General features: G+C 39.4%; 101 protein-coding genes, 4 tRNA genes, 3 rRNA genes, 1 pseudogene and 1 riboswitch (1 of these 110 running past the window's edge). Of the genes and pseudogenes, 52 read left to right on the top strand and 57 right to left on the bottom strand.

Translation table 11 applies throughout. The features are described from left to right. The 4 genes from JG479_RS00545 to JG479_RS00530 form a co-directional block, all read left to right on the top strand. A protein-coding gene (locus JG479_RS00545) for a methylthioribulose 1-phosphate dehydratase (protein ID WP_004334937.1) crosses the window boundary here: on the top strand, positions 1-580 show its 3' portion. It extends 50 nt beyond the left edge of the window; 580 of the gene's 630 nt are visible here — the last part of the coding sequence; its start codon lies off the left edge, out of view; its stop codon occupies positions 578-580. After that, positions 577-1,263: an acireductone synthase gene (gene mtnC, locus JG479_RS00540; RefSeq protein WP_004334938.1), complete on the top strand. Its 687-nt coding sequence runs from the start codon at positions 577-579 to the stop codon at positions 1,261-1,263. Before JG479_RS00545 ends, mtnC begins: the two co-directional genes overlap by 4 nt. Then, a complete protein-coding gene (locus JG479_RS00535; protein WP_200219721.1) occupies positions 1,260-1,802 on the top strand; it encodes a 1,2-dihydroxy-3-keto-5-methylthiopentene dioxygenase in 543 nt (180 codons plus the stop codon). Before mtnC ends, JG479_RS00535 begins: the two co-directional genes overlap by 4 nt. A gap of 129 nt (positions 1,803-1,931) precedes the next feature. Beyond that, positions 1,932-2,996 carry a RelA/SpoT domain-containing protein gene (locus tag JG479_RS00530; RefSeq protein ID WP_004334940.1) on the top strand — a complete coding sequence of 355 codons (1,065 nt, stop codon included), beginning with the start codon at positions 1,932-1,934 and terminating at the stop codon, positions 2,994-2,996. Here JG479_RS00530 and mtnA read toward each other — a convergent pair. Then, positions 2,985-4,013, bottom strand: coding sequence for an S-methyl-5-thioribose-1-phosphate isomerase (gene mtnA, locus JG479_RS00525; protein WP_200219720.1), 1,029 nt, complete (start codon positions 4,011-4,013; stop codon positions 2,985-2,987). The two genes, JG479_RS00530 and mtnA, sit on opposite strands and share 12 nt — an antisense overlap. A 129-nt stretch (positions 4,014-4,142) precedes the next feature. Here mtnA and mtnK point away from each other — a divergent pair, with 129 nt between their 5' ends. After that, a complete protein-coding gene (gene mtnK, locus JG479_RS00520) occupies positions 4,143-5,360 on the top strand; it encodes an S-methyl-5-thioribose kinase (protein ID WP_004334942.1) in 1,218 nt (405 codons plus the stop codon). A gap of 46 nt (positions 5,361-5,406) precedes the next feature. Here the strand turns inward: mtnK and JG479_RS00515 are convergent, their stop codons facing one another. Then, positions 5,407-6,888 (bottom strand): FMN-binding glutamate synthase family protein, encoded by a 1,482-nt coding sequence (locus tag JG479_RS00515; protein ID WP_200219719.1) that lies wholly within the window; start codon positions 6,886-6,888, stop codon positions 5,407-5,409. A 175-nt stretch (positions 6,889-7,063) separates the two neighbouring features. After that, the gene (locus tag JG479_RS00510; protein ID WP_200219718.1) at positions 7,064-8,842 is read right to left on the bottom strand and encodes a DUF885 domain-containing protein; all 1,779 of its coding nucleotides are present in this window, start codon (positions 8,840-8,842) and stop codon (positions 7,064-7,066) included. A gap of 334 nt (positions 8,843-9,176) precedes the next feature. Here JG479_RS00510 and JG479_RS00505 point away from each other — a divergent pair, with 334 nt between their 5' ends. The 14 genes from JG479_RS00505 (at position 9,177) to mdoH (ending at position 25,670) form a co-directional block, all read left to right on the top strand. Beyond that, positions 9,177-10,163: a GGDEF domain-containing protein gene (locus JG479_RS00505; RefSeq protein WP_200220310.1), complete on the top strand. Its 987-nt coding sequence runs from the start codon at positions 9,177-9,179 to the stop codon at positions 10,161-10,163. 83 nt (positions 10,164-10,246) lie between these two features. Continuing rightward, positions 10,247-11,002: a bifunctional demethylmenaquinone methyltransferase/2-methoxy-6-polyprenyl-1,4-benzoquinol methylase UbiE gene (gene ubiE, locus JG479_RS00500; protein ID WP_024597074.1), complete on the top strand. Its 756-nt coding sequence runs from the start codon at positions 10,247-10,249 to the stop codon at positions 11,000-11,002. 11 nt (positions 11,003-11,013) lie between these two features. Next, positions 11,014-11,697, top strand: coding sequence for a ubiquinone biosynthesis accessory factor UbiJ (locus tag JG479_RS00495; protein WP_004334950.1), 684 nt, complete (start codon positions 11,014-11,016; stop codon positions 11,695-11,697). A 9-nt stretch (positions 11,698-11,706) separates the two neighbouring features. Continuing rightward, a complete protein-coding gene (gene ubiB / locus JG479_RS00490) occupies positions 11,707-13,308 on the top strand; it encodes a ubiquinone biosynthesis regulatory protein kinase UbiB (RefSeq protein ID WP_200219717.1) in 1,602 nt (533 codons plus the stop codon). An 80-nt stretch (positions 13,309-13,388) separates the two neighbouring features. After that, a complete protein-coding gene (gene tatA / locus JG479_RS00485; RefSeq protein ID WP_004334954.1) occupies positions 13,389-13,637 on the top strand; it encodes a Sec-independent protein translocase subunit TatA in 249 nt (82 codons plus the stop codon). A 5-nt stretch (positions 13,638-13,642) separates the two neighbouring features. After that, complete coding sequence (gene tatB, locus JG479_RS00480) at positions 13,643-13,975, top strand: Sec-independent protein translocase protein TatB (protein WP_024597077.1); 333 nt, start codon at positions 13,643-13,645, stop codon at positions 13,973-13,975. Positions 13,976-14,023: 48 nt separating this feature from the next. Beyond that, complete coding sequence (tatC, locus tag JG479_RS00475; RefSeq protein WP_024604418.1) at positions 14,024-14,764, top strand: twin-arginine translocase subunit TatC; 741 nt, start codon at positions 14,024-14,026, stop codon at positions 14,762-14,764. Between the two features lies 1 nt (position 14,765). Continuing rightward, positions 14,766-15,272, top strand: coding sequence for a hypothetical protein (locus JG479_RS00470; RefSeq protein WP_200219716.1), 507 nt, complete (start codon positions 14,766-14,768; stop codon positions 15,270-15,272). Beyond that, complete coding sequence (locus tag JG479_RS00465) at positions 15,272-16,057, top strand: TatD family hydrolase (protein WP_200219715.1); 786 nt, start codon at positions 15,272-15,274, stop codon at positions 16,055-16,057. Before JG479_RS00470 ends, JG479_RS00465 begins: the two co-directional genes overlap by 1 nt. After that, a complete protein-coding gene (locus JG479_RS00460; RefSeq protein WP_200219714.1) occupies positions 16,057-17,910 on the top strand; it encodes a sensor domain-containing diguanylate cyclase in 1,854 nt (617 codons plus the stop codon). Before JG479_RS00465 ends, JG479_RS00460 begins: the two co-directional genes overlap by 1 nt. A gap of 12 nt (positions 17,911-17,922) precedes the next feature. Then, positions 17,923-18,933, top strand: coding sequence for a porphobilinogen synthase (hemB, locus tag JG479_RS00455; RefSeq protein ID WP_024597079.1), 1,011 nt, complete (start codon positions 17,923-17,925; stop codon positions 18,931-18,933). Between the two features lie 127 nt (positions 18,934-19,060). Continuing rightward, positions 19,061-21,787 (top strand): ExeM/NucH family extracellular endonuclease, encoded by a 2,727-nt coding sequence (locus JG479_RS00450; RefSeq protein ID WP_200219713.1) that lies wholly within the window; start codon positions 19,061-19,063, stop codon positions 21,785-21,787. A 330-nt stretch (positions 21,788-22,117) separates the two neighbouring features. Further along, entirely contained in the window at positions 22,118-23,737 is a 1,620-nt protein-coding gene (locus JG479_RS00445) for a glucan biosynthesis protein (protein ID WP_149601934.1), read from the top strand. Then, complete coding sequence (gene mdoH / locus JG479_RS00440; RefSeq protein ID WP_138489903.1) at positions 23,709-25,670, top strand: glucans biosynthesis glucosyltransferase MdoH; 1,962 nt, start codon at positions 23,709-23,711, stop codon at positions 25,668-25,670. The genes JG479_RS00445 and mdoH overlap by 29 nt, the downstream gene beginning before the upstream one ends. A gap of 409 nt (positions 25,671-26,079) precedes the next feature. Here mdoH and fusA read toward each other — a convergent pair whose 3' ends face one another. Both fusA and JG479_RS00430 read right to left on the bottom strand, forming a co-directional pair. Further along, positions 26,080-28,164 carry an elongation factor G gene (fusA, locus tag JG479_RS00435; RefSeq protein ID WP_004334977.1) on the bottom strand — a complete coding sequence of 695 codons (2,085 nt, stop codon included), beginning with the start codon at positions 28,162-28,164 and terminating at the stop codon, positions 26,080-26,082. 206 nt (positions 28,165-28,370) lie between these two features. Next, positions 28,371-28,574, bottom strand: a pseudogene (locus JG479_RS00430) (HTH domain-containing protein); the annotation flags it as partial. Positions 28,575-28,819: 245 nt separating this feature from the next. Here JG479_RS00430 and JG479_RS00425 point away from each other — a divergent pair. Further along, positions 28,820-31,798, top strand: coding sequence for a DUF3857 domain-containing transglutaminase family protein (locus tag JG479_RS00425; RefSeq protein WP_200219712.1), 2,979 nt, complete (start codon positions 28,820-28,822; stop codon positions 31,796-31,798). Positions 31,799-32,351: 553 nt separating this feature from the next. Here JG479_RS00425 and ylqF read toward each other — a convergent pair. Next, the gene (gene ylqF / locus JG479_RS00420; protein WP_004334981.1) at positions 32,352-33,296 is read right to left on the bottom strand and encodes a ribosome biogenesis GTPase YlqF; all 945 of its coding nucleotides are present in this window, start codon (positions 33,294-33,296) and stop codon (positions 32,352-32,354) included. A 91-nt stretch (positions 33,297-33,387) separates the two neighbouring features. Here ylqF and JG479_RS00415 point away from each other — a divergent pair, with 91 nt between their 5' ends. Both JG479_RS00415 and JG479_RS00410 read left to right on the top strand, forming a co-directional pair. Continuing rightward, positions 33,388-33,924 (top strand): YaeQ family protein, encoded by a 537-nt coding sequence (locus tag JG479_RS00415; protein WP_024593828.1) that lies wholly within the window; start codon positions 33,388-33,390, stop codon positions 33,922-33,924. A gap of 183 nt (positions 33,925-34,107) precedes the next feature. Beyond that, the gene (locus JG479_RS00410) at positions 34,108-34,713 is read left to right on the top strand and encodes an alpha/beta fold hydrolase (protein WP_004334986.1); all 606 of its coding nucleotides are present in this window, start codon (positions 34,108-34,110) and stop codon (positions 34,711-34,713) included. Here the strand turns inward: JG479_RS00410 and JG479_RS00405 are convergent. Then, on the bottom strand, positions 34,710-34,919 hold the full coding sequence (locus JG479_RS00405) for a hypothetical protein (protein WP_024597139.1): 210 nt from the start codon (positions 34,917-34,919) through the stop codon (positions 34,710-34,712). The genes JG479_RS00410 and JG479_RS00405 overlap by 4 nt on opposite strands. A gap of 334 nt (positions 34,920-35,253) precedes the next feature. Between JG479_RS00405 and JG479_RS00400 the strand changes: the two genes are divergently transcribed. Further along, positions 35,254-35,727 carry a Dps family protein gene (locus JG479_RS00400; RefSeq protein WP_004334993.1) on the top strand — a complete coding sequence of 158 codons (474 nt, stop codon included), beginning with the start codon at positions 35,254-35,256 and terminating at the stop codon, positions 35,725-35,727. 282 nt (positions 35,728-36,009) lie between these two features. Here the strand turns inward: JG479_RS00400 and JG479_RS00395 are convergent, their stop codons facing one another. Further along, positions 36,010-38,952: a TonB-dependent receptor domain-containing protein gene (locus JG479_RS00395; protein ID WP_200219711.1), complete on the bottom strand. Its 2,943-nt coding sequence runs from the start codon at positions 38,950-38,952 to the stop codon at positions 36,010-36,012. 238 nt (positions 38,953-39,190) lie between these two features. Here JG479_RS00395 and JG479_RS00390 point away from each other — a divergent pair, with 238 nt between their 5' ends. Then, positions 39,191-39,943, top strand: a complete 753-nt coding sequence (locus JG479_RS00390) for a LytR/AlgR family response regulator transcription factor (protein ID WP_024597141.1) — start codon at positions 39,191-39,193, stop codon at positions 39,941-39,943. A gap of 22 nt (positions 39,944-39,965) precedes the next feature. Here the strand turns inward: JG479_RS00390 and JG479_RS00385 are convergent, their stop codons facing one another. The 4 genes from JG479_RS00385 to JG479_RS00370 all read right to left on the bottom strand — a co-directional run bounded on the left by JG479_RS00385 (position 39,966) and on the right by JG479_RS00370 (position 44,130). Then, entirely contained in the window at positions 39,966-40,364 is a 399-nt protein-coding gene (locus JG479_RS00385; protein ID WP_033020977.1) for a hypothetical protein, read from the bottom strand. Between the two features lie 60 nt (positions 40,365-40,424). Further along, positions 40,425-42,500 (bottom strand): S9 family peptidase, encoded by a 2,076-nt coding sequence (locus tag JG479_RS00380; protein WP_200219710.1) that lies wholly within the window; start codon positions 42,498-42,500, stop codon positions 40,425-40,427. A 137-nt stretch (positions 42,501-42,637) separates the two neighbouring features. After that, on the bottom strand, positions 42,638-43,201 hold the full coding sequence (locus tag JG479_RS00375) for a chitin-binding protein (protein ID WP_182672463.1): 564 nt from the start codon (positions 43,199-43,201) through the stop codon (positions 42,638-42,640). Positions 43,202-43,297: 96 nt separating this feature from the next. Next, a riboswitch (cyclic di-GMP riboswitch) is annotated at positions 43,298-43,385 on the bottom strand. Positions 43,386-43,473: 88 nt separating this feature from the next. After that, positions 43,474-44,130, bottom strand: coding sequence for a cytochrome b/b6 domain-containing protein (locus tag JG479_RS00370; protein ID WP_004335011.1), 657 nt, complete (start codon positions 44,128-44,130; stop codon positions 43,474-43,476). 107 nt (positions 44,131-44,237) lie between these two features. Here JG479_RS00370 and JG479_RS00365 point away from each other — a divergent pair, with 107 nt between their 5' ends. The 3 genes from JG479_RS00365 (at position 44,238) to JG479_RS00355 (ending at position 45,809) form a co-directional block, all read left to right on the top strand. Next, positions 44,238-44,942 carry an AzlC family ABC transporter permease gene (locus JG479_RS00365; RefSeq protein ID WP_200219709.1) on the top strand — a complete coding sequence of 235 codons (705 nt, stop codon included), beginning with the start codon at positions 44,238-44,240 and terminating at the stop codon, positions 44,940-44,942. Then, entirely contained in the window at positions 44,939-45,238 is a 300-nt protein-coding gene (locus tag JG479_RS00360) for an AzlD domain-containing protein (RefSeq protein WP_004335020.1), read from the top strand. Before JG479_RS00365 ends, JG479_RS00360 begins: the two co-directional genes overlap by 4 nt. A gap of 73 nt (positions 45,239-45,311) precedes the next feature. Continuing rightward, positions 45,312-45,809 (top strand): glutathione peroxidase, encoded by a 498-nt coding sequence (locus JG479_RS00355; RefSeq protein WP_033030969.1) that lies wholly within the window; start codon positions 45,312-45,314, stop codon positions 45,807-45,809. 118 nt (positions 45,810-45,927) lie between these two features. Here JG479_RS00355 and JG479_RS00350 read toward each other — a convergent pair whose 3' ends face one another. Then, positions 45,928-46,113 (bottom strand): PA3496 family putative envelope integrity protein, encoded by a 186-nt coding sequence (locus tag JG479_RS00350; RefSeq protein ID WP_007579801.1) that lies wholly within the window; start codon positions 46,111-46,113, stop codon positions 45,928-45,930. Between the two features lie 387 nt (positions 46,114-46,500). Here JG479_RS00350 and JG479_RS00345 point away from each other — a divergent pair, with 387 nt between their 5' ends. After that, entirely contained in the window at positions 46,501-47,295 is a 795-nt protein-coding gene (locus JG479_RS00345; RefSeq protein ID WP_200219708.1) for a YggN family protein, read from the top strand. A gap of 237 nt (positions 47,296-47,532) precedes the next feature. On the opposite strand, the gene JG479_RS00340 is transcribed toward JG479_RS00345, so the two are convergent. Further along, on the bottom strand, positions 47,533-48,975 hold the full coding sequence (locus JG479_RS00340; protein WP_039488713.1) for an aminotransferase-like domain-containing protein: 1,443 nt from the start codon (positions 48,973-48,975) through the stop codon (positions 47,533-47,535). 103 nt (positions 48,976-49,078) lie between these two features. On the opposite strand from JG479_RS00340, the gene JG479_RS00335 reads away from it, so the two are divergent. Then, positions 49,079-50,008, top strand: a complete 930-nt coding sequence (locus tag JG479_RS00335; protein ID WP_039488714.1) for a DMT family transporter — start codon at positions 49,079-49,081, stop codon at positions 50,006-50,008. Positions 50,009-50,045: 37 nt separating this feature from the next. Here the strand turns inward: JG479_RS00335 and JG479_RS00330 are convergent, their stop codons facing one another. Continuing rightward, positions 50,046-50,915, bottom strand: coding sequence for a diacylglycerol/lipid kinase family protein (locus JG479_RS00330; RefSeq protein ID WP_039488715.1), 870 nt, complete (start codon positions 50,913-50,915; stop codon positions 50,046-50,048). A 325-nt stretch (positions 50,916-51,240) separates the two neighbouring features. On the opposite strand from JG479_RS00330, the gene JG479_RS00325 reads away from it, so the two are divergent. From JG479_RS00325 to JG479_RS00310, 4 genes are all read left to right on the top strand, one after another. Further along, complete coding sequence (locus tag JG479_RS00325; RefSeq protein ID WP_164487637.1) at positions 51,241-51,381, top strand: hypothetical protein; 141 nt, start codon at positions 51,241-51,243, stop codon at positions 51,379-51,381. A 218-nt stretch (positions 51,382-51,599) separates the two neighbouring features. After that, positions 51,600-51,690 (top strand) — tRNA-Ser (locus JG479_RS00320). Between the two features lie 51 nt (positions 51,691-51,741). Further along, a tRNA-Ser gene (locus tag JG479_RS00315) sits at positions 51,742-51,834 on the top strand. Between the two features lie 306 nt (positions 51,835-52,140). Next, positions 52,141-52,629 carry an RNA-binding protein gene (locus tag JG479_RS00310; protein ID WP_024604723.1) on the top strand — a complete coding sequence of 163 codons (489 nt, stop codon included), beginning with the start codon at positions 52,141-52,143 and terminating at the stop codon, positions 52,627-52,629. Here JG479_RS00310 and JG479_RS00305 read toward each other — a convergent pair. Further along, the gene (locus JG479_RS00305) at positions 52,613-53,737 is read right to left on the bottom strand and encodes an aminotransferase class V-fold PLP-dependent enzyme (RefSeq protein ID WP_200219707.1); all 1,125 of its coding nucleotides are present in this window, start codon (positions 53,735-53,737) and stop codon (positions 52,613-52,615) included. The two genes, JG479_RS00310 and JG479_RS00305, sit on opposite strands and share 17 nt — an antisense overlap. A 1-nt stretch (position 53,738) precedes the next feature. Next, positions 53,739-54,908 (bottom strand): PrnB family protein, encoded by a 1,170-nt coding sequence (locus JG479_RS00300; RefSeq protein ID WP_149601923.1) that lies wholly within the window; start codon positions 54,906-54,908, stop codon positions 53,739-53,741. A 136-nt stretch (positions 54,909-55,044) separates the two neighbouring features. Between JG479_RS00300 and JG479_RS00295 the strand changes: the two genes are divergently transcribed. The 4 genes from JG479_RS00295 (at position 55,045) to JG479_RS00280 (ending at position 60,817) form a co-directional block, all read left to right on the top strand. After that, entirely contained in the window at positions 55,045-55,500 is a 456-nt protein-coding gene (locus JG479_RS00295) for an Lrp/AsnC family transcriptional regulator (RefSeq protein WP_200219706.1), read from the top strand. 72 nt (positions 55,501-55,572) lie between these two features. Next, on the top strand, positions 55,573-58,293 hold the full coding sequence (locus JG479_RS00290) for an ATP-binding protein (RefSeq protein ID WP_149601922.1): 2,721 nt from the start codon (positions 55,573-55,575) through the stop codon (positions 58,291-58,293). Then, positions 58,283-59,671 carry an alpha/beta hydrolase gene (locus tag JG479_RS00285; protein WP_200219705.1) on the top strand — a complete coding sequence of 463 codons (1,389 nt, stop codon included), beginning with the start codon at positions 58,283-58,285 and terminating at the stop codon, positions 59,669-59,671. The genes JG479_RS00290 and JG479_RS00285 overlap by 11 nt, the downstream gene beginning before the upstream one ends. Positions 59,672-59,677: 6 nt before the next feature. Continuing rightward, on the top strand, positions 59,678-60,817 hold the full coding sequence (locus JG479_RS00280; protein ID WP_200219704.1) for a GNAT family N-acetyltransferase: 1,140 nt from the start codon (positions 59,678-59,680) through the stop codon (positions 60,815-60,817). Here the strand turns inward: JG479_RS00280 and JG479_RS00275 are convergent. Beyond that, positions 60,794-61,384, bottom strand: a complete 591-nt coding sequence (locus JG479_RS00275; RefSeq protein ID WP_039488722.1) for a DUF938 domain-containing protein — start codon at positions 61,382-61,384, stop codon at positions 60,794-60,796. The two genes, JG479_RS00280 and JG479_RS00275, sit on opposite strands and share 24 nt — an antisense overlap. Before the next feature lie 199 nt (positions 61,385-61,583). Between JG479_RS00275 and JG479_RS00270 the strand changes: the two genes are divergently transcribed. From JG479_RS00270 to JG479_RS00250, 5 genes are all read left to right on the top strand, one after another. Continuing rightward, positions 61,584-61,769, top strand: a complete 186-nt coding sequence (locus JG479_RS00270; RefSeq protein WP_200219703.1) for a hypothetical protein — start codon at positions 61,584-61,586, stop codon at positions 61,767-61,769. Between the two features lie 101 nt (positions 61,770-61,870). Beyond that, complete coding sequence (locus tag JG479_RS00265; RefSeq protein ID WP_223231703.1) at positions 61,871-62,236, top strand: hypothetical protein; 366 nt, start codon at positions 61,871-61,873, stop codon at positions 62,234-62,236. Between the two features lie 11 nt (positions 62,237-62,247). Further along, positions 62,248-63,624, top strand: a complete 1,377-nt coding sequence (locus JG479_RS00260; RefSeq protein WP_200219702.1) for a class II fumarate hydratase — start codon at positions 62,248-62,250, stop codon at positions 63,622-63,624. Between the two features lie 109 nt (positions 63,625-63,733). Continuing rightward, positions 63,734-64,267, top strand: a complete 534-nt coding sequence (locus JG479_RS00255; protein ID WP_200219701.1) for a hypothetical protein — start codon at positions 63,734-63,736, stop codon at positions 64,265-64,267. Positions 64,268-64,277: 10 nt separating this feature from the next. Continuing rightward, positions 64,278-64,679: a hypothetical protein gene (locus JG479_RS00250; protein WP_024597425.1), complete on the top strand. Its 402-nt coding sequence runs from the start codon at positions 64,278-64,280 to the stop codon at positions 64,677-64,679. Positions 64,680-64,708: 29 nt separating this feature from the next. On the opposite strand, the gene JG479_RS00245 is transcribed toward JG479_RS00250, so the two are convergent. The 8 genes from JG479_RS00245 to JG479_RS00210 all read right to left on the bottom strand — a co-directional run bounded on the left by JG479_RS00245 (position 64,709) and on the right by JG479_RS00210 (position 70,732). Continuing rightward, a complete protein-coding gene (locus JG479_RS00245; protein WP_193225444.1) occupies positions 64,709-64,894 on the bottom strand; it encodes a hypothetical protein in 186 nt (61 codons plus the stop codon). 15 nt (positions 64,895-64,909) lie between these two features. After that, positions 64,910-65,230 (bottom strand): hypothetical protein, encoded by a 321-nt coding sequence (locus tag JG479_RS00240; protein ID WP_024597423.1) that lies wholly within the window; start codon positions 65,228-65,230, stop codon positions 64,910-64,912. Continuing rightward, entirely contained in the window at positions 65,227-65,865 is a 639-nt protein-coding gene (locus tag JG479_RS00235) for a DUF4178 domain-containing protein (RefSeq protein WP_200219700.1), read from the bottom strand. Before JG479_RS00235 ends, JG479_RS00240 begins: the two co-directional genes overlap by 4 nt. Positions 65,866-65,939: 74 nt before the next feature. Then, positions 65,940-66,632 carry a PspA/IM30 family protein gene (locus JG479_RS00230; RefSeq protein WP_004335088.1) on the bottom strand — a complete coding sequence of 231 codons (693 nt, stop codon included), beginning with the start codon at positions 66,630-66,632 and terminating at the stop codon, positions 65,940-65,942. Between the two features lie 24 nt (positions 66,633-66,656). Next, entirely contained in the window at positions 66,657-67,070 is a 414-nt protein-coding gene (locus JG479_RS00225) for a YjfI family protein (protein ID WP_004335098.1), read from the bottom strand. 79 nt (positions 67,071-67,149) lie between these two features. Beyond that, the gene (locus tag JG479_RS00220) at positions 67,150-68,871 is read right to left on the bottom strand and encodes a polyamine aminopropyltransferase (protein ID WP_007377918.1); all 1,722 of its coding nucleotides are present in this window, start codon (positions 68,869-68,871) and stop codon (positions 67,150-67,152) included. Between the two features lie 3 nt (positions 68,872-68,874). Continuing rightward, positions 68,875-69,774 (bottom strand): DUF350 domain-containing protein, encoded by a 900-nt coding sequence (locus tag JG479_RS00215; protein ID WP_024609365.1) that lies wholly within the window; start codon positions 69,772-69,774, stop codon positions 68,875-68,877. A gap of 25 nt (positions 69,775-69,799) precedes the next feature. Continuing rightward, positions 69,800-70,732, bottom strand: a complete 933-nt coding sequence (locus tag JG479_RS00210; RefSeq protein WP_200219699.1) for a CHAD domain-containing protein — start codon at positions 70,730-70,732, stop codon at positions 69,800-69,802. Between the two features lie 259 nt (positions 70,733-70,991). On the opposite strand from JG479_RS00210, the gene JG479_RS00205 reads away from it, so the two are divergent. After that, on the top strand, positions 70,992-73,085 hold the full coding sequence (locus JG479_RS00205; protein WP_200219698.1) for an EAL domain-containing protein: 2,094 nt from the start codon (positions 70,992-70,994) through the stop codon (positions 73,083-73,085). 40 nt (positions 73,086-73,125) lie between these two features. Here the strand turns inward: JG479_RS00205 and JG479_RS00200 are convergent, their stop codons facing one another. From JG479_RS00200 to JG479_RS00170, 7 genes are all read right to left on the bottom strand, one after another. Further along, positions 73,126-73,587, bottom strand: coding sequence for a hypothetical protein (locus JG479_RS00200; protein ID WP_182672492.1), 462 nt, complete (start codon positions 73,585-73,587; stop codon positions 73,126-73,128). Then, positions 73,587-74,780, bottom strand: a complete 1,194-nt coding sequence (locus tag JG479_RS00195; protein ID WP_200219697.1) for a porin — start codon at positions 74,778-74,780, stop codon at positions 73,587-73,589. Before JG479_RS00195 ends, JG479_RS00200 begins: the two co-directional genes overlap by 1 nt. A gap of 628 nt (positions 74,781-75,408) precedes the next feature. Further along, a 5S ribosomal RNA gene (gene rrf / locus JG479_RS00190) occupies positions 75,409-75,523 on the bottom strand. Positions 75,524-75,668: 145 nt separating this feature from the next. Beyond that, positions 75,669-78,558: ribosomal RNA gene (locus JG479_RS00185) — 23S ribosomal RNA — on the bottom strand. 305 nt (positions 78,559-78,863) lie between these two features. After that, positions 78,864-78,939, bottom strand: a tRNA-Ala gene (locus JG479_RS00180). Positions 78,940-78,989: 50 nt separating this feature from the next. After that, positions 78,990-79,066 (bottom strand) — tRNA-Ile (locus JG479_RS00175). A 76-nt stretch (positions 79,067-79,142) separates the two neighbouring features. After that, a 16S ribosomal RNA gene (locus JG479_RS00170) occupies positions 79,143-80,678 on the bottom strand. The 16S, 23S and 5S rRNA genes sit together here with 2 tRNA genes alongside, the layout of an rRNA operon. A 622-nt stretch (positions 80,679-81,300) precedes the next feature. On the opposite strand from JG479_RS00170, the gene JG479_RS00165 reads away from it, so the two are divergent. After that, positions 81,301-81,846, top strand: coding sequence for a gamma carbonic anhydrase family protein (locus JG479_RS00165; RefSeq protein WP_002959868.1), 546 nt, complete (start codon positions 81,301-81,303; stop codon positions 81,844-81,846). Here the strand turns inward: JG479_RS00165 and JG479_RS00160 are convergent. Then, positions 81,838-82,092, bottom strand: a complete 255-nt coding sequence (locus JG479_RS00160) for a DUF1488 family protein (RefSeq protein WP_004335144.1) — start codon at positions 82,090-82,092, stop codon at positions 81,838-81,840. The two genes, JG479_RS00165 and JG479_RS00160, sit on opposite strands and share 9 nt — an antisense overlap. Beyond that, positions 82,089-82,913, bottom strand: a complete 825-nt coding sequence (aroE, locus tag JG479_RS00155; protein WP_200219696.1) for a shikimate dehydrogenase — start codon at positions 82,911-82,913, stop codon at positions 82,089-82,091. Before aroE ends, JG479_RS00160 begins: the two co-directional genes overlap by 4 nt. 53 nt (positions 82,914-82,966) lie before the next feature. Between aroE and JG479_RS00150 the strand changes: the two genes are divergently transcribed. Beyond that, entirely contained in the window at positions 82,967-83,404 is a 438-nt protein-coding gene (locus tag JG479_RS00150) for a group II truncated hemoglobin (RefSeq protein ID WP_004335148.1), read from the top strand. 63 nt (positions 83,405-83,467) lie between these two features. Here the strand turns inward: JG479_RS00150 and hemF are convergent, their stop codons facing one another. From hemF to JG479_RS00120, 6 genes are all read right to left on the bottom strand, one after another. Then, on the bottom strand, positions 83,468-84,418 hold the full coding sequence (gene hemF, locus JG479_RS00145) for an oxygen-dependent coproporphyrinogen oxidase (protein ID WP_004335151.1): 951 nt from the start codon (positions 84,416-84,418) through the stop codon (positions 83,468-83,470). Between the two features lies 1 nt (position 84,419). Continuing rightward, positions 84,420-84,983, bottom strand: a complete 564-nt coding sequence (locus JG479_RS00140; RefSeq protein WP_004335153.1) for an L-threonylcarbamoyladenylate synthase — start codon at positions 84,981-84,983, stop codon at positions 84,420-84,422. Positions 84,984-85,008: 25 nt separating this feature from the next. Further along, a complete protein-coding gene (locus tag JG479_RS00135) occupies positions 85,009-85,584 on the bottom strand; it encodes a DNA topoisomerase family protein (RefSeq protein WP_004335155.1) in 576 nt (191 codons plus the stop codon). A 114-nt stretch (positions 85,585-85,698) separates the two neighbouring features. Beyond that, positions 85,699-86,172 (bottom strand): DUF494 family protein, encoded by a 474-nt coding sequence (locus JG479_RS00130; RefSeq protein ID WP_200219695.1) that lies wholly within the window; start codon positions 86,170-86,172, stop codon positions 85,699-85,701. A gap of 1 nt (position 86,173) precedes the next feature. Next, complete coding sequence (dprA, locus tag JG479_RS00125; protein WP_197122037.1) at positions 86,174-87,265, bottom strand: DNA-processing protein DprA; 1,092 nt, start codon at positions 87,263-87,265, stop codon at positions 86,174-86,176. A 31-nt stretch (positions 87,266-87,296) separates the two neighbouring features. After that, positions 87,297-88,415 (bottom strand): LysM peptidoglycan-binding domain-containing protein, encoded by a 1,119-nt coding sequence (locus JG479_RS00120; RefSeq protein WP_004335161.1) that lies wholly within the window; start codon positions 88,413-88,415, stop codon positions 87,297-87,299. A gap of 118 nt (positions 88,416-88,533) precedes the next feature. On the opposite strand from JG479_RS00120, the gene def reads away from it, so the two are divergent. The 4 genes from def (at position 88,534) to trkA (ending at position 92,766) form a co-directional block, all read left to right on the top strand. Then, positions 88,534-89,040, top strand: coding sequence for a peptide deformylase (def, locus tag JG479_RS00115; RefSeq protein WP_200219694.1), 507 nt, complete (start codon positions 88,534-88,536; stop codon positions 89,038-89,040). A 21-nt stretch (positions 89,041-89,061) separates the two neighbouring features. After that, entirely contained in the window at positions 89,062-90,015 is a 954-nt protein-coding gene (gene fmt, locus JG479_RS00110) for a methionyl-tRNA formyltransferase (protein WP_200219693.1), read from the top strand. Then, on the top strand, positions 90,008-91,303 hold the full coding sequence (rsmB, locus tag JG479_RS00105) for a 16S rRNA (cytosine(967)-C(5))-methyltransferase RsmB (protein ID WP_039486477.1): 1,296 nt from the start codon (positions 90,008-90,010) through the stop codon (positions 91,301-91,303). The genes fmt and rsmB overlap by 8 nt, the downstream gene beginning before the upstream one ends. A gap of 86 nt (positions 91,304-91,389) precedes the next feature. Beyond that, positions 91,390-92,766 carry a Trk system potassium transporter TrkA gene (gene trkA, locus JG479_RS00100; protein WP_004335170.1) on the top strand — a complete coding sequence of 459 codons (1,377 nt, stop codon included), beginning with the start codon at positions 91,390-91,392 and terminating at the stop codon, positions 92,764-92,766. Between the two features lie 81 nt (positions 92,767-92,847). Here the strand turns inward: trkA and JG479_RS00095 are convergent, their stop codons facing one another. The 8 genes from JG479_RS00095 to JG479_RS00060 form a co-directional block, all read right to left on the bottom strand. Then, positions 92,848-93,063, bottom strand: coding sequence for a calmodulin (locus JG479_RS00095; protein WP_200219692.1), 216 nt, complete (start codon positions 93,061-93,063; stop codon positions 92,848-92,850). Positions 93,064-93,140: 77 nt separating this feature from the next. Beyond that, on the bottom strand, positions 93,141-93,353 hold the full coding sequence (locus JG479_RS00090; RefSeq protein ID WP_004335174.1) for a calmodulin: 213 nt from the start codon (positions 93,351-93,353) through the stop codon (positions 93,141-93,143). Positions 93,354-93,493: 140 nt separating this feature from the next. After that, positions 93,494-93,706 (bottom strand): EF-hand domain-containing protein, encoded by a 213-nt coding sequence (locus JG479_RS00085; RefSeq protein ID WP_004335175.1) that lies wholly within the window; start codon positions 93,704-93,706, stop codon positions 93,494-93,496. A gap of 466 nt (positions 93,707-94,172) precedes the next feature. Beyond that, positions 94,173-94,832 (bottom strand): flagellar brake domain-containing protein, encoded by a 660-nt coding sequence (locus JG479_RS00080; RefSeq protein ID WP_200219691.1) that lies wholly within the window; start codon positions 94,830-94,832, stop codon positions 94,173-94,175. Between the two features lie 44 nt (positions 94,833-94,876). Further along, a complete protein-coding gene (locus tag JG479_RS00075) occupies positions 94,877-96,328 on the bottom strand; it encodes a TrkH family potassium uptake protein (protein WP_004335179.1) in 1,452 nt (483 codons plus the stop codon). Positions 96,329-96,424: 96 nt separating this feature from the next. Next, positions 96,425-97,039, bottom strand: coding sequence for a YigZ family protein (locus tag JG479_RS00070; RefSeq protein WP_004335181.1), 615 nt, complete (start codon positions 97,037-97,039; stop codon positions 96,425-96,427). 86 nt (positions 97,040-97,125) lie between these two features. Next, entirely contained in the window at positions 97,126-98,448 is a 1,323-nt protein-coding gene (gene pepQ / locus JG479_RS00065) for a Xaa-Pro dipeptidase (protein ID WP_004335183.1), read from the bottom strand. Positions 98,449-98,758: 310 nt separating this feature from the next. Then, entirely contained in the window at positions 98,759-100,645 is a 1,887-nt protein-coding gene (locus JG479_RS00060; RefSeq protein ID WP_200219690.1) for a transglycosylase SLT domain-containing protein, read from the bottom strand. Positions 100,646-100,837: 192 nt separating this feature from the next. Here JG479_RS00060 and fadB point away from each other — a divergent pair, with 192 nt between their 5' ends. From fadB to tusA, 3 genes are all read left to right on the top strand, one after another. Next, positions 100,838-102,997: a fatty acid oxidation complex subunit alpha FadB gene (gene fadB, locus JG479_RS00055; protein WP_138489862.1), complete on the top strand. Its 2,160-nt coding sequence runs from the start codon at positions 100,838-100,840 to the stop codon at positions 102,995-102,997. A 4-nt stretch (positions 102,998-103,001) separates the two neighbouring features. Continuing rightward, positions 103,002-104,171 carry an acetyl-CoA C-acyltransferase FadA gene (gene fadA, locus JG479_RS00050; RefSeq protein WP_024597185.1) on the top strand — a complete coding sequence of 390 codons (1,170 nt, stop codon included), beginning with the start codon at positions 103,002-103,004 and terminating at the stop codon, positions 104,169-104,171. A 315-nt stretch (positions 104,172-104,486) separates the two neighbouring features. After that, positions 104,487-104,726 carry a sulfurtransferase TusA gene (gene tusA / locus JG479_RS00045; protein WP_007377644.1) on the top strand — a complete coding sequence of 80 codons (240 nt, stop codon included), beginning with the start codon at positions 104,487-104,489 and terminating at the stop codon, positions 104,724-104,726. Positions 104,727-104,827: 101 nt separating this feature from the next. Here the strand turns inward: tusA and JG479_RS00040 are convergent, their stop codons facing one another. The 8 genes from JG479_RS00040 to dnaA form a co-directional block, all read right to left on the bottom strand. Beyond that, on the bottom strand, positions 104,828-105,313 hold the full coding sequence (locus tag JG479_RS00040; protein WP_200219689.1) for an REP-associated tyrosine transposase: 486 nt from the start codon (positions 105,311-105,313) through the stop codon (positions 104,828-104,830). 301 nt (positions 105,314-105,614) lie between these two features. Then, positions 105,615-106,064, bottom strand: coding sequence for a hypothetical protein (locus JG479_RS00035; protein ID WP_004335197.1), 450 nt, complete (start codon positions 106,062-106,064; stop codon positions 105,615-105,617). 74 nt (positions 106,065-106,138) lie between these two features. Further along, positions 106,139-108,208, bottom strand: a complete 2,070-nt coding sequence (gene glyS / locus JG479_RS00030; protein ID WP_149601904.1) for a glycine--tRNA ligase subunit beta — start codon at positions 108,206-108,208, stop codon at positions 106,139-106,141. Between the two features lies 1 nt (position 108,209). After that, complete coding sequence (gene glyQ / locus JG479_RS00025; protein ID WP_004335201.1) at positions 108,210-109,112, bottom strand: glycine--tRNA ligase subunit alpha; 903 nt, start codon at positions 109,110-109,112, stop codon at positions 108,210-108,212. Between the two features lie 140 nt (positions 109,113-109,252). Then, positions 109,253-111,679, bottom strand: a complete 2,427-nt coding sequence (gyrB, locus tag JG479_RS00020; RefSeq protein WP_024597183.1) for a DNA topoisomerase (ATP-hydrolyzing) subunit B — start codon at positions 111,677-111,679, stop codon at positions 109,253-109,255. 12 nt (positions 111,680-111,691) lie between these two features. Then, positions 111,692-112,786: a DNA replication/repair protein RecF gene (recF, locus tag JG479_RS00015; protein ID WP_024597182.1), complete on the bottom strand. Its 1,095-nt coding sequence runs from the start codon at positions 112,784-112,786 to the stop codon at positions 111,692-111,694. Positions 112,787-112,801: 15 nt separating this feature from the next. Then, positions 112,802-113,905 (bottom strand): DNA polymerase III subunit beta, encoded by a 1,104-nt coding sequence (gene dnaN, locus JG479_RS00010; protein WP_004335206.1) that lies wholly within the window; start codon positions 113,903-113,905, stop codon positions 112,802-112,804. Positions 113,906-113,918: 13 nt separating this feature from the next. Then, positions 113,919-115,301, bottom strand: coding sequence for a chromosomal replication initiator protein DnaA (dnaA, locus tag JG479_RS00005; protein WP_004335207.1), 1,383 nt, complete (start codon positions 115,299-115,301; stop codon positions 113,919-113,921). Between the last annotated feature and the right edge of the window lie 42 nt (positions 115,302-115,343).

The following is a 115,343-nucleotide window of genomic DNA, read 5'->3' as shown; positions in this document are numbered from 1 at the left end:
TAGCCAAAAAGGCTGGGTACCCGCAACAGGCGGAAACTTTTCAGCTCGTACTAGCACTGGCTTTGTTGTTACAGCAAGTGGGCACGATAAAGGCTCACTGACGCAAGAGCATTTTTTGCAATTAGATCACCAAGGCGAGCGCCTAGCAGGAGCTGTAAAACCATCGGCAGAAACACAGTTACACCTAAGTTTGTATCAGCTTATACCTGATGCACAGTGTGTTTTGCATACTCACTCTGTAGCCGCTACCGTACTGTCGCAAATTACCCAAGGGCATCAGCTTGATTTAACAGGCTATGAAATGCAAAAGGCACTGAGCGGCTTTACTTCGCATTTAGAAACGCTGAGCATTCCTATTTTCGATAACGATCAAGATATTGACCGATTAAGCCTGCTGGTCAGTGACCATCACTTACATACGCCGATAGAGCATGGCGTACTGATACGTGGCCATGGTTTATATGCAGTAGGACGTAATATTGATGAAGTTCGTCGCCACCTAGAAGCCTTAGAGTTTTTATTTAGCTGCGAACTAGAACGCCTAAAAATAATAGGTATTCAAGCGGGAGTAACTAAATGATTAAAGCCATTTTAACCGACATCGAAGGCACAATAACCCGTATCTCGTTTGTTAAAGAGGTGTTGTTTCCTTACGCAGCAAAACAGTTACCTACCTTTGTACGTGCCAATGCTAATAAGCCAGATGTAGCTGAGCAAATTAGTGCCGTAAAAGCGCTTATCGAAAAGCCAAACGCCGATATTGAAGAAGTCATTAGCACTTTACTTACCTGGATTGATGAAGATAAAAAAATCACTCCACTTAAGCAATTACAAGGCTTAATTTGGCAAACAGGGTATGAACACGGTGATTTTAAAGGTCATTTATACCCAGATGCATTTGATTTTTTACAAGCTCAGTACAACAACGATATAGCTTTATATGTGTACTCGTCAGGGTCAGTAAAAGCGCAGCAGCTACTTTTTAAATACAGTGATTATGGCGACATTCGCAGCTTGTTTACTGACTTTTTTGACACCAAAGTTGGCGCAAAACAAGAGCAAATGGCCTATAACACCATTGTTGAGCTGTTACCGTTTAAAGCAGCAGAAATACTCTTTTTAAGTGATGTAGCCGGCGAGCTTGATGCCGCGCAAGCTGCAGGCTTAAAAACACTACATTTAATTCGTGATGGGCAAGCAAGCACTAAAGCTCACCCTTATATTAATGACTTTAGCCAATTTAAATTGGAGCAATTAGTATGAGCCAATTAACAATATATGCTGACAACGATGCAAGCAAAGCACTTGTAAGCACATCAAATGCTGATGATATTGCAAAGCAACTAGCTAAAGTAAACGTACGCTTTGAACAGTGGCAAGCAAATGCAGATATTAATGAGCACACCACCCATGAGCAAATTATTAGTGCGTACAAAAGCGATATAGATCGGTTAAAAACCGAAAATGGCTATCAAACAGTAGACGTTATATCTCTAGCTAAAGGTAATCTTGGCGCATCAGAGCTGCGCAAAAAGTTTTTATTTGAACATACTCATAGTGAAGACGAAGTGCGTTTTTTTGTAAAAGGCCAAGGGCTATTTTGCCTTCATTTAGGCAATAAGGTTTACCAGGTACTTTGCCAACAAGGCGATTTAATTTCAGTGCCTGAACTTACCCCGCATTGGTTTGATATGGGAAGCGACCCTGAGTTTACTGCCATTCGCTTATTTAACAATACAGAGGGCTGGGTAGCAAAAAGTACTGACTCGTCTATTGCAGATCAATTTCCCTTGCTCGATTAATAAAGCTCAGTGCACGCATGCCTAAACTATATTTTCTATAAGCGTATTTATGCAATTTGCAGGATGACTTCAATCACTTAACTCTGTAATATTATTTTAGTAATGCAGCTGATAAAGAGTAACTTTCTAATGGTGAACGAACAATATCAAAAGTCTAAACAACAACTAGCCTACTCACGTAAGCAAGTTGAAAAGGCTGGTCGTATTTTTCGTAAAAATGAAGGTGATTTTGACTTTGCAATAGAGGTTGTACAGAACTATCGTGCAGCACATTTATATCCGCTGACTATTATTAAAAATCTTGTATGGAAACATGTAAAAAAGCTTCATTTGCTAGAATCGGCGACCATAGTTAGACGCTTAAAGCGCTTGCCAACTATTATAGATAAGTTACAAAGAGCCTCGTTGGATGGTAAAAGTGAAAACGCAATAAATCTGAAGCGAATGCACGACATAGGTGGCTGCCGAGTAATCTTAGATAATCTAGAGCATCTATATCAACTCAACGCCAGTTTAGATTCGAGTAGAGCAGTTCATAGCGTTAAATCATATGATTATATTGAAAACCCAAAAGCGACAGGCTATAGAGGTATTCATCGTGTTTATAAAAGTTATAACAATTTAAAATCTCACGATTATAAAGGCTTTCAAATTGAAGTTCAGTTGCGCACTAGGCTTCAGCACCTTTGGGCTACTACTGTTGAAATTGTAGATATTATTGAAAAAGAAACACTAAAAACTAATCCCCAAGCAGCCGACACAGATTGGAAGCGATTATTTTTTATCATGGGTGAGTTTCTTGCAGTCAAAGATGGTTCAAATCAATTAAGTTCACAACAATCGCAGGCCTTTGTTGATGAGCTTTCGGCACTAAATAAAAAGCTAGCCGCATTTCATAAGCTTGATGCATTTAATCGCGCATTCCAAGTTGACGAAATTAAAAATAAATCGAAAGATACAGGCTTTGCTTTACTCGTTCACAACACAGAAACACAAATGGGTCGAGTCTTTTTATATGCAGAGAATAAAAAGCAAGAAGCTCTAACACATTACGCCGAACAAGAAAAACAAACTCACAATAACGTGCTTCTGGTAGCAGGGAGCGACTTGAAATCTATAGAAAAAGCCTACCCCAACTACCTAAATAGTACCTCTGAGTTTCTTTCAGAATTCAGTCGCATATTATTGAGTTAGCTCTTTAAGTTTACCCATTAATACTTGTTGCTGGTTATACACACCAGTATCTAACACCCACCCTGTGACCAGCTTTGCCGGCGTTATATCAAATGCAGGGTTATACACATTAGCATTAGTGGGCGCCCATAAAGCCTCGCCAAAGCTACCGCTAACTCCGCGCACTTCTTGAGGATTACGTTGCTCTATTTCTATATCACCACCACACGCGGTGTTGGTATCAAGCGTGGTAATAGGCGCAACTACATAAAATGGAATGTTATGAAAATACGCAAGTACGGCTAAATTATAGGTGCCCACTTTATTGGCAAAATCACCATTGGCAGCAATACGATCAGCCCCTACCACTATTTTATCCACCTTACCTGCAACCATTAAACTTGCCGCCATATTATCGCAAATTAATGTGTACGGAATTTTCCAGCGCTCAAGCTCAAAGGCCGTTAAGCGACCGCCTTGTAATAATGGTCGTGTTTCATCAACCCACACATGTACGTTGCCATATTTTTGCTGCGCTTTGTGAATAACACCCAGTGCAGTACCAATACCAGCGGTTGCAAGCGCCCCTGTATTACAATGAGTTAATATGTTGTCGCCACTATTTATAAGCTCGGCACCACGTTTTGCCATTCGTTCACACAGCTCAATATCTTCAATAAACAACCGCTCAGCAGTACTAACAATACCGGCAACATAATCGCTTTGCGTTAAAGCTTTTCGCAATGCCGCCATACAATGCATTAAATTAACCGCCGTTGGACGAGTGGCTTCTAGTTCATTGATTGCTTTTTCAAGCTCACTTTTCACTACCCCTTGCTCAGCTAAATACGCCACTAACAAGCTCGCGCCTAAACCAATAAGTGGGGCTCCACGCACTTTTAAGTTAATGATCAGCTCTTTCATGGTTTCTACATCATGGCACTGATGCCATACCTGCTGGTGAGGTAGTAAATATTGGTCGAGCACACTAAGCGACCCGTTTTCATATTTTAAACTGCTTGCGATTAAGTTTTGCATAATGCTTAAGGTATTAAAAATGCGTAACGTTATTTTACACCACTTTGAATAACTCTCAAGCTAGACTTGTAGACATCTAAACATTTAAAAGTATAGAATGCTTAAAAGCTGATTTTTGAGATTTAAACCATGACTAACTATGTTGCTTTTAATGCACAGCGCGCTATCGATTACGTATCGACATTAATTGAATCTAAACAATGTAATTTTTTTGATTCCGGACAAACCTTATCGGCATATGAGTTTGGTGATGGCAATCTTAATTTAGTATTTAGAATTACTGATGAGCAAAACAATAGTGTTATTTTAAAGCAAGCTCTGCCTTACGCGCGTTGCGTGGGTGAGTCGTGGCCATTAACGCTTGATAGAGCCCGTATAGAAGCACAAGTTTTACTTAACCATGGTGCTATTTGCCCTACTTATACTGCTAATGTTTTACATTATAGTGAAATGCAAGCGCTGACTATTTTAGAAGATTTAGGTAATTTACAAATATTGCGTACTGCACAAAATAATGCAGAGCAATTCCCTAAATTAGCGCAGCACGTAGCGACCTACTTAAGCCACACCGGCTTTTATAATTCAGATTTTTACTTAACCGCGCAAACTAAAAAAGCACTCGTTAGCCAATTTACTAATCCTGAGCTTTGCCAAATCACTGAAGACTTATTTTTTAGCGATCCGTACATTGAGCACGAACGCAATAACTACCCAAAGCAACTACAAAACGAAGTTGACGCAATACAAAAAAACAACGCATTGAAGTTAGAAATAGCAAAACTAAAAGCTAATTTTTTATCTAACCCGCAAACATTACTTCATGGTGATATGCACAGCGGTAGCATTTTTGTTGATTGTAATAATACAAAGATGATTGACCCGGAGTTTGGCTTTTTTGGGCCTATTGGGTTCGATATTGGCTCTTTTATTGGTAATTTACTATTGAATTACTGCGCACAAGCAGGGCATATTGAAGACTTTGTAGCACGTCGTAATTACCAAACACATTTACTTAGCTGTATCGTAGACACCTATAGTTTATTTGAGCAGCAATGGCTTGAATTAATACGCACTAAAACATTAGATGAATCACTAGCGCCAGTAGGCTATGCGCAATACTTTATGAAAAACGTATTGCAAGATGCTGCTGGTTACTGTGGTGCTGAGTTAATTAGGCGTACTATTGGGCTTGCGCACGTAAGCGATATAGATAGTATTAGTGATGACAATGCGCGCCTTACAGTGCAAAAACAAACATTAGCACTAGGCGAGCAACTTATTTTAAATGCACAAACATGCAACAACAAAGAAGCATTCTTTAGTTTATTAATAAGCCAATTAAACTAACAAGCATTAAAAAAGGCGCTATAAGCGCCTTCTAGTTAGTTAAAACTTACTTGTAGTTTTCATAAATTTTATCAAGCGGCTCTGAAAGCCCACTTTCTTGCACTATACGTACATGCTTACGAGCCAACTCACGTGCACTTGTTACACCGCATGAGTGAGCAATTAAACCGGCTCCGTAATGAATGTATTTATTATAGTTAGCTACTCGTTGCGCTTTATCAGCTACATTTAAGCCGCGTTGCAAACGCTCGTTATGCGTAGTGATCCCGGTTGGACAGGTATCTTTATTACATTGCATTGCCTGAATACAACCCAGTGCAAACATATGACCACGAGCCGATACAACAAAATCAGCACCAAGCGCTAATGCCCATGCAACCTTTGAAGGGACGATTAACTTACCCGAAGCAATAATTTTCACGCGATCTCTAATACCGTGCTTTTCAAGCATATTAACTACAAGTGGCAAGCTTTCGCGAAGAGGTAAACCCACCGAATCCATAAGCGGCTGCGGTGCAGCCCCCGTACCACCATCAGCACTATCAATTGTTATAAAATCGGGTGCCGACTCAATGCCACGATGATTAATTTCTGCAAATAACGTTTCTAACCAGGTGTAATCACCAATAACGGCTTTAAAGCCTGTTGGTTTTCCTGTGGCATTACGTACAGTGGCTATCATATCGAGAATATCAGCTGGTTTTTTTATTTCAGGGTGTCCATTTGGGCTAATCGAATCTTGCCCTTCTGGAATACCCCTAATTTTAGCTATTTCGGCGTTAACTTTACGCCCTGGTAACATACCGCCTTTACCTGGTTTTGCACCTTGGCTCATTTTTAGCTCGAACATTTTGACTTGTTCGTGAGCTGCTATTTCTTTAAGTTTTTCGGTGCTTAAGTTTCCATGCTCGTCTCGGGCACCATATTTAGCTGTACCAATTTGAAATACCAAATCGGCGCCACCTTCAAGGTGGTAAGGGCTTAAGCCCCCTTCGCCTGTGTTCATCCAGCAACCCGCTAATTTAGCACCTTTTGATAAAGCGCGCACAGCAGGCTTTGAAAGCGCGCCAAAGCTCATGCCCGACACATTAAATAACGAATTAGTGGTGTAAGGTGTTTTACAATACGGACCTAAAGTAACATTACTCGGGTCAAGTGCTTCTTCATCTAAAGTAGGAAAAGCACAGTTCATAAACATAACCGTACCCGTCACTTCTAAGCTTTGTGTTGAACCAAATGCAGCGGTGCGATCGACATCTTTTGCTGCGCGGTAAACCCAACTGCGCTCAGCGCGGTTAAATGGCATTTCTTCTCGATCGAGGGCAAAAAAGTATTGTCTGAAAAATTCACCTTGGCGTTCAAAAAAATATCGAAAGCGGCCAATTACTGGGTAGTTACGCCTAATAGCATGTTTTGTTTGTGTTATATCGCGAAAGTAAAAAATAATAACAGTAAGCACAATTAACCCAAGTGCGATAATAAAAATACTCGCAAATACGTCAATACTAAACATAATGAAATTGCTCATCTAAGGCCCCTTGATGGCTATATTTTTAAATAATACCTATTGCGTAGTATGTGAATATTTTGACGATTGGAGTCGCTAAAATAAACTACATTACTAGGTCTGTGGTATAAAAAAGGTGTTGCGGTCAAAATGACACAACACCTTTGTTTGTTCAAGGTTTATAAGCCCTACAAAGCTAATTTTGCAGCTTAGTTAACTCATTTTTTATATATAAACGTACCTGTGTTTCTAATACTGACAAGGGCACTGAACCATGGCGAAGAACCTGATGGTGAAATTCGCGAATATCAAAATTTGGTCCAAGCGCTTGCTCTGCTTCAACACGTAAACGTTTAATAGTTAACTCACCAATTTTGTATGACAGTGCCTGAGCTGGCCAAGATATATAACGGTCAGTTTCTGTTTTAACATTATGCAGCGAAAGCGCGGTGTTCTCGCTCATAAAGTTCATAGCTCGCTCGCGGCTCCAGCCATACATGTGCATCCCTGTATCAACAACCAAACGTGCTGCTCGCCACATCTCATAAGTTAAGCGACCAAAACGGCTATATGGGTCTTGATAAAAGCCTGCCTCTAAACCTAAATATTCAGAGTAAAGCCCCCAACCTTCGCCAAATGCCGAAAGGTAAGCATCACGACGATAGCTCGGCAAATTTTCAAGCTCTGCATTAAGTGATATTTGTAAATGATGACCTGGCACTGCTTCGTGCAACGTTAATGCTTCTAAAACATACAAAGGGCGCTTATCTAAAGCGTAAGTATTTACCCAGTAGTATCCAGCTTCATCATCTCGATTAGAGCCAGAATACCGACCTGTTGTGTATTTAGGGGCAATACTTGCGGGTACCGGTGCCACGCCATAAGGTTTGCGCGGTAAGGTATGAAATAACTTAGGCAGCTGTGCATCCATTTTTTTAGCAATGTAAGATGCTTCTTTCAAAAGTTGCTCAGGTGTTGTTGCGTAAAACTGTGGGTCGGTACGTAAAAAGTGAATAAACTCAGCAAATGAGCCTTTAAAACCAACTTCTTTTATTACAGCTTCCATTTCACCTCGAATGCGAGCAACTTCTTTTAAGCCTAGCTCGTGGATCTCTTTTGGTGTCATGTCGGTAGTGGTGTAATGCTTAGCACGGTTTTTATAAAAAGCTTTGCCATTAGGGGTTTCTGAAATACCAATACTTGTGCGGGCGCCCGGTTGGTATTGCTCAGTAAAAAACGTTAAGTAGCTTTTATATGCTGGTATTACTTTATTTTTTAAAACAACTTTAGCTCGCTGTTGAAGTGCATAAAAGTCACTCTCACTTAAACTGGCAGTGTTAGCTAAAAACGGTTTATAAAATTCTGATTGAGTTACATCATCAACAATATAAGTACTTATGGAGTCTTCGTATCCTTCTAACACTGCTTTTGGTTGGGTGAGACCTGTTTCTATACCTTTTTTCATCCAATATATATTTTGCTCAAAAAAGCGGGGGATTTGTGCTAAACGTGCAAGGTATGTCTCTAAATCTTGCTCTTTTTTATATTGGGAACTGTTAACGATGTACGATAGACCGGAGTGAAAACCATACTCAGATGTAAGCGGCATGTAATGCGCATTAAACACATATTCGTCTACGCTATTTTGTACCTGAGCACGAATAATACTTAAGTTAATTTGATTTTCGTCACTAAGCTTAGTTGCATCGACGGCATCTAAGTCTGCTAATAATTGAGTATTACTTTTGTACTGCTCTGCTAAAAATTCTGGCGATAAATTGGCAAGTAAATAGCCATCAACCCCTTTTGAAGTGCTATAAGGGTTTATACTTTCTCTATATTGAACAATAGATTGTGCTACTTGAGTAAACTGCTCATTCGCATTGGGTGTGGTTATTTGACATGCACTTAACGAACATAAAGCAGTTATGCCAAGAAGCGTTTGGCGAAGCGTTTTTGGTAAAAAAAGATTCATTATTATTTAACTTGATGATGCAATAGATTGCATAAAACTATCGTAGGCTAAAGAAATAGCAAGTAAATGAGACAAACTAGCATATTGAAATAATGCTACATACGTTAACAGAAGTAAAAACCAGCCGAATTGATGAGAAAAACAGCGATTGGGCTGCTAAAGTAAAATTTAAGTTCCCTAACTATCGTTTTTGCTTTTAAATAGCGCGGATAATGATTACTGTATAAAAAAATAATAAAAAGCTCGGACGCATAACCGCCTCATGGAATGAGATATTTTAAAATTTGCACTTATGCGTACTTAGTTGGTATTTAAAATGATGTTCCATGATTCCATGGCTATTGCACAAGAGAAGATGACTAAAGTGTGTGTGTTTTTAGAGCGCTATGCACTTTCTCCTACGCCGCTCAATTATCAAGTTGTTTATACCTATACTAGCCAAACTAACCTTGAGCTGAATAAAGCCTTAGACCGCGCTATTGCGGTTGAAGATAATATAGACAGTGTTTTAATTGAACAGCTCCATGCTGAATTTTTAAATACCGGTCACACAGAGCAAGTCAACATGATTCAAAATGTTGATGGTGTTATAAGTTCACTTTCTCAAAACTCTCAAGCTACTGAAAAACAGATAATTCGCTTTGCGGGTCAGGTGAGCGAATGCGTACATTCACTAGATGAGAACAACATAGAACAAAGCCGTCAAGCGCTTGAAGTACTTCATAATCAAACCGCCGAATTACTAAATCAACACAAGCAATTTAAGCAAGAACTAAGTAAAGCCAAACTACTACACGAAAAAACAAAAAAGCAGCTAAATCAACTTCGTAAACAACATATTATTGATATCCAAACAGGGCTTTATAAACGCCATTATTTAACGCAACAAACTCAAGTATGGACTAATCAAAAAAAGTCTATTTGCGCCATTGCGATTCAAATAGATAACCTTGATCACTTTACTGAAAATTACGGTGATATAATTGGTGAAGTTATTTTGAATAAAGTAGCTAAACAAGTGCAAAAATATGTTTTTCAAAGTGGCTTGCCTGGCCGCACAGCTAAAGATCAATTTACTGTTTTACTCGCCGATATAGACCCAGAAACAGCCAATGTTATAGCTGAAAAAGTCCGAAATGGAGTCGAAAAGCTTCGCTTTGTTAGTTCAAAAACAGGGATTAAGTTACCTAGTATTGGCTTATCTCTAGGAATTGCTCAACATCTACAAGAAGATGATTTTAATCAGTTAGCTAAAAAAGCGTCTCATGCGGCTTTTAAAGCGCGGTCATTAGGGCAAAGTAGCTACACTGCAGAGCAATAAATTACCTGATAAATCATATTCAAATTGCACCTACTGCGTACAATAAAGTACACTAACCTCTATTGTCACGATAGAGATTAATCATGAACGAAACCGAACAAAAGACCACGCATTTTGGTTATAAAACAGTAGCCGAGGGCGACAAAGCTTCTATGGTTGCTGATGTATTTCACTCAGTAGCTGCAAAATACGATGTAATGAATGATTTAATGTCTTTTGGTGTGCATCGTTTATGGAAACGTCAAACTATTGCAAGCTCAGGTGTTCGTAAAGGCCATCATGTACTCGATTTAGCCGGTGGCACTGGCGACTTAACGGCAAAATTTAGTCAACTAGTTGGCGAGACCGGTCAAGTTGTTTTGGGCGATATAAATTCATCTATGCTTAAGGTTGGTCGTGAAAAACTACACAATCTTGGCTTAGTAGGCAATATTGACTACGTACAAATGAATGCAGAAATGCTGCCATTTCCAGATAATAGCTTTGATGTGATCACTATTGCCTTTGGCTTACGTAACGTTACCGATAAAGACAAAGCATTACGCTCTATGTACCGTATTTTAAAGCCAGGTGGCAGATTACTTGTTTTAGAGTTTTCAAAACCAGAGCATGACGTACTTAGTAAAGCTTACGATTTTTACTCATTTAATTTATTGCCAACAATGGGTAAGCTAGTTGCTAACGACAGTGAATCGTACAAGTATTTAGCTGAGTCTATTCGTATGCATCCAGATCAAGACACATTAAAAGCGATGATGGAAGATGCGGGCTTTGAACAAACAACATACCAAAACCTCACAGGCGGAATTGTTGCACTGCATCGTGGTTTTAAATATTAAGGCTAGCAGTTATGGCGCTTGAAAAAATAACAAAAAGCAATAATGGTGCAATGTCATCTGAGTTTTTTATGTTACCCAATTTTGTACTTTCGCTTATTGAGCGTGTACTAAATCAAGCGCTTAGCCTTGACCCACAATTATCTCAAAAGCTAAACGCAGTTAAACATAAGCGCTTAGTGGTTGAAATAAGAGATTGGCAACAAAGCATCCAACTCGTTTATAGTGCTGATCAATTACACTTATACAGCGCTCAAAGCAATGAAAATGCAGATTGTATGATCAGCGCAGATATAGAAACACTTTTAGCGCTCAAAAACCCTGCAATGCTTACCCAATTAATTCGCCAAGATAAGCTCGACTTACAAGGCGATTTAAATATTGCGCAAACTTATAGCAATGCATTTTCAGGTATTGATATTGATTGGCCTGAACAACTTTCTAAATACATTGGCGATGCCCCCGCTCAGCAGTTATACCTGCACTTAAAAGAACTAAAACAAAAGAGCAGCAAAACCAATACTAAAATAAGTACCATGCTTACAAGTTTATGCCAAGATGAGCTCGCAATTACTATTCATCCATTAGAACTTGAGCAATTTAAACAAAAAAATAGAGAACTCAAAGGACAAGTCGCTGCCGTTGAGCAACGCATTAACGCCCTCTTAAATTCTTTTTTACCTTCAAACACCCGCTAAGGATTTTTTGTGTCGACTGCACGTTTGTATAACATCACCAAAACGTTACTTAGCTATGGACTAGACGAGCTAATTCCAAAGCATAAAGTGCCTTGGTTTGGTAAAATAGCCCGTGGTAGTTTATTTTGGCTGCGTAATCAGCACAAAGAAAAACCTGCGGGGCTACGTTTACGTTTAGCATTGCAAGAGCTGGGTCCTGTTTGGATCAAATTTGGTCAAATGCTCTCGACTCGTCGTGATTTACTCCCTCATGATATCGCTTTAGAGCTTGCTTTTTTACAAGATCAAGTTCAACCATTTGAAGGCGAGCTTGCACAAAAAATAATAGAAAAAGCGCTCGAAATTAACGATATAAGTGAATTATTTAGTGAGTTTTCACAAACTCCACTGGCCTCTGCATCTATAGCGCAAGTACATACAGCAAAACTTATTGATGAGCAGAGTATTGAGCAAGATGTCGTAATTAAGGTTATTAGACCCAATATTTATGAGCAAATTAATGCCGATTTAGCGCTAATGGAAAAGCTCGCAAAGGTACTTGCAAAAGTACATAACGAATCAAAACGCCTGCGCCCGATTGAAGTAGTTAAAGAATATAAAAAAACACTCCTAGACGAGCTCGACTTAATGCGAGAAGGTGCCAACGGCATTCAACTAAAACGCAATTTTGAAGGCTCTGATTCATTATACATCCCTGCAGTTTACAGTGATTACAGCCGTAGCAATGTGCTGGTGATGGAGCGTATTTACGGCATACCCGTCTCTGATACCGATGCACTTATGGCGCAAAACACTAATATGAAATTACTTGCTGAGCGTGGCGTTGAAGTATTTTTTACGCAGGTGTTTAGAGACAGTTTTTTTCATGCCGACATGCATCCGGGTAATATTTTCGTCTCTCGAGAGCACCCTGAAAACCCAATGTATATCGGTATTGATTGCGGTATTGTTGGTACGTTAAGCAAAGAAGATAAACGCTATTTAGCTGAAAACTTTATCGCCTTTTTTAATCGTGATTATCGCCAAGTTGCACAGCTACACGTTGATTCTGGTTGGGTACCACCAGATACTAGCATTGAAGAATTTGAATTTGCGATTCGCACAGTTTGCGAGCCTATATTTAATAAACCTTTGGCCGAAATTTCATTTGGGCACGTACTCGTAAATCTATTTAATACTGCACGTCGTTTTAACATGCAGGTACAGCCGCAATTAGTACTACTACAAAAAACTTTATTATACGTTGAAGGATTAGGGCGTCAGCTTTACCCGCAACTCGACTTATGGAAAACAGCTAAGCCCTTTTTAGAAGACTGGGTAAAGCAACAAGTTGGACCGCTATCAGTACTGAAGCAAATGTATGCTAACTTGCCATTTTGGGCTGAAAAAATGCCTGAGTTACCGGATCTAATTTATCAAAATTTAAAGCGTGCACCACACATTCAACCTCAAGAACAAAAGGTATCTCATAAACCTTTAATATTGAGTTTATTTGGTAGTGCTACAATGATTATGGCAACACTTTGTTATTTACAGCACGATTTAATAGCTGCAAGTCTTGCAATAAGCTTATCGGCTATTAGCTTTATAGCGGCATGGCGCAGCGCATAAACTGGGTGCTATTTGCGCTAGTGAGCGTATAATTAGTATTTAAAATAAACATTTAACCGTTTTATATATTGGAGAAAACCATGGGTTTTGGTGGTATTAGTATTTGGCAATTATTAATTGTTTTAGCGATCATAGTTTTACTTTTTGGCACAAAAAAACTACGCGGTATGGGTGGCGATATTGGGGGCGCTGTAAAGGGCTTCAAAAAAGCAATGTCGGATGATCAAATGAGCGAGAAAGAGAAATCCGAGCAAATTCAACAATCAGAAAAAAACACTGCTGACAACTCAACCGATACTGAAAAAAACAAAGATAACAATAAGGTTTAATTAGTATGGGCATGTGGGAACTTGTTGTTATTTTTATTGTTGGTTTAGTGGTGCTCGGCCCTGAGCGCTTACCTGTTGCGATTAGAACAGTGAGTAAATGGGTTAAAACCGCTAAATCACTTGCCAACTCAGTAAAAGCCGAAGTAAGTGAAGAGCTTCGCATCCATGAGCTGCACGAAAACCTTAAAAAAGCAGAACAGCAAGAATTAAAAGATTTAAGCCCTGAGTTACAAAGCTCACTAACAGAGCTACAAAAAGCGGCTGAATCAGTTACTCACAGCTACAAGAAACAACAATCTGATACATCAAATAACCAACAACTTGATGAGAAAAAGTGAAATTTATTTCTCACTTTGTGGTCAACTTACTACATGGTATAAAAAATAATGGCTGAGGAAGTAAAATCAGGGTTTGTAGCTCATTTAATTGAGTTGCGTGATCGGCTAATAAAAGCGCTATTGAGCATTTTATTATTTTTTATCGCGCTGTTTTATTTTAAAGATGATATTTACGAACTTATAGCTGCACCATTAGTAGTTCATTTACCTAATGGCGCGACCATGATAGCTATAAATGTGAGTGACCCTTTTATAGTCCCTATGATGCTTACTTTTTTTGTTGCGGCTTTATTATCTACTCCATGGATACTTCATCAAATTTGGGGGTTTATAGCTCCTGGCTTGTACCAAAATGAAAAGAAAATGCTAATACCCATACTAATCTCAAGCGTTGTCTTGTTTTATGGGGGTATCGCTTTTTGCTACTTTGCAGTACTACCAATTATATTAGGTTTTTTTACAAGTACAGGTCCCGAAATGATGACTCTAGCACCCGATATCGCTAGCTATCTAGGATTTGTATTAAAATTGTTTTTTGCATTTGGTGTCGCTTTCGAAATTCCTGTGGCTATTATGTTGCTATGCTGGAGTGGCGCAACAACAACAAAAAGCTTAAAAGAAAAGCGCCCTTATATCGTCGTGGGTGTTTTTGTAGTCGCGATGTTTTTAACACCGCCTGATGTATTATCACAAACATTGCTAGCATTTCCGATGCTTCTTCTGTTTGAACTAGGTCTAATTTTAGCAAAGTTTTATACCGCTAAACCACAAAAAGAATCTGAGGAATAAAATGAAAAAACAACTACTCTCACTATTGGTTTTATTAAGCGCACCGACTTTTGCTGCGCAAACAGAGTTTAATACTCAAGCGTTACAGGCATGTAGCTTTATTGAAAACGATTTTAACCGCTTACTTTGTTACGACAATACAATCGCGGGTAAGTCACTAGTTAAGCCATCAGTAACAAAAACACTTACCCCGCCTAAAGAATCTTCTAATGTACCCGTTGCGGCTATAGCGCCAGCAGCAACTACTGAAGATTTTGGCTTAGAACATAAAGAAATAACAAAAGATAAAAACGAAAACATCACTGCGCTTGTTTTATCAGTTGACGAGGCACCGTATGGCGAGCTCATTATCAGCCTTGACAACAACCAAGAGTGGCGTCAAATTGGCTCAGACAGCCTTAAATTAAAAGAGTCTGATACAGTTACCATTAGCCGAGGTGTATTTAACTCATTTTTGCTGCATAAAGAAGGGCAAAACCGCTCTATTCGCGTTAAACGTACTAAGTAATGTCATATACGTTAATTGATGCTGGAGTTAACTTAACTAATCATCAATTTGATGAGCAGCATCACGATGTAATTACCCGTGCCAATGAAGCGGGTGTTACAAATATGCTTATTATTGGTTGTGATATTGCAAGCAGTCAGCGATCACTTGAACTTGCAACAAAGCATCTTCAATATTCTACGGCGGGTATCCACCCACATGATGCAAAATCAGCCACTAATGAACTAGAAGTACAACTAACTGTACTTGCAAATAATAAGCATGTTATTGCTATTGGTGAATGTGGCCTTGATTATAACCGCGACTTTTCGCCTCGCGATGTACAGCGCAGTGTTTTTAGGCGCCAATTAGCACTTGCTGAAAAATTAGATTTACCTGTTTACTTGCATGAACGTGATGCAAGTGACGACATGTTAAGTATATTAAAAGAGTTTAATATTCGCGGTGTACTCCACTGCTTTACGGGTAACTCAGCAGCTCTAAAGCAATATTTAGATTTAGGTCTATATATTGGTATAACGGGTTGGGTATGTGATGAAAGGCGTGGAAAAGATTTACAACAGCTAGTGCCTAGCATTCCTCTAGATCGATTATTAATAGAAACTGATGCACCATTTTTAATTCCACGAACAGTTAAGCCAAAACCTAAATCACGTAAAAATGAACCTGCCCTGCTTCCTTATATCTGTCAAACGGTTGCACAACTTTATCAAATAGATGAAGAAGTTGTAGCCCGTAAAACTACAGAAAACTTTCACCGTGTTTTTGGTTTAGAAGATCGTTAATGGCCTATGCAAAGGCACTTTTAAGCCTATTAGTATTCCTTTGCACTTTTTGCTCTTTCGCAAACCCAGTAATAATAAAACACGATTTTAACTCTCAAAACATTAATAACCTGTATTACTCTTTTGAACCAACGTCGCTATTAAGCGCACAACAAAGTAGCCATATACAGTGGCAAAAAAACACAGGAAAACCCCTTAATTTAGGACTAGAGCAGCGTCCTGTATGGATAAAATTTAAAATAAAAAACACACTTAGTTATAATACTGAGCAAATATTGTCACTAAACAATCCTTTGCTAAACGACGTTCAAGTATATCAATTACATAACTCGCAATTACTTTCTTATACTCAAATTGGTGATGCCTACCCCTTATATAAGCGCACAATTAAAAGTGAGTCTTTATTAGTTAAACTGCTCAGCCCTGCAAATAGCGAAACGCTTATTATAATGAAAGTGGCGAATAGTTCAGGCTTGCGAGTCCCTTTAACGCTGTGGCAACCAGAAGCTTATTTGGCACACAAAGGAAAACTCAATTTACTCTATGGCTTATTGATTGGTTTTATATTTTCTTTGGGTGTGAGTTGCATAGTTTTATATGGTTTTTCACGTAAAGGTTATTTTGTTTATGCTGGAGTTATATCTCTCACATTAGGCAGTGTATTAGCCTACCTTTGTGGTTTTGGCTTAAGGTACGTTCATCCTAATTTGCCTGCATTACAGCAAGTTATGATCCCTATATTACTTATGCTTATCACTTTAATGTTTTTGCCTTTGCAGAAGCAAGTTTGCCATCCCAGACCCTCACTTCTGCTAACTATTCAAAAAGTTGTAGTTAACGCTTTAGCCATTTCGTTATTATTTATTTGGCTACTTCCAAACAACATAGTTACATTACTTTGTTTAATCACTACTCCAATAGTTTTAGGCTTTTATATTGTAACTACGTTTATGTGCGTGCGTTTAACGCCTTCTAAACCAAACAAAGCACTATTACTTGTATTGGTTTTTTTCTTGGTGGTAATGCTTTATTTTACTGTTGCAGTAATGGGCCTATACGCCTTTGACAGAAGTACGCTCGCATTTGTATTTGCATGCTTTTTTGGTTGCACTTTTTGCTTATGCTACAGCGTAATGAAGTTATTTATTTTACAACGCGATGAAGAAGTGATTGCCCAACAAACCTTGATTGCTGAAAACACAGCACAAGATACACTACTTAAAGAGCGCTTAAAATTACAAGAAAAAACTCGCCAAGAACTTGAATCTCAGGTGGACGAGCGCACCTTTGAATTACAAGTGACGCTTAGAGAGCTTGAAGAAAAAAACCGCTCACTTGAGTTACTAAATACTGAAGACGCATTGACTGGAATAAAAAACAGACGCTTTTTTGATAAAAAACTGGTAATGGAGCTTCGTCGCTCTCGTCGAGAACAAACTCCTCTTAGCATTGTTATGCTTGATATAGATCGATTTAAAAATATCAACGACACGTACGGCCATATCATTGGCGATCAAGTTATTAAAGCAGTGTCTGACCTTATAAAGGACCATTTAAAACGACCACTCGATGAAGTTGCCCGTTATGGCGGTGAAGAATTTGTTGTGCTATTACCTAATACCCCTAGTGAAGGCGCACAAGACATAGCTGAAAAAATACGAGCTGATATCTCAGTAAGTACAGTAACGGTTGCCAATAATGATATTCAATTTACTATTAGCGCTGGTGTATACACCAGCATTGCTGATGATGTTAGCAACCCTCAAATTTTTACTGAGTGCGCCGACAAAGCACTTTATTACGCAAAGCAGCATGGCCGTAATCAAGTAATCACTTTTCCATTACCACAGTAGGAGCATATTAATATGGCCCAATCAGGATTAGACCTTTTCCCATATACTCGCATGCGCAGAATGCGCCGCAGCGACTTTTCTCGCCGCTTAATGGCTGAAAACCAGCTTAGCGTAAATGATTTAATTTACCCTGTATTTGTACTTGATGGTAAAAATCGCCGCGAGGTAATTGAATCAATGCCTGGTATTGAGCGCCTATCAATTGATTTACTGCTTGTTGAAGCAAAAGAACTCGTTGAACTTGGCGTACCTGCCGTTGCTATTTTTCCGGTAACGCCTGCGGATAAAAAATCATTATTTGCCGAAGAAGCATATAACGATGATGGCTTAGCGCAACGTACCGTAAGAGCGTTAAAAGAAGCTTTTCCTGAGTTGGGTGTGATTACTGATGTAGCACTTGACCCTTTCACTACGCATGGCCAAGACGGTATTATTGATGATTCAGGTTATGTTATTAATGATGTCACTACTGAAATTTTAGTTAAACAAGCACTTTCCCATGCAGAAGCTGGTGCTGATGTTGTTGCCCCTTCTGATATGATGGATGGTCGTATTGGTGCTATTCGCGAAGCACTTGAAGCTGATGGGTTTATTCATACTCGAATTATGGCCTACTCTGCTAAATACGCATCTAGCTACTATGGCCCATTTAGAGATGCTGTAGGCTCTGCTGGTAACTTAAAAGGTGCTGATAAAAAAACTTACCAAATGGATCCAGCAAACTCTGATGAAGCAATACGTGAAGTCGCATTAGACTTACAAGAAGGCGCTGATATGGTTATGGTAAAGCCCGGTATGCCTTATTTAGATATTGTACGGCGTGTTAAAGACGAATTTGGTGTACCTACTTTCGCATATCAGGTAAGTGGCGAGTATGCAATGCACAAAGCAGCAATTGATAACGGTTGGTTAAGTGAAGAAGCAACAATAATGGAATCTTTACTTGCATTTAAGCGTGCAGGAGCCGATGGAATATTAACCTACTTTGCTAAGCAAGCCGCAAAATATCTAGCTAAAAAGTAATTTTCTATTAAAAGGCGGTCAAACCGCCTTTTATTTACATTCGTTTACATTTTTGTATTATTTCCGTCATATTTATTCTCTAAACTGGTGTCCCATTTTGGGATTAATACACGGGAATAATAAAAAAATGTTTAAAACAAAAATAACACCACTCGCACTTGTTATAGCAAGTCTCAGTGCACCAGCATCCGCTGATCTAATCATTTCAGAATATATAGAGGGAAGCAGTAATAATAAAGCAATCGAGCTTTATAATAATGCTGATACGGAGCTTTCTCTTGAAGGGTATACACTTAGCTTGTATTCAAATGGTAAAAGTGAAGTAGGTAATTCTGTAGACCTTACAGGAACACTTGCTGCTAATTCTACTATTGTAATTGTCAATCCGAGCTCATCTGATGATTTAAAAGCCAAAGCCGATTTGGAAAACAGCGTTACTGGGTTTAATGGTGACGATACTCTAATACTAACTAAAAACGGTAATATCGTAGATAGCTTTGGTCAATACGAAGTACAAGCAACATGGGAAGGAAACGGTGTTTCCGCAAAAAACCAAACTCTTCGCCGTAAAGATGCTATTACCAGTGGTCGTACAGATGCAACCACAACTTTTGATCCAAGTGTAGAGTGGGATAGCTTTGAAATTGATGCATTCGATGGATTAGGTTCACATGCAGGTAATGGTGGAACAACACCTGAACCAATTCCAGAACCAGAGCCACTTGAACCACTTGTTTGTGGTGCAGAAAAAAAACTAATAAATGCTATTCAAGGTGATGGCTCTGCTAGCCCACTTGTAGGTACATTAGTAGAACTTGAAGGTGTTGTAAGCGCCGATTTTCAAGGTGATGAACAATTAAAAGGCTTTTTTGTTAACTCACTGGCTGCTGATATAGATGCAGACCCACTTACCTCTGAAGGTGTATTTGTATATTTTGCAGATACTGACGTGAATGTAGGCGACCATGTACGTGTACAAGGTACTGTTGAAGAATATTTTGATGCAACACAAATTGGCAGTGTTAGCCAAGTTGCGGTGTGTGGCACTGGTTTAGCTGCAGCAGCTACAAAAATCACTTTACCTTTAGCTAATACAACTGATTTAGAAGCTTTTGAAGGTATGTTAGTCACATTAGAGCAACCATTAGTAGTGACTAATAACTTTGGTCTTGGTCGATATGGTGAAGTTGAATTAGCAACAGAGCGCTTGTACCAAGGTACTCAGGTTGCGTTACCTGGCGATGCTGCTAATGCAGTTGAAACTGAAAATCTACTTAGAAAGATTTTAATAGATGATGGCTCTACAGTACAAAACTTAGACCCTACAGCTTATCCAACTCCAGGCTTATCGGCAGAAAATACTTTACGAACTGGCGATACTGTTAATACTGTGACAGGGGCACTTGCTTATAGCTTCGGTCTTTACCGAATTCACCCAACTTTAGCGCCTTCATTTATTGCAACAAATGCACGTGAAGATGCGCCTGAACTTAATGCTGAAGCAGATTTACGTGTAGCTAGCTTTAACGTACTTAATTACTTCAATGGTGATGGCCAAGGCGGAGGGTTCCCTACATCTCGAGGTGCAGATACTGAAGCTGAATTTATTCGTCAAGAAGCTAAAATTGTAAGTGCCATTAGCGCTATTGAAGCCGATGTTGTTGGTTTAATGGAAATTGAGAATGATGGCTTTGGCGAATTTAGTGCAATTGCTAGCTTAGTAGATGCATTAAATGATGCAGATAGTGCTAACAACTATGCATTTGTTGATTTTAACGTAGATCAAATTGGTACCGATGCAATTACTACCGCACTTATCTATCGTGCTAACAAAGTAGAAGAAGTAGGCACTGCTGCCATTACAACTGAGGCTCCATTTGATTTTAGTAACCGTGCTCCAATTGCACAAAGCTTTAAATCAATAGAAACTGATGAAGTATTTACTGTTGCTGTGTCACATCTTAAATCTAAAAGTTGTGGTAGTGCTTCTGGAAATAATGCAGATTTAGGTGATGGCCAAGGCTGTTGGAATGAAATACGCACGCAAGGTGCTAATGCGTTCGCAGATTGGCTTGATAGCAAACCAACCGGTGTTGATGACGAAGATACTATTTTAGTCGGCGATATGAATGCTTACGCAATGGAAGATCCAATACGTGCATTTGCTGATAAAGGCTACAAAAATGTAGTTGCTGAAATTGATGGTGATACACTTGGTTATTCTTATAGCTTTTCTGGTCGTGCAGGAAGTTTAGACCATGCAGTAGCCACACAATCATTACTTAGCAAAGTTGTCGCTGCAACAGATTGGCATATCAACGCAGATGAACCTATTTCACTTGATTACAATGTAGAGTTTAAAAGCGAAGGTCAACAATCTAGCTTGTACTCTGAAAGTGCATACCGTGCATCAGACCATGACCCTGTGATTATTGATATTAAATCTGAAATTACTTTAACGCCTGAAGAGCAGACACCTGTAATTGCAGCTGATCAAGTTTTTGCAATCGATGAAAACAGCCCAATTGGTACAATTATCGGCACGCTCGATTTTAGTGATCCAAATGCCGATGAATCACCTGTTGTTAAATTTATTACATCTGATAATGACAGCGTTTCTATTAACAATGAGGGGCAGTTAATTGTTGCTGGAGAGATTGATTACGAATTCGAAAATCGTATTACTTTAACAGTACAAGCTCAAGATAGTGCTGGTAACTTATCAAACATTGAAAAAGTAGCTGTTAAGGTAAATAACTTACGCTCAGATGATGACAATGATGCAGGTTCATTACTATGGTTATCACTTCTTTTAGCACCACTATCAATAGTGCGTCGATTTAAAAAGAAATAATTAAGTAAAATCTAAACATATAAAAAGCCGCTTTTGCGGCTTTTTTTATTTTATACAAATGTAATTCAGACAAGCTTCATTAAACTCCCCGTAATATGTTCATACGATTAGTGAGTCTTCTAGTAATTAATCAGTAACAACTACATAAGATTGAGTGAATTTTACACAACAAAAACCTCAGTGAGTTACGTATATTGGTTTTCCTATTGAAAAATATGAACTTTTATAAAGGTTCACATTTTGCTTTAAGTAAATTAGAAGATACTTACAAAACAAATCAATATTTACCCTAAACGTAAAAATAAGTCGTGTTTTTATAAAGGAATGAGAATGAAACAACTAACCCAAAACTTGCCTAGATGGCAAAAAAAGTCAGCACCACTACTGGGTCTACTTATTATTTTTTCGACTTGGGGCAATAGCAACCAAGCGATTGCTGCAACTGTTGATGTAGCAATTCCACAAAGTAGCTTATTTGATGTAATTAGCGCTCGCGCTAAAAAGTTAGCAAGCGAAGAATATGTTGCACCTAAAAACATCGAGCTTGAAGCGCTAAATAATATTGATTATCAAGACTACCGTTCAATTCGATTTAAAAAAGACAAAGCGGTGTGGAAAGATGAAGGCCTGTACGAGCTGCAATTATTCCACCCTGGTTTTTTATATAAAACACCTGTAACAATAAATACTGTTGATAGCGACTCTAAACGTAGCCGCTTACCTTTCAGCACCGACTTTTACCAATACGATGGCACGGCTGCACCACTACAAGAAGAAATAGCTAAAAGTGTGGCGGGCACTCAACTAGGCCATGCTGGATTTCGCTTACATTACCCATTAAATACTAACGAGTATAAAGACGAAGTAATGGTATTTCAGGGAGCATCGTATTTTAGAGTCGTTGGCCCTCAACAAGTTTATGGCTTATCAGCAAGAGGCCTTGCCATTGATACTGCTGAGAATTCGGGTGAAGAATTTCCAATGTTCAAAGAGTTTTGGTTAGTTAAACCAAAGCCAGAGCAAACACAAATCACCATTTTTGCATTGTTGGATAGTCCATCTATTTCTGGTGCGTACAAATTTAGCGTCGACCCTACAACTAATATGCTAGTTGATGTTGATATGCAGATTTTTGCGCGTAAAGATATTAAAAAACTAGGTGTAGCACCATTAACGAGTATGTTTTATCACGGCGAAAACAGCACCAAATTTTTTGATGACTATCGCCCTGAAGTTCATGACTCGGATGGCCTATTAACTCAATCTGCTGATGACAAGTGGGTATGGCGTCCTCTTAACAACCCATCACAACTCAGCGTTACTTCATTTTCGTACAATAACCCAAAAGGTTTTGGGTTAGCTCAACGAGACCGAGACTTTAATAACTATCTAGACACAGAAGCACATTACCACGACCGCCCTAGCCTATGGATTGAACCACAAGGTGAGTGGGGAAATGGTCGTGTAGAGCTTGTAGAAATACCGACTGATACAGAAACTAACGACAATATCGTAAGTTACTGGGTACCAGAAAAACCAATGAAGGCCGGAGATTCATTAAAATTAAGCTACAAAATGACGACCTTTAATTCAGTTTTAACTCAGCACGAGAAAGCACGTGTACTACGTACAAGAATTGGTAGCGCCGCTTTACCTGGTGAGGACAACCCACCACCAAAAAGCCACCGCCAATTTACTGTTGATTTTACTGGATCAGAAATAAATCAACTGTCTAAACAGTTAAAACTAGATGCCGACATTCAACTTACAACAGGCGAAGTAACCGACGTGAATGTACAAAAACTTCCGGATTCACGTGGATGGCGTGTAGCCTTTAAAATTGCACCACAGGACGATCAACCCGTTGATATGCGTTTATCGTTAAAACTACGTGACAAAGAAATTAGCGAGGTATGGAGCTATGTTTGGTACCCAAATGACATCAAGTAATAAAGGTAGGGGCACTCCAATGCCATTCAAAACACTAAGAGTATGGCTATTTGCCATTGCGGCACTTGGCACATCTGGCTACGGCATATCTATTATGTTTGAGATTTTAAGCTCAAACGGTATGACATTACTTGAGTATGCCCTTTTAGTATTATTCTCAATCACATTTGCTTGGATTGTAACGGCTTTTTGTAGTGGCACAATCGGCTTTGTACTACAGTTGTTTCGAATTGACCCGCTTACGTTAAAACGTATTAAACCAATTAAGTTCAATAACGAGGCAATTAACGCTCAGAAAACCGCCGTTGTAATGCCTATTTATAACGAAGATACCCACCGTGTTATCGCGGGCTTTGAAGTAAGTCTACAATCGTTAAAAGAAACTGGTCAGCTTGATAATTTTGATTTTTATTTATTAAGCGATACACAAGACCCTCAAATAGTTAAAAACGAGCTAAGTGCATGGCATGCATTGTGCGAACGTTTAGGGGATACAGCAAAGCATGTTTTTTATCGTCGTCGCGAAGATAACAAACACCGCAAAGTAGGTAACCTAACCGACTTTTGTGAGCGCTGGGGAAGTAATTACGACCATATGATTGTGCTTGATGCAGATAGCGTAATGACCGGTAAATGTATGTTAGAACTTACTACAAGCATGCTAAACAACCCACAAGCAGGCCTGATCCAAACGATTCCAATACCTGTTCGTCAAGATACCTTTTTTGGTCGTTTTTTACAGTTTGCGTCAGTGCTATATAGCCCAATGCTCGCTACTGGCTCAGCATTTTGGCAAACAGATAAAGCCAATTACTGGGGTCATAATGCAATCATTAGAGTTGAAGCATTTATAACGTGCTGTGGCTTGCCAACACTTAAAGGTAACGCACCCTTTGGCGGTGAGATTTTAAGTCATGACTTTGTAGAAGCATCACTACTTCATAGTGCAGGTTGGGATGTGCTATTACTATCAGATATTGAAGGCAGCTACGAAGAAGTACCAAGTAATATTCTAGATTATGCTGTACGCGATAGACGCTGGGTACAGGGTAATATTCAGCACTTAGGTTTACTATCGTCATCTAAATTAAAATTAATGAGTAAGCTTCACTTTCTATTAGGTGCAACAGCCTATATTTCATCACTAATTTGGCTCTCAATGCTAGCGCTAAGTACTATTGATGCAGTAACGCGCGCATTAAATAGCGATGTGTACTTTAACCGTGTTTATCAATTATTTCCTACATGGCAAATAGCTAAAACCGATCTTATTGATTCACTCTTGTATTTAACTATTATTATTTTATTAATGCCTAAATTAATGGGCGTAATAGTCACCCTAATACATAGAAACAAACGCTTTGGTGGTTCAATTAAATTAATTCTAGGTTCAATTATTGAAACTGTATTTGCTATTATTGTTGCGCCATTAATGATGGTATTTCATGCTTACTTTGTACTTTGCGTATTTTTAGGTAAAAAAGTGAAGTGGGATGCACAACCGCGCGAAGGTCGTATGGTTCCGTGGAAAGAAGCGTTTGGTTATACGTTATTCTCTACTATTGTGGCTATAGCATGGGGTAGCACAGCCTACTACTTCACACCTGTATTCTTTTGGTGGCTATCACCTATATTATTAGGCTTAGTATTAGGTGCTCCAATTATCCGTTACACCAGTAGTATCAAACTCGGCGTACAGCTAAGAAAGTTAGGTATATTTATTTGCCCTAGTGAAGTTGATAACGACTCAACTCTAGAGGCGCTTAAAGTACATCTAAAAGAGATTTCCGTGCCAGAGGAAGGAACTTACCCACAAACAACTCCGGCACTGCCACAAGAGCATATGGTATCAATGCCTATACAATCTTTTAAAAAGCCACGCAGGCTAAAGATGAAAGCGCTAAAAGCTAAGGCTATAAAAAAGTTTAATTAGCGCGTTATAAAATAAAAACAAAAAAGGAGCAATTAATTGCTCCTTTTTTCTACCTAAATTAAAAATCACGCGCTGCATTTACCGCTAATATTTTCTATTTTTCTAGCTAACTTATTACAGTACATTTTAGAAATAGCTGATTGCGTTTCATCACCGAGTTGCCAGTTATAAAAATGAAAAACCTTACCATTCTCCAGCTCTACTTTAAAAATAGTGAAAAGAAAAAACGAGCTAAATGATACAAAAGTAATTTCCTCACTATTGATATAACGCTCTGTGAATAGACGTGTATAACAAATCCCTGCTTTGTAACAATATAAAAAAGAGTAGTTATAAAAAATAAAACCAAATTATAGGCAATAAAAAACCCGCAACATGTGCGGGTTTTTTTAAAGAGTTAAGGAGCTAATTACTTAGCAGCTTTTTTCTCTTTTTCTGCAGCGATTACTGTGTCAGCTACGTTTTGTGGACATGGTGCGTAGTGTGAGAACTCCATAGAGAACTGACCACGACCAGATGTCATTGTACGTAGTGAACCAATGTAACCGAACATTTCTGATAACGGAACGTCAGCTTTAATGCGAACGCCAGTTAAACCAGCTTCTTGGTCGCTTAGCATACCACGACGACGGTTAAGGTCACCGATTACGTCACCAACGTGATCTTCTGGAGTGAACACGTCAACTTTCATGATTGGCTCAAGAAGTTGTGCGCCCGCTTTAGGGATCGATTGGCGGAAAGCACCTTTAGCAGCGATTTCGAACGCGATTGCAGATGAATCCACGGCATGGAAACCACCGTCAAAAAGTTCAACTTCAACGTCTAATACTGGGAAGCCAGCTAGAACACCTTCGCCCATCATTGACTTAAAGCCTTTCTCAACTGCAGGCCAGAATTCTTTAGGTACGTTACCACCAACAACTGATGATTTAAACGTGAAGCCTGAAGCAACTTCGCCTGGCTTGATGCGGTAGTCGATTTTACCGAACTGACCAGAACCACCAGATTGTTTCTTATGCGTGTAGCTATCTTCGATTTCACGAGTGATAGTTTCACGGTAAGCAACCTGTGGTTGACCAACGATAAGGTCTACACCGTAAGTACGCTTAAGGATATCAACTTTGATATCTAAGTGAAGCTCACCCATACCTTTAAGGATAGTTTCGCCTGAATCTTCATCAGTCTCAACTTGGAAAGATGGATCTTCTGCAACCATTTTACCGATAGCAACACCCATTTTCTCATTACCGCCTTTATCTTTAGGCTGTACAGCAATCGAGATTACTGGAGTTGGGAATACCATTGGCTCAAGTGTTACTGGGTGCTTAGGATCACATAGAGTGTGACCAGTTTGCACATTTTTCATGCCTACGATAGCAATGATGTCACCAGCTTGTGCGCTAGTTAATTCGTTACGGTCATCTGCTTGCATCTCAACCATACGGCCAACACGCTCAGTTTTACCAGTAAACGCATTAAGGATAGTGTCACCCTTATTAAGCTTACCTGAGTAGATACGTACGAAAGTTAATGCACCAAAACGGTCATCCATTATCTTAAATGCTAGCGCCTTGAAAGGTTCGTCAGCAGATACGATTGCGAATTCGCCATTTTCGTTACCTTCTTCATCCATAAGAGGTTGAGGATCAACTTCTGTTGGAGCAGGTAAGTAGTCAACAACAGCATCAAGGATTAGTTGCATGCCTTTGTTTTTGAAAGCAGAACCACAGAACGTAGGGAAGAAAGCAAGGTCACGAGTACCTTTACGGATACAACGCTTGATATCTTCGATAGAAGGTACTTCACCTTCCATGTACGCTTCCATAAGATCATCGTCTTGCTCTACAGCAGTTTCGATAAGCATTTCATGGTATTCATCAGTTTTTTCTACCATGTCTGCAGGAACGTCAGTGATTTCGTAGTTTTCTGGAAGACCAGTGTCATCCCATACGTACGCTTTTTTAGTTAAAACATCTACAACACCAACAAACTCATCTTCGATACCGATTGGTAAAGTCATGATTAGTGGAGTTGCGCCAAGTACTTTACGTACTTGCTCAGTTACACGGTAAAAATCAGCACCCATACGGTCTAATTTATTTACAAAGATAATACGTGCAACTTCTGATTCGTTAGCATAGCGCCAGTTAGTTTCTGATTGTGGTTCAACACCACCAGAACCACAGAATACACCAACACCGCCATCTAATACTTTAAGTGAACGGTATACTTCAACTGTGAAGTCAACGTGTCCAGGAGTATCGATAACGTTAAAACGGTGATCTTTCCAGAAACAGCTTACAGCCGCAGACTGGATAGTAATACCGCGCTCAGCTTCTTGTTCCATGAAGTCAGTAGTAGATTCACCATCATGAACCTCACCTGTTTTATGGATTTGACCAGTAAGCTTTAGGATACGCTCAGTAGTCGTGGTTTTACCCGCATCAACGTGCGCGAAAATACCAATGTTTCTGTACTTCGATAAATCTGCCATTAATTTTACTCTTAATAAAGTCGATAAATTATTCGGCAGGAGTATAACATCACTTAATGCGAACATCACCATACAAGCCGCTTAAAATGCAATCAATTCAACATATTTTTTTTATCGTCAGAATCTATTAAATATCAAACATAACAAAAAAATCGCAAGACATTGAAATTAATAGCGTTTAATACTTAAGTTTCAGATACACCAAGTTACTTCGCTATTTTATAGCAACGTTCAGGGCGGCCAATACTGCCGTAACTTTGATCCGCTGTTAACTTACCTGATTCAAGCAAATACTCTAAGTAACGGCGTGCTGTAGAGCGACTAACACCGACCAAATCGCCCATTTGCTGAGCAGTAAATACAGTGGTTGCGTGCTTTATAAAAGCATAGTGTATTTTGCAAAGTAAAATGTGTGCCGAGCAATAAGACAAACAGCAAAGCCATTTTTAGAGATAATTAAATACCTTTATGCTTTCATTGTATTTATAACCCATGCCTATAAATAATAAGCTAAATTGAGCGGAACTTATTCATTATCATAATTATAGGTATAAATATGTCGATGGATTCTATTAACATCTCATTGTCAAAAAAGCCTAAATTTGGTACATTATTCCTTCAATAGTATTTATAAAAACAACTATAAGACCCCACAATGAAATGGAACTTCCTTCGACTCAGTGCTTGGCTAATTGCACTTACCTTATTAATTTTCTCTCATAATATTTTTGCGCAGCAATATAAAATAGATAAACCAGCTCATTGGGTTAATACACATATAATTGAGCAACCCAAGAATTCCGATATAACCAAAGTACGTGACGGCACACTTTATTTGTTACTCGATAACCAATCCTATATACCGAGCAGGCAAAAACAGCAACGCTATACACGTTTGGTTATGAAAGCTTTAAATCAAAGTGGTGTTGATTATATAAGCCAGCTTAATCTTGATTTTGATCCAAGTTACGAGTCGCTCACACTAAATAGCTTAACGATTATCAGAAATAATGAGCACATTGATAAGCTTGATAGCGCGAGAATGACGGTTATACAGGGTGAATCTGAGTTAGCTGAGCGTATTTATAATGGTAGCTTATCACTCAATATTATTATTGATGATATGCGCAGTGGCGACATACTCGATTACAGCTACACAGTGACAGGCAGCAACCCTATATATGCTAATAAGTTCAGTACAAGACGCACGCTGAACTGGTCGGTACCCGTAGTGCAACAGAATATGCGTGTACTTTGGGGTAAACAAACACCTCTACATATAAATACAATAAACGGCGCAGCTGATATTCAAGAAACGCTTAATAAATATGGCAAAGATTATTCTATAACTCTTTTTGAAGAACCTTTACTGGAGCAGAATTCTCAAACCCCAACGTGGTACGACCCATATACACAAGTTTACTTTTCTGAGTTTGACGATTGGGGTCAGGTAGTTAACTGGGCATATCCGCTTTATCAATCAGCCATAGAAACCCCAAACAGCATTTTGGATGTAGCTGAAGAAATAAAAGCAAAACACACAAAAACATCAGACAAAATTGCCGCAGCACTGCGCTTTAGCCAAGACGAAGTTCGATATTTAGGGCTTGAAATGGGCACTAACTCGCATCAACCAACGTCAGCTTCAGAAACGCTTTCGCTACGATACGGCGATTGCAAAGATAAAACAGTACTGCTTATCTCGTTATTAAAAGCGATGGATATAGAAGCCTTCCCTGCGCTAGTTGATACAGAGGAAACCAAACGTTTAAAAGAACTTCCACCTTCAGCAAGTGTATTTAATCACGTTATTGTTACGCTTAAGCAAAACGGAAGACGCTACTGGCTCGACCCTACGGTTAGCTACCAACGAGGTACTCTCGAATATTTAGCACAGCCTGATTATGGCTATGCCCTAATTATTGATAAAGGTGAAAGCGCTTTAACTTCAATGGCGCAAAAACCTGTACATACAAATGTATCGGTAGAGGATAACTTTTTTATTGCTGAAAAAGTATCTGAGCCATCACGTTTTGAAACCCAGTACACTTATGCTGAATTTGAAGCAATTAACCGAAGAAACAATATAGCCAGCAGTGGTCTAAATAGCGTTGCTAAATCTTACTTCGAGTATTACCAAGGCTTTTTAAATGGCTTATCAATCAATGAAGCAATGGCAATTAGTGAGCAAGAAAAAACGGGCAAACTAATAACCAAAGAATCGTATTTAATTAGTGAATTTTGGGAAAAAACAGACGAAGGCTACGAAGCTAGCTTTTATGCGAGTGAAATACAAAATAGCGTTTACGAACCAAAGCAGGTAAATCGTACCGACCCACTTTACTTTGACTACCCCAATATAATTAACACCACAATAAAACTACATTTTGCAGAAAAAGGTTGGGGATTTGATAGCGACCAAGAAGAAATTGACAACGACTACTTCAATCTAAAAACAACTACTGAATTTAATGATAATGTTTTAACACTGAGCTATAACTATTACGCAAAACAAGATCATATTAAAGCGGATCAAATAGATGATTATTTAGCACAGCGTAAAAAGTTAATATCAGCAACTCATTACCCTATTCTAAAATATGCAAAGGCGAGCGAAACGCCTCAAACAACAGCTGATGTGCTAGATAGCCTTGGTTATAGCTGGCTTAAATATGTGTTGGCTGGCTATATTTTAGTGCTCATATTCTTTTTCGCCGATTGGCGATTAGAGTCAGCAAAAAAAGTTAAATTTGAAGATAGTCCATTTTATGCTGTATCTGTAAGTAAGTTTATTATTTACAGTATTTTAAGTTTAGGCATATTTGTTAACTACTGGAGTTATCGTAACTTTAAGGCCATTAAAGAGCGCGATAACTCAAGTATTATGCCTATTGCTCGAGGTATATTTGCATTTTTATGGTATTACCCTTTGTATCTCGCACTTGCACAGCACAGCCAACAACAGTTAAACAAAAATAGAGTAATGCCTAACTGGACTGCCTTAACACTCTGGCTAATGGTACTTGCCAGCGCCTTTGCTTATCGTATGGACGAATACGCAACCATAGTGATTTGTATAATGCCATTTTTATGGTTGCCCCTAGTTAGTTACATTGAGCAAACCGATATAAGTAAAGAAGCCCTACATTACAACTCATACTGGCGAATTAGACAGTATTTAATCTCGCTTGCGTTTGCACCTCTATTATTTTTAGGCGTACTTCAAGAAGTAAATATTTTACCCAATGCTGCAATTATAAAAGGCGATAGTTTATGGCCTTACCAAGTACACTTTTTAAAACGTAATCGCCTAACACCTGAAAACGAAGAAATACTTTATTTTTATAGCGATGCAGTATTTGATTACCGAGAAGACGGTAACGGAATAACCGAGAACTATATTTTTAGTTACTACAAAAACGATGACGGTAAGCTTGAATCAGATCTTAGTCACTTTAAAGACATAGAAAAAATAGAAACCACATACGGTAAAACCAAACTTGATAACACAAGCATTAAAGTAATAAAAACTGACGGTAGTGATTTCTTGCTCATTGTAGGGCGTCTAAACAAGCAGGATAAAGTACTAGTGGAGCAGATTAATTTACGTATAACAGCAAATAAAGTGCGTTAGTGGCTTAAAATATCCAGTTAAGTACGAATATTTTTAGCCATAAATTAAAGGCTGTTGATCTTTAGGGGCTAAGGTTTTACAAGCAATGCTTTTATAATAAAAATCCATATCAAATTATTTAATAAGTATTAAGCATCTATTTTTTATTCTTAATTGTTCAACCAAAGTAAGTATTTTTATTAAATGTCAGTGCTAACTAGCCGATTTATATATGAATAAAAAACAAACCCACCAATAATAAGAATTATTTGCATTTAGATATTGACAGATAGTTAGATCTAACTGATAATCAATATCAACAAGACGGATTGCATACCACTTGTTAAGGAATGAATTGATTTGTTTCTCGACCCTGAAACAACGTGTGGCGCACGTAAACAGCTATGGTTACTTGTTATGAACCGCAACGCCCCTTGATGTTGATGATGAGTAACCGCCCTACTATTTTACTTGCTACATTGCTCATATCGGTGACGGTAGATATGAAACTAAAAAAGCCCTTACGGGCTTTTTTTATGTCTGTAATTTAGTTGGTTAAATTAAACTAAATCAATTAACGACGGTTTTTACGTGCGCGTGCTCGGCGTTGCTTTTTCTCTTCTTCTTTAGCTGCCTTTTTAGCTTCTGCTGCAGCGCGTAAACCAGCAACCATTACTTCTTCTTCCTCACGCATTTGCGGGGTTTCCATAGTAATACGGCCAATGATACCGTCGCGTAATTCGTTGATTAGTATTTCAGACATTTTGTATGTGTCTATTTGATTGCCACCACGAATACAGCCACGTTTTTTACCCGCCATTTCAACAAATTCCCAATCACTTTGTGGTAATTCATCTATTTTATAACGCGCTTTTAATAACTCAGGGTATGCACGCAATAGGTACTCAGCTGTGTAACTTGCTACTTCTTCATACTCAAGTGCTGTATCACGAATGGCACCGGTAGCGCCTAAGCGATAACCTGAGTTTTCGTTTTCTACTTTTGGCCACAACATACCTGGCGTATCGTAAAGCATAATACCGTCTTCAAGCTTAATGCGTTGTTGCGCTTTAGTAACAGCAGGCTCATTACCTGTTTTTGCAACTATACGCCCAGCCAATACATTAATTAACGTAGATTTACCCACGTTAGGAATACCCATGATCATGGCTTTAATTTGCTTATCTGCACCCACTTTATGCGGCACTAGCTTTTTACAAAGCTCATTAATACGGTGTACTTCAGCTGCTTTATCATGCCCAAAAGAAATCGCTTTAACACCGTTTTCTTGCTCAAAATAATCTTTCCAGATTTGAGTCATTTTAGGATCAGCTAAATCAGCTTTGTTCAAAATTTTGATGACCGGCTTACCTTCACGCAAGGTTGCCACCATCGGGTTTTCACTACTGTAGGGAATGCGCGCATCAAGCACTTCAATGATCACATCCATTTGTGGCATTATTTCTTTAATTTCATTGCGGGCTTTATTCATGTGCCCAGGGAACCACTGGATAGCCATTTTTAACTCCTAACGTATAATTAACCGCTATTTTAACTGGCAATTCATTTAATTGCGCTATACTGGCGCAAATTTTTTCAGATTAGTTGTTATGGCTCTTAAATCCACCATTATGAAAGTGCAGTTATCGCTTAGCGATATGGACCGCCACGTTTATCAAGATTTTAATTTAACCTTGGCTCAACACCCATCAGAAACCGACCAAAGGTTGATGATTCGCTTACTCGCTTTTGCGCTAAATAGCTGTGATGGTTTAGAATTTACTAAAGGGTTAAGTGCTGATGATGAGCCTGAACTTTGGCATGTAAGCTATAGTGAAGAAATAGAACTATGGGTTGAACTTGGGTTACCAGATGAGAAACGCCTTAAAAAAGCCTGTAATAAATCTAAAAAAGTGGTGCTGTATACTTATGGTGAAAACAATCAAGCAATTTGGTGGCAAAAACATCAACCTAAATTGTATGAATTTAAAAATCTAAGTATTTTTAGCCTTGATTACGCAGCAACACAAGCACTTGCTGCTTTGGTTGATCGTGGAATTAAGCTCGCCATTACCATTCAAGATGGTGAAGTATGGGTAAATACCGATACAACCAATATTGAAATAAAACCGCTACAGTTAATGTAATTACGGTAGTTATACCAATTGCATTAAATTAGTTATCTATTATAGCGACAAATAAATAAGTCGATAACAAGGCGAAAATTATGACATATAGTTGTTCTATATAAATAATTTTTAACGCAGGTAGCGGATTATTTAATACGCTAGAATGATCATGTTTTTAATAAAATTGGTATTAGGGAGCATATGAAAGTTAAACACGTTATTGTTTTACATGGCTTGTATATGTCTGGCTTTGTTATGCGCCCACTTTGTTCACGACTTGAAGAGTCGGGTATGACGGTATTAAACATTACCTACAATACGCTCGACCCTCACCGCGATACCATATTTGCACAAATTGATGAGTGTATTTCTAACGAACCTGCAGCGCTTGTATGCCACTCAATGGGAGGGCTGATTGCACGTGCTTATCTAGAGGCAAACTCTCCTGCTAGCCAGAATATTACGAAGGTAATTACACTGGGTACTCCACATAAAGGCAGCCATATAGCGCAAAAAATGAAGCAAAAAGGGTTTGAATCATTTTTAAAAAATAGTGTTGAGTTTTTGCTTACTAAAAATGGTAATTGGCCTTTTAAAGCTAAGCTTTATAGTATCGCAGGGGATTTACCTATTGGGCTTATGCCTTTAATAGTCAAAGGTAGCCAGTCAGATGGCACCGTATTACTAGATGAAACCAAACTTAAAGGTATGGCCGAACACAAAGTGTTTCATTTAAGCCATACCAGTATGATTTACTCGCGCCAAGTACTCGATTACATTTTAAAGTGCTTAAACGAGAAAGATTAATCCTCAGCATTGGCTGCTATTTTATAACTAATTAAAAATATCACAGCCAGTATCAGCGGAATGGGCGCCGCAATGTAACCAAAAAAATCTGAGTTCGCAAAGCTTGCTCCTGCTAAGTGCGCTACTAGCCCAAGCACAAATGCGATGACTGCAATTCCTACCACGATTAACTCTGCTTTATTTTGTTTCGCTGTTTTTGCATGCATGTTATCTCTCCTAATTATTTCGACAACATTATTATGCGCCGTTAGGGTGGATGATTTTTGACCTGCATCAATAAAAAAATAGCTAAGTTATTACCTTGAATAAAGTTTGTTTTAGATCATGATTTATATACTTCTGGGTTTTATTTATTTTTGAGGGGTAGTATTTTTATTAATCAGTCCCATTTCTATTAATAGTCTAAAGTGAATACAGGTATCAAAAACAGCTAATAGGTTAAAACTATTAACTAGATACATTTAAACGATTTTACTAATTTATCGAAATTAGTAATACTTATCACAAGTTCACAAACAAACGGTTATTCAGGAGCAAGTTATGTCACATGTAAACGCAATTGGTCTAAACAGCGCAAAAAGCGAAGACATCATAAAGTCACTCAATACATTATTGAGTAGCTACCAGATTCAATACATGAACGCGCGTGGCTTTCACTGGAATATTAAAGGCCGTAACTTTTTTGAACTACACGTTAAGTTTGAAGAAATTTATAACCTACTACTTCTAAAAGTAGATGAAGTTGCAGAACGTATTTTAACGTTAGATGGCGCACCTCTACATGCATTTTCTGATTACCTTGAAGTAAGTAAAATTAAAGAAGCTAAAGGTATTAGTGATGGTGTTACAGCCGTAGAAAACCTACTTGCTGGTTACAGTACATTAATTCACATGCAGCGTGATATTTTAAGCCAAGCTGGTGATGCAGACGATGAAGGTACAGCCTCACTAATGAGCGATTACATCTCAGAGCAAGAAAAACTGGTTTGGATGCTAAAGGCTTACTTAGACTAAACCAGCAAAAAAAAGCCCTCAATGAAGAGGGCCACAAATAGGGATAAATCGTTAAATAATCAAGCGATTCGGTTACTATATTAGCCTCCCCCCCATACTAAACAACGCCCCTGTTACCAGTGGCGTTGTTTTGGGTTTAAGTGGGTGTAATGCTCATATATTGGGATAAACAATGTATAAGCATTACTACTACATTATTTTTCCCCATGAAAAAGCCCCAGCAATACTGAGGCTTTGTGAACGTTACTAATTAAGTAACTATATTAGTGTCGTTATTGTTGGTTAGAATTTACTTCTAAAACCTATGTAGAATGATTGACCAATTGGGTCATACGTACCTGCATCTGTTTCAGTACCAGTACTTGAACCGCTCACACCCGATAAAATGCGTGGTGGCTCTTTATCAAATAAGTTACTCGCACCAGCGTAAAGCTCTGTTGAATCGCTGATATGGTAACTTGCTTGAACATCATGATATGTCACTGAACCAATCCCTACTCCACCTGGAGCAATACCAAAACCACTTAAGAATTGATCATCAAAGTCTGCAGCGCCAATGTAAGTTAAGCTCCAGTTAAAATCAAAGTCGTTAAGTTTATAACCAAAGTTCCAGTTAGCTTTATGCTCTGATGCACCAATTTCTCCAGCAAACTCATCTTTATCAGCGCCTGGAAGTGGGATGCTATAACCATCAATTAGGTAAGTATAAGCAAGGCGAGTTCTAAACGCACCTGGGCCAATATCAGCAGAGTACGTTAGTGTTAAATCAACACCTTCTGTACCTAAACCACCACTGTTAGATACACCACTGTCAATAAACTCTAGTGAACCAGCACTATTATTACCTGATGGCGCACTACGACGAGTTACAAAGTCACAAAAGCTTGTATCGCCACCACCATAACATTGGTCAAGAATAAACTGACGAGGTGTTGATACGATTGCATCTGTAATTTCGATATCAAAGTAATCAAGCGTAATGTCTAGGCCTGATATTAGATTTTCTGGTGTAAATACTAAACCTACTGTAACAGAGTCACCAACTTCTTCTTTTAAATCTTGGTTGCCACGGTTAAAACCACTAATACCTTGTAAGTCAGACTGGTTAAGCGTGAACTCGCCATTTGAAGCGATATTAGTTGTAACACCAACATCTGTACGACAAGCATCACCTGCAGCACCACCGCCACTATTAGTAACACCTAAACATGGATCGTTTAAACCACTTGGGAAAGTTTGTGAAGGTGGAGAAAATAGTTCATCGATATTTGGAGCACGTGTTGAACGTGCACGGGTAGCACGTAAACGTAAGCTATCCATTACTTCCCAATCTACACCCACGTTCCAACTTTCAGTATTGCCTACTGTTGAGTAGTCAGACAAACGAACTGCTGCATTCATTGTTACAGAATCAAGCACGGGGATGTTTGCTTCTACATAATATTCAGTTACATCAAACGAGCCTTCAGTTGCTGGAATTGCATTACCCGCATTAAGGCCAGCTTGCTGTAGAGCATCAAACTCACTACGTGAGAACTCTTCACGGTATTCAAAACCAGCAGCGATACCTACCGTACCTGCCGGTAAATCAAATAAATCACCTGAAATATTACCACCAATGATTTCTTGCTCAACCGACGTTGAAAGTGAGCTAGGTGCACTTACAAAATCAATAGCACCTTGCGATAGCGAATTGAAACCGTAAATGTCTACCGGCGCACAGTTAAAGCCACGTGCTGTCGCATCGATACAAATAGCCTCATCAGTAATACCATCGCCATCTAAATCTTGGCTATCGATAACAGCCTCTAAACCTTGACGAAAGCTTTGTACGTTAACTAAACCACCAGAAACTTGCTGCTCTTTTGTTTTACCGTATACATAGTAAGTATCGTAGAACCAACCATCTGCTATTTCACCTTGAAAGCCTAGTGCTAAACGGAATGTATCACGCTCAGCTCGTGCTCCACGGTTACCGATATCACTTAAGCGCTTTGCAAAAAAGATATCACGCATACCATCACCATCGGTGTCGGTTGCTGCGTTATATATATCATCAGGTACAAATGCGTTACGCAATATTTCACCGTTTACATTAAATTCAATTGGTACTTGGCCATTTGCATAGATGTCGTCAGAGGCAAAAGGAAATGGCTCTAATTCAGAAACGGTTGTTGTTGCAGCGTAAGTACCTTCATAAAAAAAGCTATGCTTGTCGCTTAGCTCGTAGCTACCATTTGAGGCAAATAAGTAACGTTCTGTAGGTATCGCTATCGTACGTACGCCACTTCGGTTAAAACCATTTGCAGCTACGCCATCGCCACCATTAGTACTAAACGAGTTTTGTAGGGTGTTTGCATCATTAAACGTAAATGTTTCATCCCCAGCGCTAAAGCGACCCTGTGGCGGAAATGAAGATAAAAATGGGCTTACAGCATCAAATACAGAGCCCGGGTTTGCTACTGGATCATCTTCAAAGAAGATACCTGAAAATTGGTCTACTGCCGAGCGGTCACGGTCACGTGAAAAAACAGCACCTTGATCAGAATACCCAAGATGGAACATCGCGTGCCCTTTCCCATCTGAGCTTGATAAGCCTGAGGTAAAGTTAAATTGGCGTGATTCATCATCGCCTTCGCTTGATTCACCATATTGGCCTTCGAATTCAATACCTTCAAAATCATCTTTTAGTACAAAGTTAACTACACCAGCAACAGCGTCAGAACCATAAACAGATGAAGCACCACCTGTCATAATTTCAACACGTTCGATGAATTGACTCGGAATAGTATTTAAATCGACAGCAGAGCTACCTGGTACACCTGATACATAACGACGACCATTCACTAAAACCAATGTGCGGTTAGAGCCTAAATTACGTAAATCAACAGTAGCAACACCCGCACTTGCGGTATTAAAGTTTGAGTTAGTACGGCTAATAGCTGGTGTACCAAATGCAGGGTTCTCTAATAATAAGTCTTGAATATTTAACGACCCTGATGCATCAATAGCAGCACTATCTACAACTTGAATAGGAGCCGATGACATTGCCTCAGCTGAACGAATTCGAGAACCTGTAACTTGTACGCGTTCTATTTTAGTTATTTCGTCATCTTCTGCTGCAACACCTTGAAATGAAAAGCTTGCAAGTATCGCGCTGCTTAGCGCAACTGTTAACGACGATTTTTTAAATAATCGCGCGCTACCTTTGTTAGTTAATGTCATATAATTCCCCTGAATTGTTATTTTTGTAACTAAATGGTTACTTCGCGGATTACAGTAAGGGGATTTATTTAAACACTCTACGGGCATTATTTATGAGGCGTAGTTTTTGGTACGAATAGCAGGTTTTATGGGATGAATCAGTACGTCACAATTATTTTATAAATATATTGTACTTTTCATAACAGTTTTTCCGCTAAGCACGGTCTTTATTATTATATACAGCAAGAGATATAAAATAATGATCGCTTCTTTTCATGCATTAACTTTTGTTAGTAACACTAAGTTTGCAACATTTTTAACAAAGCGTGTGCAAGATCACCGACACTTTGAATCTCAATCTTTTCTTCAAACAAATAGATTAGATCAAATAGACACAGATCAATACAATGTACTGTTTTACGAACTAACCAACCTAGCTGACCCTATGCAAATAGTGCATTTAACTGAGCTTGCCAAGAAGCTGAAGTTAGTCATTATTGCTCAATCGGGACATTTTGCGAGTTTTGCCTTTGAAGTTGGCGCTGTTGATTTTTTAATATTAGATTCAACTGCATCACGTATTGATAAATGCTTTGATAAGCTGATTCACCTTTGCCCGATTGCAAGTGCGGCCGAACGCCAATACCAGCAAAGCACACAAGCTGAAAAGCCATCATCACACATTGTGGTTAAAGATGTAGGTAAGGTAAGGCTAATTGATATAAATGATATTATTTGGATTAATGGCGCGGGCAACTATGTAGAGCTGCATTTTACCCAAGGTAATACGCCGGTACTACATCGCGAAACCATGAAAAATATTGAACAACAACTAGAACCAGAAGGATTTGTTCGCATTCATCGCTCAACGCTGGTAAGAAAACAAGCTATTTGCGAACTGATGCCTACTGACAGTGGCGATTATAGAGTAAGACTGAAAAACGATATGTGTTTAAACCTTTCACGGCGCTATAAAGGGTGTTTAGAGAGTATTATAAGCCCTCTTCAATAGCGGTTTATAATACTCATGTTAATTACCAGTTCTGTTTTATATAACTGTCATTTGGGTGCACTAATAAATAGCTTTCGGTATCTTTATAAAAATTAACTTCTACATCGCTATTTTTCCATACTTTTTCAAACATATTTTTAGCTATGATATTAATGTTTATATAATCAACTCGTTGATAGCCTCGTTCTTTTACACCGGCAAAATAGGCCTCTAATGAATCGAGGCCATCCAAAGTTAACAGCTCAAACTCTTTTAAATTAACAACCACAAACTTAATCGTATTTTCAGGGTGAGTGCTCAACTCCTGAACAACGCCATTAGTTAACAGCATAATGCCTTCATTGTTAAAGCTCCCTTTCAATTTTAAATACATCTGAGGGGGCTGTGAACAAATTTGAAATTCACCATGTGCTCCAAACATAAATCGCCTTTCATATATCAACTTCTATATATAGGATAATACAATTTTCCGATTTTGCAGTTAATTTAATAAAGCAATAAAAAAGGCCATTTCGAGTGCTTTTTCCTCTAAACTTTTAAAGCGACCTGATGCACCGCCGTGCCCTGCATCCATATCGGTTTTAAATACTAAAATATTACTATCAGTCTTAAGTTCACGCATTTTTGCAACCCACTTCATAGGCTCCCAATACTGCACTTGTGAGTCATGAAGACCGGTAGTAACGAGTATGTTCGGATAGTTTTGGGCGCGAATATTGTCATACGGCGAGTAAGCTTCAATTACATCATAAAACTGAGGCTCATTTGGATTACCCCATTCATCATATTCATTTGTTGTGAGCGGAATACTTTCATCAAGCATCGTGGTTAATACGTCTAAAAATGGTACATGACAGCCAACACCGCAATATAACTCTGGCGCTTGGTTTACAACCGCCCCCATTAATAAACCACCTGCACTGCCGCCTGAGGCAAACACCTTGCTGCTATCACAATAGCCTTGTGCAACAAGCGCTTTTGTCACATCAATAAAGTCACTAAAGCTATTTTGTTTATGCTCTTTTTTACCTTGTTCGTACCACTCGCGACCTAGCATTTCAGAGCCTCGAACATGTGCTATTACATAAACAAAACCACGATCGAGCAAGCTCAGCGATGAACTTGAAAAACTTGGATCAATCGTATAGCCATACGCACCATAGCCGTATTGAAATAACGGATTTGAGCCATCTTTTTTAAAGCTGTCTTTTCGATAAACAACTGATACAGGTACTTTAACTCCGTCGCGAGCAGTTACCATTAATCGCTCCGACTGATAGTCATCGGCATTAAAACTACCGAGTACTTTTTGCTGTTTAAGTAGTGTTTTTTCGCCAGTTGCTAAATCAACATCATATAAAGAACCTGGTGTTGTTAAACTTGAGTAATAAATACGCGCAGTGCGTGTGTCTGGCTCTGGGTTCATTGCTATTGCAGCATAATAACAAGGATCGGCAAACTCAAGTGCCATACGATCCCCTTGCCTATTAACAACTACAAATCGAGCTTGCCCTTGCTCGCGTTCACTCAATACTAAAAAGTCATTAAATAACTCTACACCTTCAAGCAGTACATTTTCTCTGTGAGCTGTATGCTCAAACCATTGTGTTTTATCAGCAATTGTTTCGTTTGTTGCCGTCATTAATCTAAAGTTTTTAGCTTGCCAGTTAGTCACAATATAAAATGTGTCACCTAGCTTATCTACGTCAAACTCGTGGCCATCTTCACGTGGCGTTAATGCTTTAAATTCGCCAGTGGGCTTATTAGCATCAAGCACCCATGTATCGTTGGTCTCTGTCGATGCTAAATCAATAATAATTAAGCTTTCATCGCGGCTTTTACCAAGTCCCATAAAAAAGCTGCTGTCTTGCTCTTCGTAGACCATTACGTCTTGGCTTTGCTCGCTACCAAGCTCATGCCTAAATACTTGGTATCCTAATAGCGTTTTTAAATCTTTTTTTACATAAAAAACGGTTTTATTGTCGTTAGCCCAAACAACTTGTCCTTCTGTATTTTCAAGTACATCAGGTAGCATTTCACCGGTCGCTAAGCTTTTAAAGCGAACATTATAAATACGACGACCTTCAGCATCTTCAGAGTAAGCCATAAGCTGCTCGCATGGACTTAGTGCAACTTCGCCCAGCTCAAAAAACTCAAATCCTTCAGCTAATACATTCACATCGAGTAAAAGCTCTTTATTATCGGCCTTTATGCTCGTACTTCTATAATGACGCGAGTATTCATCATCACCACGAACTTCTGAGTGATACCAGTATTTTCCGTCTTTAACGGGTACCGAATTATCATCTTTTACAATGCGTGCTTTTAACTCTTCAAAAAGTGTATTTTGTAGTGGCTTCATAGCAGCTAACTGTTCATCGCAGTACGCATTTTCGGCATGTAAATGCGCAAGTACTTGCTCATCCTGGCGATAGTCATCGCGCATCCAATAGTAATTATCGGTACGTATCTTATTATGAGTACTTAATGTATGGGCTTGCTGTTTAGCAATCGGGAAATTAGGTAATAAACTTAAAGAGTAGTCAGGACGAGACACAACAAAACCAATTAAAAAAATAATGTGATTTGCAGTTTATCATAAAAATAAAAAAGCCCATCCAATAGTTGGATGGGCTAAAACGGTAAACGCTTCATTACTAAAACCGCTATACCTTTGGGAAGATAATTTAAGCTTTATATTTGCTGCCAAGCCATAGCCCAGCTTTGCCCTACACCGGGTTCGAACATAGACTTATTGTCGTCATTCGTGCGGCAAAACTCATTAAATGGCCAAGGCCTGCATTGATATACATGCCCAGTTTTTGGCTGCAATACCTTTGTACCCGCATTATAGTTTTCACAATTTTCAGGGTACACGTAATCATAAGTATCAAGGTTATTAACAACACGCTCATCGCATTTTGCAATACAATGAAAGTCGACGTGTGCTTTACATATACCACTGCTTTGCAAAGCAAAAATTTCATTATTTCTATAGGCTACAATTAAACCCTGTTCGGTCATTTTACCTGCGCTAACCAGAGGAACATGTACATTAATATGCTCGGCAACTAAACGTGGCCATGCGTGGGGCTCACCTTGCTCAAGCGAGGTGATCTTGTAATCAAATGATAAACTAACCAGCTCTCCTTGCATGTCGTAAAAGGTTACACTCACCACATCACCAATAAATAATTGGGTATGATGATTTAAGCAACCTATTGTTGACCACTTTCCACAGGCCAACGACGTATGCATAAACACGGCAACACCTTAAGAGTTACAAAATCTTATCCATACACTATGGATACACAAAAAATACACTGAGGGCAAGTGATACATAACAACACGTTATGCAGTAGTCCCGCTACCATAGCTTTTAAAAAGCCTTAGACCGGAAACTTTGCGTCCTAACCTTTCGGCTAGTTTGCCAGCAATGCGGCGATTATAATTCGACCCCGCATAACAATCAAACAAAAGAATGTAACCAAAAACAAAAACCAACCCTTTAAGATTGGTTTAATGTGTTTTTAACTAAATAAATAAGTTAAAGGCTCTTTCGCCCACGTAAATACCAGCAATACCAATAAAGATATAAATATTAACCACGCAGGCCAAGACGCTTTAGTTACTTTAGCCTCAGAGTCATCCGCTTTTAACTCTTTTGAGCCTGTGATCATCGCCTTAACTAGCGGTTTGCCTTTTATTCTATAAACAATAATAGCTAATACATGCAAGCCAATAGCATAAAGTAAAATGTCAAAATTCAGCTCATGTAGCCAATTGGCAAAATCAATCGTATCGCTAGACACATATTGAGCAAGCGGCCCGTCAGTTAAAATACCATCACTGCTCATTAAGCCACTTGCAAGTTGCGTTATGATTAATATAAAAAACACTATCACCATACAGCTACCGGGTGCTGAATGGCCTAACGAGTCGCTTGGTGTTTTTAGCGCCTTTAAAATAGCACTAGGAGAGTGCAGTAACCCACTTAATCTCGCGGTTTTGCTACCAATAACACCCCATATTAAACGTGTTACTATAAGTGCTAAAGTAAAAAAACCAGCGACAAAGTGAAGCTCAATCATGCCCTCTTCAATACTAAAATAAAGCACTGCAATACTTACAACCAAAAACCAATGAAAGCATCTAATAAACCCATCCCACACTTTTAACGTCGTCATTGTGCCTATCCTTAAAAAAACAGTATTATTTAATTTGTTAACTACTTTAACATCATAATATTAAGGTATCCTTATGAGCCATTCTACAAGCCGTGAGAGTAAATATCATGCAACCAGTTAAAAAAGCTATTTTAAAAGGCTTTTTAGATATGCTACCACTGTGTTTAGCCGTTGTTCCTTGGGGTATTTTATGCGGCTCTTTAGCGATTCAAAATGGTTTTAGCGCCTTTGAAACCCAAGCAATGTCGTTATTAGTATTTGCAGGCTCTGCACAGCTTGTTGCGATTGAACTTATGGCGGGCAACACACCATTGCTCACAATTTTATTCACAACATTTATTATTAGCTCTCGGCACTTTTTATACGGTTTAGCTGTGCGTCATAAGGTCATTGATCAACCTATGCGTTGGCGCTTACCGGTGAGCTTTGTTTTAACCGACGAGCTGTTTGCGTTTTCTCATCATCGAAAAGCATATAGAACAAAAACACGCTTAATATACGCATTGAGCGCTGGTTTTAGCTTTTATATTGCATGGAATATTTGGACGTCAATTGGCATTGTAGCGGGCACAATGCTGCCCGACTTAACTAATTTAGGGCTCGACTTTGCGATTGCTGCCACGTTTATCGCGTTGGTTATTCCGGGAATCAAAAATTTGGCCTCACTCGTTACGGTAATTGTAGCAGGCGTTAGCGCAACGCTTTTAAAAAGTACCGGATTTGAGTTATGGCTTGTTTGCTCAGCGCTGCTGGCAATGGCCGCAGGTTATAGCACATCAAGGCTAACCGCTAAAAAGGAAGCAACGCTATGATGACAACTATTTTACTCATGGCGTGCATTACATTTTTTACGCGTTATTTATTTTTACACCGCGCTTTACCGTTTAAAGTAGGTCCTAAAATGCAGCAATTTTTAAGCTTTAGCGCACCTGCGGTGCTTACAGCAATTTGGGTGCCTATCGTGTTTTTGAATGAAGATGGCATTAACTTAAACTGGCAAAACCCTTATTTAAGCGCAGCGATAGTCGCCATCATTGTTGCCTATAAAACACATAATATTTATTACACAACGCTTGCCGGTATGGGGCTATTTCTGATTTTAAATTAGAGCGCTCTTTATACTTTATGAAATACTGTACTCAGGTTAAAATACCTATAACAATAATAAAAAAGACGCCAATATGCACAAATTCCATCAATTAAGCGCAACAAGCTTGCAGGGTCAACCTATTAACTTTAGTGATTTTGAAGGTAAGGTTGTGCTTATTGTTAATACCGCAAGTAAATGTGGATTTACCTACCAATACGAGTCGCTTCAAGCTTTGCATAATAAATATGCTAGCCAAGGTTTAGTTATTTTAGGGTTTCCGTGTAATCAATTTGGTCAGCAAGAACCCGGCGACGCTACACAAATAGAGCAAGGGTGTTTAATTAATTTTGGTGTGAGTTTTTTAATGGCGGCCAAAGTAGATGTAAACGGTAAGCATGCTCACCCAGTCTTTCGTTATTTAAAATCGGCTTTACCTGGTTTTTTAACACGTAAAATAAAGTGGAATTTTACTAAATTTTTAATTGCCGCAGATGGCACGCCAATTAAACGTTATGCACCTTTTACTAAACCCGAAAAGCTAGAACTTACAATTCAAAAAGCTTTAGCACAGGCTAAAAGCACGCTTTAAAAAGTAATAAAGAGGCGCAAGGCCTCTTTATTGCCAATACTATTGAAACTTAAACATACACATAACTGCACATTTAAACTCTCAATATTAATTGGTATTTTATTTATACTAGTGAAATTTAATCGGTGTAATCGCTTAAATCGTCTTCGCCTAGATTTTTACGCAAGCGTTTTTGCTCAAGGTAGTCTTCCAACTTCTTTTTAACCTTTTGCTTGTTCTTATCGTGTTGATTACGGCCGAGCATTTCGTACTCGTCTTCAACAAAATCGTCATCTAGCGCATCGTAACTAAATGTCTTACCCACAACCCACTCCATAAAGTGTTTGAGACCAACCAAGGATTTTATTATCGCAATAGTCGGTAAAATTAAAATGTTTAACGTCAAAATGCTGTGCAAATTAACATCAAAATAAAGCCACGTGACTACTGTAAATAGTCTTCATGTCAGTAATGTGAATAAATAGCGCTAAATTTGAATTGAGGAAAGTGAGAGTTTTTTATCGTATCGATAAATAAAATTTATTAATTTTTATTAGTTAGCCAATTTGACTAAAAAATAGTTATTTATTAATTAATTTCATTTACTAAAAAACAAACAAAAACAGTTAAGCATATGTTTTATATTAAAAAATAAAACTGGCATCAAACTTGTTATTAATTAATCGTCATCAACAAAAAGTAGAGAACAAACATGAAAAAATTACTATTAGTTAGCGCATTAATTTGTTCACCAGCCGCTATGGCTCATAACGATAACGATTCTGCAATTTCATTTAGTAATGATGAATGTAACGTCGAATTTAAAAATGATGTGCGCATTAAGCCAAACGAATTGGAAATTTTTACCGCCAACAATAAAACCATGCAGTTTAATACCTATGGTGACTTAACCGTAAATGGCGAACTTGTAGCGCTGAATAGTTCGCAGCGCGACGCGCTAACCAAGTACTCTGATAGCTTACGCATTCAATTACCTGAAGTAGCTAATATAGCGCTTGAGGGTGTTAAAATTGCCGGAGTAGCATTAGAAGAAGTAGGCAATGCATTTAATATTGACGGTCTTGATAATATGTCTGAGCTTATGGATGACATTAAAATCGAAGTAGAAAACACATTTTACCAGCAAGGTACATTTGTGATGGGCCAACAAAGTTTTAATCAATTTGGCGAAAACTTTGAACAACAATTTGAGCAACAGATAGAAACAGCGGTTGAATCAGCAGTAATGCAATCAATGGGCAGTATTTTAGTAGCTTTAGGTTCTGAGTTACTTGGTTCAGGCGGTGATATGGATGCCTTTGAACAACGTATGGAAAATATGGGTGCACAAATAGAAGAAAAAGTAGAGCTACATGCAAGCGCACTTGAAGAACGTGCTAACTCTTTATGTGGAAACTTTGCTGATATTGCAAAACAAGAAGAGCAATTAGTAATGCAAGTGCCTGAGCTAGAAGGTTACCAGTTATTTAGCTTTAAACAAAATTAGTACAGCAAACGTTATTTAACATCCCTTTGGCAGCACTTAAGTTTACTTAAATGCTGCTTTTTTGTGTTTCGCAAATTTATACCAACCTGCATAAATCTTTGATCAATTTAATGAATTAAATTGCACTATAACTTCGTTAAAAATTTTTTATTTAGAACAACTAGATACAAAACTTTTGCCTAGTTCTAGCGTAATTTTCTTAACGTTAAATAGACCCCATATATAAGCAGATTGGTATTACTTTTTAGCTAATAAAGTAAGCTTACCCAATGTAACTATTGCTTGCTCAATTTGCGCGTTCCATTGCACACCATAACTTAATCTTACGCAGCTTTTATATTTATTAGAGGCCGAAAAAACAAGCCCAGGGGTAATACTAATACCAACCTCAAGCGCAAGTAAAAACAATGTTTGGCTATCGTACTCGCCACCTAAATCTAGCCACATAACGCAGCCTCCTTTTGGATCGCTTATCCGTGTATTTTTTGGCATAGCTTGTTGTAAGCACCATCGCATACGCTCTTTGTTATCGCGCAGGCGTTGCCTAAGTACTTTTAAATTTCGGTCGTACTCGCCGCTGGCAATAAACTCAGATAACGTCCATTGGTTTATTAACGAAGCAGAGCAACTTAGTGCTCTTTTATATCGCCTTGCTTGCGTTGCAAATTTACCCGCAACTAACCAACCTACACGATAGCTCGGCGCTGCCGTTTTAGAAAAAGATGAGCAACTAATCACTAATCCTTTTTTAGAGTACGCTAAAGCAGGTGTGCCTCGTTTTGCCGTAAAATATAAATCGCCGTATACGTCATCTTCAATAAGCACTACGTCATGACTTTCAAGTAGCTCCACCAGCTGCTGTCTGTTTGTATCAGGCATAAAGCTGCCCACAGGGTTACTAATTGCAGTCGAGAATAAACACGCTTTTATGTCATGCTCATTTAAAGCGCGTTCCAAATCGCTTAACCAAATACCATTATCTGGGCACAGTGGTATTTCGAGCGCTTTAAGCCCTAGGCTTTCTATTAACTCGATAATCCCGTGATAGCAAGGCGTCTCAATGGCAACTACATCGCCTGGCTTTGTTACACACTTAAGTGCAATAGCCATGGCTTCTTGTGCACCATTGGTGATCACAAGCTCGTCCATATTTATACCAATGCCAAAATCTAAATAGCGATGCACCAATTGCTTTTTCAGCGGCACAAACCCATCTGTTGGTCCATAGTTAATAGCTTTACTGCCAGCTGTAGTCATTACTCGGCGCATATTTCTGGCCAGTGCTTTATCGGTAGGTGCAGCAGCAATTGGGTTAGCGATACCAAAAGGAACTACATTAGCTTGATGAATCGCACTGTATACCTGCTCTATTAAGGCTTGTTTATTTACCACAACAGGTTCGCGACTTAATTTAACTCGCTTAGGTAAATTATGCGCCATGCTAACGACTTTTAAAAAATACCCTGATTTTTCACGTGCCTCTACTAACCCCTGATCTTCAAGTGTTTGATAAGCTTGCTTCACTGTCGGAATACTAATGTTTAAGTTATCTGCCATTTTACGCAGTGATGGAAGTTTTTCGCCAGGGAGTAAAACCTGCTGGGCGCTCATATCTCTGATCAACTGAATAACTTGCTGATATAGAAACTCATGCCCCTGGCTATTTTTTTGTCTTATCATCACGCATCCAAATCTGTATAGGTTACATTTTTACTTTTCTGTATATGGTAAGTATACAGATAGGTCTTAAAATAGCCATTCAATCGGGCTTTGGAGAGTAACCATGAAAAGTGCAGCGCTATACATTACAACCGTTTTAATTTGGGGTTCTACTTGGTTAGCCATCGAATTTCAGCTAGGTGATATTGCGGTAGAGCTATCGTTATTTTATCGCTTTGCTATTGCAGCACTTTTAATGTGGTTATATGTAGCGTACAAAAAACCGGATATGCGCTTTTCATTAATCGATCATGGCTTTTTTGCTTTGTTGGCTATTTGTAATTTTGCCTTAAATTACTTGATGCTTTACTGGGCACAAAATTACTTAACCTCCGCTATGACCTCTATCGCCTTTTCACTGTTGCTGGTTATGAACATAGTTAACACTCGACTATTTTTTGGTAAGCCTATCTCAAAACGAATTTATACCGGTGCCGCACTCGCTGTATTAGGTATTACGTGTCTGTTTTGGCCACAGTTACAGCAGTTCGACTTAAGTAACGGTGCATTGGTCGGGTTACTACTTGCCCTTGGTGGCACCTTTGTGGCTTCATTGGGCAACATGGTAAGCGTTCGTAATTCTCGTAAGCAAATTGGCGTATTGCAGGGCAATGCATGGGGCATGTTATATAGTGCTATAGGCTTAGCTTTATATGTATTAATGAACGATGTGCAATTTAGTTTAAACGCCCCAACTAGCTACTGGTTATCATTACTTTATTTATCAATATTTGGCACAGTAATCGCTTTTGGTTGTTACTTTGCACTACTAAAAAATATAGGCCCTGAAAAAGCCAGCTACGTTATTGTTTTATTCCCATTAGTGGCAGTAACACTGAGTAGCTTTTTTGAAGGCTTTGAATGGCACGCAAATACCTTTGCAGGGTTTAGCTTAGTGCTATTAGGTAACGCCATTGTGCTTACCCCAACAAAACGAATTAACGCCTTTTTAGCTAATAGAGCAATAGCTAAAAGTGGCTCCGTCCCCAGTTAGACGCGTTATTAACGCAACTAACGCAAAAGCGCCTACTTTACTGTAGGCGCTTTTTTATTGGCATATGAAAAAGTAAGGCTTGTCCATGCACACTAACAACTGCAGGAGTTTTACCTACCAGTTCACCATCTGCTTCAATCAATAACCCTTCAGTTTTTATGGAAGCTGTATTTAAGCGACTGTAGTTAAGGTTTTTTATATACTCATGGCGCTTAAAAAATAACTTAATAAAGCTTATTACATTATAAAAAAGCCCACCCGATCGCATTTGATAACACTCAAGCTGACCATCAATTAAATCCGCTTTTGGCGCTATTTTTAGCCCGCCACCAAAGTACTTATGATTAGCAAATACAGTAATTAAATTTTGATACTGCCGAGCATCGTTATTAAACGTACCTTGTAACTGCTGAGCTTGATAATAAAATAGCTCTTTGATACTCGTCCAACTGTAATCAAAAGATGAAAAATTAGCTTTATCGTTAATAGTTTTAATCACATGAGCATCAAATCCTACCCCTGCAATATTAATAAAATAGCGGCTATTAATTTTCCCTATATCAATGGCTGTCGGTGTATTAAATAATGCCTTTCGCCAATCATCTTCTTTGCAATTAAACCCTCTGGAGAAATCGTTACCTGTACCGCAAGGTAATAATGCTAACGAACAACTGCTCCCTATTAGCGCATTAACCGCCAAGTTCAATGTCCCATCACCACCTAGTGCAACTACTTTGGTAAATTTACTCAGCAACAACCTTATTTGAGCGCAGTCATCGTCAAAGCTTCCCGTTGTAGTAAATATACAATAAGAAAAGCTGCGTTTTTTACAGATATTTTTAAGCCATGCCAATGATTTTTGGCTCTGTTTTTTGATACTTGGTTTAATAATTATAAGTAGTGACAAGCTTTTGTTTCCAGCAATGTATTTTAGAGTGAGATAACAAACGTTTAATTAAATTTTTTTAATCTGAATAAATAATCAAAAAACATTGTATAAAATGCATAAAAATAAATTAAAAAACCAAAAACCCCAACATCAAAGGGGTTAAAACCAACCGTCATATAAATAGCTATGCAAAAACAGTAATGCAACTTACTGAATCGCATATTAATAAAATCAATTCAGATTAGTTTAACTAATCCCTCAGGCTCAATTTTTATCGTTGTATTTTTAATCAAACAACGTGCAAAATGCACGCGATTTCAACAGATACAACCGGAGCAAAATAATGAAACCAATTAATACATTAAATCAAACAGCAGTAGCGCAAGTAGCCGTTAAACCAACTAACCGTAAAGCAAGAATGTTAGCTAAACTTAACACGATTGGTAAAAGACTAGCACTTAGCGGTGCAGCTCAATATAAATAATCACCCAACCATGATTATTTTTCGGTGCAGCGAACACTCAACCACTAAATGAAGTCACTTATTTAGCTCCCATTGTTTGCTGCAACCTATTTATTTTATTAAAAATTGCCTTAATTTCCCCTTATTTACAAAAAAAACCTCATTTACGTATGTTTTTTAGGCAAACAGTCATTTTGCTATTTACACAGCGGTATCACCTAAGTATTATTCTGCGTCACGGAGAGATGGCAGAGTGGTCGAATGCACCGGTCTTGAAAACCGGCATGGGTTTATAGCCCATCTAGGGTTCAAATCCCTATCTCTCCACCATATTTTAATTGGTGGCTTTTTTTACTCCATCAATACAACCGGTTATGCGTTGGAGAGGTGTCCGAGTGGCCGAAGGAGCTCCCCTGCTAAGGGAGTATAGAGTTTGTAGCTCTATCGAGGGTTCGAATCCCTCCCTCTCCACCATACTTAATTTAAACCACTTAATTGTGGTTTTTTTGTGCCTAAAATTTAACACCGATACTAAATTGGGAGGGTGAGAACCCTCAACAGGGTTCGACAAAATGTCTGGAACATTTTAGGCCGCTGCAAGCGTCGCGTAGCGATTGATTACATGGATGTAAGCAAGTCTACCCCCCTCTGGACCATACTTAATTTAAACCACTTAATTGTGGTTTTTTTGTGCCTAAATTTTATAAAAATTAAACAAATTGTGCCTAGTAATAACTTAGGGCATTATTAACACAACTTTAGCCACTTTTAGGTTTAGCTATGATCCGGTTCATATTGCTATCATTTTGCGCGGCAGCACCATTTTTTACCTTGGCACAAAATACAACAGTGTATAAGTGTGTAATTAAGGGCGTTCCTACTTTTAGCCAAACGCCTTGCGCTAAAGATGCACAAGTTATTACTCTAAAAGATATAAATGTAATTGAAGCATATAAAAGCTCTACGCCCGGTAAAGGTATAACCGATACCTCTGTTGATGACTACTTAGAGGTTCAGCAAATAGAGCGTGAAATAAAGCGCCTTGAGCTATCTATTGAACAAAGCCAAAAAGAATACGCAGCTAAAAAACAACAAATAGATTATATGACCCAAGATAAGGCCAATCGTTTAGGCGCTTCGTCTATTGCTGATGCTATCGCAACTAAAACAAATTCATTAAAACAAGCCTACGACGCATCAATTAGTCAAACGCAGCAAAAAATAGAGTCATTAAAGCAAAGAAAGCAGCAGCTTAGCCAAAACCCTTAAGCGCTCGTTTTACTATAGAAATAAACTGCGCAACGTCTTCTTGAGTATTATAAACATGTGGCGATACTCGTATTCCAAATTTGCGAGCATCTACACTGACTTTCGCTTTATTAAGCTCTGTAAGTACATGGTCTTGTTGCTTGTTAAAAAACAAAATAGCAGTCCCGCTGCATTTATCACCACTCATAGGTGATGCAACATATTCAGCTAGTTGCTCATGAATAAGCGTAAGCATCGCTAAGTTATGCACCCTTACCTTGTGAGCTGTTAGCTCTGCAAAGTAGGTAATACTATTTGCGGCAATAATATAAGGCGCTACAGAAGGTGTTCCACCCCAAAACTTAAGCGCACTGGCGTTATATTCAAAATGGTTAATATCGAACTCAAATGGATTTTGATGCGAAAACCAACCCACATCTTTAGGCTCACAATACTCTATTTGATTTTTGTTAACCCATAAATAAGCTGCACCTGGGCCACCACATAACCATTTAACGCTTGAGCCAATCATAAAGTCCGCATCGAGCACGCTTAAATCAAGCGGTATAACCCCCGCTGACTGAGCAACATCAACTATTGATAAACTATTGGTTAATTTACTTATAGCTACAATATCGTACACAGGCGCCTGTACACCTGTATTTGAATACACATGACTTATAAAAACTAAATCGATGTCGGCGGTTATATAACGCTGCCAAACACTAATATCAGTTAGGTTTTCGTGCTCAGGTATAAATATGATTTGCGCGCACTTTGGCAACGCTTTTTGCATTGCAAAACCCATACTCGGAAAATCACTTTGCGCCATAAGCACTTTACAATTTTTTTGCTGTAATCGAGGGTGCGACATAAGCAACTTTGTTAAGCCACTTGATAAATTAGCCTGAGGACAAAACTGCGAACTAGGCGCATTAAATAACTTACCAAGCGCGGTAGTAAATTGCTCAACTGAGGGCAGCCATTGTTGCCAAGGTTCTTTATTTGAGCTCTCCCACGGTAAAAAGTAGTGCTGTGCTAAATATTGCTGTGTATTTTTAAGAGGACGCCCTACCGAGTGGTTTAATAAATAACAGCCATCGGCTATACAAAAATCATTTTTAAGCATGCTATTTAACCCATTCTTTAAGTGTGTTTAGATCGTCAAAACGTGTTTTTATATCGTCGCGTTTGGCACTGGCTCGCCTATCTCTTAATTTTTCGAGCGAATCAAGTAACACATGAAGCGGCGGACCACTTGCTGTTACCTTGCTCATATGCTGCTGTTGCATATTTTTTGAGGGCTGAGCAATAAACTTTTCAACCAGTTGATTATGATGACCGACTGCGGTGTCGCCATGTAATTTACACACTTGGATAAATAACGTTGCGTGGCTTTTAAACCAATCTGTACTTTTATATTGCTCTGCTTGTAAAAAGTCATCCATAAAGCTTTGCATACGCATGGCTTCTCGCAGGATTTGTTGATCCTCTGGCATCATATATAAAAACTTATCCACCAGCATTTGCGAGTAACTAGGCTCGTTTGCACTACACAGCCCTAACAGCATATCAATCACGTTAATACCTGCAAAGTCACCAGCATTTGCCCCTCTGTAAACCTCTTTACCTACACGGTACGGTTTATAATAAGGGCGAACGCAGTTAAAAAAGCGATCTGTATCGAGCTCAGAATAAAGTGCATTGTTTGACTCAATTACATCTATAAGCGCTTGTTTAGCTACTTTTAATAACTCACCACACAAGGGATGTGAAATACCTAACGGCAATATTTTTAATAAAGCATCACTTGCCCGTTTGTAGGCCAAAATACCTTGAGTGTTATAATCAAGAAACAGCTTTTCATCAGGTAAATTGGTAAATCGTTTATAAATACCATTAAGTGCTTTGTTATGAGTAGTTAAGTGGGCGGTAGCAAAACGAGGGGTTACGCCAATGGATGCGCCTATATGCATAGCAAGCGCTGAGGCTTCTATTAGCGGTGAAGTGGTTTCTCTGCTTGGCTCAGTAATTTCATGGCGCCTACACGCTGCCATAAATAATCCTACGTTACCGAGTAAGTCAAAAGCGCTATCAAAGCCTTGATCTGTGTTTCCCTCGGCTAATAAATTACTAATTAATGCGTTGCCTTCTTTTTCTAATTGTTGCTTTAAGGCCTCACCTATTCCTTCTACATTTGCTTTATCGGTTTGCTGCCAATAAAGCTGCTCTAATTCACTATTTAAAGTGACAAACTCTGTTCGTATCCAGTGATCGAAAATAGCGGTATGTGTGTTCATTGGTGTGCTCTATTATTTTTATAGTTAAATGCTAACAGAGTTCAATTAGGGTAAAACGCCAAAAAAATTAGTAAAAACCGCAATACTTAGCAATAATCACTACAAATATAAAAATAATTAATAAAAGCCGACAACTATGTTAGATAAAAAAGACCAGCAATTACTCATTTCACTGCAAAGCCAAGCTCGTATGTCGGTTTCAAATTTAGCTGGCAGTATTAACCTATCGGATACGCCTTGTTTAAGGCGTATAAAAAAGTTAGAGCAAGAAAACATTATTACCGGCTACCACGCCGCCATAAATCCCAAAGCACTTAATCTTAATGTATTGGTATATGCGTTTGTACGATTAAGCCAAAACTCGGTCAGTGCTGCAGAGCAATTTGAGCAACATGTAGAAAAATTACCACATGTATTAGAGTGTTGTGTAATATCAGGAAGCTATGATTATTTACTAAAAATCATTGCACATGATCTTGAGAGCTACGAAACGTTTGTGAAACATCAACTAGGTGGCTTAAGTTGTATTGCAAATATAGAGTCAACAGTCGTGTTAAAGCAGTCATTTAGCAAAAAACAGTTACCATTATAAAAATAACCAAAATAACTTACTGTTAGCTATACTGATATTTCAAAACGACAATAATAATTGCTTGGACCTTATGTGAAAAATTTTAACTCTAAAAATCATTCCATTATTTTTTACATCATATTTGCTTTAGCATATTTTTTAGTCGGCATAGCACTCACTAAACTTGCTTTTAACTCGCAAATCATTCCAATTTGGTTACCTGCCGGCATAGCTCTAGTCGGTTGTTATATTTGGTGGTGGCGCTTTATACCGCCTTTATTTGTAGCTGCAATTGCCTTTAACCTTAATATTTTTGACAGTTCAGCTCATGAGCTAGTCTTGGTCGGTAACTCATTTAACGAGGCTATGTATATCGCCTTTGGTGTTGTTATACAGGCAATGGTCGGCGCAGCTCTTTTAAAGTATTGGCTTGGGCACCCGCTGCGCTTTAAAAAGCGCAAGAATATAATTTATTTTATCCTTGTTATAGCAATATTGGTCAGCTTAATTTCGGCTAACTTTGGCGTATTTGCCCTAAGCCAATTCAACTCGGTTTACAGTGTTGATAATCATTGGAAGAATGTTACTTACTGGTGGCTTGGTGATACATTAGGAGTATTAATTGCGACTCCGCTTTTACTTTCTTTATTACCACAAAAGTCTAATCAACATAATATATCGGCGTTTCCAACAATTGCAGTATGCTCTATTTTATTTTTATCAGTCGCGGTAACAACGCAGTTATACGATCAAGAAAATCGTATAAACACTATTAAAATTGCTGAACGTGAAGTCCATGTTATAGAAAACAGCCTTTATAGATATACAAATCGTAGTATTATTGCAGTGCAGAGCCTAGCAAGTCAGGTACAGTCATCTCCCATGCTAAGCCAGCAAGATTTTTATTCTTATGCTAGCCAGTTACTAACTCAGCACGCATTTATTAACGCCTTATCGTGGAACGCAAAAATACCTCAAGATCAACGCGACGTCTTTGCCCAAGAAATATCAAACATTTATCATTTAGATATTGATGTAGTTGGCGAACCTCTTGAAAGTAGCGATCCCCTTGTGATAGTAAAATACATAGCTCCTTTTAATGGTAATCAAAAAGCTATTGGCTTTAATGTATTTTCAAACCCTGATCGAAAAAACTCTCTGCTTAACCCCGCTATAAAGTACATGCCAGTAGGAACTAAAATAATTCAGTTGGTGCAAACCAAACAACCTAAACCAGCCTATTTATTATTTGCCCCTGTGTACTCCCAGCATAGTGATGAAAAAACAATTAAAGGCTATGCCACTGGTGTGTTTTTAGTGCGTAGTATTATTGAGCAGGCAATTTCTAAAGAACAGTCTGATATGTTTTCGATTGGTATATACGAAGATACAAACACTCCGCCGTTTTATAGTAATTACTCTCAAAATGTTCAGCAAGCGAAAGGCAGCCGCTTAATGTCGTTTGATGTGGACTTTGCAGGGCAAAAATGGATTGTAAAACTAGCCCTTAAAGAAAGCTTTTTAACACAACATAATAGTCAACTAACTTTATTATTACTCATACTTCAAGTTGCCGTATGTTCTTTAATTTTAATGGTTTTACTGCTGTTTAATCAGCAACAAATAGCGCTTACACGTCAAGTTGCAGAGCGTACACACTCACTCGCACAAGCAAAGAAGCAATCCGATTTAGCTAATCAGGCTAAAAGCCAATTTTTAGCGAATATGAGCCACGAAATACGCACACCATTAAACGCCGTTATTGGTTTTTCTTCACTTGCTAGAGAAACAGACAATGCAAGTACACTCATTGGCTATTTAGATAAAATAAACTCAGCATCTAAAAGCTTATTAAACTTAATTAATGACATTCTTGATATATCAAAAATAGAATCCCAAAAGTTAGTTATTGAATCTATTGCATTCGACTTAGGTGCTTTAATAACACGCATAAACAATATGTTTGAGCAAAGCGCCGTTAACAAAGGTATTAAATGGCAAGTTAACTCAAAGCTACCTTTAGATACTTGGTTTATTGGTGATCCTATGCGAATTGAGCAGATATTACTTAATTTATGTAGTAACGCGATTAAATTTACAAGCCAAGGCAGCGTTACTTTAAACATAGAAACAGAGTTTACTGCCGCCAATAAAGTACAGCTAGTTATAACCGTTAGTGATACCGGCATAGGTATAAAACCGAGCCAACATAAAAAATTATTTAACGCATTTACCCAAGCGGATAGTTCTACCTCAAGGCAGTTTGGTGGTACAGGCCTTGGCTTAACCATAGCGAAAGAGTTAAGCCAATTAATGGGGGCTGACATAACACTTAAAAGTGAAGTAAATAAAGGCTCTACTTTTACATTTTCAATGCGATTAGAAACAACAGAACCTAAAAAAGAACATGTTATTACATTTGATAATACTAATATTACTTCGCTAGATATTTTGGTCGCAGAAGACAACCCGGTAAATCAAATGGTTATTAAAGCGATGCTTGGCTCGTTAGGAATTGTGCCGTATATAGTAGAAAATGGCGAACTGGCCGTTGATATAGTTAAAAAGCAGCACTTTGACTTAGTGCTTATGGATTGCCAAATGCCTGTAATGGATGGCTATAGAGCAACGGCACTGATCCGCCAGTTTAAAACTGAACAAGAGCTCCCGATTATTGCTTTAACTGCCGACGTTATGCCAGAAGATAAAGCACATGCACAAGCAGTTGGATTTAACCAGCATCTTGCAAAACCGCTTGAACTCATTAAGCTAACCGAGTGTCTTGTCCAATATGCAGAAGTTAATGAACAATAGTGGTTTAATTTTAAGAATAGTTTTAAGAGTCGCTTTTGGTTTTGTTTTAAGTGTTTTTTCGCATATTGCTGTCGCTCAAAACTGTATATCGCAGGCGAGCGACCTTAAATTTATAACAAAAAGTAAGCAACAAGGCTTATTACGCTTTGAAAAAGAGCACGACCACCAGCACTTTAATTACCACGCCCTTTTACCATTTAACGATTACTTAGATTTTGCATATAAACATATAAATAAAACCAATCCACGTGCAGATATGCCATGCCCTGTTATTACACAAACGTATCAGCAATTAGTAACACAAGGTACGCGAAAACCTGACCCTACTATTGCAGATATTATTGCCCCTTTTGAGCTTACGCATCCAAACAGCAATAAAGTTGCACTACTAATTCACGGGCTAACTGACTCACCCTTTACGTATCACGATTTAGCACAAGTGTATTATCAACAAGGCTATACTGTGCGTACTATTTTATTACCAGGACATGGAAGCGCCGCAAGTGCATTACTCAATGTAGAGGTTAGCCAATGGCAACAGGCAATAAAATACGGTATTAAACGCTCGGTGCAAGACTTTGATGAGGTGATACTCGCAGGTTACTCTACCGGTGCAGCGTTACTTATTGATTACGCAACCAAGCACACTGTTTCACCCAAAATTAAAGCGCTTATGCTTTATTCGCCAGGCTCCGAGCCACATAATAAGTACGGCTGGATAGCAAAGTGGATTGATGCCATACCCTTTGTTAATTGGATAGATAAAGACGCCGATGTAGACTTTGCTAAGTATGAATCATTTCCTTTAAATGCAGCTGCCGCGTCGTACTATGCTATGTCACTTGCAAGCGTAAGTAGCTTAAACAAACGCTCTGCACTTAAATTACCTATTTTTAGTGTACTTAGCGATATTGATACCACGATAGATACGCGTGCCACGCTAAAATTATTAAGTGCATTACACAAAGATAATTCAGTAAAATATAAGCCGCTCGATACTTTAGTACTTTATGGAAGCACTGATATTTTACCGCCAGACTTTGCTAGTGACTACACAGTAAATAACCCGCAATGCACATCGCCTCAGTGTAAAAAAATTCATGGTATGTCGCATATTGCTATTGTTAACTCACCGCAAAATCCACATTATGGAATTAACGCAACCTATCGTAATTGTGGCAGCTTTATTAACGACGAGTCCCTGTATAAAACATGTAAAACAACAAAAAATCCACAACTAGGAGAGCGTACAAGCGCCAACTTAAAACACTATCCGGCTTTACAACGCTTAACTTATAATCCTCATTTTACCGAGCTTAAAAAGCAAATTAGTACGTTTATTAAAAACGTAGAACAGCTTAGAACAACTACAAGGTAAGTAGTCATGGGAACGTTTTCGCACCAATGGTTTAGCAGTATTAATGAGATTGATCAGGCGCAGTGGCAACGTTTATTTGGTGATGAACCATTTACTCAACATGCTTTTTTATATGCCCTTGAGCAAAGCCAATGCGTAACACAAAAAAGCGGTTGGCAGCCCCATCACCTCGCTATTTTTGAAGATGATACGCTCATTGCGCTTGCACCTGGGTATTTAAAAAGTCATTCATACGGCGAGTACGTATTTGACTGGGCATGGGCTGAGGCATACGAAAAACACGGTTTAGAATATTATCCCAAGTGGCTATCTGGCATTCCCTTTAGCCCTATTGAAGGCAAGCGTATTGCTATCGAGCACGCTAACCCAAATGCGGTGTATCAGTACATTACAGAGCAACTTAGCATACACAGTGCTGAGCAAAGGTGGTCGGGGTGGCATGTTAATTTTTGCGACCAAGCCCAAGCAACATCATTAACTGAGCAACATGCCATGCTAAGAGTGGGTGTGCAATTTCAGTGGTTTAATAAAGGTTTTGAAACCTTTGACGATTTTTTGCAAATACTTAACTCACGAAAACGTAAGTCACTTAAAAAAGAGCGAGCTAAAATAGCGCAACAAAATATTGATATTGAATGGCTGCAAGGAACGCAAATTACGCCCGAGATAATGCAATTGTTTTGTGAGTTTTATCAGCGCACCTACTTAAAGCGATCTGGTCATTTGGGCTATTTAAATATGGAGTTTTTTACGCTTTTACATGCATTAATGGCTAATAACCTCGTTATTATGCTGGCCAAAAAAGACGACAACGTGATTGCTGCAACACTTAGTTTAGTAGGTGAGAATACTCTTTATGGGCGCTACTGGGGAGCAAGTGAGGAAGTAGATTCGCTTCACTTTGAATTATGTTATTACCAAGGTATTGAGTTTGCAATAAAGCATAAACTCAACTGTTTTCATTCGGGTGCACAAGGTGAGCACAAAATAGCACGCGGATTTGAACCCGTACTTACCTACTCTGCTCACCATATTGTTGATGGCGATTTCAGTAATGCAATAAGCGACTACTTAAAGCGTGAACGCGGCCATATTGATATATATAAAGAGCAATGTAGCTCATTACTGCCGTTTAAAAACGAGTAACTGATTATTTGCAGGCATGGCAGTATCGCTAATAAGCGTAAGCCCTGCTTGCTTAGCTAATTGTTCAACTGCTTCAAAATCTCTTATTCCACTTAACGGATCGCGCTCTGTTAAAAAGGCACTAAAGTCATCATTACTTGGGCTGGTAAATTCACCTTGGTACTTAAATGGTCCGTAAATACACAACATACCGTCGCTATTTAAGTGACGTTTAACACCGTCAAAAAAACGTTCAACTAATTGCCAACTTACAATATGAAATGTGTTTGCAGTATAAATAGCGTCAACCTTATCTACAGGCCATTCATTATTTAAATCAAGCTCAAGTGGTGCATGTAAATTAGTTAAATTAGCTTCGCGGTGCCATAAATTAATCCCTTCGTGGTTTATAGCGCGATCACTTGTATGCCATTGTAAATGTGGTAATTGCTCTGCAAAAAACACACTATGTTGGCCGGTTCCTGATCCGACTTCGAGGACTGTTTTAGTATTTTTTAATACGTCCTTTAATTGCTCTAAAATAGGGGTTTTATTGTTTTCACAGGCTTGTGAAAATGGCTTTGTCATTACTGTGCACCAAAATTGTAGATTAATGCACAACAGTAAAGCAAATTTAGCTTATTTTGTCGTGATGAAAAAAAGGTAATTTCTAAATACTATAACTATCATATGGTTGAGCTGGTTCATTATGGTTGGTACGTAATATGCTTTATATTGTTAACCCACTAAAGGGTTTAACTTATATTAAATTTCAAAGGATAAAATTATGCATATACCCCCTTATACCGCTGTAGACGCGGCCATTGCTATAACCGAAAAGGCCACCGACGATCATAGTTACGCCGTTGATATGAGAGCTACAGTAATCGATTTACTTTCGCACCCTAAACATAATCAACAGGCGATGAGCAAACATGAAACAGATCAGATATTTATTCTTGGCTACAATTAATACTCAAATTAGTATCGCAAATAATTTTTATAATAACTGTTTACACTGAAACCGATTAAATGTAATGATAACTATTATCGTTAACTTGAGTCGGTTTTTTTATGTCTTCAAATTATGCCCAGCATCGTTACCATCAAGAACTCTCTTGTCATTGCTTAAGACCTGGCCTGCATGCACCCATGCTCGTTGCCGATTACATAGAAACCGCCCTTAACGTCGCCAAAAAATTTGAGCAACAACATAATCCCTTGCTTCAAGAGTTTTATCTTAGGCGCACACACCATGAAATTATGAACAAAATGTGCGACCCTCTTATACATAATGCTATTCGTAAACAATGTTTAGAGCAGCTATACAAACCATTATTAGCATTAAAACGGTTTTATAAGGTGCATAACAATACTGCACAATTTTTAATACTTGAGCGTGAAGCTCGTATTCTTAGTCACGAATTCAACCCTTTTTAAGGAGCACACTTATGAGCAACTTTAGAACAGAATCAGACAGCATGGGCGAGCTACAAGTACCTACTAATGCGCTCTATCAGGCACAAACACAACGAGCAGTTAATAACTTTGCCATTAGTGGCTTGTCTATGCCAAAGCAATTTATCACTGCACTGGCTTATATAAAACAAGCTGCTGCGCAAAGTAACTGTGAGCTTGGCCATTTAAGTAAAGACAAAGCAAATGCTATTGAGCAAGCTTGTCAAAGTATTATTGATGGCGAGCATGTTGAGCATTTCCCCGTTGATATTTTTCAAACCGGTTCGGGCACAAGCTCAAATATGAATGCCAACGAAGTTATTGCAACGCTTGCTAGCCGATTAGGCAGTGAAAGCATTCACCCTAATGATGATGTAAACATGGGGCAAAGTTCTAACGATGTAGTCCCTACTGCTATCGCACTCAGTAGCGCAATAAATGTAGTGTATGAATTACTTCCTTCGCTTGAAAACTTATCGCAAAGCCTAGAAAAGAAAAAAGCTGAAGTAGGCCATATAGTTAAAACGGGCCGTACGCATTTAATGGATGCAATGCCTGTTACATTTGATCAAACACTAAGTGCGTGGCAGTCACAAGTTAATCATGCCGCAGCAGGAATTAGACATAGCTTAGAGCGTGTATGCGAACTGGCACAAGGCGGTACAGCTGTTGGAACAGGAATAAATGCAGACCCTAAGTTTGCAGCCAAATTTGCAGAAAACCTGAGTGCCAATGTAGGCATTAGATTTACGCCTAGTAGTAACTTTTTTTATAACATCGGCTCACAAGACGCCATAGTAGCGCTTTCGGGGCAATTAAAAGTACTCGCTGTAGCACAAATGAAAATAGCGAACGACCTACGCTGGATGAACTCAGGGCCACTTGCGGGCTTAGGCGAAATAGAGTTAGAAGCACTTCAACCAGGCTCGTCTATTATGCCTGGCAAGGTAAATCCGGTAATACCAGAAGCCGCAGCCATGGTAAGCGCACAAGTAATCGGTAACGACGCGACCATTACAGTAGCAGGCCAAGCGGGTAATTTTGAGCTAAACGTTATGCTGCCAGTCATTGCGTATAATATTTTGCAAAGCATAGAATTACTTGCCAATAGCGCACAAGCATTGGGCGATAAAGCCATTGCCAGCTTTAAAGTAAATCAGCCGAATATAGATAAAGCACTCGCTAAAAATCCAATTTTAGTGACTGCGCTCAATCCGGTGATCGGTTATGAAAAAGCAGCAAAAATAGCAAAGCAGGCTTATAAGGAAGCCCGCCCTATTATTGATGTAGCCGAACAAGAAACCGATTTACCACGCAGTGAACTCGAAAAGCTACTTAATCCCACCAAACTAACGCAGGGTGGACTTTAATAAACGATATTTTGCACGGCTTTAATTACTTGATAATATAGTTTTTATTGCCGTAAAAAATGCACCGTGTATGATAGTGATGAATATTTCATCACTATCAAGGTTTGTTATGCGTACCCCATTGTTAGCCATACTTTTACCACTTTGTTTAACTGCATGCTTAGATAAAACGCCAACTGAAACGCAGCAAGTAACAATAACCTCAGAAACTGAAGCGCCAAAGCAAGAGCTGCAAAAGCTAAAAGAAAACACTCAATTACAAGAAAATACAAAAAATAATGTAATTGCTGAAAGCGTTTCAATAAACGATTTAAAAAACGTTTCAATAGACGATATAAAAACAGCTAAAGCCGAATTAAATACGCTAATTACAGACAAGCAATGTGATACAAGCACTCAATGCAGAATAAGTGCCGTAGGTAGTCGCGCGTGTGGCGGGCCAAGTAGCTTTGTTGTGTATTCAACAAAATCAGCGTCTGAAAAACAAGTAGCAGCCCTTAGCGATAAAATTACTAAGCTTGAAAGTAACTATAATTCACAAAAAGGGATGATGAGCATTTGTCAGCATTTAACAACGCCAAGCACGCAGTGTGTTGAAAATAAATGTGTTAAACTTGAAGGTTCAGCGGTAAGTGCATTTTAAGGATAACGTTATGAGTTGTTTACCATCGGCAATTAAACTATCAATTTTAAGCATTGCTAGCAGCATTTTATTACTAAGTGGTTGTGCTAGTACTGTGACGTCAAATGAGCAAAGTAAAAACTTGTCTGACTTAAACTATGATCTGAATAACATGGTGAGTAATAACAGCTGCACCGCAAGCTTTCAGTGTAAAGTACTTGAAGTGGGCGCCCGCGCATGCGGCGGACCGAGTAAGTATGCTGTTTATTCAACGCTGAACACATCTCAAGAAGAAGCAGAACAGCTTGCTCAACAAATAACAAAACAAGAAAAAATACAAAATAAAGCACAAGGCTTAACCGATTGTTCTCCTGTACTTGAAGTGCAATCGCTGTGTATTAATCACCAATGCCAGTCGTTTGATATAAAATAAAAACGGTCGCGTATAATTTAATCTCAGCGTTAACTTAAATACGGAATTAACGCTGAAATTACAACCACCAGCACCACGCAAATACCCGCTTTTATAATGTATTTCATGGGCATTGTTTTAAGCACCCAATATGCATAAATAAAACGTACAAAATAACTCGCCGCAGTACCAAACAACGCAAAAATAAGTAGATAAGCAATTAGAGTAATATTCATAATAATCTAGTGCAACTACTTAGTTTTTTTAGTGTGAGCAATTAGTAAGTCAGCTACTTGTTGTTTTACGGCTCGCTTATCATCACTTGGGACATCAAAGCGACTGGCTAGTTGCGCAATCTCATCATCATTTAAATTAAACGATAAACGTTGACGCGTTTTTTTAGATTTTACATCTAAGCCAAGTATTTTACGGATCATATCTGACGGCGTTAACTCTTGATCAATTGCCTGCTTTTTTATCAGCTTTTGAACTTCGCTGCTTAGATCAAATGCCATTTGTGTGGCACGTACAGCTTGTTCCTGACGCAACCACTTGTCTTTAGCATCACTCACTTAGCATCTCCAGGAAACAAGTCTACAATGTCTGACATTGGACGCATGAGCGTTAGCGATACTTCGGTTTCGCCGCCATCCCAAATTTCGATATTTAAACCAAAGCCTTCATTATCTGATGCTAAACAAATCATTTCGCATGGTTCACCACCTTCTTGCTCATAGCGAGGCAATGTTTGGTTGCGGTAATCTTTATTATGGAAATAACACACATAAGGCGACTCGCTTTGTTGATAACTTTTAGCTAAAAACTGCATAAAGCGCTCTGGTGTATTTTGCACTGTAATGTGGGTTAACGACTCTTCATCAAAAATACGCGCAAACTCATCAAGGCCAAATATCTCTTCAACTTCGTTTCGCTGAATTTTTATAGAAAAGTTAACCCACTGCTCGCCGTCATCTTGCTCAATTTGTAAAAATACAACTTGGCCGCTATTTGTCTCAAGTACAAATTCAGTATCGCTGCTGTGCTGATATTGGTAAGTCTGAATATCAGTAACACGTAGCGTTTCACCTTTTAACCATGCCGGATAAGCAAATGAGTCGATAACGCTAAACATGTCGCCTTTTTTAAGCTCGCTCGGATGATTAAGCTGACGCTCTGGCTCTTTTTTAGATTTGAAAAAATTAAACATAGGAAGGCTGCCTTCTAAGCAAAAAAGGTAACTGAGCAAAACTCGGTTACCTTTTTAAAGTATAAACGTAATGGTTAGCTATTTTGCTTCGCTTTGATGCGAGCTAAAATATCAGCACTTTTTGGACTTGTGTCGCCAATGCCTGCTTCAGCCATTTTTGCTTTTAAGTCATCGCCATTTACGTCTGACTCAAGTTGCTTTGCAGCACCAAGCTGGTCGCTACGATCTTGTTGACGCTGTTTAATCCGTTCAAGCGATTGACGAGCCGATGTCATAGACGAGCTGTTTGTATTAAGCGTGCTGTTAACAGCCATTGTTGCTTGCTGTACGCTTTCAGTGGTTTTAACCATTGTAAGCTGGCGCTGATTCTCTTTAATTGATTTTTCAGCATCTTTAACTTGCTGCTTAAGCGCAACGATATGGTTACTAAAGCCAGATAATACTTGCTCGTTTTCGGCTTTTTCAGCTTCAAAGTCACCAATTTTTTCTGCAATTTCTAATGCTAACGCTTCGTTGCCCTTTTCAAGCGCTTGGCCTGCATACGCTTCGTGTTCCGCGATTGATGCATCTACAGCGCTAATTTTACGCTTAGTTTGCATTTCTTTAGCCATTACTTCTGTAAGGCTTTTTTTAGCGCGGTGAAGTGCATTTTGCGCGTCTGCAATTTCTTGCTCAAAAATACGGATGCCATTTTTGTCTACAATTGCTTCGCCTGCTTCACGAGCGCCGCCACGTACTGCTGTAAATAATTTTTTTAAAATACTCATAATCTTAACTCCACTAACTGGCTATTAATCGTTTAAATACAAGGTCACGGCTTCTAGTGCATCGATAGCGTTATCGGCTAATGTCACTAGTTCGTGGGTAACGTCATCTAATGATGAATTTACCGACAGTGCACCAAAAATCGCGTATTTGTTATCGATTTTAGCAAATGCACTCAGTGGAATTGGCACGTTTAAACGTAGTAATGTTTCGTTTAACTCGTTGCGTAATTCACTCTTAACTTCATCTTCGTCAAACAAGTAGCTAATACATAACAACTGCTCTTGCGTTTGTGTAACAAAAATTGGAAGTTCATCATTTCCATCAACAATGACTTGTAAAACATCTTGCTCGCCTGGGTTGGCAATCAAGAAAGACTCAAAGTTAGCGCCTTCAGTTTCAAAAGAAGCTAATTTTATTGAAAGTTCATTTAATTCCATGTCTCTGCCTTTTGTCGTTTGACATATTATGTCTGAGTTAAGATTCTCACGGTCGACATATTATGTCAACCATGTTTTATTAGTTTTTATACAATTCGCTTTCTATTTGCCATGCAGTTCGGTAGTAATCATAAAGCTGACCAGATCCTAACCTATTGACCTCAATACTTTTAACTTGTTCAAAGTAGTGGTTAGGAAATACAAAACTTGCCAATAAATATTCTTTACTAATCCACCTTGATGGCACAGGCATAGCCGTTGCATCATTAATACGGCCACTGGCCGACTGACCCATTTTAGTCGCTATAGTCCAGCCCCACTGCCCAAACGAAGGTATGTTTTGCTGATACTGCTCAACATACTCAAACCCTGCGGCTTTAACTGTTTTAGCAATGCTTAAAAACGCTTTTTTAGCGTGGTAAGGTGAAGTTGATTGAACCGCCATTGCGCCATCGGGTGCTAATAACTGACGTACATGATTATAAAAGTAGTCACTGTACATTTTATTTAGATCAGGGTGATTTGGGTCCGGTAAATCAATTAAGATAGTGTCGAACTGCTTAGATTGATCAAGCAGCTTTTCAACTTCTAAAAATGCATCACCCACAATTATGTTGGCTCGCGAGTCTTGCATCGATTTATTGTTTAGCTGTAGTAATCGCTTATTGATGTGCTCTGGCGGGGTAAAGTCACCGTCTTTATGACCAAATAAATTGAGAAGCTGCGCGTCTAAATCTATTAGCGTTACTTCGCTTACAGGCCATTTTAAAACATCTCTAAGTGCAAGCCCGTCACCACCACCAATTATTAATACACGGTCGTGTCTGTTAGAGGCAAGCATTGCAGGGTAAACCAGCATTGAATGATATATTTGTTCATCAATACTTGAGAACTGCAAACGCCCATTTAAATATAAATCGGTGATTGGCTGAGGTTGGTTTTTGCTTAACCTTTCGGTTAAAACTACGTGCTGGTATTTGGTTGCTTGCGAATAAATTACTTTATCTTTGTATAAAACATTACTTAGATTGTTCATCCAGCTACTGCCAAATACTAAAATAAAGCCAAACAATGCCAACAGTACTATATGGCAAACTAAAAGTGCCTTAGCAAAGCGCACATGGGCATGGTAACGCCATAAAAAAGCGAGTCCTGCGATGATATTAAATAACGCCGTCCACGCCGCAGCTTGCATTATAGGCATTGAGAGCATGATGCTTACCCAAATGGCGGCACCAATACCAGCACCAATATAATCGGCACCATAAATAGTCCCTGCGTTGTTTTCTAAAAAACGACCATAAACATGCTGACGAATACGCGCTATAAGCGGTATTTCCATACCAATAAATAAGCCCAGTATTAAACCAAAAACATAAGGTAGAAAACGTGACCACTCTTGTAGCTTTTGAAATACGTAACCATTAAGTACAACATCTGGGGGTAAATTAAAAATGCTCGAAAATAAATGAGGAAGAGAATAACTTACAGCTATTACACCCGCTATCGCTAAAATGCAGCCCATGCCAACCAAAGCAATAATGCTTTCTAGCCAAGCAAAAGCGGTAAATGCATCTTTAAACCAACGCGCTAAAAAAGCGCCTAAGCCCATTGCTACAATCATAGTACCGATCATGGCGTAAATAGCGCTTTCTACTGAGCCAAGTACACGCCCCGCATAATGAGACAGTAAGTATTCATAAATAAGGCCGCACCCAGCAAGCACGGCCATAACAGTAATTAGTAATATATCGTGCCCAAGTAAGCGAGACTTACTTGGGGGAGTGTTGGTTGATGACACTGATTATGCGCCTAGTAAGGTTGCCATAGTGATACCTACAGCAAATGATACTGCTGCAGAAATAGTAGCTACACCTACATTTTTTTGACGATTAACTTCATCGGAGATATCGCAACCAGATAAAATTATTTTAATTGTCACTAAGTGCAAAATAATAAATGCGACAAGGCTCACAACAGCGCTAATAGCCCAGTATAGTAAACTCGCATTAATGTTATCAGCAGCATATGGCGCAACACCCGTTGCAGCTGTAATAGCTAATGCACTACCTATTAAAAATCCAGCGTAACGAATACCCACAGCTAAGTTACCATCAACAATTGCTTGTTGTAGGCAGTCGCCACTTTTGTTTGTACGCTTAAATAACTGCACTCGGTATTGGCTAACAAGTAGTAATACAACACTACCTATAATAAAGGCAGCAATTACAATTGGAAGGCCATGCCAGCCATCAGTAGCCACCCATAAAAGTGCTGAGCGAATAACTATTGCAACGCTAACAACATGACCAAAATCAATAATTGAAGCTGTAACGTTACCTTTAACTATTTCGTCGTGCAGGCTTACTTTACGAAGCGCTACTTTATCTTGAAAAAAGTGACCTAACTTAATAAGTACAATTGCTAATGCGCCGTAAGCTAACATTTGCAGTGCTTCTTGTTGCAGTGTTGCAGCAAAAGCACCACTACTTACACCTGTTAATACAATCGCCAGTGCCACTAAACCAGCGGCAAAGCTAATACCAAAAGCAAAGTTATCACGCTCTGTTATTTCATCATTTGCGTGTAAGTTTGAAACCCAGCCTTTTATATATTTAAGGCTTACAAATAATAAAACAATAATTGCAAAATCAATCGCCAACGCTTGTAGCGACCACATAGTTATTCCATTAAATTCATACATATTATTCTAACTCCAACTTATTCTTTTACTTACCACGGCTCACGCCACGAGAGGTTCTGCTACCGCTATCACGCACCGTTCCTGAGCTATTGCTATAACTGCTAGAACGAGAATAACTACTGCGGCTTTTTGGTGGCGTATAACTACTACGGCTTAAACCGGATGCACCTGTTTTTTTACTCGCATAAGGGCTTGTAAACTGCTTACCTTGGCGTTGGTATGTTTGGCGCGTGCGTGTTTCTAGCGCGCTTTGGGTTTTAATTTGTTTAGGGCTTGAATAACGCGAACGGCCATAGTCATTGTAATAACTATACTTTCGGCGCTTACTCCAACTACCATATTCAACACGGTCAAATACATCGCCTAAAATACGGTACATGCCGTACCATTGCCAAAAGCTAATACCATTACTATTTGTTTGCCAGTTACCATAGTTAGGGTTACCTACCATTTGGTTACCAACACCCTCACCTTCAGCTTGCTTACTAATTGCGCCTACACGCGCTAAAGTGCCTTTGGACATATCAGCTAGCATATTAATAGGATCGGTTAACGCATCAGAAAATAGCGTAGGTTTAGACGCATCACGCAACAAATCAATACTATGCAACGTATCTTCGTAAGGAGGAATTAAGTAAGTTCCTTTAATATCTTTAAGTCGCTGTGTTAAACCACTATAAAGTGCGCCTCGGCGCGTTGCATCAAGGGTAATTACATCAACAACTTTTGTAAGCTCTGGCTGTTGTTTTTTAAGGAGCTCGCCATATTCTTTAAGTAATACAGCATTGCGCACATTCCCATTATCAAGCGCAGTACCAAGCTGTGACAGCTCTGTATCTGCTTTTTTAATAGACTCTTGAATTGTTTGTTGCAGCTGCTCTTCTTTAGATTGACAACCCATAAGCACTGCGAACAAACAAAACAGGCTTATAAGTTTCCAAGCTTTAATATTCGACATTCATGTCACCTGATTTACTAAATTAACTAAGGTAGTTTTACACAGGTCACTTATTAAACCAAGAATGAAATTGCAACAAAGTAAGTCAGTACAAAATTAAATAAACAGCTATATTTAGTATATGAATTTAAAAGCATTCTCAATGTTAAGGTTTTAGTGCTACAAAGGGCGTAGTCAGTAACTTTTTTGTAATTATGGATTGCCTGATTACACAATAATAACTAAAACATAATTAAATGATGGTTAAGGGTTAAATTTGATGCTTCATAGTATTCGATATAAATTTATTATAATAACAACGGTTTTAATTATATTTAGCGCAAATTTAGTTTTTTTCCTCGCGATTAATGAACACGAAGATTTATATCGCCAATCTGTTAAACAAAACTTAGATGCAATGTCTTCAAATATTTCCGATAGCTTATTACGTGTTATGTCTGAGCAAGTTGATTTGTTCTCTATAACCACCGAATTGCTCGGTTTTGATCGGTACGAACATATTAAGTTTGTTAACGTATTTGACGCTGACTGGCAATTAATCCAATCGTATGTCCACCCTAACTATTTAGAACTTGAGAGCTTTAAGCCTGAACTTATAAGTATTCAACCAAAAAATTTACCTTATGCGGTTACAATAACCAATGAAGGACTAGTGGCCTTAAAGGCAATTGGGGAGGAGCAATTTCCTATTGGATATTTGCTCATTGTGCAAGACTTTAAAAAGCCATTGAATGAAAGTAAAATTAGCCTTTTTTATAGTGCAGCTCCATTTGTTGTTTTAATTATTGCACTCACCATTATTATTTCATTTTGGATATATCAGCGTTTATTAAGCCCACTTTTAGCGCTCTCGAAGTTCACACAGAAAGTTGAAAAATCAACAAATTATAAGCTTCAATACCAAGTCACTGGTCATGATGAAGTATCTCAACTTGGTAACGACATTAATGCATTACTACAAACAATTGACTCCCAAGTTCAAACCAATCATAAACACACCGCACAACTTTTAGTACAAACGCATTCAATGGAGCGCCTCGCCAACTACGATATATTAACAGGTTTACCTAATCGCATGTTTTTTATGGACCTACTCAAACTCGAACTAGCTAGTAGTAAAAGTAACGACCGAGACGTTGCGATTATGTTCTTTGATGTTGATAGTTTTAAAGGCGTTAACGACACCCTAGGCCATGAAACCGGAGATATGCTTTTACAAGCTGTGGCTAAAAAAGTGAAAAGTTATCTGCGTAGTAACGACATAATTGCACGCTTAGGCGGTGATGAGTTTTTAATTATGCTACCTAATATCACTGAGCAATCTATTGTTATAGATATTGCCGAAAATATCATTGAGGGTATGAAAGAGCCATTCACTATAAATGAGTGGGACGTACCAGCGGGTATTAGTATTGGTATTGCGAGTGCCAAAGAAGCTGAGTTTGATATAAATACATTTATCAGTAATGCCGATATTGCAATGTACACATCAAAAGAAAAAGGCAAAGGCGCATATACAATATTCCACCATAAAATGCTTGAAGATAACAAACGAAAAGCGCAAGTCGCTAACTTAATATCTCACGCAATAGCGCAAAATGAATTTGAGTTATTTTATCAGCTTAAAATGTCGAATACAGGCGAAGCTCAAGGCTTAGAAGCCTTAATAAGATGGCAAAGCAAAGAGCTAGGTTTTGTTTCTCCTAGTGAGTTTATACCTATAGCGGAACAAGCAGGTAAAATAAAAGCGATTACTCAATGGGTGATCACACAAGTATTTAAAGATATGCAAATGCTAAAACAACTTATGGGGAATAATGTACTCGTCTCCATGAATCTTTCAAGCCATGACTTAAAAGATCATAACTTCATTCATACTGTAAAAAGTAAACTACTTGAACATAGCGTCGATATTTCAAATATTCAGTTTGAAATAACAGAATCAAGCTATTTAGAAAATTTTGAAAACGCCAATCAATTTTTTAATCAAGTAAAAGTTATGGGAGGCTCAATTGCATTAGATGACTTTGGCACAGGTTACTCTTCATTGAGTTACCTTACTAAAATTGAAATTGATACATTAAAAATAGATCGAATGTTTGTAAATCAATATGCAAGCTCAGCAAAAGACACTGCAGTATTACAAGCAATACTCGATTTAGGCCAACGCCTTGGTTTAAAAATATGTAGCGAAGGAATTGAAACAACCGACCAAGCTAACTACCTAGTATCAAATGGTAGTGATGAAATGCAGGGCTATTACTTTGCAAAACCAGTGTGCATTGCACAACTACCACACGCAATTGAACGAGCGAAAACATTATTTAAAGAACTAACAATAACTTCAAAATAACTCAGTGTAATTGATTTTTTACTAAGCAAACGGCTTACTTTTAATTTAGTGCAATTATGGTGAGCTCTTTAGGTATAGTAATTCCTGCTGGAAGGTAAGCTACTGAGTCTTCAACGGTTAGTAAGTACTCTATAACCTCTTCTGTAGACTCAAATTCAACAGGGGGCTTGCTGCGCCCCGTGAATCGCATTTGGGCCCAATAAGCTTGTATTCTAGATTCAGTAAGACCTACCATCCTAGTGTTAAAATTTATTCTAAGCGGATTGCCGACAAATAGGTTAACTGCTTTAAATTGTCTGCTCATAGCTCCGCCCATATAAATATGGCGAATTTGTTGCTTACTAAAAGATAAGTTTTTATCTGTGGTATTTACTACAATAATGACGTTCGAGGGGTTTGTATTTTCTGCATAAACTGAAATGCTAAAACCAAATAGGCTACTAGCGAATACAAAGAGCATCATTATTTTTTTAATGTTATTAATAGGTTTAAAAAATATCATTAAAACACCCAATCCAAACCAATAAGATAAAGATTAGTTTTTTTATCAAAATCAGAGTCATCAGGAGTAACAAAAAACGAGTCTTTTACATCGTCGCCTTCTAGGGTTGAAAACTCAGCTTTTAAGGCAAGGTTTGGCAACACATCCCAGCGTACACCAACCGTCCAACTCTTAATTGAGTCAGGCGTAGATTCATCAAAAATACGATTGTACCCATATGCAAGTTGATCTAAGTCGCTATTAATACCTAACGGAATTTCATTTTCAGCAGAACGAGTTTCTACGTCGCTATCTGCAAATGTTAAGTGGTAAGTAAAAGGAGCATGATTAACACCGGCAGTTAAATAATAGCTTTGAATTATAGGCACTATCCCTAAATCAGTTTTAATGCGGACCCATTCACCTCTAAAAAAATAATCTAAATTGTCGTAAATTACGCCAAATTGGTCTGCATGTGCTCTACCTTTTGTTTTTACCGAGCTGGCACTTTTTGTAAAATTAAGGCTATTAAGCACATTTTCTAGCTGTCTTATCTCATCAATATCAAGCTTGATATTCCCATTATAACGGGAAACTCTAAATTCTAAGTTTTCAATATTAATCTTACCAATGAACCCTAAAAGGTTATCAACTTCAAAGCCCGTTCTTAAGGCGCCTATCCCTATATCACCCGACTCTTCACCATAGTAACCTTCAAAGCTCAAATCAAAGTTTTCTGCACCAAATTTATAAACAGCATCTATGCCATTAAATGTTTTAAATAAATAAGTATCATAAACTTGTTGAGGTGGATTGATCCATGGGTACGCAAAACCAACATCCGAAAAGTCACTCATAGTAAAAAAAGGTGTGCGTAATTTTCCGAGTTTTATCTGAATATTATCAGTTGGCCTATATGTTAAATATAACCACTCTAACCCTGAGTTGTCAGAAGCTGTTGTGTTATTGCTTCTTAGCAAAACTTGGGCTGTTGCAGACCACTTATCATCAAATTGATACTCGCCTTGGAATCCAATTAAACTAGATGGAGAAAATTTAATACTGTCTTCATATCCCTTAAATTCGACATTTTTTTCGTCTAAGTAACCACCAATAACTCGAGCATAACCAGAAAATTCTAACTCATCAGAAAAAGCTGAAAAATGAGTAAGCATAGTGGTAAAAAGTAAGCACCAAGATATTTTATATCGCATCAGAGAAAATTAAATCCTTTGTTGAATTATGCAAAGTACAATGAAGATTAATTATGCTAACAAGGAAATAATTCACCAGTTCGGATAATCAATTATTTAATTATTTTAAGTAGCGCTCTTTACCGCGACCTAGGATTAATGATTATAGTCAATGAATTACATGTTGGCACAATATATGTGTTCTATAAGAGTATTAAGTACCTAGTTAACACTGTTTTCACCTCAATCCCATTCAGTATTATTGAGATAGAGCTTAAATATATTTATATAGATACTTATCAACTAAGTAGGGGATCAAACTGATTCTTAATTTATCTCGTCCACCGAGATTGAGTGCTTAATATAAGTGTTTGGTAGGGTGTAAATTAGCTAAATTATAATGCGATATGTGAGTAACTCACCACATTTTACTTTTCTGAAGACGTAAAAAAGCCCGACTATTTCTAGTCGGGCTCTCTACAATTTGAAGCCTGGTAGTGTCGTAGTGCCCACAGCGGTGGAGAGCCACATAGCAAATGCTACACTCTCTTTGTGTCGCGATATGAGTATGTGTTAATTGCGCACATTTCACTTTTCTGCAGACGTAAAAAAGCCCGAATCGTTAGATTCGGGCTCTCTACAATTTGAAGCCTGGTAATGTCCTACTTTCACATAGCAAATGCTACACTATCATCGGCGCTGTTTCGTTTCACTACTGAGTTCGGCATGGAGTCAGGTGGGTCCAAAACGCTATTGTCACCAAGCAAATTTGGGCGTTAATTCGTATCTCTACGCACTAACTGAATTTGGAAAATATCTGATAATATTTTTTAAGTCTTTCTAAGTAATATCTACTTTAGTTATATTAACTTCTGTCTAAACTGTCGCATAAAACGCGTTTGGCGTTGTATGGTTAAGCCTCACGGGTAATTAGTACAAGTTAGCTTAATGGCTCACACCACTTCCACATCTTGCCTATCAACGTTGTAGTCTTCAACGGCCCTTCAGAGACTTTAAAAGTCTAGTGAGAACTCATCTCGAGGCCTGCTTCGCGCTTAGATGCTTTCAGCGCTTATCAGTTCCGAACGTAGCTACCGGGCAATGCCATTGGCATGACAACCCGAACACCAGCGGTTCGTTCACTCCGGTCCTCTCGTACTAGGAGCAACCCCTCTCAATTCTCAAACGCCCACGGCAGATAGGGACCGAACTGTCTCACGACGTTCTAAACCCAGCTCGCGTACCACTTTAAATGGCGAACAGCCATACCCTTGGGACCGACTTCAGCCCCAGGATGTGATGAGCCGACATCGAGGTGCCAAACACCGCCGTCGATATGAACTCTTGGGCGGTATCAGCCTGTTATCCCCGGAGTACCTTTTATCCGTTGAGCGATGGCCCTTCCATTCAGAACCACCGGATCACTATGACCTACTTTCGTACCTGCTCGACGTGTCTGTCTCGCAGTTAAGCTGGCTTCTACCATTACACTAACCGTACGATGTCCGACCGTACTTAGCCAACCTTCGTGCTCCTCCGTTACTCTTTAGGAGGAGACCGCCCCAGTCAAACTACCCACCAGGCACTGTCCGTAACCCCGATTCAGGGGCCAACGTTAGAACATCAAAACTACAAGGGTGGTATTTCAAGGTTGACTCCACAACAACTAGCGTCGCTGCTTCAAAGTCTCCCACCTATCCTACACATGTAGGTTCAATGTTCAGTGCCAAGCTGTAGTAAAGGTTCACGGGGTCTTTCCGTCTAGCCGCGGGTACACAGCATCTTCACTGCGATTTCAATTTCACTGAGTCTCGGGTGGAGACAGCGTGGCCATGGTTACACCATTCGTGCAGGTCGGAACTTACCCGACAAGGAATTTCGCTACCTTAGGACCGTTATAGTTACGGCCGCCGTTTACCGGGGCTTCGATCAAGAGCTTCTCCCTAAGGATAACCCCATCAATTAACCTTCCGGCACCGGGCAGGTGTCACACCGTATACGTCATCTTGCGATTTTGCACAGTGCTGTGTTTTTAATAAACAGTCCCAGCCACCTGGTCACTGCGGCTCCCGTCCGCTTAGAGAGCAAGTCTCATCACAGATAGGAGCGTACCTTCTCCCGAAGTTACGGTACGATTTTGCCTAGTTCCTTCACCCGAGTTCTCTCAAGCGCCTTAGTATTCTCTACCTGACCACCTGTGTCGGTTTGGGGTACGATTCCATATAATCTGAAGCTTAGAGGCTTTTCCTGGAAGTATGGCATCAACAACTTCATCACCTTAGTGACTCGTCTCGTGTCTCAGTCTTAATAGCAACCCGGATTTACCTAAGTCGCCAACCTACTCACTTTCACATGGACTACCAACGCCATGCTTGTTTAGCCTGCTCCGTCCCCCCATCGCAATTATATCGAGTACAGAAATATTAATCTGTTTCCCATCGACTACGCCTTTCGGCCTCGCCTTAGGGGTCGACTTACCCTACCCTGATTAACATGGGATAGGAACCCTTGGTCTTCCGGCGTGGGAGTTTTTCACTCCCATTATCGTTACTCATGTCAGCATTCGCACTTCTGATACGTCCAGCATACCTCCCGGTACACCTTCAACCGCTTACAGAACGCTCCCCTACCACTCAGAATAAATTCTGAATCCGCAGCTTCGGTGCATAGTTTAGCCCCGTTACATCTTCCGCGCAGACCGACTCGACCAGTGAGCTATTACGCTTTCTTTAAAGGATGGCTGCTTCTAAGCCAACCTCCTGGCTGTCTGGGCCTTTCCACATCGTTTCCCACTTAACTATGACTTTGGGACCTTAGCTGGCGGTCTGGGTTGTTTCCCTCTTCACGACGGACGTTAGCACCCGCCGTGTGTCTCCCGGATATTACTTTACGGTATTCGGAGTTTGCAAAGGGTTGGTAAGTCGGGATGACCCCCTAGCCTTAACAGTGCTCTACCCCCGTAAGTATTCGTCCGAGGCTCTACCTAAATAGATTTCGGGGAGAACCAGCTATCTCCCGGTTTGATTAGCCTTTCACTCCTAGCCACAGGTCATCCCCTAACTTTTCAACGTTAGTGGGTTCGGTCCTCCAGTTGATGTTACTCAACCTTCAACCTGCCCATGGCTAGATCACCGGGTTTCGGGTCTATACCTTGCAACTAGTCGCCCAGTTAAGACTCGGTTTCCCTACGGCTACCCTATTCGGTTAACCTCGCTACAAAATATAAGTCGCTGACCCATTATACAAAAGGTACGCAGTCACCCAACAAGTGGGCTCCTACTGCTTGTACGTACACGGTTTCAGGTTCTATTTCACTCCCCTCACAGGGGTTCTTTTCGCCTTTCCCTCACGGTACTGGTTCACTATCGGTCAGTTGGGAGTATTTAGCCTTAGATGATGGTCCACCTATATTCAGTCAAAGTTTCACGTGCTCCGACCTACTCGATTTCACTTAAAATGTCTTTTCATGTACGGGACTATCACCCTGTATCGTGGCACTTTCCAGAGCCTTCCATTAACACATAATAAGCTTAAGGGCTGTTCCGATTTCGCTCGCCGCTACTTTCGGAATCTCGGTTGATTTCTTTTCCTACGGGTACTTAGATGTTTCAGTTCTCCGCGTTCGCCTCGTTAACCTATGTATTCAGTTAACGATACCTGCAAGCAGGTGGGTTTCCCCATTCGGAAATCCTAGTCTCAAGCGCTTTTTACTAGCTTGACTAGGCTTATCGCAAGTTAATACGTCCTTCATCGCCTCCAACTGCCAAGGCATCCACCGTGTACGCTTAGTCACTTAACCATACAACCCAAACGGGTCTTTGTTTTGTGACAGTTTAACTTCGCCAGAAGTCAATATTGAATACTAAAGTAGATACCAATCAATCAACTCATAAGAGTTAATTAAATGGCACTGAATGGTACTGCTACCATTCTTTTTTTACTTTTGAAAACTCTTGATAAATACAATGTATTCATCAGAATTTTATTATCAGCTTTTCCAAATTTTTAAAGAGCAAGAGATACAAAACCTCTCAAAATTAAACACACTCTATTCTCAGGCGGTTAATGGCCCGATAAAGAATATTTATTTTTAAGAAGTAAAAGTGGTGGAGCTAAGCAGGATCGAACTGCTGACCTCCTGCGTGCAAGGCAGGCGCTCTCCCAGCTGAGCTATAGCCCCACATATGCTGGTACTTACTGTTTTAACCATCTTCTTGATTAGACAAGAAGTGGTGGGTCTGAGTAGATTTGAACTACCGACCTCACCCTTATCAGGGGTGCGCTCTAACCAGCTGAGCTACAGACCCAAAACAATAAGTGTTGTTCTCTTTACAATAACAATCATCTGTGTGGACACTACGAACAAATAAGTTCTAAATCGTATAAGGAGGTGATCCAGCCCCAGGTTCCCCTAGGGCTACCTTGTTACGACTTCACCCCAGTCATGAATCACTCCGTGGTAAACGTCCTCCCGAGGGTTAGACTATCTACTTCTGGAGCAACCCACTCCCATGGTGTGACGGGCGGTGTGTACAAGGCCCGGGAACGTATTCACCGCGTCATTCTGATACGCGATTACTAGCGATTCCGACTTCATGGAGTCGAGTTGCAGACTCCAATCCGGACTACGACGCACTTTAAGTGATTCGCTTACTCTCGCGAGTTCGCAGCACTCTGTATGCGCCATTGTAGCACGTGTGTAGCCCTACACGTAAGGGCCATGATGACTTGACGTCGTCCCCACCTTCCTCCGGTTTATCACCGGCAGTCTCCTTAGAGTTCTCAGCATTACCTGCTAGCAACTAAGGATAGGGGTTGCGCTCGTTGCGGGACTTAACCCAACATCTCACAACACGAGCTGACGACAGCCATGCAGCACCTGTATCAGAGCTCCCGAAGGCACCAAACCATCTCTGGTAAGTTCTCTGTATGTCAAGTGTAGGTAAGGTTCTTCGCGTTGCATCGAATTAAACCACATGCTCCACCGCTTGTGCGGGCCCCCGTCAATTCATTTGAGTTTTAACCTTGCGGCCGTACTCCCCAGGCGGTCTACTTAATGCGTTAGCTTTGAAAAACAGAACCGAGGCTCCGAGCTTCTAGTAGACATCGTTTACGGCGTGGACTACCGGGGTATCTAATCCCGTTTGCTCCCCACGCTTTCGTACATGAGCGTCAGTGTTGACCCAGGTGGCTGCCTTCGCCATCGGTATTCCTTCAGATCTCTACGCATTTCACCGCTACACCTGAAATTCTACCACCCTCTATCACACTCTAGTTTGCCAGTTCGAAATGCAGTTCCCAGGTTGAGCCCGGGGCTTTCACATCTCGCTTAACAAACCGCCTGCGTACGCTTTACGCCCAGTAATTCCGATTAACGCTCGCACCCTCCGTATTACCGCGGCTGCTGGCACGGAGTTAGCCGGTGCTTCTTCTGTCAGTAACGTCACAGCTAACGGGTATTAACCGTTAACCTTTCCTCCTGACTGAAAGTGCTTTACAACCCGAAGGCCTTCTTCACACACGCGGCATGGCTGCATCAGGCTTGCGCCCATTGTGCAATATTCCCCACTGCTGCCTCCCGTAGGAGTCTGGGCCGTGTCTCAGTCCCAGTGTGGCTGATCATCCTCTCAAACCAGCTAGGGATCGTCGCCTTGGTGAGCCATTACCTCACCAACTAGCTAATCCCACTTGGGCCAATCTAAAGGCGAGAGCCGAAGCCCCCTTTGGTCCGTAGACATTATGCGGTATTAGCAGTCGTTTCCAACTGTTGTCCCCCACCTCAAGGCATGTTCCCAAGCATTACTCACCCGTCCGCCGCTCGTCAGCAAAGTAGCAAGCTACTTTCTGTTACCGCTCGACTTGCATGTGTTAGGCCTGCCGCCAGCGTTCAATCTGAGCCATGATCAAACTCTTCAATTAAAAAGTTTTATGTCTTTCGACAGCTCAATGAATTCTGAATTTTTGTTTTTGTTGCCAAAAACGAATTGACTGTGCGTTATTATTTTCACTTTTAAAAAGTAAAATCAAAACAGCTCAAGGCTGAATCTTTTAATAACATATGGTCACTCAGTTTCAATTGAGACTCTAATTTGTTTGCCTCGCTACCGAAGTAGCTTGGCTGTTAGAACTCAATCTGTACGAGTGCCCACACAGATGATTGCTTTATATTGTTAAAGAACGTTTTGAGTCACTTTAGCGTCTCAAGGGATGCGAATAATACACCCTTTATTTTTCGAGTCAACACTTTGTTTTAAACTTTCTTTCGACAATTTAAAACCGAAGTTTTATTTAACTCTCTGAGTAGTTCATGCCTCGCTATGCTTCAGCGTTTCCCGTCTCAGTGGGGTCGCATTATAGGGAGAACAGATTTTTACGCAAGTACTTTTTTAAAGAAAAAGTAAAAAAAGATGCTGTTCGGTCAGTATCTGAACTAAACCCCCTGAAACTGATAGTTTTGTAACCAAACGGTGCCTTTTATGGTACAAAAATAACCTTGCTGATACACTCAAAGCTAATAACTATTATCTAAAAGGTACTAAATATGGCAATCCGTTCTTATAAAGGTGTAACTCCTTCGTTTAATTCGTCTGTTTATATTGATGAGTCATCAGTTTTGGTTGGTGATATTACTTTAGGTGATAATAGTAGTGTTTGGCCTTTGGTAGCTGCCCGAGGCGATGTTAACTATATACGTATTGGTAAACGCTCCAATATACAAGATGGCAGTGTATTGCATTTATCTCGTGCAACTAAAAGCAATCCAGATGGTTATCCACTTATTATAGGTGACGATGTAACTGTAGGTCATAAGGTAATGCTGCACGGATGTATATTAGGAAACCGTATACTTGTAGGTATGGGCGCTATTATTATGGATAACGTGGTTGTTGAAGATGATGTAATTATAGGTGGGGGATCTTTGGTACCACCAAACAAACGCTTAGAGTCTGGTTACTTATATGTAGGGAGTCCGGCTAAGCAAGCCCGCCCTCTAACGGAGCAAGAACTTGCCTTTTTAAAAATATCTGCCGATAACTACGTATCACTTAAAGATGAGTACTTAGCTGAAATAGCTAATTTAAGTTAATAAGCTTACTTCAATTTGGCCTGCCGAGTTATAGCTCTCTTCTTCGATAAGCTCCTCGGCACGTTCTTCGTAATCAAAACGATACTTTTCAAAATACTCTGTTGCATGGCTTTCGTCTGTTAATTTAAGTGTATTTACTTCTATTACACACTCCACCAGCATGCCACTAACTTGTGCAAAAAATACTAACTGATGATCGGGCTCTCTAAACTCTAGCCTATCTATAAATTGTATTGCCTGATTCATTTAAGCGTTCCTTGTTTGAGCGCATCAACGACGGGAAGTATTTTTGGCATTTTATTACGCCATACATAATATGCTTGAGCAGCTTGGCCAACTAACATGCCACTGCCATCTAAAAGCTTAGCGTTAATATTATGCTGTGCAACCCAATTCATAAAAATGGTATTTTGCAGTGAATAAAACATGTCATAAGCGACTTCACAGTTAGTTATGTGTTTTTTATCAAGTGCTGGAAGTTCGTTATTCATACTGCTAGAGGTAGAGTTTATAATTAGTGAGTAATCGCTTACTGGTAAATCATCAAAACCAAAACCAGATACTGGTCCATATTGGGTAAACAGCTCTGCGAGTTCTATGGCTTTTTGTGCTGTGCGATTAACTATTATTATTTCCTGAGGGTTATGCTCTAACAAAGGCAAAATAACCCCTCGAGCAGCACCGCCCGCACCTATGATTAAAATGCGTTTATTAGTTATGGCTACTTCATTAGCGAGTAAATCATTTACAAAGCCCACACCATCGGTGTTATCACCGAGTAATGAGCCATCATTTCGTTTTTTTAATGTATTAACAGCCCCTACTATTTTGGCTAATGGGGTAAGCTCATCAGCCATTGCATAAGCTTGCTCTTTAAATGGCATTGTAACGTTAGCACCCACACCGCCTTGCTCAAAAAAAGACAATACTGTTTTTTCAAAGTTATCGATAGGTGCTAATATTGCGCGATAGTCGATTTGCTCACCCAGTGATACAGCAAATTGTTTATGTATCGCGGGGGATTTTGAATGTTTAATTGGATTTCCAAAAACCGCATATTTGTCCATTTTAAAGCAACCTCTTTGCAGCTATAAACTGCCTATTAACAATGATAAGTAATATGATTAAACGACTTTTTTCTAAATCTAAGCCGGCTCCCGAGCAACAGGCTCCTACTCCTGAAAAAACACCGTATGAAATAATAGGTGGAGAGAAAGGGGCGCGAGCTATCTCCAATCGATTCTACGACATAATGGAGTCAGATGAATACGCTAAACCGTTATATGATATGCATCCTCTGCCATTAGATCGAATTCGCCAAGTATTTTTTGAATTTTTATCTGGTTGGTTAGGCGGGCCAAACCTATTTACTGAAAAACATGGCCAGCCAATGCTACGTAAAAGACATATGCCTTTTACTGTAGATAAAGCATTGCGCGATCAATGGATGTACTGCATGAATAAAACGCTGGATATAGAAATAGACAATCCGTTGTTACGTGAAGGCTTAAAGCAATCATTCTCTCAACTAGCAACGCACATGATCAATCAGCATTAAATTTGTATTTAGCCACAATGCAAAAAGGCGCTAATTAGCGCCTTTTTGATTATTGTTTAATTTTTATAATTGCCACTCTCTAGCTATCAGCTCACTTGGTTGACTCGTTAACCACTCTTGCGGGCGTAAGTAATACTGATATAGATTAGCTTCTGGGCTACTTGGCTCTGGTTTGTAGTTATATTCCCAGCGTGCAAGTGGTGGCATAGACATTAATATAGACTCAGTGCGCCCGCCACTTTGTAATCCAAATAAAGTGCCCCTATCCCATACTAAATTAAACTCAACGTAGCGCCCGCGACGATAAAGCTGAAAATCACGTTGTTGCTCTGTGTATTCGTCATTTTTGCGACGTTCAATAATAGGTAAATAAGCATCTAAAAAGCCATTACCCACCGATTGCATAAACGCAAAGCTTTGCTCAAACCCTAGCTCATTCAAATCATCAAAAAATAGTCCACCCACGCCACGTGTTTCATCGCGGTGTTTGAGATAAAAATATTCATCGCACCATGTTTTATATTTTGGATAAACTTCACTACCAAATGGCGCACAAATGTCGTGAGCAACTTGATGCCAATGCTGTACGTCTTCTAATACTGGATAAAAAGGAGTGAGATCAAACCCGCCACCAAACCACCATATTGGCTCTTCGCCTTCTTTTTCGGCTATAAAAAAGCGCACATTGGCGTGACTTGTTGGTACATGAGGGTTTTTAGGGTGAATAACTAACGACACACCACACGCATGAAAGCTGCGTCCTGCAAGCTCTGGTCTGTGCGCTGTTGCCGAACCTGGCATTGAAGCGCCAAATACATGAGAGTAATTAACTCCGCCTTGCTCTATTACAGTGCCATTAGTGGTTACGCGTGTACGACCACCACCACCTTCTGCTCGCTGCCAGTTATCTTCTATAAATTTAGCACTGCCATCTGCAGCCTCCAAACCTTGGCAAATAGTGTCTTGCAAAGCCATAAAGTATGCTTTTACTTGATTTAATAATTCGCTTTGCATATTAACCTCTAAATATTTTGCCAGTCATGGCGTCTTTTATTGTGCTTGGTTGAGTATTACCACCTAACGGCTCGTCAACGTAAAAGCCAACTTGTTCTGCAAATTGCGCTTTGGCTTGCTCAATACTAATTACCGTTTCTTGACCGGTTAAGTTTGCACTGGTTGATACCAGTGGCTTACCAAACTCTTGGCACAAACGCTTTACTGTTGGATGGTTTGTTACTCTTACCGCGATGGTATCAAACTGCCCTGTGAGCCATTTAGGCGTATTTTTAGATGCAGGCATAACCCATGTAATTGCAGCAGGCCAACTCGAAAAAATATCAGCGCGTTTATCCATTGGTATTTTTGCATCATCTACGTATTTTAATAATTGTCCGTAGTTATCAGCGATTAAAATAAGCCCTTTTTCAACCGGGCGCTGCTTAATAGCTAATAGTGCTTCAACGGCTTGTTGATTATCTGGATCACAACCTAAACCATATACAGCTTCTGTTGGGTATAAAATAACTTCGCCTTGCGTTAAGCATGTTATTGCAGTGGGCGTATTTGAAAGGTCTGACAAAGTAGTCTCCAGATATAATTAAACGTTATTCAGTTGGGGTGAGCTTATGCATGCAGCTTTTTTGTGGGCATTGCAATAATATGCCGTTTGCCATATTTCTTTCTATGACGATAGGCCAGTCACATTCAGGACACGGATGTTCAACCGGTTTATTATTAAGCGTGTATTTACAACTTGGGTAGCAATCACAAGAATAAAATACTTTACCAAACTTATTACTGCGCGCGACTAAATGACCTTTTTTGCATTTAGGGCAACTAGGCAAAGTATCTTCGCTTTGCTTTTCTTCATTTTCGTTAGCAATATAATGACACTCTGGATAACCCGTACACCCAATAAACATACCATAGCGGCCATTTTTAACCACCAGCGGTTTGCTACACTCAGGACATGCTGAATCTTCTAATATCTTGATTTCGTTACTGTCGTGATGTGCCAGCGGCCTAATAAAGTCGCATTTTGGATAACTTGCGCATCCTAAAAAAGGGCCTGATTTACTATTGCGGATCACTAACTCTGAACCACACTGTGGGCATATCTCGTATTCTTTTTCGAGGGCGTGCTTGTTCGCCGAGAAAAGCGAATGGTCGATTTTACTCATGGTGATCCTAATAGGTTGGTGAATTTTCGCCTAATATACCCAAACCACTTAAAGATACAAGCAATGCCGTGCTTATCCTTTTAAGTAATTTGAGTACAATTAAGATAATTATCTCTAATGAAGAAGTTCGCTGGGTTCATCAAAAATCAAATCTTCCATTTGCTCATATGCCTCTTCAGAGCCAGGAACGTTAAACAAGATCATAAGTACAATCCATTTTAAGTCTTCTAGGCTTATAGATGGTTTATCGAGAGAGGCTAAACAGTCCATTACCATTTCACGTGTTACATTGTTAATTACGCCTATTTGTTCAATAAACATTAAAAAGCCACGACACTCAGCGCTGAGCCTTTGGCATTCACTATCGGTAAATATACGCACAGCATCTTTAGGGTTAGCAATAAGATAAGGAGACTCATCGCTGTGTTGTAAATCGGCTAGTTGCTCTAACCAATCAAGAGCTTTAAATATCTCAGGCTTATTAAAGCCCGCACGCAGTAGCTCATCGGTTAACTCATTTTGCTCTGCAAATATATCCGCTTCGCTATGAATGTAATTTTCAAAAAGATACAAAAGAATATCAAACATATTACCTTCCTGCGCTTAACTTGATGTAACCATCTAACACTCGCTCAATCTGATCGTCTAATTCTAAATCGAGCAACCTACTGAGTACTTTATCTATTGGCCACTGCGCACGACGCACAATGTCATCTACACTGGTTACTTCAAAGCCAATACTATTTAAAACCTCACATTGAGAATTGGCTTGAATCGGCTGCTCTTTATTACATACATTATTGTCGTAAGTGAAACTCACCTCATCAAGAATGTCAGCCACGTTTTCTACCAGCTTAGCACCTTGCTTTATTAAAAAGTGGCTTGCCTGCGCTAACGGGTTTTTAATAGAACCCGGTACTGCAAATACCTCTTTATTTTGTTCAAGCGCATAGCGTACTGTAATTAACGAACCACTTTTAATTTCAGCTTCAACAATAAGCACTCCTAACGATAATCCAGAAATAATACGATTACGGCGCGGAAAGTTGTGCGCATGAGCAGCTGTGCCTGGTAAAAACTCACTCACCAGCAAACCGCTTTCTAAAACTTGGTCTGTTAATAGTTTATGGCGTTTGGGATAGTAAATATCAACCCCAGTACCAAGCACCGCTATGGTTTTACCTGTACCAGCAAGAGAGCCTTTATGTGCTGCACCATCTATTCCCCGCGCCATACCTGAAGTAACCGTAATACCCGCCAAAGTTAACTCGTATGCAAATTCTGAGGCTATTTCAAGCCCGGTAGGTGTAGCATTACGGCTGCCAACAATTGCAATTTGTGGAGTTGATAATAACGAGACATCTCCCCTGCAAAATAGTAATAAAGGCGCACTGGCAATCTGCCGGAGATCTTCTGGGTAAAGCGGATCAAAAATACAGACAACAGTAATGTTGTTAAGCGCTATTAATTGCTCATAATGACTGACTTGTTGCCAATTGGTGTTGAGTAAATTGCTCGCTTGATTAGCGGTTAACCCAAGCTGTAAAAGCTTGTCATGAGATAAGTCGAATAACGACCCAAGGGAATAGTTTGTAGATAGTGCTAAAAGGGTTTTTATACCCAACCCTTTACACATATAAAAGGCAAGCCAGTGGGCTAGCTTGCCAGATGACTGATCCATGCTCTCTCCTAGAGCACCGACTCGCTACTTCTTAATGAATAACTGCAATATCTCCAATGCGAATTGGGTGCTGGTTTTTAGTAATTAATGCATAACTTACTTTGTCATACACTTTAAAGACAATTAGCTCACCAACTTTTTCTTTAGGCATGGTCCACGTTGTGTTTTGTTCGTCAGACTCATCACCAAATAATTGGCTCACATCAGATAAAAGCTTCTCATATTTACTAGAATCTTCTGGGTAACGAGGGCCACGAGGACCATCAATAACCGTTGGCGATTGACGCTCTAGATCTAATACATGACCCGCTTCTATATTTTGTTCACTGCCTAAGTTTAGCACCACAACATCCATTGTGCTGAATTCTCTAACTTCGCGTGGTGAAGCAATAATATTACCTGTTACAGGTTCTGAAGGACGGTGTATATCAAAGTACGCAGGAAGCATTTGGCCTTCCATTGCCGGCATTAAAAAGTCACCTTGCTGAATTTCTCGTTTAACAGACTCAACACGTAATGATGAAGGCACGCCATTTTTCTCATCGCCCGCTCTAAAAGCACGTGCTATACCCACATAAGATGCACGCGTTGCTAACACTTCACCGGTTAAATCAGTGTAGGGGTCACCTTTATGGTAAATAGCATATGCTTTATGTACTTGTAAGTCGCCTTTAACATATAAAATATGGCCTAGCGTTTGTGTTTTAGTATTTTCGTTTGCACCTAAAATATAAGGTTTACCTTTAATATCGTCACTGTTCATTGCTTGCTCGTAACTGATATAAGGTTTGATCATTTCAAGCGGCAAAGTAGTAATAGCATCACGCCCTTTTGGTGTAATACGACCCTGAGGAGATAGCTTTCTATATCCTTTATTGATCACTAAACGTGGGTTTCCATCTGCATCGTATATCAACGCTAATGCATCACCGGGGTAAATTAGGTGTGGGTTGTCAATTTGTGGATTCATTTGCCAAAGTTCAGGCCATAGCCAAGGCTCATCTAAATAGATGCCAGAAATATCCCAAAGTGTATCGCCTTTTTTTACAACATACTGTTTTGGTGCGTCTTTTTTTATTTTAAGTACATCAGCAACTGCGGGAAACGCAGCGCTTAACGTAAGCATGATTGCAAGTAGTGGAGATTTCATCGAGCTTCCTTGTATTGTTTTTTCATTATTATTGCCCAAAACCTGTTAAAGGTGAACGCGAATGGCTAAAATAAGAGCATACAATACCCTAAATTAAGCACAAGTGAAAAAGGTAACTATGGCTAGGTTAGAAGTTTTAAGATTTCCAGATGAACGTTTACGTACTGTAGCAAAAGATGTTGTACAAGTTGACGACACAGTACGCCAAATTGTAAAAGACATGCTAGAGACAATGTACGATGAAAATGGCATTGGTCTTGCGGCCACGCAAGTAAATATTCATCAAAGAATCGTTGTTATTGATGTATCAGAAGAGCGCAATGAGCCACTGGTATTAATTAATCCACAAATCATTAAAAAAGACGGCTCTACCGTTAGCGAAGAAGGCTGTTTATCAGTACCTAACTCGTATGCAAAAGTAGATCGCGCAGAAACAGTAACAGTCGCTGCACTTAACGAAAACGGTGAAGAATTTGTACTAGATGCAGATGAATTATTGGCTATTTGTATTCAACATGAACTAGATCACCTTCAAGGTAAGCTATTCATTGATTACTTATCTCCATTAAAACGCCAACGTATTCGTAAAAAGCTTGAAAAAGAAGCCAAGTTTGCAGAACAGTAATAAGCACCTTAGGAAAACTCAGTGACTCAACCATTACGCATTATATTTGCCGGTACGCCGGACTTTGCCGCACGTCATTTACAAGCGCTGATACAAAGCGAACACCAAATAGTGGGTGTATATAGCCAGCCAGATCGCCCTGCAGGTCGTGGTAAAAAATTAAAAGCCAGTGAAGTGAAAGAGCTAGCGCTTGAGCACAACTTACCGGTTTTTCAGCCACAGTCATTAAAAAATGATGAAGCACTAGCTGAGCTAACAAGCTTAAATGCCGACATTATGATTGTTGTAGCATATGGCTTAATTTTACCTAAAGCTATTTTAGAAGCGCCACGTTTAGGTTGTTTAAATGTGCATGGCTCTATATTACCGCGCTGGCGCGGTGCTGCACCTATTCAACGCGCAATTTGGGCAGGTGATAAACAAACCGGCGTAACAATAATGCAAATGGATGAAGGGCTAGATACCGGCGATATGCTACATATAAGCCGCTGCCCTATTAGCACAACAGAAACTAGCGCAAGCTTATATACAAAGCTTGCTGAGCTAGGTCCAGATGCGTTAATTGAAACCATTAATAAATTAGCTAATGGTGAGATCACCCCTGAACCTCAAAACGATGAACTTGCTAACTACGCTAAAAAGCTTTCTAAAGAGGAAGCTGATATCGACTGGTCCATGAGTGCGCTTCAAATCGAGCGAAACATTCGCTCTTTTAACCCGTGGCCAATGTGCTTTACCCAAATGGGTGGGCAAACAGTAAAGATTCATCAAGCGCAGGTTCTGCTGCAATCAGGTGATCCTGGGCAAATTTTATCAAGCGACAAAAATGGCGTAGTAGTGGCGTGTGGCGAACACGCTTTATGTATTACGCAATTACAGCCGCAAGGTAAAAAACCAATGGCAATTAACGACTTTTTAAATGGTCGTAGTGACTGGGTTACTCCTGGCACAATATTAGGCGAAAACAATGAGTAATGTTCCAAACGTACGAGCGCTTGCCGCTGAAACTTTATATAACGTAGTTGATAAAGGCGCATCGCTTAATCAAGAACTTCCATTTGCAAGCCAAGGCTTGCCGCCTAAAGATAAAGCGTTGCTACAGCAAATTTGTTATGGCGTTTTACGCTACTTACCGAGCCTTGAAAATTACTGCCAACACTTAGTAGAGCAGCCATTAAAAGGTAAACGTAGAATATTTCAGTTTTTATTATACGTAGGTATTTATCAACTGCAGCATATGCGCGTACCACCTCATGCTGCCATTTCAGAAACAGTTAACGCACTGGCTCAACTACGCGCTTTAGGATTAAAAGGGCTGATAAACGCCATTTTACGTAGCTTTCAGCGTCAACAAGCTGAGCTTGAAGAAAAAGCGAAACTTATTCCGGTATGTTTATACAACCATCCAAATTGGTTTATTAAACAGGTGCAAACAGCCTACCCAGATAGCTGGGAAGCACTACTTGAAGAAAACCAGCAACAAGCGCCAATGTGGCTTCGTGTCAATCAAGCCCAATTTAGCACGCAAGAATACAGCGACATGCTTAGCGCTAACGATATTGAACACACCTTAAACCCTGATTTTATTGATGGGATTAAGCTTGCCAAACCACGTGATGTATTTTCGTTACCTGAGTTTGATACAGGTGCATGTTCAGTACAAGATGCTGCAGCACAGTTAGCAGCCCGCTTTTTAGAACCTAAAGCAGACGACTATATTTTGGATGCCTGCGCAGCCCCTGGCGGTAAAACATGTCATATTTTAGAGCTTGCTGATGCAGATGTACTTGCACTAGATAGCGACTCAACTCGCCTTGAACGTGTTAAGCAAAACTTAACTCGTATTGGCTTAGGTGCAGACCTACAATGTGGCGACGCATCACAACCACATACATGGTGGGATGAAAAATTATTTGATCGTATTTTGCTTGATGTGCCTTGTTCGGCCACTGGCGTAATTCGCCGTCACCCTGATATAAAATGGTTACGTCGCGCATCAGACATCGAAGACTTAGCTAAGTTACAAAGCGATATTCTTGATAGCATTTGGCCACTGTTAAAACCAGGTGGCACATTGGTATATGCTACGTGTTCGGTTCTTCCACAAGAAAACCAACAGCAAGTTGCTAAGTTTTTAGCTAATAACGATGATGTAGAACATATACCTCTACACGAAAACGATACCGTAACAAATCCAGGTTTGCAGTTACTGCCCGGTGAAAGTGATGGATTTTATTACGCTAAGCTAGTTAAAAAAGCCTAATAGCCGTACACTAAATAGTTAGCCATTTATGAAACATTAAATGGCTATTTTTTTAATTAAATTATGATCAATACCACGGGTAAATAATGAAAATAATTATACTCGGTGCCGGGCAAGTTGGTGCTACGCTTGCTGAAAACTTAGTTGGCGAACAAAACGAAATTACCGTTGTTGATATAGACGGTAACCGATTACGTGAACTTCAAGATAAGTACGACTTACAAGGGGTTATGGGCCACAGCGCGCATCCTGATGTATTACGCCGTGCAGGTGCTGAAGATGCCGATATGATTATAGCGGTAACCAGTTCAGATGAAGTGAACATGGTTGCATGCCAAGTGGCATACAGTATTTTTAAAACGCCCACTAAAATCGCCCGCATTCGCTCAGAGCAATATTTAAAATACCGCGAAAAACTTTTTCAAAACGATGATTTACCAATCGATCATTACATTGCTCCCGAAGCACTGGTCACTAAGTATATTCGCCGTTTAATTGACTACCCTGGTGCCCTGCAAGTATTGCAGTTTGCTGATGGCATGCTCTCGTTAGTAGCCGTAAAAGCTTACTATGGCGGTTTACTTGTAGGTTATGCGTTATCTGCACTTAAAGAACACATCCCTAATGTAGAGACTCGTGTTGCCGCTATTTATCGTCAAGGTAAAGCAATAAAACCATTGGGTACCACCGTTATTGAAGCTGATGACGAAGTATTCTTCATTGCCGCTACAAAACATATACGCGCAGTAATGAACGAGCTACAAAAACTTGAACGTTCTTACAAAAAAATTATGATAGCTGGTGGCGGTAACATTGGGGCAGGCCTTGCCCGCTCACTTGAAAAAAACCACACCGTTAAATTAATTGAACGCAGTAAAGAACGTGCCGAGCAACTCTCAGAAATGCTCGATAATACGGTCGTTTTTTGTGGTGACGCATCTGATCAAGAACTGCTCTCAGAAGAGCATATTGAACAAGTAGATGTGTTTATTGCCGTAACCAATGACGATGAAGCAAACATTATGTCAGCCATGCTTGCAAAACGTATGGGCGCACAAAAAACCATGGTGCTTATCCAGCGTGGTGCTTACGTTGATTTGGTACAAGGCGGCGAAATAGATATTGCCATATCGCCACAACAAGCAACTATATCAGCGTTATTAACGCACGTACGCCGTGGTGATATTGTTAATGTGTATTCACTGCGTAAAGGTGCGGCAGAAGCCATAGAAGCGGTAGCTCATGGTGATGAAAACACATCTAAAGTGGTTGGTCGTGCGATTGCCGACATAAAACTTCCTGCAGGTACAACTATTGGCGCAATAGTACGTAATGACGATGTACTGATAGCCCACGACGATACAATTATTATGTCGGGCGATCATGTCATTATGTTTTTAATCGACAAAAAACATATTACCGTTGTAGAAAAACTATTCCAAGTAAGTGCTATATTCCTTTAACTAGTTACGCTAATTAGTTAATTTAAAATACAAAAAAGCCGCTGACTAAGGCGGCTTTAGTGGAGTATCTTCGAATATTGATTACTGTACTTTTGAAAACTCTTCTTTAGAGATTTCACCATTTCCATCAGTATCTAAATCATCAAAAATCTTTACAAGCTGAGTGTTAACCTTTGCTTCTTCCATTGTAATAGCACCGTTACCATCTGCATCAAAAGAGGCAAAATCTACTGCGGCATATGCTGCTGATGAAGATGCTAAAACGATAACTGCAAGTGTTGTATTTAATGTTTTCATAATAATATTCCTAGTAATATGGGAAGTCCTTTTCAAAGATCCCTGACTGTGAAAAATGTTTAATCTGAAAAGATTAATTAGTAATTAGCGAATTCTTCTTTAGAAAGCTCGCCGCTACCATCAGTGTCTAGCTCAATAAATTCAGCCATTAAATCTGTATCGACTGCCGCTTCGCTTGGGCTAATTGTGCCGCTACCATCGATATCAAGGCTGTCAAAATCTGATGCTGCAAATGCAGCTGAAGAAGATGCTAGTACTATAAGTGCTAATGCTTTATTTAAATGCTTCATAACTTAATCCTTCAATGTTCTATCAAAAAAATTGCTTCGTTTAACTTAAAACGTAATTTTTAACTTCCTTGTTATCCTCTTTCGTAAGCTCCCTTGCCTACTTAGGTTGTCTTTGGCAACTCAGGATAAATACTTTTTAATTAAGCTTCTGAAAATTCTTCTTTTGATAACTCACCATTTTGGTCAGTATCAAGCTCAGAAAACATGCTCATTAATTTTGCGTCTACTGATGCTTCTGCTTGGCTAATTGTGCCACTGCCATCTACATCAAGTGTGTCAAAATCTGTTGCTGCAAAAGCGGCTGAAGAAGATGCAATAGCGATAAGTGCTAAAGTTTTATTAATGCTTTTCATAATATGTATCCTTCAAATTTATGTGTGTGCGATTAAGTATTTCACTTTGAATCACGATTTCGTTCAGTACACCCTGACTATTACAACTTAAATGCCAACATTGAAAAGCCATTAACTTTCAATAAGTTAAAAATAAAACGTACAATAAGTAGGAATTTTCAGAGTCATTACTGTTGCCTTTTCGCAACACGCTTTAGAGGTAAAAAACTAAAGTTATTAAAAACAAATAGTTATGTTTATATAAAAAGATACATTTTAAAATATAGAGCTATAAAAGGAGGGATTTTAAAAAATAGTTAAGGTTAATTTTAACGAAGTAGCTATAACAACAAAAAACAAGCCATAATAAAAAACACGTAAAACATTGTTTTATTTGAATAATATTTTTAATTATATAAAAACAAAAAAATACTTTATAAATACCTCACGTAAAACGCCATTTTGTTGCAAATAAGCGAAAAACGATTTATTCAACGGTGGGCTCAAGCGCAGATGGGTCTATAAAATGCTCTTTCATAAAGGTTTTCATTTCATCCTCGCTTGCTAGTAGCTTAATTCCGCAGTGCACACCTGCGACATGCTCTTTAACACTGCAAATTTCACCTTCAAAATCTTTATCACTACTATTGAGTACGACAGTGCATTGCATATCTTTAATACCTTCAGCTTGCTGATCGCCTCTAATATCAAACATTACACCAGTGAGTGAAATATCCTTAATAAGGCCTTCAAGCACTCTATCGTCACTTATTTTTAGCTTTGCAGGTAACAAGGTAGGTATGCGTGTTTGCGAGCGTAGCGCAAATAGCTGCACTTGCTTAGGAAAGTTAATAAAGACGAGTTTAGCGGGATGAGAGGCTACTGACATAATTTGCTGGCGAAACGCAATAACTTGCCCGCCACTGCCTTCAATCAGTGCTCTTACAACAACCATTACACCATCACGTAAATAGTCACTCGCTGCAGGTAAACGCTTAGCATTGGGATAATTTAAAATAATAAACTGTTTATCGAGTAAACCAACTAATTCAGTTTTAACACGCTTACTGCTTGTAGGTGTTAATATTTCTAGGTCAACTAAGCTGCCTACACTTATATGCTTTAGCTTTTCTAAATTTGTTGGCATATCCCTTTCCCAATAGTTCGTAATTTAAAACTTAAGCCGCTCGTTTATCCACGCCAAAAAGTAGGCGTAAATAACACTAATAAAGTAAATATTTCTAAACGACCAAACACCATTGCAATAGTAAGCAACCATTTAGCACCATCGGTTATAGCACCATAATGCGACGCTACATCTCCTAAACCAGGCCCTAAGTTATTTAAACAAGCCGCAGTGGCTGAGAACGCAGTTATGTTATCCATACCCGTGCCCATAAGCGCTAACATAATAATAATAAATACCAGCGCATAAGCAGAGAAAAAACCCCACACAGCTTCTACTACTTTGTCTGGCAACGCCTTACGACCCAGCTTGATTGAATATATAGCCCGTGGGTGCACCAAACGATTAAGCTCACGCACACCCTGCAAGTAAAGTAAGAACACGCGCACTACTTTCATACCACCACCGGTAGAGCCTGCACAGCCACCAATAAAGCTCGAAAATATAAGTAAAATAGGTAAAAACAAAGGCCATGTTGAAAAGTTATCAGTAGCAAAGCCTGCTGTTGTACTCATTGAAACAGCTTGAAATAACGCCTGATCGAGGGTTTCATCGCCATTAGCAAATATTTCGTTAGAGGAAAGTACAGTAAAACAAATAACCACCAGCGCTAATTGAATACACAAAAACACCTTAAACTCTGGATCTCTAATATAAACTTGTATGTTTCGGCTCGCCACTGCGGCGTAATGCAGGGAGAAGTTAACAGCTGCAATAATTAAAAAGAACACACAAATAAAGTTAATTACAGGGCTGTCAAAGTGCCCCATGGAGGCGTCGTAAGTAGAAAAACCACCTATCGCCACCGTTGAGAATGCATGACATATAGCATCAAACCACTCCATTCCTGCAGCCCAATAAGCCAGCATACAAGTAATAGTCAACGACACATAAATATACCAAAGGTGCTTTGCAGTATCGGCAATTCGCGGGGTCATTTTAGAATCTTTTACAGGCCCTGGTATTTCAGCGCGGTACAACTGCATACCACCAACACCTAGCATTGGGAGTATAGCAACAGCGAGTACGATTATACCCATACCGCCAAACCACTGGAGTTGCTGGCGATAAAACAATACCGACTTGGGTAAATACTCAATACCGGTAAGTACTGTAGCGCCGGTGGTTGTTAAGCCAGAAAATGCTTCAAATACCGCATCGGCGAGCGATAAATTAGGTTCTTGTAAAAAGATAAGCGGCAAGGACGCAAACGCCCCAAGTACCAGCCAAAACAAAACAACAATTAAAAAGCCTTCACGTGCTTTTAAATCACCGTTTTCATGGCGGTTTGGGTAATAAGCCATCATGCCAATAACAACACTAAAAATAAATGCTAAAACAAAGGGAACACCACCACCGTCTTTGTATATTAAAGACACCAGTGCCGGAGGCACCATGGTAATACTAAACAGCGCAACAAGTTGGCCAAGAATTTTTATGATGGTACGAAATTGCATTTAGCTTGTCGCTTTTATTATTAGTAAATTCAGGCTGAGTAGTATCAACCAAATTAAATAGGGTCAGTATGCATTATATGCAATTTGTGTAGGTTATTACTCTTTAATAGTTAACTCAACTGCGCCGTGACTTAAATCAAAAATATCTTTGATTGCTTGCTGAGCTTCACGGCTATCGATTGTAATCACCCACTCAATATTAGCAGTAAATTGCTTATCAATATTAAGCACTTGATACTTTGTTTTTAATAACTGCTCAATCGCGCCTTGCATGCTGTACTCGCTACTCCCAGTAATTTCAACGCTGGGAACTTTAAGCACCGTTTGCAATTTTACTAATGCATTATTTAATGAGCCACCATAAGCACGTACTAGCCCGCCGGTGCCTAATTTTATGCCGCCAAAATAACGTGTCACCACGGCAGTGATTTCGCCAAGGCCCGAACCCACCAGCACATTTAACATAGGCTTTCCTGCAGTGCCATTTGGTTCACCATCGTCCGAAAAACCATAAACATGGCTGCCACCGGGGTTGCCTGCCACATGTGCCCAGCAGTTATGGCGTGCATCGCTATACTTTTCTTCAATGCTTTTAATAAATGTTTTTGCTGAATTTAAATCGGGGGTGTGTGCAATGTGGACTATAAACGTACTTTTTTTTATTTCTTCTTGATGAAAAACGTCAGCAGCAGGATATTTATATTCAGACATATTAAAAGCTCAATTAAAAATGGGGCCTAAAGGCCCCGATCATATGCATATTTTAACGTTTATTCGCTAACTCGTCTTTATAGAAATTAATCGAGTTCTAAATTACGCGTCATATTCTCTAGGCTATCTTCGTGAACAATAATGTTATCTTCAATACGAATGCCGCCAAATGGTTTAAATGACTCTACCTTTTCCCAGTTAATAAACTGCTTATTATCGGTTTGCGCTAAATCACTAAGCAGTGAATCAATAAAGTATAAACCTGGCTCAATAGTAAACACTTGGTTTTTTTCGATCAGGCGAGTACAACGCAAGAACGGATGCCCTTCTGGCGATGGTTGATGTGTGCCCTTTTCGTCACTCATAAAACCGCCCATATCATGCACTTGTAAACCTAGGTGATGTCCTAGTCCATGCGGGAAGAAAGTAGATGTAATTTTACGCTCAACAATTTCCTCCGCGGGTAGGTTAACAATTTTAAAGTCACTAAGTATTTGTGCGATACGATTATGACATTCAACGTGTAAATCACCATAAAGCATACCCGGCTTTAAACCTTTACCTAACTCGATTTGTTGAACAGTCATGGCTTGTACAAGCTCAGCAAACTCACCCTGCTTTTTAAAATCATACGTACGAGTAATATCAGCAGCGTAACCATTAAAGTTTGCACCGGCATCAATTAAAAATGAGTTGTGGGTGTGTGGCACTTTTGGATCAAAGTGCGTGTAGTGCAAAATAGCGCAGTTTTCGTTAAGCGCAACAATGTTGCCGTACGGCATTTCATTTTCGCTTTGACGTGTCGCCATTAAGTACGCCTGTTGAATGTCGAACTCGCTACCACCATTAAAGAATGTATCGCGTGCAGCTTTATGCCCATCTACTGCAATACGGTTAGCGTTGCGTAAACATTCAAGTTCGTACTGCGTTTTATAAGCGCGGTGGTAATGAAAATAGTTAAGTACAGGCTCAGGGTTCATAATACTAAAACCAAGAGCTTGCGCTACTTCAATGTATTCACCCATGTAAGCATATTTAGCTTTATCGTATGGTAATAACTTTTCGACTTGATCAGGCTGAAGTAGTAGCTCTATATCAAAGTACTCAGCCCAAAAGTCGCGAGGCTCGTCTGGTACTTTATGCCAAAAATCTACTGGACGATAAAATATTAGCTTTGGTTTGTCGCTGCCATTTACCACAATCCAGCAATGAGGATTGTCAATAACCGGTAACCACGCTTTAAACTGTGGATTAACTTTAAATGGATAATACATATCATCTAAAAACTGGCGCTTAGCTTGGCCTGAATGAATTACTAATCCTTCTAACCCTTCGCTATTACAAATTGTACGAGTACGCTGTTGCAGTGTTGCAATATGTTCGGCGTATAAAACGGCTAATTTATCCATTGTTAATCCATCTGTTAAATTTAACTTGCTATGAGTCTATCACTTATACCAATTGCATTAAATTAATGATCTATTATAGCGATAAGAAAATAGCTTAATAACAAGGCTAAAATTATGATACATAGTTGTTCTATATAAATAATTTTTAACGCAGTTATTGAATTATTTAATACGCTAGAATGATCATGTTTTTAATAAAATTGGTATTACCCTCAGCGCTCAAAAAAGGAGGATATTTAACATGTAAACATCCCCCTTATTAATACCTATACCTATCGTGTTAAGTTATTGGTCGATTGGTATCATATATTCAACCGCCCATTTTCATTTCGAGTAGCGGCGCTAATACATTACCTTCTCGGCCCATTCTTGTATGGTAAACCTGCCTGTACGCAAATACATTTTTTACGTAATCGCGGGTTTCGCGATACGGAATAAGCTCTACCCATAACTCAGCCGGAATAGCGTCATCGGGTAACCAACGCTTTATACGATGATAACCCGCATTATAAGAAGCCGTAGCCAGCACTTCATTGCCATGGTTTTTCTTTTTTAAGTATTGTAAGTAACTAGTACCTAACCTAATATTTGTTTTAGGTTGATATAAACGACTACTTGTCACACTGCCTTTATTTACATACTCAGCAGTACTAGGTAATAACTGCATTAAACCACGCGCATTAGCATGCGAGCGTGCATCTGGCGCAAAAGAGCTTTCGCGCCTTGCAATAGCAATACTCCAAGCAACATCTATCTTGCTACGTTTACTGTAGCGCTCAAAAACATCTTGAAACGCAAACGGAAAACGTTGCTCTACATTATCCCATGCTTTAATTTTTGCTAAAGTAAAAATAGTACTGTCGTGCCAACCTAAATCGGTAGATAACTGTGATGCTGCCAGCTTTTCTTCATCGCTAGAGGTATCCGTTAAGTAATTCCATTCACGGCGCGCCGACGTAAAGCGCTCAATATCATAAAGTGCTTTTGCACGCTTAAAGCCTGGTGCATTACTCACTTTATCTACAAGTACCTTATCGACTGCTAAAGGCTGATTATTTAAATCAACGGGCAACCCCAAACGTGCTGCGGCTAAAAAGCCGTAATAATCACGATTAGCCGCTACTTTCTTCCAAATGTCGTCTGCTTTTTGTTGCTCGCCACGTTGTGCATAGCTATAAGCTAACCAATATTGCTGACCAAGGCTTAAATTTTCTTTACCTGTAAAGAATGCAGCAATCCCCTCCCAATCTTGGGTTTTGAGCATATTGCCCAGTTGCCACTGAATAAGCTTGCTGTCTAGTCGCTCTTTTGGCACTTTATTTAGCCAAAAGCTCGCTTGTTTATGCCCGCTAGAGGCAAGTGACAATGCAAAGGTGTAATACACATCCGCTTTTTCTTCATCGCTGTACTTAAATATTTTTTCTAGCTTTTCCCATGCTTTTAAAGCTAGCTCTTTATCGCGCCAAACCAAACGTTTAACACCATAAATAGCTATTTGTCCTTCTTTAGCCGACTTGTTTTTATATCTATATAATCCAGCTGCCGTGCTTGGATCTTTTCGCACTTTTAGATATAAATCAGCTAAGTAACGATCCTTACTTGGCAATAAAGTTTTTAAGTAAGGTAATAAGCTTTGCGTCCCGCCTTGTGCAGCAAGTGTTACACGCTTCCAAACCGTTTCTTCTTTCATGTAGCCTTTTTTACGCCACGTAGAAAATAAACTATCACAACCATTAGGTTGCGATTTACCAACGGCCCATAAGTCGGTCACCTGATTTAGAATTGCCTTTTCGGGCGCACCTAAATCAAGCTGAAAATCTAAATAAGTACAAGTAAGCTCCGCATTAGACGTTTCACGATAGTTGCGGATATACGCCGCCTTTTCATTGTTATCTTTTAAATATTCTAACCATGCTTTGCGCACCGGCCACTCAAGCGGCGTATGCTGGTATATATTTAAATATTCTTCTATTTCTGCCTGATGTTTAATGCTCGGATGGCGTTGCCAATACGTTTTTTCAACATAAGGTTTTAACGGATGATTTAGGTTACTAACCGCTTGTTTAAAGTCTTGGTAACTGCCGTACCTTACTTTTTTTTCGGCATCTAAAAATGCATCGTTATCGTTACTTGCCTCGGCAGAATGAAGAGGAAAAATGAATGCAGCTGCCGCAACACTTAGTAAATATTTTTTCATAATGTCCTTTAATAAAAATTAAAGTTGTGAATAAAAACTTTTCAACCACCTTAGCACCAAACCAGCTATATTTTAACCAGTCGATTGTAACCGAGTTAAATTTTTCGTTGCATTTTTAATTTAAAGCAAGCACACTGATTGAAATGCAAACTCATCGTACCAGTCTTAGTTCGTCAACTAGGGAGAATAATAATGTTATATAAAAGCGATTCCTTTGAAGTTAGCTTCCTGAAGGAAAACATCGCCGAGTTTAAGTTTTGTGTTGCAGGTTCTGTAAACACACTATCTCAAAAAACTCTTTCAGATTGCGCAGCAGCATTAAAAGAATTAGCCGCCAATACTGATATCAAAGGCATGATTTTTACCAGTGATAAAGACCACTTTATTATTGGTGCCGATATCTTCGAATTTTTACCTACATTTACTAAACCTGAAGAAGAATTAGTAGTGTGGATCAAAAACGCAACCGACGTTTTTGATGCAATTGAAGATTTACCATTCCCAACTCTAAGCGCTATAAACGGTATGGCACTTGGCGGTGGTTGTGAGTGGGCACTTGCTACCGATTATCGTGTGGCAAGCGAAACAGCTAAAATGGGCCTACCAGAAGTTAAACTTGGCATAATGCCAGGGTTTGGTGGCACAGTGCGCTTACCACGTATCATTGGCGCCGATAACGCGATGATGTGGATTACCTCAGGCGCAGAAAACCGCGCAGCAGATGCCCTTAAAGTAGGTGCGTTTGACGCGGTAGTTAGTGCTGACAAACTTCTAGAGTCAAGTGTATCAACACTTGAACTGGCGATTGCTGGCAAGCTAGATTGGCAAGCAAAACGCAACGTAAAACTACAGCCACTTAAATTAAACCGTGTTGAGCAAGGCATGAGCTTTGCTATGGCAGAAGGTATGGTAATGGGTAAAACCAAAGGCCACTATCCTGCACCGGTTATGGCTGTACGTACTATTAAAGCAGCGGCAAACTGTACTCGCGATGAAGCAATGGCAATCGAAAACGCTAACTTTGCTAAATTAGCACGTACACCAGAAGCAGCTGCACAAACTGGTATATTCCTAGCTGACCAATACATTAAAGGTAAAGCACGTAAATTTGCTAAGCACAGCGATGTAGAAATCAAACAAGCCGCAGTATTAGGTGCTGGTATTATGGGTGGCGGTATTGCATACCAGTCTGCTTATAAAGGCACACCTATTATAATGAAAGACATCCAACAAGATGCGCTTGATTTAGGTATGGGTGAAGCATCTAAATTGTTAGGTGCAAAAGTTAAGCGTGGCCACATGCCAATGGAAAAAATGTTGGCAACACTTAGCAAAATTAAACCAACACTTAACGAGTCAGACCTACAAAGTGCCAACATCATTGTTGAAGCCGTTGTAGAAAACCCTAAAGTTAAGCAAGCAGTACTCGCTGATCTTGAAAAGAACATGCCAGAAGGCACTGTACTTACTTCAAATACATCGACTATTTGTATTGATTTACTAGCACAAGCGCTAGATAAGCCAGAAAACTTCTGTGGTATGCACTTTTTCAACCCTGTGCCAAAAATGCCATTAGTAGAAATTATCCGTGGTGCAAAAACCTCAGATAAAACAATTAATGCAGTAGTTGATTACGCGCTTAAATTAGGTAAATCGCCAATTGTTGTTAACGATTGCCCAGGCTTTTTTGTAAACCGTGTTTTATTCCCTTACTTTGCAGGTTTTAGCAAATTAGTGGTTGAAGGCGCTAACTTTGCAAAAGTAGATAAAGTAATGGAAAACGTATTTGGCTGGCCTATGGGTCCGGCTTACCTACTTGATGTTGTAGGTATTGATACAGCGTTCCATTGTACTGGCGTAATGGCTGACGGTTTCCCTGAGCGTATGGCGCGTGCTGATAAAGACCCTGTGACTATTTTTGCCAACGAAAAACGTTTTGGTCAAAAGAACAAAGCCGGTTTTTACAAATACGAAACAGATCGTCGCGGCCGTCTTAAAAAGTCTCATGACGAGACAGCAATTGAGCTACTAAGCCCAATTACAGACGCACCAAAAGAATTTGATAAACAAGAAATCATCGACCGTTGTATGATTCCAATGATCAACGAAGTGCTACTGTGCTTGCAAGAAGGCATTGTTGCCTCGCCGCAAGAAGCAGATATGGCATTAGTTTACGGTGTTGGTTTCCCTCCATTTAGAGGCGGCGCGTTCCGTTACTTAGATCAAACTGGTTTAGCTAACTTTGTTGCAGCAGCAGACAAATACGCTCACCTAGGTGCGATTTACCAAGTATCTGAACAAACTCGCAAGTGGGCCGAAGAAGGTCGTGTTTTCTATAAGGTGGAAGGTTAATATCATGAATAATCCAGTAATTGTAGATTGTATCCGCACACCAATGGGTCGCTCTAAAAGTGGTGTATTCAAACATAAACGTGCAGAAGACTTAAGCGCACATTTAATGAAAGGCTTACTAGATCGCAACCCTGCAGTTGATCCAGCATCAATTGACGATATTTATTGGGGTTGTGTACAGCAAACATTAGAGCAAGGCTTTAACGTAGCACGTAACGCATCATTGCTTGCCGGTATTCCGCACAGCGTTCCTGCTGTTACGGTTAACCGTTTATGTGGCTCTTCTATGCAAGCATTGCATGACGCAGCACGCGCAATAATGACAGGCGCTGGCGACACTTACCTAATTGGTGGTGTTGAGCACATGGGTCACGTACCTATGACTCACGGCAACGACTTTCATCCAGGCCTTGCAACATCAATTGCACAAGCGTCTGGCTCTATGGGCTTAACAGCAGAATACCTTGCAACGCTTCATGGCATTAGCCGTGAGCAACAAGATGAATTTGCTTACCGTTCACATCAACGTGCACAAGCTGCAACTGTTGAAGGCCGCTTCCGTCGCGAAATTTTAGCAATGGAAGGTCACGATGCAGATGGTTCGCTTATCTTAGTTGAAGACGACGAAGTAATTCGCCCAGAAACAACAGTAGAAGGTCTATCAAAGCTTCGCCCTGTATTTAATCCTGCATCGGGTACGGTAACAGCCGGTACGTCTTCTGCACTTTCTGACGGCGCATCTGCAATGTTAGTAATGAGCGAAGAAAAAGCAAAAGAGCTTGGTTTGCCAATTCGTGCGCGTATTAAAGCAATGGCAGTCGCTGGTTGCGATCCATCAATTATGGGTTACGGCCCAGTACCAGCAAGTAAAAAAGCACTTGCTCAAGCCGGTATTACAATTGATGACCTAGGCGTAGTAGAACTTAACGAAGCCTTTGCAGCACAATCATTACCTGTAATGAAAGATTTAGGGTTAATGGATGTTGTTGACGAAAAAGTGAATTTAAATGGCGGCGCAATCGCACTTGGTCACCCACTGGGTTGTTCGGGTTCGCGTATTAGCACATCGCTTATTCACTTAATGGAAGACAAAAATGTACGATACGGTTTGGCAACTATGTGTATAGGTTTAGGCCAAGGCATTGCAACTGTATTTGAACGTGTTCAAGACTAATTAGTTTTAAACATGTAAAACCATCTTGGTGATTAAAAAGGCGAACTGAATAAAATCAGTTCGCCTTTTTTATTAGCTTCAATTTATGAAAACCACCCTTTATCAAACAAGCATGTAACATCGTAATTATGTGATCGGGCGTATTATTAAATAAAGTCTTTTGCAGCAATAAAGTTTCAAATAATATGGGCATATTAAGATAAGTAAAATAGTTAAATTACACTTAAAATTGCGTTAAACTCCCAAACTTATTAATTGCTATACCTAAGCACTCGCGTACACAGCAATCACTTTAATTAAACAGGCCAATTTATTATGAGCTTTGATAATCCCGATCACCAATTAGATGCCATAGGCCTTCGCTGCCCAGAGCCAGTAATGATGGTACGTGCTGCTATTCGTAAAATGAGTGATGGTGAAACGTTATTAATAACTGCTGATGACCCATCAACCACTCGCGACATTCCGAGTTTTTGTACGTTTATGGATCACACGCTGGTGGCTAAAGATGCAGAAGAAGCACCGTATAGATATGTGGTTAAGAAAGGGCTTTAAAATAACGTAGGTTGGGTTGAGTTTTACGAAACCCAACGTATCTTATAATAATCGAAATAATTTCACTCATCGTATATATCGTTTAACTTATTATCACTCCCTCAGTTACTCGGTAATTTTGAATCTTTGACATATCGATGAAAACTCGAAAAAGGCCAATTACTGGCTTTAGAAACATATTTATGTTTCACAGGGTTGTAGTGGATATAATTAATATGGTTATTTAAGTCTTCTTCATCTCTAATTTTATGCTCCCAATAACGGCGCTGCCAAATTCCACGCTCTCCCTTCGCTATTCGACTTTTATTACAAAATTCTGTTGCTGGAAGCTCTCGAGAAAAGCCTGATTTTATAAGCCGCCAACGCATTGCATAATTATTATCGCCTTTTGGTAATTGCCAAATAACATGAAGGTGATCGGGCATGATAACGATTGCAATCGTCTTTATTGGATGCTTTTTTGCCACCTTTGAATACACACGACGTAATAACTCTATATTTTCCACGAGCAAATGCTGAGATCTATCTTCTAAATTTACCGTAAAAAAATAACATGCGCCCGCCTCTAACATACGTTTATAACGCATATTTTTACCTATAGAATAAACAGATAAATAAGAGTATAGATTAGTTTTGTTAATTATAATCAAGACAATTTTAAGTCAAACTTATCCATGATATTGTTGCACGCTTATAGCAACCACATAAACTTGTGTCTGGCGTAGGTTGTTTAATAACCACCAAAATAGTTTTATTCGCCACACATGTTGGGTTTCGTTTCACTCTACCCAACCTACGAAACCCCCTTGGTGTTAATGCTGAATAAACACTACAACGTCCTTGTCACAAATCCATTAATTCACTCGGGCTGCTTTAAAAATACAGCTATCACTTCTTCGTTATCGTCACTTGTGGCTTATCGTAGTCACTGTAATCAATACTTACTATGTACGTGCCTTTTATTGCTGGTGTGAAACTAAAGTAGTTATAAATAGTATTACAGTCTGCGATAGCTGGCTGGCCGAGTGTTAGTTTTTGCCCTGCTGGTTGTGCATCGCTGTAACCACAGTTATAACCTTCACTAAAATCGGCATCGGCTATTTTAAATTCGTACACTTTACCTGGGGTCGAAAATTTAACTTGTGCTTGATAAAGCGCAGGGCCAACTGGCGCAAACTGATACTGGGGTTCTGCATCCCACAATGTAAAGTCGCCACGTAAGTAAATAGTGCGGTCAAGCTCTTGCTGTGGCAATACATCGTTAATCGAAATTTGGCTTGTACAGGCTGTAAGTAAACCAGCAATTGCTAAGGTTAAAATTCGTTTCATAGAAATCATCAATGGGTATCCTTTGCATACAGTGAAAACTAAAAAGCCAGCAAAACGCTGGCTTTTAAAATTGCTAATCGGTGTTATTTTTGTAAAACAGAAATATCTGCAATACCTAAAAACAATCCGCTTAACTGGCTTAATAGCGCAAGACGATTTTGCTTAACAGCTTCATCGTCGGCCATAACCATTACGTTGTCAAAAAAGTTATCAACACTTTCACGAATACCCGCCAATTGGCTTAATGCTTCTTGGTAGTTTCCATCTGCGTAAAGTGGCGCAAGGTCTGTGGCAAATTTTGCTACTTGTGATGCCAATACTTTTTCGGCGTCGTCGCTTAATAAGCTCTCATCAACACTACCTTGGCTGGTAATGTCGTTTTTAGCCAGAATATTACCTACGCGCTTATTAGCCGCTGCAAGCGCTTCTGCTGCGTCTAATGTACGGAAGTGGCTTACGGCTTTAACACGGCGGTCAAAATCAACAGGTTTAGTCGGACGACGTGCAAGCACTGCTTGAATTACGTCTACTTCAATACCTTCGTCTTGATACCAAGCACGGAAGCGCCCTAGCATAAATTCAAATACGTCAGTTGATACATTTAAGTTAGTTAACTTGTCGCCAAACAATGTTTGCGATTTAGCTACTAGGTCTAAAATATCAAGTGGTAGTTCTTTTTCTACCATGATACGCAGTGCACCAATAGCAGCACGACGAAGAGCAAATGGGTCTTTGTCACCTTTAGGTGCTTGGCCTATACCAAAAATACCCACCAGCGTGTCAAACTTATCAGCAATCGCTACTGCGCAGCTAATTAAGTTTGTTGGTAAGTTATCCCCTGCAAAGCGTGGCATGTACTGCTCGTTTTGCGCTACGGCTACATCTTCGGCTTCACCATCGTGGCGAGCGTAATGCATTCCCATTACACCTTGCACGTCGGTAAATTCCATAACCATTTCAGTCATTAGGTCAGTTTTACTTAATAAGCCTGCACGCTGTGCTAGGTCTTTATCAGCACCTAATTGCTCAGCAATATAACCTGCAAGCTCACTAATGCGCTCAGACTTATCTTTAAGCGTACCAAGTTGCTTTTGGAACAATACGCTATCAAGCGACTCTAATCGGCTTTCTAGGGTTTTCTTTTTATCTGTTTCAAAGAAGAACTGTGCATCGGCTAAACGCGGGCGCACTACTTTTTCGTTACCAGAAATAACCACACTTGGATCTTTACTTTCGATGTTAGATACAAACAAAAACTTATTTAAAAGTTTGCCGTTTTGATCTAATAACGGGAAGTATTTTTGATCGTCTTTCATGGTGTAAATTAACGCTTCGGCTGGTACATCTAAAAATGCTTCTTCAAATGTTGCCGTTAAAGTAACTGGCCACTCCACAAGTGATGTTACTTCTTCTAGTAAATCTTCATCCATTGCAACAACAGCGTTAACTGCGCTTGCAGCCTCTTCTATTTGTGCTCGAATTTGCGCTTTACGTTGCTCGTAATCAGCAATAACGTAAGCAGATTTAAGTACGTCAAAAACGTCATCTGCATGGTTAATGCTAATTTTTTCTGGGTGATGAAAACGATGACCCTGAAGCTGGTTAGTTATTTGCTTACCAAGTATTTCGCCTTCAAGTAGCACATCACCAAATAAAATAGTGACTGTATGCACAGGACGAATAAATTGTGTTTTATTCGCGCCCCAACGCATTGGTTTAGGGATTGGTAATTTACTTAATGCTTTTGTGATTGCATCTGTCATTAGGGTTTTAGTTTCTTGCCCTGCTACTTTAGCAATGTGCAATAACCAAGCGCCTTTATCGGTTTCAAGTGTTTGTGCGTCTTTTACTTCAATACCACAACCACGTGCCCAACCCATTGCTGCTTTTGTTGGGTTACCTTCACTGTCGAACGCTGCCTTTGTTGCTGGGCCACGCTTTTCAACTTCTTTGTCTTGTTGCTTAGCTTCAAGCGCTTTTACTTGTAAACCCAAACGACGAGGCGATGCATACCAGCTTACGCCTTGGTGTGCTAATTCTAATGTTTCTAGCTCTTGAGTTAAGTTTGCAGCAAAGGCTTCTGCTAATTTACGCAATGCTTTTGGTGGTAACTCTTCAGTGCCAATTTCTACTAATAAATTTTGTGCTGACATTTTACTTATCCTTACACAGCGGGAAACCAAGCGCTTCACGTTTGTCATAGTAACTTTGTGCACACGCTTTTGATAACGCACGAACGCGTAAAATATAACGCTGACGTTCGGTTACCGAAATTGCGTGGCGTGCGTCTAGTAAGTTAAATGCGTGCGATGCTTTCATTACTTGCTCGTATGCAGGTAGTGGTAAGTTAGCTTCAATTAACTTTTGGCTTTCTGCTTCACACTTATCAAACTGTGCAAATAAGTCTTCTACGTTTGCATGTTCAAAATTATAAGTAGATTGCTCTACTTCATTTTGATGGAACACGTCGCCGTATGTTACGCGCCCTAGTGGACCGTCTGCCCATACTAGGTCGTAAATGCTATCTACGCCTTGAATGTACATTGCTAAACGCTCTAGGCCGTAAGTAATTTCGCCTGTTACTGGTGAGCACTCTAAGCCACCCACTTGTTGAAAGTAGGTAAACTGCGTTACTTCCATGCCGTTTAACCAAATTTCCCATCCCAAGCCCCATGCGCCTAGCGTAGGTGATTCCCAGTTATCTTCTACAAAGCGAACTTCGTGAGTAAGGGTATCAATACCCATTGCCGCTAATGAGCCTAAGTAAAGCTCTTGGATGTTATCTGGCGATGGTTTTAAAACTACTTGGAATTGGTAGTAATGTTGTAGGCGATTTGGGTTTTCACCATAGCGGCCATCCGTAGGACGACGACACGGCTGAACGTACGCGCTCGACATTGGCTCTGGACCAATAGACTTTAAAAATGTTTGCGGGTGAAATGTCCCGGCGCCCACTTCCATATCAAGTGGTTGAATAATGACACAGCCTTGCTGCGCCCAATAATCCTGTAAAGCCAGGATCAAACCTTGAAAGGTTTTTACGTCATATTTTTGCATATTTGGCTTTTTACTATCTAAGAAGTAGCGTGAAAATTACCCTTAGTATACCGTGTGTACACTCAGGTTTTAAGCAGTTTGTGTAATTGAAAAAATAAAAAAGGAGCCATTAGGCTCCTTTTTCGGTGTAAGTAATATTTTTACACGTCTAAATTAACTACGCGTAGAGCGTTAGTTTCGATAAACTCTCTACGAGGCTCTACTTGATCACCCATTAAGGTGGCAAATAATTGATCCGCGCCAACAGCATCTTCAATCGTTACTTGTAACATACGACGAGCACTAGGATCCATTGTCGTTTCCCAAAGCTGGCTTGGGTTCATTTCACCCAGTCCTTTATAGCGTTGAATGTAGATCCCGCGCTTAGATTCTGTGATCAACCATTCCAAAGCATCCACAAAGTTATCAACAGGTTTTGTTTTCTCACCACGTTGAATATAAGCACCTTCTTTTAGGATGTTTGCAATGTTAGTACCAGTCACAGCAATGCGTTGGTAGTCACGTGATGCAATAAAGTCATAATGAAGTACATGTGCTTTATCAACACCGTGCTGACGAATATTCACAACCGGGTAATACATATTACGCTCAGCGTCAAACTCTGTGCCTGCATGGAAAATAGTTGCATCTTCATCACGTGCAATCAGGTCATCAACTAACTCTTTTGTCCAAGCAATTACTTTAGCTTCGTCAGAAAGGTCATCAGTTTTCAACTCTGTTTGGTAGATTAAGCGTTCCATTACCGTGTTAGGATATTTACGCTTTAAACGCTCAATAACTTTAACTGTATTTTGGTAATCGTGAACGACTTTCTCAAGCGCTTCACCTTCTAGCGCAGAAGCATCTGCACTTGGATATAAAGCAGCATTATTAAGTGCAAGCGACGTTAAGTATTCTACTAATGCAGGATCATCTTTAATATAACGCTCTTGCTTACCTTTTTTCACTTTATAAAGTGGTGGTTGAGCAATATAAATATAACCGCGTTCTACAATTTCAGGCATTTGACGATAGAAGAATGTTAGTAGTAACGTACGAATGTGAGAACCATCCACGTCCGCATCGGTCATGATGATGATACGGTGATAACGTAATTTCTCAGGGTTATATTCGTCACGACCAATACCACACCCTAATGCAGTAATTAGTGTTGCTACTTCTTGCGAAGATAACATTTTATCAAAACGTGCTTTTTCTACGTTTAATATTTTACCTTTAAGCGGAAGAATAGCTTGGTTTTTACGGTTACGTCCCTGCTTGGCTGATCCGCCAGCAGAGTCCCCTTCCACTATATATAGTTCAGATTGGGCTGGGTCTTTTTCTTGGCAATCAGCTAGCTTACCAGGTAAGCCTGCTAAGTCCATTGCACCTTTACGTCGTGTCATTTCACGGGCTTTACGCGCCGCTTCACGTGCTCGTGAGGCATCAATAATCTTACCTACAACAATTTTGGCATCAGTTGGGTTTTCTAATAAAAACTCAGTGAATTTTTCAGCCATTGCTTGTTCAACCGCAGATTTAACTTCACTTGATACTAGCTTGTCTTTAGTTTGCGATGAGAACTTAGGATCAGGAACTTTAACACTAACAACAGCCGTTAAGCCTTCTCGGGCATCATCACCGGTAGCATTGCTGGTTGTTTTAGCTTTTTTGTTAAAGCCTTCTTTTTCCATGTAGTTATTAAGTGTACGTGTTAGCGCTGATCTAAAACCGGCTAAGTGAGTACCACCATCACGTTGTGGAATATTATTTGTGAAACAGTAAATGTTTTCTTGGTATGCATCATTCCACTGCATTGATACTTCAACGCTAATACCATCTTCTTCACGTTCGTGAGTAAAATGGAACACACCTTTATGTATAGGTGTTTTATTACGGTTTAAGTATTCTACGAAAGCTTGAATACCGCCTTCATATTTAAAGTGGTCAGATTTATTTTCTTCACGCTCATCATTTAAGATGATGCTCACACCTGAGTTTAGGAATGAAAGCTCGCGTAAACGCTTAGCTAAAATGTCGTAATGAAAATCTAAATTTGTGAATGTTTCAGCGCTTGGCCAAAAACGTAATTCTGTACCAGTTGTTTCTGAGTCACCAATTACAGCTAAAGGTGCATCTGGAACACCCATAGTATAAAACTGCTCATGAAGCTTTCCTTCACGACGAACAGTCAGTTTTAGTTTTTCTGAAAGTGCATTTACAACAGAAACACCAACACCGTGTAAGCCACCTGATACTTTATAAGAGTTATCATCAAACTTACCACCGGCATGAAGTACCGTCATAATAACTTCGGCTGCAGATACGCCTTCTTCTTCATGGATAGAAGTTGGGATACCACGACCGTTATCTCGAACTGAGACAGAACCGTCTAAGTGAATCGTTACATAAATATCATCACAATGACCTGCTAAGGCTTCATCGATCGAGTTATCAACGACCTCAAACACCATGTGGTGTAAGCCTGTGCCATCATCGGTGTCCCCAATATACATTCCAGGACGCTTTCTTACTGCGTCTAATCCTTTAAGTACTTTAATACTCGACGAGTCATAATTCTCAGACATGGTTAATCCCACTTATCTTGTTATTAGGTTGCCATGTTTCACGTGGAACATTTGTAGTTCTCGTTGCATGGGTTCCACCACAGCAGAAATACTTTCAGATAAAATTGAAGAGATAAAAATTTGAGAACTGCAGTGAGCAAGTAATTGTCCCACTTTCTCTTTTGTATCTTCGCCTAATTCTGAAGGTAGATCATCTATTAGCAATATAGATTGCTTATCTGTCTCTGACTCAATTAAGCTATTTTGCGTAACTTTCAACGCATACAATAATAGCTTCAATTGACCGCGTGAGAATGTATTCTCCACACTGTTGCCAGCGACACTAAAACTAAAATCGGCCTTATGAGGGCCTTTACTTGTAAACCCTTGGCGAGCATCTCGCTCAAAGTTTTGCTCTAACGCATCTGCAAGAGATTCAGTCTCTTTCCAGCCTGCGCTAAAGGTCATTTCTAAATCACGTACAAGCGTTAATTCTGCACACATTTTATCAAAAAATTGCTGCTTAAACCTACTTATATACGCCAATCTTAATTTATTTATTTCTTCAGCCAGTCTAACAAATTCTTTGTCCCAAAACTTAATTTGGTCAAAATAATTCTTGGGCTTAGTTTTTAATAATGCATTACGTTGTTTAAGTACTTTATTAAATGATTGCCACAAAAAAAAGAACTCATGTTCCACGTGGAACAAACCTAAATCTAAAAACTTTCTGCGCTCTTTAGGTCCACCAAAAAACAAAGAATAACTCTCTGGTGTAATAATTTGTACAGGCATAAGTTGAGCGAGTTCTGATATCTTACGGCTCGCCTTACCTTGAATTTTTAAATTGGTCTCACCCGTTTGCGTTTTACTAATACCAATTGGAATTGATAAATCGTGTATTGTTTTACGCCCGTGAATTACAAATTGCTCTTGCTGGTGCGCAATAATACTTTTGTGTTTTGGAGTACGAAAAGATTTGCCATGTGAAAGGTAATATATAGCCTCTAAAAGGCTGGTTTTTCCGCTGCCATTTTCACCATAAATTATATTAACGCCGTTGACTGGTTCTAGCGTCAGCGCCTCAATATTACGAAAATATTTGAGGCTCAAATGACTTAAGCTCATTATGTATTTATAGTCTTATAAACGCATAGGCATAACAACGTACATTGCTTCTTCATCGCCAGCACCTTCAATTAATGCACTGCTGTTTGAGTCGGCTAATGTAAATAGTACGTCTTCTGTTTTTAATGTGTTTAGTACATCTAATACGTAAGACACGTTGAATCCTATTTCTAGGTCCGCGCCTTCGTAACTTACTTCCACAACTTCTTCAGCTTGTTCTTGCTCTGGGTTATTGGCAGTAATTTTTAATAAACCGTTTGATAGGTTTAAGCGTACACCACGAAATTTTTCATTCGATAAAATAGACACTCGTTGAAACGCATTTCGTAACCATTCTCGGTTAGCTGTAATTACTTTGTCACCACCACGTGGTAATACACGACGGTAATCAGGAAAGCGTCCATCAACTAGCTTACTTGTAAATGTAAACTCAATATCAATGATACGAATATGGTTAGCACCAAACTGAATTGTAACCAATTCGTCGTCAGCTACCATAAGGCGCATAATTTCTTGCACACCTTTGCGAGGTATAATTAATTGACGTTGAGTATTAAGCGATTGCGTTAATTGCTTTTGTGCAATAGCTAAACGGTGACCATCTGTTGCTACTGTTTTTATGTCTGTATTATCTACTTCAAACGACATACCGTTTAAGTAATAACGTACGTCTTGATTTGCCATCGAAAAATGCGTGCTTTCAAGTAACTTACGAAGCTCTAAACGAGTTAGTTGAAATTCAACCTCACCATCCCACTGCTCTAAATTAGGAAAATCATCAGCAGATAAAGTCGTTAATGAAAAACGGCTTTTACCACTGGTTAAAAGTAATTGGTGCTCTTGCAAGCTTAAAGTAATGTCTGAACCATCTGGTAGACTTTTACAAATATCGAGTAACTTTTTAGCGGGTAACGTTAGTTTTGTATCGGCAATATCATCACCTACAAATACGCCAGAAACTAATTCAATTTCAAGGTCAGTACCCGTCATTGAAAGTTGTCCGTTTTCTACCACTAACAAAACGTTAGATAAGATTGGTAGCGTGTGTTTGCGCTCTATTGCACCCGACACTTGCACCAATGGCTTTAAAAATTGTTGTCTTGATATTGTTATTTGCATAATAAAGTCAGCCCTAAGATGACAATGTTCTTATTAAGTTTTGGTAATCTTCTTTAATTTCGTGGCTTTCGTCACGTAGTGATTTTATCTTACGACATGCGTGTAATACGGTCGTATGATCGCGTCCACCAAATGCGTCACCAATCTCAGGTAAGCTGTGATTAGTTAATTCTTTAGATAATGCCATGGCAACTTGGCGTGGCCTTGCTATAGAGCGGCTGCGGCGCTTAGACAATAGATCTGACACTCGAATTCGGTAGTACTCAGCAACGGTGCGCTGAATATTATCTATCGTAACCAGCTTATCTTGCAAGGCAAGTAAATCGCGTAGTGCTTCTTTTACAAAATCAATCGAAATTGGACGACCTGTAAAATTAGCATTAGCAATTACACGGTTAAGTGCGCCTTCTAGTTCACGTACATTTGAACGTAATTTTTTGGCGATAAAAAAGGCAACTTCATGTGGTAAGTTAATCTTACTTTGCTGTGCTTTTTTCATCAAAATAGCAACGCGAGTTTCAAGCTCTGGTGGCTCAATCGCGATTGTTAATCCCCAACCAAAACGTGATTTAAGACGGTCTTCGACCCCTTCAATCTCTTTTGGATAACGGTCAGAGGTTAAAATAATTTGTTGGTTGCCTTCAAGCAATGCATTAAAGGTATGAAAAAACTCTTCTTGTGAACGCTCTTTATTAGCAAAAAATTGAATATCATCAATCATTAATGCGTCAACACTGCGGTAATAACGCTTAAATTCTTCTATCGCATTGTTTTGCAGTGCCTTTACCATATCTTGAACAAAGCGTTCTGAATGCATGTAAACAATTTTAGCATCTGGCTTGTTTGCCATAATGCCGTTACCTACTGCATGTAATAAGTGAGTTTTACCTAAACCAGTACCACCGTAAATAAATACAGGGTTAAAAGCAGAGCCAGGATTATCGGCAACTTGAGTAGCCGCTGCTTTTGCTAATTGGTTTGATTTACCCTCAACAAAGCTGTCAAAGGTATAATTTTCTTTAATGTTAGATTTGTAACCTGACTTAGGTGCAGGTTCAACAACAGGCTTTTGCTCACGAGGCTGTTGTTTTGTAGAAGCTTGTGGTGCTGATTGCGTTTCTATAACCGGTGCAGCTTGAGCATTTAATAAAGGCTTACTACCTACATCAAAACGTAGTTTTGGTGCTTCAACACCACAAATTTCTACTAATAATTCGTTAATTCTATTTAGGTACTTTTCTCTTACCCAATCAAGCACAAAGCGATTAGGTGCATAAATCGTCAAGGTATCTTCGGTACTTTCTGCTTGTAGTGGTCTTACCCACATACTGAATTGCTGCGAAGGCAGCTCATCTTGCAATACATATAAACAACTTTGCCAAACCGACAGATACACAGTTAAACTCCCAGAGATATAATTTTTATTCCCGCACATCAT

Origin of the sequence: Pseudoalteromonas sp. LC2018020214 (assembly GCF_016598755.1) — a bacterium.
Taxonomy (GTDB): domain Bacteria; phylum Pseudomonadota; class Gammaproteobacteria; order Enterobacterales; family Alteromonadaceae; genus Pseudoalteromonas; species Pseudoalteromonas distincta.
Note: the sequence above shows the minus strand (reverse complement) of the source record. Positions and strands in the feature narration are given on the sequence as shown.

Coding starts and splice junctions, on each gene's coding strand:
- mtnC (WP_004334938.1), top strand. CDS start 577: ATGATTAAAGCCATTTTAACCGACATCGAAGGCACAATAACCCGTATC.
- JG479_RS00535 (WP_200219721.1), top strand. CDS start 1,260: ATGAGCCAATTAACAATATATGCTGACAACGATGCAAGCAAAGCACTT.
- JG479_RS00530 (WP_004334940.1), top strand. CDS start 1,932: ATGGTGAACGAACAATATCAAAAGTCTAAACAACAACTAGCCTACTCA.
- mtnA (WP_200219720.1), bottom strand. CDS start 4,013: ATGCAAAACTTAATCGCAAGCAGTTTAAAATATGAAAACGGGTCGCTT.
- mtnK (WP_004334942.1), top strand. CDS start 4,143: ATGACTAACTATGTTGCTTTTAATGCACAGCGCGCTATCGATTACGTA.
- JG479_RS00515 (WP_200219719.1), bottom strand. CDS start 6,888: ATGAGCAATTTCATTATGTTTAGTATTGACGTATTTGCGAGTATTTTT.
- JG479_RS00510 (WP_200219718.1), bottom strand. CDS start 8,842: ATGAATCTTTTTTTACCAAAAACGCTTCGCCAAACGCTTCTTGGCATA.
- JG479_RS00505 (WP_200220310.1), top strand. CDS start 9,177: ATGGCTATTGCACAAGAGAAGATGACTAAAGTGTGTGTGTTTTTAGAG.
- ubiE (WP_024597074.1), top strand. CDS start 10,247: ATGAACGAAACCGAACAAAAGACCACGCATTTTGGTTATAAAACAGTA.
- JG479_RS00495 (WP_004334950.1), top strand. CDS start 11,014: ATGGCGCTTGAAAAAATAACAAAAAGCAATAATGGTGCAATGTCATCT.
- tatA (WP_004334954.1), top strand. CDS start 13,389: ATGGGTTTTGGTGGTATTAGTATTTGGCAATTATTAATTGTTTTAGCG.
- tatB (WP_024597077.1), top strand. CDS start 13,643: ATGGGCATGTGGGAACTTGTTGTTATTTTTATTGTTGGTTTAGTGGTG.
- tatC (WP_024604418.1), top strand. CDS start 14,024: ATGGCTGAGGAAGTAAAATCAGGGTTTGTAGCTCATTTAATTGAGTTG.
- JG479_RS00470 (WP_200219716.1), top strand. CDS start 14,766: ATGAAAAAACAACTACTCTCACTATTGGTTTTATTAAGCGCACCGACT.
- JG479_RS00465 (WP_200219715.1), top strand. CDS start 15,272: ATGTCATATACGTTAATTGATGCTGGAGTTAACTTAACTAATCATCAA.
- JG479_RS00460 (WP_200219714.1), top strand. CDS start 16,057: ATGGCCTATGCAAAGGCACTTTTAAGCCTATTAGTATTCCTTTGCACT.
- hemB (WP_024597079.1), top strand. CDS start 17,923: ATGGCCCAATCAGGATTAGACCTTTTCCCATATACTCGCATGCGCAGA.
- JG479_RS00450 (WP_200219713.1), top strand. CDS start 19,061: ATGTTTAAAACAAAAATAACACCACTCGCACTTGTTATAGCAAGTCTC.
- JG479_RS00445 (WP_149601934.1), top strand. CDS start 22,118: ATGAAACAACTAACCCAAAACTTGCCTAGATGGCAAAAAAAGTCAGCA.
- mdoH (WP_138489903.1), top strand. CDS start 23,709: ATGTTTGGTACCCAAATGACATCAAGTAATAAAGGTAGGGGCACTCCA.
- fusA (WP_004334977.1), bottom strand. CDS start 28,164: ATGGCAGATTTATCGAAGTACAGAAACATTGGTATTTTCGCGCACGTT.
- JG479_RS00425 (WP_200219712.1), top strand. CDS start 28,820: ATGAAATGGAACTTCCTTCGACTCAGTGCTTGGCTAATTGCACTTACC.
- ylqF (WP_004334981.1), bottom strand. CDS start 33,296: ATGGCTATCCAGTGGTTCCCTGGGCACATGAATAAAGCCCGCAATGAA.
- JG479_RS00415 (WP_024593828.1), top strand. CDS start 33,388: ATGGCTCTTAAATCCACCATTATGAAAGTGCAGTTATCGCTTAGCGAT.
- JG479_RS00410 (WP_004334986.1), top strand. CDS start 34,108: ATGAAAGTTAAACACGTTATTGTTTTACATGGCTTGTATATGTCTGGC.
- JG479_RS00405 (WP_024597139.1), bottom strand. CDS start 34,919: ATGCATGCAAAAACAGCGAAACAAAATAAAGCAGAGTTAATCGTGGTA.
- JG479_RS00400 (WP_004334993.1), top strand. CDS start 35,254: ATGTCACATGTAAACGCAATTGGTCTAAACAGCGCAAAAAGCGAAGAC.
- JG479_RS00395 (WP_200219711.1), bottom strand. CDS start 38,952: ATGACATTAACTAACAAAGGTAGCGCGCGATTATTTAAAAAATCGTCG.
- JG479_RS00390 (WP_024597141.1), top strand. CDS start 39,191: ATGATCGCTTCTTTTCATGCATTAACTTTTGTTAGTAACACTAAGTTT.
- JG479_RS00385 (WP_033020977.1), bottom strand. CDS start 40,364: ATGTTTGGAGCACATGGTGAATTTCAAATTTGTTCACAGCCCCCTCAG.
- JG479_RS00375 (WP_182672463.1), bottom strand. CDS start 43,201: ATGCATACGTCGTTGGCCTGTGGAAAGTGGTCAACAATAGGTTGCTTA.
- JG479_RS00370 (WP_004335011.1), bottom strand. CDS start 44,130: ATGACGACGTTAAAAGTGTGGGATGGGTTTATTAGATGCTTTCATTGG.
- JG479_RS00365 (WP_200219709.1), top strand. CDS start 44,238: ATGCAACCAGTTAAAAAAGCTATTTTAAAAGGCTTTTTAGATATGCTA.
- JG479_RS00360 (WP_004335020.1), top strand. CDS start 44,939: ATGATGACAACTATTTTACTCATGGCGTGCATTACATTTTTTACGCGT.
- JG479_RS00355 (WP_033030969.1), top strand. CDS start 45,312: ATGCACAAATTCCATCAATTAAGCGCAACAAGCTTGCAGGGTCAACCT.
- JG479_RS00345 (WP_200219708.1), top strand. CDS start 46,501: ATGAAAAAATTACTATTAGTTAGCGCATTAATTTGTTCACCAGCCGCT.
- JG479_RS00340 (WP_039488713.1), bottom strand. CDS start 48,975: ATGATAAGACAAAAAAATAGCCAGGGGCATGAGTTTCTATATCAGCAA.
- JG479_RS00335 (WP_039488714.1), top strand. CDS start 49,079: ATGAAAAGTGCAGCGCTATACATTACAACCGTTTTAATTTGGGGTTCT.
- JG479_RS00325 (WP_164487637.1), top strand. CDS start 51,241: ATGAAACCAATTAATACATTAAATCAAACAGCAGTAGCGCAAGTAGCC.
- JG479_RS00310 (WP_024604723.1), top strand. CDS start 52,141: ATGATCCGGTTCATATTGCTATCATTTTGCGCGGCAGCACCATTTTTT.
- JG479_RS00305 (WP_200219707.1), bottom strand. CDS start 53,737: ATGCTTAAAAATGATTTTTGTATAGCCGATGGCTGTTATTTATTAAAC.
- JG479_RS00300 (WP_149601923.1), bottom strand. CDS start 54,908: ATGAACACACATACCGCTATTTTCGATCACTGGATACGAACAGAGTTT.
- JG479_RS00295 (WP_200219706.1), top strand. CDS start 55,045: ATGTTAGATAAAAAAGACCAGCAATTACTCATTTCACTGCAAAGCCAA.
- JG479_RS00285 (WP_200219705.1), top strand. CDS start 58,283: ATGAACAATAGTGGTTTAATTTTAAGAATAGTTTTAAGAGTCGCTTTT.
- JG479_RS00280 (WP_200219704.1), top strand. CDS start 59,678: ATGGGAACGTTTTCGCACCAATGGTTTAGCAGTATTAATGAGATTGAT.
- JG479_RS00275 (WP_039488722.1), bottom strand. CDS start 61,384: ATGACAAAGCCATTTTCACAAGCCTGTGAAAACAATAAAACCCCTATT.
- JG479_RS00270 (WP_200219703.1), top strand. CDS start 61,584: ATGCATATACCCCCTTATACCGCTGTAGACGCGGCCATTGCTATAACC.
- JG479_RS00265 (WP_223231703.1), top strand. CDS start 61,871: ATGTCTTCAAATTATGCCCAGCATCGTTACCATCAAGAACTCTCTTGT.
- JG479_RS00260 (WP_200219702.1), top strand. CDS start 62,248: ATGAGCAACTTTAGAACAGAATCAGACAGCATGGGCGAGCTACAAGTA.
- JG479_RS00255 (WP_200219701.1), top strand. CDS start 63,734: ATGCGTACCCCATTGTTAGCCATACTTTTACCACTTTGTTTAACTGCA.
- JG479_RS00250 (WP_024597425.1), top strand. CDS start 64,278: ATGAGTTGTTTACCATCGGCAATTAAACTATCAATTTTAAGCATTGCT.
- JG479_RS00245 (WP_193225444.1), bottom strand. CDS start 64,894: ATGAATATTACTCTAATTGCTTATCTACTTATTTTTGCGTTGTTTGGT.
- JG479_RS00235 (WP_200219700.1), bottom strand. CDS start 65,865: ATGTTTAATTTTTTCAAATCTAAAAAAGAGCCAGAGCGTCAGCTTAAT.
- JG479_RS00230 (WP_004335088.1), bottom strand. CDS start 66,632: ATGAGTATTTTAAAAAAATTATTTACAGCAGTACGTGGCGGCGCTCGT.
- JG479_RS00225 (WP_004335098.1), bottom strand. CDS start 67,070: ATGGAATTAAATGAACTTTCAATAAAATTAGCTTCTTTTGAAACTGAA.
- JG479_RS00215 (WP_024609365.1), bottom strand. CDS start 69,774: ATGTATGAATTTAATGGAATAACTATGTGGTCGCTACAAGCGTTGGCG.
- JG479_RS00210 (WP_200219699.1), bottom strand. CDS start 70,732: ATGTCGAATATTAAAGCTTGGAAACTTATAAGCCTGTTTTGTTTGTTC.
- JG479_RS00205 (WP_200219698.1), top strand. CDS start 70,992: ATGCTTCATAGTATTCGATATAAATTTATTATAATAACAACGGTTTTA.
- JG479_RS00200 (WP_182672492.1), bottom strand. CDS start 73,587: ATGATATTTTTTAAACCTATTAATAACATTAAAAAAATAATGATGCTC.
- JG479_RS00195 (WP_200219697.1), bottom strand. CDS start 74,780: ATGCGATATAAAATATCTTGGTGCTTACTTTTTACCACTATGCTTACT.
- JG479_RS00165 (WP_002959868.1), top strand. CDS start 81,301: ATGGCAATCCGTTCTTATAAAGGTGTAACTCCTTCGTTTAATTCGTCT.
- JG479_RS00160 (WP_004335144.1), bottom strand. CDS start 82,092: ATGAATCAGGCAATACAATTTATAGATAGGCTAGAGTTTAGAGAGCCC.
- aroE (WP_200219696.1), bottom strand. CDS start 82,913: ATGGACAAATATGCGGTTTTTGGAAATCCAATTAAACATTCAAAATCC.
- JG479_RS00150 (WP_004335148.1), top strand. CDS start 82,967: ATGATTAAACGACTTTTTTCTAAATCTAAGCCGGCTCCCGAGCAACAG.
- hemF (WP_004335151.1), bottom strand. CDS start 84,418: ATGCAAAGCGAATTATTAAATCAAGTAAAAGCATACTTTATGGCTTTG.
- JG479_RS00135 (WP_004335155.1), bottom strand. CDS start 85,584: ATGAGTAAAATCGACCATTCGCTTTTCTCGGCGAACAAGCACGCCCTC.
- JG479_RS00130 (WP_200219695.1), bottom strand. CDS start 86,172: ATGTTTGATATTCTTTTGTATCTTTTTGAAAATTACATTCATAGCGAA.
- dprA (WP_197122037.1), bottom strand. CDS start 87,265: ATGGATCAGTCATCTGGCAAGCTAGCCCACTGGCTTGCCTTTTATATG.
- JG479_RS00120 (WP_004335161.1), bottom strand. CDS start 88,415: ATGAAATCTCCACTACTTGCAATCATGCTTACGTTAAGCGCTGCGTTT.
- def (WP_200219694.1), top strand. CDS start 88,534: ATGGCTAGGTTAGAAGTTTTAAGATTTCCAGATGAACGTTTACGTACT.
- rsmB (WP_039486477.1), top strand. CDS start 90,008: ATGAGTAATGTTCCAAACGTACGAGCGCTTGCCGCTGAAACTTTATAT.
- trkA (WP_004335170.1), top strand. CDS start 91,390: ATGAAAATAATTATACTCGGTGCCGGGCAAGTTGGTGCTACGCTTGCT.
- JG479_RS00095 (WP_200219692.1), bottom strand. CDS start 93,063: ATGAAAACATTAAATACAACACTTGCAGTTATCGTTTTAGCATCTTCA.
- JG479_RS00090 (WP_004335174.1), bottom strand. CDS start 93,353: ATGAAGCATTTAAATAAAGCATTAGCACTTATAGTACTAGCATCTTCT.
- JG479_RS00085 (WP_004335175.1), bottom strand. CDS start 93,706: ATGAAAAGCATTAATAAAACTTTAGCACTTATCGCTATTGCATCTTCT.
- JG479_RS00080 (WP_200219691.1), bottom strand. CDS start 94,832: ATGCCAACAAATTTAGAAAAGCTAAAGCATATAAGTGTAGGCAGCTTA.
- JG479_RS00075 (WP_004335179.1), bottom strand. CDS start 96,328: ATGCAATTTCGTACCATCATAAAAATTCTTGGCCAACTTGTTGCGCTG.
- JG479_RS00070 (WP_004335181.1), bottom strand. CDS start 97,039: ATGTCTGAATATAAATATCCTGCTGCTGACGTTTTTCATCAAGAAGAA.
- pepQ (WP_004335183.1), bottom strand. CDS start 98,448: ATGGATAAATTAGCCGTTTTATACGCCGAACATATTGCAACACTGCAA.
- JG479_RS00060 (WP_200219690.1), bottom strand. CDS start 100,645: ATGAAAAAATATTTACTAAGTGTTGCGGCAGCTGCATTCATTTTTCCT.
- fadB (WP_138489862.1), top strand. CDS start 100,838: ATGTTATATAAAAGCGATTCCTTTGAAGTTAGCTTCCTGAAGGAAAAC.
- fadA (WP_024597185.1), top strand. CDS start 103,002: ATGAATAATCCAGTAATTGTAGATTGTATCCGCACACCAATGGGTCGC.
- tusA (WP_007377644.1), top strand. CDS start 104,487: ATGAGCTTTGATAATCCCGATCACCAATTAGATGCCATAGGCCTTCGC.
- JG479_RS00040 (WP_200219689.1), bottom strand. CDS start 105,313: ATGCGTTATAAACGTATGTTAGAGGCGGGCGCATGTTATTTTTTTACG.
- JG479_RS00035 (WP_004335197.1), bottom strand. CDS start 106,064: ATGATTTCTATGAAACGAATTTTAACCTTAGCAATTGCTGGTTTACTT.
- glyS (WP_149601904.1), bottom strand. CDS start 108,208: ATGTCAGCACAAAATTTATTAGTAGAAATTGGCACTGAAGAGTTACCA.
- glyQ (WP_004335201.1), bottom strand. CDS start 109,112: ATGCAAAAATATGACGTAAAAACCTTTCAAGGTTTGATCCTGGCTTTA.
- gyrB (WP_024597183.1), bottom strand. CDS start 111,679: ATGTCTGAGAATTATGACTCGTCGAGTATTAAAGTACTTAAAGGATTA.
- recF (WP_024597182.1), bottom strand. CDS start 112,786: ATGAGCTTAAGTCATTTGAGCCTCAAATATTTTCGTAATATTGAGGCG.
- dnaN (WP_004335206.1), bottom strand. CDS start 113,905: ATGCAAATAACAATATCAAGACAACAATTTTTAAAGCCATTGGTGCAA.